The sequence below is a fragment of the Brevibacillus sp. HB1.2 genome, assembly GCF_013332495.1.
Lineage (GTDB): Bacteria > Bacillota > Bacilli > Brevibacillales > Brevibacillaceae > Brevibacillus > Brevibacillus porteri.
The window spans coordinates 1-115,343 of the sequence record NZ_JABMIU010000012.1 but is presented as its reverse complement, the minus strand read 5'-3'; the positions used below and the strand labels follow the sequence as shown (position 1 = coordinate 115,343).

General features: G+C 47.9%; 101 protein-coding genes and 1 tRNA gene (1 of these 102 running past the window's edge). 76 read left to right on the top strand and 26 right to left on the bottom strand.

The window, feature by feature from the left end:
• The 3 genes in view from HPY28_RS23045 to HPY28_RS23035 are tightly spaced (at most 27 nt apart) and all read left to right on the top strand, a layout consistent with a single transcriptional unit that may run on beyond the window.
• Positions 1 to 306, top strand: partial view of a PAS domain-containing sensor histidine kinase gene (locus HPY28_RS23045; protein ID WP_069846121.1) — the 3' portion only. It extends 1,107 nt beyond the left edge of the window; 306 of the gene's 1,413 nt are visible here — the last part of the coding sequence; the start codon falls outside the window, past its left edge; it ends in the stop codon at positions 304 to 306.
• 12 nt (positions 307 to 318) lie between these two features.
• A complete protein-coding gene (locus HPY28_RS23040) occupies positions 319 to 633 on the top strand; it encodes a DUF3870 domain-containing protein (protein ID WP_174231483.1) in 315 nt (104 codons plus the stop codon).
• A 27-nt stretch (positions 634 to 660) separates the two neighbouring features.
• Positions 661 to 1,875 (top strand): sensor domain-containing diguanylate cyclase, encoded by a 1,215-nt coding sequence (locus tag HPY28_RS23035; protein ID WP_174231482.1) that lies wholly within the window; start codon positions 661 to 663, stop codon positions 1,873 to 1,875.
• On the opposite strand, the gene nhaC is transcribed toward HPY28_RS23035, so the two are convergent.
• The gene (nhaC, locus tag HPY28_RS23030; RefSeq protein WP_174231481.1) at positions 1,872 to 3,224 is read right to left on the bottom strand and encodes a Na+/H+ antiporter NhaC; all 1,353 of its coding nucleotides are present in this window, start codon (positions 3,222 to 3,224) and stop codon (positions 1,872 to 1,874) included. The genes HPY28_RS23035 and nhaC overlap by 4 nt on opposite strands.
• Before the next feature lie 357 nt (positions 3,225 to 3,581).
• Here nhaC and HPY28_RS23025 point away from each other — a divergent pair, with 357 nt between their 5' ends.
• From HPY28_RS23025 to HPY28_RS23010, 4 genes are all read left to right on the top strand, one after another.
• Positions 3,582 to 5,369, top strand: coding sequence for a hypothetical protein (locus tag HPY28_RS23025; protein ID WP_174231480.1), 1,788 nt, complete (start codon positions 3,582 to 3,584; stop codon positions 5,367 to 5,369).
• Between the two features lie 204 nt (positions 5,370 to 5,573).
• Complete coding sequence (locus HPY28_RS23020; RefSeq protein WP_017250718.1) at positions 5,574 to 6,497, top strand: NAD(P)/FAD-dependent oxidoreductase; 924 nt, start codon at positions 5,574 to 5,576, stop codon at positions 6,495 to 6,497.
• Positions 6,498 to 6,518: 21 nt separating this feature from the next.
• Positions 6,519 to 6,767 carry a glutaredoxin family protein gene (locus HPY28_RS23015; protein WP_017250719.1) on the top strand — a complete coding sequence of 83 codons (249 nt, stop codon included), beginning with the start codon at positions 6,519 to 6,521 and terminating at the stop codon, positions 6,765 to 6,767.
• Between the two features lie 36 nt (positions 6,768 to 6,803).
• Positions 6,804 to 7,358 (top strand): peroxiredoxin, encoded by a 555-nt coding sequence (locus HPY28_RS23010; RefSeq protein WP_017250720.1) that lies wholly within the window; start codon positions 6,804 to 6,806, stop codon positions 7,356 to 7,358.
• 107 nt (positions 7,359 to 7,465) lie between these two features.
• Here the strand turns inward: HPY28_RS23010 and HPY28_RS23005 are convergent, their stop codons facing one another.
• Entirely contained in the window at positions 7,466 to 8,380 is a 915-nt protein-coding gene (locus tag HPY28_RS23005; RefSeq protein ID WP_174231479.1) for an NAD(P)/FAD-dependent oxidoreductase, read from the bottom strand.
• Positions 8,381 to 8,779: 399 nt separating this feature from the next.
• Between HPY28_RS23005 and HPY28_RS23000 the strand changes: the two genes are divergently transcribed.
• From HPY28_RS23000 to HPY28_RS22950, 11 genes are all read left to right on the top strand, one after another.
• Positions 8,780 to 11,002 carry a hypothetical protein gene (locus tag HPY28_RS23000; protein ID WP_174231478.1) on the top strand — a complete coding sequence of 741 codons (2,223 nt, stop codon included), beginning with the start codon at positions 8,780 to 8,782 and terminating at the stop codon, positions 11,000 to 11,002.
• A 21-nt stretch (positions 11,003 to 11,023) separates the two neighbouring features.
• Entirely contained in the window at positions 11,024 to 12,208 is a 1,185-nt protein-coding gene (locus tag HPY28_RS22995; RefSeq protein WP_173623117.1) for a HEAT repeat domain-containing protein, read from the top strand.
• 17 nt (positions 12,209 to 12,225) lie between these two features.
• Positions 12,226 to 13,668: a glycosyltransferase family 2 protein gene (locus HPY28_RS22990; protein WP_174225425.1), complete on the top strand. Its 1,443-nt coding sequence runs from the start codon at positions 12,226 to 12,228 to the stop codon at positions 13,666 to 13,668.
• Positions 13,665 to 14,453, top strand: coding sequence for a response regulator transcription factor (locus tag HPY28_RS22985; RefSeq protein WP_174231477.1), 789 nt, complete (start codon positions 13,665 to 13,667; stop codon positions 14,451 to 14,453). Before HPY28_RS22990 ends, HPY28_RS22985 begins: the two co-directional genes overlap by 4 nt.
• Before the next feature lie 31 nt (positions 14,454 to 14,484).
• Positions 14,485 to 15,846 carry a nucleotide sugar dehydrogenase gene (locus HPY28_RS22980; protein ID WP_017250726.1) on the top strand — a complete coding sequence of 454 codons (1,362 nt, stop codon included), beginning with the start codon at positions 14,485 to 14,487 and terminating at the stop codon, positions 15,844 to 15,846.
• A 44-nt stretch (positions 15,847 to 15,890) separates the two neighbouring features.
• Positions 15,891 to 17,723, top strand: coding sequence for a glutamine--fructose-6-phosphate transaminase (isomerizing) (glmS, locus tag HPY28_RS22975; protein WP_174231476.1), 1,833 nt, complete (start codon positions 15,891 to 15,893; stop codon positions 17,721 to 17,723).
• A gap of 56 nt (positions 17,724 to 17,779) precedes the next feature.
• Complete coding sequence (locus HPY28_RS22970) at positions 17,780 to 17,986, top strand: hypothetical protein (protein ID WP_017250728.1); 207 nt, start codon at positions 17,780 to 17,782, stop codon at positions 17,984 to 17,986.
• A complete protein-coding gene (gene glmU / locus HPY28_RS22965; RefSeq protein WP_173623112.1) occupies positions 17,983 to 19,005 on the top strand; it encodes a bifunctional UDP-N-acetylglucosamine diphosphorylase/glucosamine-1-phosphate N-acetyltransferase GlmU in 1,023 nt (340 codons plus the stop codon). The genes HPY28_RS22970 and glmU overlap by 4 nt, the downstream gene beginning before the upstream one ends.
• 47 nt (positions 19,006 to 19,052) lie before the next feature.
• Positions 19,053 to 19,919 (top strand): hypothetical protein, encoded by an 867-nt coding sequence (locus HPY28_RS22960; RefSeq protein ID WP_371813532.1) that lies wholly within the window; start codon positions 19,053 to 19,055, stop codon positions 19,917 to 19,919.
• A gap of 3 nt (positions 19,920 to 19,922) precedes the next feature.
• Positions 19,923 to 21,602: a hypothetical protein gene (locus tag HPY28_RS22955; protein WP_174231475.1), complete on the top strand. Its 1,680-nt coding sequence runs from the start codon at positions 19,923 to 19,925 to the stop codon at positions 21,600 to 21,602.
• Positions 21,603 to 21,677: 75 nt separating this feature from the next.
• The gene (locus HPY28_RS22950; RefSeq protein WP_173623109.1) at positions 21,678 to 22,184 is read left to right on the top strand and encodes a hypothetical protein; all 507 of its coding nucleotides are present in this window, start codon (positions 21,678 to 21,680) and stop codon (positions 22,182 to 22,184) included.
• 57 nt (positions 22,185 to 22,241) lie between these two features.
• On the opposite strand, the gene HPY28_RS22945 is transcribed toward HPY28_RS22950, so the two are convergent.
• The 5 genes from HPY28_RS22945 to HPY28_RS22925 form a co-directional block, all read right to left on the bottom strand.
• The gene (locus HPY28_RS22945; RefSeq protein WP_174231474.1) at positions 22,242 to 23,063 is read right to left on the bottom strand and encodes a hypothetical protein; all 822 of its coding nucleotides are present in this window, start codon (positions 23,061 to 23,063) and stop codon (positions 22,242 to 22,244) included.
• Between the two features lie 337 nt (positions 23,064 to 23,400).
• Complete coding sequence (locus HPY28_RS22940; RefSeq protein WP_174231473.1) at positions 23,401 to 24,708, bottom strand: YheC/YheD family endospore coat-associated protein; 1,308 nt, start codon at positions 24,706 to 24,708, stop codon at positions 23,401 to 23,403.
• Between the two features lie 41 nt (positions 24,709 to 24,749).
• On the bottom strand, positions 24,750 to 26,126 hold the full coding sequence (locus HPY28_RS22935) for a YheC/YheD family endospore coat-associated protein (RefSeq protein ID WP_174231472.1): 1,377 nt from the start codon (positions 26,124 to 26,126) through the stop codon (positions 24,750 to 24,752).
• Between the two features lie 3 nt (positions 26,127 to 26,129).
• Positions 26,130 to 27,218, bottom strand: a complete 1,089-nt coding sequence (locus HPY28_RS22930; protein WP_017250737.1) for a YheC/YheD family endospore coat-associated protein — start codon at positions 27,216 to 27,218, stop codon at positions 26,130 to 26,132.
• Positions 27,219 to 27,223: 5 nt separating this feature from the next.
• Positions 27,224 to 28,669: a YheC/YheD family endospore coat-associated protein gene (locus tag HPY28_RS22925; protein ID WP_174225430.1), complete on the bottom strand. Its 1,446-nt coding sequence runs from the start codon at positions 28,667 to 28,669 to the stop codon at positions 27,224 to 27,226.
• Between the two features lie 91 nt (positions 28,670 to 28,760).
• Between HPY28_RS22925 and HPY28_RS22920 the strand changes: the two genes are divergently transcribed.
• Together HPY28_RS22920 and HPY28_RS22915 are read left to right on the top strand one after the other, a co-directional pair.
• Positions 28,761 to 29,918 (top strand): DUF445 domain-containing protein, encoded by a 1,158-nt coding sequence (locus HPY28_RS22920; RefSeq protein ID WP_174225431.1) that lies wholly within the window; start codon positions 28,761 to 28,763, stop codon positions 29,916 to 29,918.
• 214 nt (positions 29,919 to 30,132) lie between these two features.
• The gene (locus HPY28_RS22915; protein ID WP_017250740.1) at positions 30,133 to 31,443 is read left to right on the top strand and encodes a DRTGG domain-containing protein; all 1,311 of its coding nucleotides are present in this window, start codon (positions 30,133 to 30,135) and stop codon (positions 31,441 to 31,443) included.
• A gap of 49 nt (positions 31,444 to 31,492) precedes the next feature.
• On the opposite strand, the gene HPY28_RS22910 is transcribed toward HPY28_RS22915, so the two are convergent.
• Positions 31,493 to 32,782, bottom strand: a complete 1,290-nt coding sequence (locus tag HPY28_RS22910) for an MFS transporter (RefSeq protein ID WP_174231471.1) — start codon at positions 32,780 to 32,782, stop codon at positions 31,493 to 31,495.
• 125 nt (positions 32,783 to 32,907) lie between these two features.
• On the opposite strand from HPY28_RS22910, the gene HPY28_RS22905 reads away from it, so the two are divergent.
• The gene (locus tag HPY28_RS22905) at positions 32,908 to 33,765 is read left to right on the top strand and encodes a helix-turn-helix domain-containing protein (RefSeq protein WP_017250742.1); all 858 of its coding nucleotides are present in this window, start codon (positions 32,908 to 32,910) and stop codon (positions 33,763 to 33,765) included.
• A 165-nt stretch (positions 33,766 to 33,930) separates the two neighbouring features.
• Positions 33,931 to 34,560 carry a DUF2087 domain-containing protein gene (locus tag HPY28_RS22900; RefSeq protein ID WP_017250743.1) on the top strand — a complete coding sequence of 210 codons (630 nt, stop codon included), beginning with the start codon at positions 33,931 to 33,933 and terminating at the stop codon, positions 34,558 to 34,560.
• 220 nt (positions 34,561 to 34,780) lie between these two features.
• Here HPY28_RS22900 and HPY28_RS22895 read toward each other — a convergent pair whose 3' ends face one another.
• A complete protein-coding gene (locus HPY28_RS22895) occupies positions 34,781 to 35,092 on the bottom strand; it encodes a YtpI family protein (RefSeq protein WP_017250744.1) in 312 nt (103 codons plus the stop codon).
• Between the two features lie 169 nt (positions 35,093 to 35,261).
• Between HPY28_RS22895 and HPY28_RS22890 the strand changes: the two genes are divergently transcribed.
• The 11 genes from HPY28_RS22890 to HPY28_RS22840 all read left to right on the top strand — a co-directional run bounded on the left by HPY28_RS22890 (position 35,262) and on the right by HPY28_RS22840 (position 50,150).
• Positions 35,262 to 38,690 carry a DNA polymerase III subunit alpha gene (locus tag HPY28_RS22890; protein WP_173623105.1) on the top strand — a complete coding sequence of 1,143 codons (3,429 nt, stop codon included), beginning with the start codon at positions 35,262 to 35,264 and terminating at the stop codon, positions 38,688 to 38,690.
• A gap of 169 nt (positions 38,691 to 38,859) precedes the next feature.
• Positions 38,860 to 40,104, top strand: coding sequence for an NADP-dependent malic enzyme (gene ystJ / locus HPY28_RS22885; protein WP_017250746.1), 1,245 nt, complete (start codon positions 38,860 to 38,862; stop codon positions 40,102 to 40,104).
• 105 nt (positions 40,105 to 40,209) lie between these two features.
• Complete coding sequence (locus HPY28_RS30970; RefSeq protein ID WP_012685105.1) at positions 40,210 to 40,881, top strand: FadR/GntR family transcriptional regulator; 672 nt, start codon at positions 40,210 to 40,212, stop codon at positions 40,879 to 40,881.
• Positions 40,882 to 40,962: 81 nt separating this feature from the next.
• On the top strand, positions 40,963 to 41,145 hold the full coding sequence (locus HPY28_RS22875; RefSeq protein WP_007725347.1) for a hypothetical protein: 183 nt from the start codon (positions 40,963 to 40,965) through the stop codon (positions 41,143 to 41,145).
• 20 nt (positions 41,146 to 41,165) lie between these two features.
• Complete coding sequence (accD, locus tag HPY28_RS22870) at positions 41,166 to 42,110, top strand: acetyl-CoA carboxylase, carboxyltransferase subunit beta (protein ID WP_017250747.1); 945 nt, start codon at positions 41,166 to 41,168, stop codon at positions 42,108 to 42,110.
• The gene (gene accA, locus HPY28_RS22865; protein ID WP_069846066.1) at positions 42,077 to 43,033 is read left to right on the top strand and encodes an acetyl-CoA carboxylase carboxyl transferase subunit alpha; all 957 of its coding nucleotides are present in this window, start codon (positions 42,077 to 42,079) and stop codon (positions 43,031 to 43,033) included. Before accD ends, accA begins: the two co-directional genes overlap by 34 nt.
• A gap of 221 nt (positions 43,034 to 43,254) precedes the next feature.
• Entirely contained in the window at positions 43,255 to 44,214 is a 960-nt protein-coding gene (pfkA, locus tag HPY28_RS22860; protein ID WP_017250749.1) for a 6-phosphofructokinase, read from the top strand.
• A 39-nt stretch (positions 44,215 to 44,253) separates the two neighbouring features.
• Positions 44,254 to 46,008 carry a pyruvate kinase gene (pyk, locus tag HPY28_RS22855; RefSeq protein WP_017250750.1) on the top strand — a complete coding sequence of 585 codons (1,755 nt, stop codon included), beginning with the start codon at positions 44,254 to 44,256 and terminating at the stop codon, positions 46,006 to 46,008.
• Positions 46,009 to 46,450: 442 nt separating this feature from the next.
• The gene (gene nrdJ, locus HPY28_RS22850; RefSeq protein WP_173623104.1) at positions 46,451 to 48,712 is read left to right on the top strand and encodes a ribonucleoside-triphosphate reductase, adenosylcobalamin-dependent; all 2,262 of its coding nucleotides are present in this window, start codon (positions 46,451 to 46,453) and stop codon (positions 48,710 to 48,712) included.
• A gap of 608 nt (positions 48,713 to 49,320) precedes the next feature.
• The gene (locus HPY28_RS22845; protein WP_069846058.1) at positions 49,321 to 49,752 is read left to right on the top strand and encodes an acyl-CoA thioesterase; all 432 of its coding nucleotides are present in this window, start codon (positions 49,321 to 49,323) and stop codon (positions 49,750 to 49,752) included.
• A gap of 2 nt (positions 49,753 to 49,754) precedes the next feature.
• The gene (locus tag HPY28_RS22840) at positions 49,755 to 50,150 is read left to right on the top strand and encodes an FxsA family protein (protein ID WP_069846055.1); all 396 of its coding nucleotides are present in this window, start codon (positions 49,755 to 49,757) and stop codon (positions 50,148 to 50,150) included.
• A 76-nt stretch (positions 50,151 to 50,226) separates the two neighbouring features.
• Here HPY28_RS22840 and ytvI read toward each other — a convergent pair whose 3' ends face one another.
• The gene (gene ytvI / locus HPY28_RS22835) at positions 50,227 to 51,357 is read right to left on the bottom strand and encodes a sporulation integral membrane protein YtvI (RefSeq protein ID WP_017250755.1); all 1,131 of its coding nucleotides are present in this window, start codon (positions 51,355 to 51,357) and stop codon (positions 50,227 to 50,229) included.
• A gap of 427 nt (positions 51,358 to 51,784) precedes the next feature.
• On the opposite strand from ytvI, the gene citZ reads away from it, so the two are divergent.
• The 12 genes from citZ to HPY28_RS22775 all read left to right on the top strand — a co-directional run bounded on the left by citZ (position 51,785) and on the right by HPY28_RS22775 (position 66,015).
• Positions 51,785 to 52,897: a citrate synthase gene (gene citZ, locus HPY28_RS22830; RefSeq protein WP_017250756.1), complete on the top strand. Its 1,113-nt coding sequence runs from the start codon at positions 51,785 to 51,787 to the stop codon at positions 52,895 to 52,897.
• Between the two features lie 153 nt (positions 52,898 to 53,050).
• Positions 53,051 to 54,334: an NADP-dependent isocitrate dehydrogenase gene (gene icd, locus HPY28_RS22825; RefSeq protein ID WP_017250757.1), complete on the top strand. Its 1,284-nt coding sequence runs from the start codon at positions 53,051 to 53,053 to the stop codon at positions 54,332 to 54,334.
• 52 nt (positions 54,335 to 54,386) lie between these two features.
• Positions 54,387 to 55,325 carry a malate dehydrogenase gene (gene mdh, locus HPY28_RS22820; RefSeq protein ID WP_017250758.1) on the top strand — a complete coding sequence of 313 codons (939 nt, stop codon included), beginning with the start codon at positions 54,387 to 54,389 and terminating at the stop codon, positions 55,323 to 55,325.
• A 594-nt stretch (positions 55,326 to 55,919) separates the two neighbouring features.
• Positions 55,920 to 56,615 (top strand): response regulator transcription factor, encoded by a 696-nt coding sequence (locus HPY28_RS22815; RefSeq protein ID WP_017250759.1) that lies wholly within the window; start codon positions 55,920 to 55,922, stop codon positions 56,613 to 56,615.
• Between the two features lie 13 nt (positions 56,616 to 56,628).
• Positions 56,629 to 58,392, top strand: coding sequence for a two-component system histidine kinase PnpS (gene pnpS, locus HPY28_RS22810; RefSeq protein WP_017250760.1), 1,764 nt, complete (start codon positions 56,629 to 56,631; stop codon positions 58,390 to 58,392).
• A gap of 107 nt (positions 58,393 to 58,499) precedes the next feature.
• Positions 58,500 to 59,156 (top strand): phosphate signaling complex protein PhoU, encoded by a 657-nt coding sequence (gene phoU, locus HPY28_RS22805; protein ID WP_007725330.1) that lies wholly within the window; start codon positions 58,500 to 58,502, stop codon positions 59,154 to 59,156.
• A gap of 139 nt (positions 59,157 to 59,295) precedes the next feature.
• Positions 59,296 to 60,384: a PRK06851 family protein gene (locus HPY28_RS22800; protein WP_017250762.1), complete on the top strand. Its 1,089-nt coding sequence runs from the start codon at positions 59,296 to 59,298 to the stop codon at positions 60,382 to 60,384.
• A gap of 92 nt (positions 60,385 to 60,476) precedes the next feature.
• On the top strand, positions 60,477 to 61,421 hold the full coding sequence (locus tag HPY28_RS22795) for a VanW family protein (RefSeq protein WP_017250763.1): 945 nt from the start codon (positions 60,477 to 60,479) through the stop codon (positions 61,419 to 61,421).
• A gap of 670 nt (positions 61,422 to 62,091) precedes the next feature.
• Complete coding sequence (locus HPY28_RS22790) at positions 62,092 to 62,520, top strand: MarR family winged helix-turn-helix transcriptional regulator (protein ID WP_017250764.1); 429 nt, start codon at positions 62,092 to 62,094, stop codon at positions 62,518 to 62,520.
• A gap of 9 nt (positions 62,521 to 62,529) precedes the next feature.
• Entirely contained in the window at positions 62,530 to 63,189 is a 660-nt protein-coding gene (locus HPY28_RS22785; RefSeq protein WP_173623101.1) for an HlyD family secretion protein, read from the top strand.
• 6 nt (positions 63,190 to 63,195) lie between these two features.
• Positions 63,196 to 64,425, top strand: a complete 1,230-nt coding sequence (locus HPY28_RS22780; protein WP_174225436.1) for an efflux RND transporter periplasmic adaptor subunit — start codon at positions 63,196 to 63,198, stop codon at positions 64,423 to 64,425.
• 15 nt (positions 64,426 to 64,440) lie between these two features.
• A complete protein-coding gene (locus tag HPY28_RS22775; RefSeq protein WP_174225437.1) occupies positions 64,441 to 66,015 on the top strand; it encodes a DHA2 family efflux MFS transporter permease subunit in 1,575 nt (524 codons plus the stop codon).
• Positions 66,016 to 66,076: 61 nt separating this feature from the next.
• Here the strand turns inward: HPY28_RS22775 and HPY28_RS22770 are convergent, their stop codons facing one another.
• Together HPY28_RS22770 and HPY28_RS22765 are read right to left on the bottom strand one after the other, a co-directional pair.
• Positions 66,077 to 66,217 (bottom strand): hypothetical protein, encoded by a 141-nt coding sequence (locus HPY28_RS22770; RefSeq protein WP_158265714.1) that lies wholly within the window; start codon positions 66,215 to 66,217, stop codon positions 66,077 to 66,079.
• Positions 66,180 to 67,124 (bottom strand): DMT family transporter, encoded by a 945-nt coding sequence (locus tag HPY28_RS22765; protein WP_017250768.1) that lies wholly within the window; start codon positions 67,122 to 67,124, stop codon positions 66,180 to 66,182. Before HPY28_RS22765 ends, HPY28_RS22770 begins: the two co-directional genes overlap by 38 nt.
• 130 nt (positions 67,125 to 67,254) lie before the next feature.
• Between HPY28_RS22765 and HPY28_RS22760 the strand changes: the two genes are divergently transcribed.
• On the top strand, positions 67,255 to 67,998 hold the full coding sequence (locus HPY28_RS22760; protein ID WP_017250769.1) for an N-acetylmuramoyl-L-alanine amidase family protein: 744 nt from the start codon (positions 67,255 to 67,257) through the stop codon (positions 67,996 to 67,998).
• Here the strand turns inward: HPY28_RS22760 and HPY28_RS22755 are convergent.
• Positions 67,969 to 68,751: a divergent polysaccharide deacetylase family protein gene (locus HPY28_RS22755; RefSeq protein WP_100169722.1), complete on the bottom strand. Its 783-nt coding sequence runs from the start codon at positions 68,749 to 68,751 to the stop codon at positions 67,969 to 67,971. The two genes, HPY28_RS22760 and HPY28_RS22755, sit on opposite strands and share 30 nt — an antisense overlap.
• Positions 68,752 to 68,892: 141 nt before the next feature.
• On the opposite strand from HPY28_RS22755, the gene polA reads away from it, so the two are divergent.
• From polA to HPY28_RS22730, 5 genes are all read left to right on the top strand, one after another.
• Positions 68,893 to 71,541 carry a DNA polymerase I gene (gene polA / locus HPY28_RS22750; protein ID WP_174231470.1) on the top strand — a complete coding sequence of 883 codons (2,649 nt, stop codon included), beginning with the start codon at positions 68,893 to 68,895 and terminating at the stop codon, positions 71,539 to 71,541.
• A gap of 49 nt (positions 71,542 to 71,590) precedes the next feature.
• Complete coding sequence (gene mutM, locus HPY28_RS22745; protein WP_017250772.1) at positions 71,591 to 72,421, top strand: DNA-formamidopyrimidine glycosylase; 831 nt, start codon at positions 71,591 to 71,593, stop codon at positions 72,419 to 72,421.
• A gap of 52 nt (positions 72,422 to 72,473) precedes the next feature.
• The gene (gene coaE / locus HPY28_RS22740; RefSeq protein ID WP_173623097.1) at positions 72,474 to 73,082 is read left to right on the top strand and encodes a dephospho-CoA kinase; all 609 of its coding nucleotides are present in this window, start codon (positions 72,474 to 72,476) and stop codon (positions 73,080 to 73,082) included.
• Positions 73,079 to 73,642: a lytic transglycosylase domain-containing protein gene (locus tag HPY28_RS22735; protein ID WP_017250774.1), complete on the top strand. Its 564-nt coding sequence runs from the start codon at positions 73,079 to 73,081 to the stop codon at positions 73,640 to 73,642. The genes coaE and HPY28_RS22735 overlap by 4 nt, the downstream gene beginning before the upstream one ends.
• A gap of 175 nt (positions 73,643 to 73,817) precedes the next feature.
• A complete protein-coding gene (locus HPY28_RS22730) occupies positions 73,818 to 74,864 on the top strand; it encodes a glyceraldehyde-3-phosphate dehydrogenase (protein ID WP_173623096.1) in 1,047 nt (348 codons plus the stop codon).
• A 61-nt stretch (positions 74,865 to 74,925) separates the two neighbouring features.
• Here HPY28_RS22730 and HPY28_RS22725 read toward each other — a convergent pair whose 3' ends face one another.
• Positions 74,926 to 76,059 carry an HD-GYP domain-containing protein gene (locus HPY28_RS22725; protein ID WP_017250776.1) on the bottom strand — a complete coding sequence of 378 codons (1,134 nt, stop codon included), beginning with the start codon at positions 76,057 to 76,059 and terminating at the stop codon, positions 74,926 to 74,928.
• 137 nt (positions 76,060 to 76,196) lie between these two features.
• Here HPY28_RS22725 and nrdR point away from each other — a divergent pair, with 137 nt between their 5' ends.
• The 3 genes from nrdR (at position 76,197) to dnaI (ending at position 79,217) form a co-directional block, all read left to right on the top strand.
• Entirely contained in the window at positions 76,197 to 76,676 is a 480-nt protein-coding gene (gene nrdR / locus HPY28_RS22720; protein ID WP_017250777.1) for a transcriptional regulator NrdR, read from the top strand.
• Positions 76,677 to 76,829: 153 nt separating this feature from the next.
• Complete coding sequence (locus tag HPY28_RS22715; protein WP_173623095.1) at positions 76,830 to 78,269, top strand: replication initiation and membrane attachment family protein; 1,440 nt, start codon at positions 76,830 to 76,832, stop codon at positions 78,267 to 78,269.
• A 15-nt stretch (positions 78,270 to 78,284) separates the two neighbouring features.
• The gene (gene dnaI, locus HPY28_RS22710) at positions 78,285 to 79,217 is read left to right on the top strand and encodes a primosomal protein DnaI (protein WP_017250779.1); all 933 of its coding nucleotides are present in this window, start codon (positions 78,285 to 78,287) and stop codon (positions 79,215 to 79,217) included.
• Here the strand turns inward: dnaI and HPY28_RS22705 are convergent.
• On the bottom strand, positions 79,194 to 79,835 hold the full coding sequence (locus HPY28_RS22705; protein ID WP_173623094.1) for a YdcF family protein: 642 nt from the start codon (positions 79,833 to 79,835) through the stop codon (positions 79,194 to 79,196). The genes dnaI and HPY28_RS22705 overlap by 24 nt on opposite strands.
• Positions 79,836 to 80,018: 183 nt before the next feature.
• Between HPY28_RS22705 and HPY28_RS22700 the strand changes: the two genes are divergently transcribed.
• Positions 80,019 to 82,613, top strand: coding sequence for an Ig-like domain-containing protein (locus HPY28_RS22700; protein WP_017250781.1), 2,595 nt, complete (start codon positions 80,019 to 80,021; stop codon positions 82,611 to 82,613).
• Between the two features lie 144 nt (positions 82,614 to 82,757).
• Here the strand turns inward: HPY28_RS22700 and HPY28_RS22695 are convergent.
• The 4 genes from HPY28_RS22695 to HPY28_RS22680 all read right to left on the bottom strand — a co-directional run bounded on the left by HPY28_RS22695 (position 82,758) and on the right by HPY28_RS22680 (position 86,893).
• A tRNA-Ala gene (locus tag HPY28_RS22695) sits at positions 82,758 to 82,833 on the bottom strand.
• A gap of 167 nt (positions 82,834 to 83,000) precedes the next feature.
• The gene (locus HPY28_RS22690) at positions 83,001 to 84,110 is read right to left on the bottom strand and encodes an acyltransferase family protein (protein ID WP_173623092.1); all 1,110 of its coding nucleotides are present in this window, start codon (positions 84,108 to 84,110) and stop codon (positions 83,001 to 83,003) included.
• A gap of 352 nt (positions 84,111 to 84,462) precedes the next feature.
• Positions 84,463 to 85,206, bottom strand: coding sequence for a LytR/AlgR family response regulator transcription factor (locus HPY28_RS22685; RefSeq protein WP_174225441.1), 744 nt, complete (start codon positions 85,204 to 85,206; stop codon positions 84,463 to 84,465).
• Entirely contained in the window at positions 85,178 to 86,893 is a 1,716-nt protein-coding gene (locus HPY28_RS22680; protein ID WP_017250784.1) for a LytS/YhcK type 5TM receptor domain-containing protein, read from the bottom strand. The genes HPY28_RS22685 and HPY28_RS22680 overlap by 29 nt, the downstream gene beginning before the upstream one ends.
• 294 nt (positions 86,894 to 87,187) lie before the next feature.
• Between HPY28_RS22680 and HPY28_RS22675 the strand changes: the two genes are divergently transcribed.
• The gene (locus tag HPY28_RS22675) at positions 87,188 to 88,501 is read left to right on the top strand and encodes an MFS transporter (RefSeq protein ID WP_173623090.1); all 1,314 of its coding nucleotides are present in this window, start codon (positions 87,188 to 87,190) and stop codon (positions 88,499 to 88,501) included.
• A 133-nt stretch (positions 88,502 to 88,634) separates the two neighbouring features.
• Here HPY28_RS22675 and HPY28_RS22670 read toward each other — a convergent pair whose 3' ends face one another.
• Together HPY28_RS22670 and HPY28_RS22665 are read right to left on the bottom strand one after the other, a co-directional pair.
• The gene (locus tag HPY28_RS22670) at positions 88,635 to 89,165 is read right to left on the bottom strand and encodes an ECF transporter S component (RefSeq protein ID WP_069845969.1); all 531 of its coding nucleotides are present in this window, start codon (positions 89,163 to 89,165) and stop codon (positions 88,635 to 88,637) included.
• 142 nt (positions 89,166 to 89,307) lie between these two features.
• Entirely contained in the window at positions 89,308 to 89,829 is a 522-nt protein-coding gene (locus HPY28_RS22665) for a DUF4265 domain-containing protein (protein WP_174231469.1), read from the bottom strand.
• Positions 89,830 to 90,004: 175 nt separating this feature from the next.
• Here HPY28_RS22665 and HPY28_RS22660 point away from each other — a divergent pair, with 175 nt between their 5' ends.
• The 3 genes from HPY28_RS22660 (at position 90,005) to HPY28_RS22650 (ending at position 92,492) form a co-directional block, all read left to right on the top strand.
• The gene (locus tag HPY28_RS22660) at positions 90,005 to 90,817 is read left to right on the top strand and encodes a helix-turn-helix transcriptional regulator (protein ID WP_174231468.1); all 813 of its coding nucleotides are present in this window, start codon (positions 90,005 to 90,007) and stop codon (positions 90,815 to 90,817) included.
• A gap of 140 nt (positions 90,818 to 90,957) precedes the next feature.
• Positions 90,958 to 92,265 (top strand): NtaA/DmoA family FMN-dependent monooxygenase, encoded by a 1,308-nt coding sequence (locus tag HPY28_RS22655; protein ID WP_174231467.1) that lies wholly within the window; start codon positions 90,958 to 90,960, stop codon positions 92,263 to 92,265.
• A gap of 50 nt (positions 92,266 to 92,315) precedes the next feature.
• Complete coding sequence (locus tag HPY28_RS22650) at positions 92,316 to 92,492, top strand: hypothetical protein (RefSeq protein WP_017250797.1); 177 nt, start codon at positions 92,316 to 92,318, stop codon at positions 92,490 to 92,492.
• On the opposite strand, the gene HPY28_RS22645 is transcribed toward HPY28_RS22650, so the two are convergent.
• On the bottom strand, positions 92,489 to 93,064 hold the full coding sequence (locus HPY28_RS22645; RefSeq protein WP_174225450.1) for an NAD(P)H-dependent oxidoreductase: 576 nt from the start codon (positions 93,062 to 93,064) through the stop codon (positions 92,489 to 92,491). The two genes, HPY28_RS22650 and HPY28_RS22645, sit on opposite strands and share 4 nt — an antisense overlap.
• Positions 93,065 to 93,205: 141 nt before the next feature.
• Here HPY28_RS22645 and HPY28_RS22640 point away from each other — a divergent pair, with 141 nt between their 5' ends.
• The 6 genes from HPY28_RS22640 (at position 93,206) to HPY28_RS22615 (ending at position 97,966) form a co-directional block, all read left to right on the top strand.
• Entirely contained in the window at positions 93,206 to 94,225 is a 1,020-nt protein-coding gene (locus HPY28_RS22640; RefSeq protein ID WP_174231466.1) for an AraC family transcriptional regulator, read from the top strand.
• Positions 94,226 to 94,355: 130 nt separating this feature from the next.
• Positions 94,356 to 95,012, top strand: a complete 657-nt coding sequence (locus HPY28_RS22635) for a TetR/AcrR family transcriptional regulator (RefSeq protein WP_174231465.1) — start codon at positions 94,356 to 94,358, stop codon at positions 95,010 to 95,012.
• A gap of 11 nt (positions 95,013 to 95,023) precedes the next feature.
• A complete protein-coding gene (locus tag HPY28_RS22630) occupies positions 95,024 to 95,392 on the top strand; it encodes a DUF4180 domain-containing protein (RefSeq protein WP_017250801.1) in 369 nt (122 codons plus the stop codon).
• 2 nt (positions 95,393 to 95,394) lie between these two features.
• Positions 95,395 to 96,057 (top strand): formylglycine-generating enzyme family protein, encoded by a 663-nt coding sequence (locus HPY28_RS22625; protein ID WP_174231464.1) that lies wholly within the window; start codon positions 95,395 to 95,397, stop codon positions 96,055 to 96,057.
• 77 nt (positions 96,058 to 96,134) lie between these two features.
• The gene (locus HPY28_RS22620) at positions 96,135 to 96,686 is read left to right on the top strand and encodes a MarR family winged helix-turn-helix transcriptional regulator (protein WP_174231463.1); all 552 of its coding nucleotides are present in this window, start codon (positions 96,135 to 96,137) and stop codon (positions 96,684 to 96,686) included.
• A gap of 74 nt (positions 96,687 to 96,760) precedes the next feature.
• Positions 96,761 to 97,966 (top strand): MFS transporter, encoded by a 1,206-nt coding sequence (locus HPY28_RS22615; RefSeq protein ID WP_174231462.1) that lies wholly within the window; start codon positions 96,761 to 96,763, stop codon positions 97,964 to 97,966.
• A gap of 36 nt (positions 97,967 to 98,002) precedes the next feature.
• On the opposite strand, the gene HPY28_RS22610 is transcribed toward HPY28_RS22615, so the two are convergent.
• Both HPY28_RS22610 and HPY28_RS22605 read right to left on the bottom strand, forming a co-directional pair.
• Positions 98,003 to 99,475, bottom strand: coding sequence for an MFS transporter (locus tag HPY28_RS22610; RefSeq protein WP_174231461.1), 1,473 nt, complete (start codon positions 99,473 to 99,475; stop codon positions 98,003 to 98,005).
• 94 nt (positions 99,476 to 99,569) lie between these two features.
• The gene (locus HPY28_RS22605) at positions 99,570 to 100,547 is read right to left on the bottom strand and encodes an oxidoreductase (RefSeq protein WP_174231460.1); all 978 of its coding nucleotides are present in this window, start codon (positions 100,545 to 100,547) and stop codon (positions 99,570 to 99,572) included.
• 148 nt (positions 100,548 to 100,695) lie between these two features.
• Here HPY28_RS22605 and HPY28_RS22600 point away from each other — a divergent pair, with 148 nt between their 5' ends.
• A complete protein-coding gene (locus HPY28_RS22600; RefSeq protein ID WP_017250806.1) occupies positions 100,696 to 101,130 on the top strand; it encodes an Lrp/AsnC family transcriptional regulator in 435 nt (144 codons plus the stop codon).
• A 64-nt stretch (positions 101,131 to 101,194) separates the two neighbouring features.
• A complete protein-coding gene (locus tag HPY28_RS22595) occupies positions 101,195 to 101,641 on the top strand; it encodes an SRPBCC family protein (protein ID WP_017250807.1) in 447 nt (148 codons plus the stop codon).
• Positions 101,642 to 101,694: 53 nt separating this feature from the next.
• Here HPY28_RS22595 and HPY28_RS22590 read toward each other — a convergent pair whose 3' ends face one another.
• On the bottom strand, positions 101,695 to 102,570 hold the full coding sequence (locus HPY28_RS22590) for a hypothetical protein (protein ID WP_017250808.1): 876 nt from the start codon (positions 102,568 to 102,570) through the stop codon (positions 101,695 to 101,697).
• 908 nt (positions 102,571 to 103,478) lie between these two features.
• Between HPY28_RS22590 and HPY28_RS22585 the strand changes: the two genes are divergently transcribed.
• From HPY28_RS22585 to HPY28_RS22570, 4 genes are all read left to right on the top strand, one after another.
• Positions 103,479 to 104,051 (top strand): PadR family transcriptional regulator, encoded by a 573-nt coding sequence (locus HPY28_RS22585; protein WP_017250809.1) that lies wholly within the window; start codon positions 103,479 to 103,481, stop codon positions 104,049 to 104,051.
• Positions 104,035 to 105,015 (top strand): BtrH N-terminal domain-containing protein, encoded by a 981-nt coding sequence (locus HPY28_RS22580; RefSeq protein WP_174231459.1) that lies wholly within the window; start codon positions 104,035 to 104,037, stop codon positions 105,013 to 105,015. Before HPY28_RS22585 ends, HPY28_RS22580 begins: the two co-directional genes overlap by 17 nt.
• Before the next feature lie 452 nt (positions 105,016 to 105,467).
• The gene (locus tag HPY28_RS22575) at positions 105,468 to 107,141 is read left to right on the top strand and encodes a DUF6138 family protein (RefSeq protein ID WP_017250811.1); all 1,674 of its coding nucleotides are present in this window, start codon (positions 105,468 to 105,470) and stop codon (positions 107,139 to 107,141) included.
• A gap of 78 nt (positions 107,142 to 107,219) precedes the next feature.
• Positions 107,220 to 107,708 (top strand): imm68 putative immunity domain-containing protein, encoded by a 489-nt coding sequence (locus HPY28_RS22570; RefSeq protein WP_017250812.1) that lies wholly within the window; start codon positions 107,220 to 107,222, stop codon positions 107,706 to 107,708.
• A gap of 161 nt (positions 107,709 to 107,869) precedes the next feature.
• Here HPY28_RS22570 and HPY28_RS22565 read toward each other — a convergent pair whose 3' ends face one another.
• Positions 107,870 to 108,436 carry a DUF4062 domain-containing protein gene (locus HPY28_RS22565; protein WP_017250813.1) on the bottom strand — a complete coding sequence of 189 codons (567 nt, stop codon included), beginning with the start codon at positions 108,434 to 108,436 and terminating at the stop codon, positions 107,870 to 107,872.
• Positions 108,437 to 108,779: 343 nt separating this feature from the next.
• Between HPY28_RS22565 and HPY28_RS22560 the strand changes: the two genes are divergently transcribed.
• The 5 genes from HPY28_RS22560 to HPY28_RS22540 all read left to right on the top strand — a co-directional run bounded on the left by HPY28_RS22560 (position 108,780) and on the right by HPY28_RS22540 (position 115,261).
• Positions 108,780 to 109,895, top strand: a complete 1,116-nt coding sequence (locus tag HPY28_RS22560) for a serine hydrolase domain-containing protein (RefSeq protein WP_174231458.1) — start codon at positions 108,780 to 108,782, stop codon at positions 109,893 to 109,895.
• Positions 109,896 to 110,025: 130 nt separating this feature from the next.
• Positions 110,026 to 110,787 (top strand): DUF4253 domain-containing protein, encoded by a 762-nt coding sequence (locus HPY28_RS22555; protein WP_174231457.1) that lies wholly within the window; start codon positions 110,026 to 110,028, stop codon positions 110,785 to 110,787.
• A gap of 87 nt (positions 110,788 to 110,874) precedes the next feature.
• Entirely contained in the window at positions 110,875 to 111,312 is a 438-nt protein-coding gene (locus tag HPY28_RS22550; protein ID WP_017250816.1) for an SRPBCC family protein, read from the top strand.
• A 289-nt stretch (positions 111,313 to 111,601) separates the two neighbouring features.
• Positions 111,602 to 114,262, top strand: a complete 2,661-nt coding sequence (locus HPY28_RS22545; protein WP_174231456.1) for a winged helix-turn-helix domain-containing protein — start codon at positions 111,602 to 111,604, stop codon at positions 114,260 to 114,262.
• 84 nt (positions 114,263 to 114,346) lie between these two features.
• A complete protein-coding gene (locus HPY28_RS22540) occupies positions 114,347 to 115,261 on the top strand; it encodes an NAD(P)-dependent alcohol dehydrogenase (protein ID WP_174231455.1) in 915 nt (304 codons plus the stop codon).
• Positions 115,262 to 115,343 lie beyond the last annotated feature (82 nt).

Genomic DNA, 115,343 nt, shown 5'->3' with positions numbered 1-115,343 from the left:
AAGCAAGCCTTCATTAACTTTTTGAAAAATGGGATCGAAGCGACCGCAGGGAATGGAGAAATTGTGATTCGACTGCGATGTGAAGATGACCGAGTCGTCATTCGGTTTGAAGACAATGGAGTGGGTATCCCGGCCCATCAGCTGGCGAGATTGGGAGAGGCTTTTTTCACGACGAAGGAAACGGGGACGGGCCTGGGATTGATGGTGAGCCGCAAAATCATCGAGAACCATCGGGGGACTCTGCGGTTGATAAGCACTCCAGGTAACGGAACGGCAGTCGAGGTATGCTTGCCGATCAGCAGCTAGGAGGACGACTGGATGAACAAAAATACGGTACTGACAGCAGGCTTCGCCCAAATCCCCAAGGGAACTACCTTGTACGAGGTTTCTACCATGGTAGGCTGTGTACTCATCATTGATGTAGACGCCGAAGTGATTTGCGATGCCAGCTTTACCTTTGTCATGGACAAGACGAGCGAGTTTTTAGCGAGCTTGCTTGTAGGCAAGACGGTTGCAGATGGAATGCAGGAGATCACAAAGGCGATCCAAGAACGTTTTTTAGCACCTGGTCAGGGAGCTGTCTTGCAAGCCATCCGTGCAGCTATTGAGCGATATCATGAAAAAAAAGCGTAAAGCTACCCAATAGCCGGAGGGTTGAATATGCATGAGAAGCACGACGTTAGAGAAGCGTATGCAAGACAGTTGTTGGAGCGTTATAGCCAATGGCTCAGCAACATAGAAGAAGTCGAGCTTGGCGAGGTTGAAGCTTTATCGCGTGAGGTAGACAGTATGCTGTCGGAACAGGACAGTGTCTTGCATGCGGAGCTGCTGAAGCAGATTGTGGAGCTGCGAAATAAGGTAACCGAAATGATGTGGATCTCCGAGCACATGAAGATATTACACGACCTCAGCCACATTTTTGCGAAAACGTTTGAGGAAAGCAAAATTTTGTGGAAAGCATTCGAGCTGGTCTCGCGTGTGATGCGAGCAGATGCTTTCTTTATTGCCTTTTATGATGAAGGCGACAGTGAGATCAAAATCCCGATCAGCATCGATGATGGGGTCAATTACGGTCCGCTCACGATTCCCTACGGGCAAGCGATGGTGTCCAAAGTGATTGATACACGGGAAACAATCCACATCAAAACGATGAAAGACGAGCCAAGCGAGCCAGAAATGATCCGTTGGGGAAGTCCGGAAGTTGATACGAATACATGCATTTTCGTTCCACTCATGCTAGGGAATCAGATCAAGGGTGTTGTTTCTGCCCAGTCTTATCGCGAATTCGCCTATAAAAAAGAGCACGAGGAACTACTGAAAATCATTGGTTTTCAGGTAGCAAGTGCTATCGAAACGGCGCGTTTGTATGAGCGAATGTACCAAATGTCGTTTCAGGATGAGCTGACAGGGATTGCGAACTATCGTGCTTTCCATCGTGATTTGGAAAAGTTGCTGAGTGAAGAGGATGCGTCTGTCTCTTTGATTATGCTGGATTCAGACAGCTTAAAAGCGGTGAACGACCATTATGGTCATCATGCAGGGGACGCACTGATTAAGCAAATTGCCGAAGCGATGAAAGAAGTGGCGGGACCAGATGATACTGCCTATCGTTATGCGGGAGACGAGTTCATGCTGCTCTGCCCAGGATCGTCCCTAGAGATAGCGGAGGAAAAAGCGCATGCCATTCGGGAGTATTTGCGCCTGCGCCCCTTAACACAGGACGATTGCTGCATCTTGATTGCGGTCAGTGTCGGCATTGCGCGCTATCCTCAAGACGCAAACACGGCAGATGGCTTGAAGCGGGCAGCAGATGAGGCACTGTACCGCTCCAAGCGCAAAGGAAAAAACTGTACGACCGTGTATGCAGCCGGCTAAGCTTTCTGCCGACGCATGGCAAATAGAAACGTCAAAATTGGCGAGATCCACAGGTAGATGACGTAAGGCAAGTATTCCAGTGTGGATACATGCAAGGTAGCGGTAAAGAATGCACCACTTACCCCCCATGGAATGAGTGGGTTGACGAGTGTCCCGCAGTCTTCTAGAGTACGAGACAGTCGTCTGCCCGCCATTCCGCGAGCTGCGAATGCTTCACGGAACATCTGTCCAGGGAGTAGGATGGACAAATATTGTTCTCCTGTCAGTAGATTCACGAGAATAGAAGAAGATCCGGCAAGTCCGACCATCTCAGCGTCTCGTTTGATTCGATTGATGAATCCGGAAAAGAGTGAATGAAACACACCGCTGTATTGCAGGATGCCCCCTAAAGACAAGGCAATCAAAATCAAGGCGAGGGACCAGGTCATTGACAACAGTCCACCGCGGTCCACAATTGATGCAACGGCTTCATTGGCGATATTGCTGACGAAGCCTTTTTGCATGACAGTCATCCATTCGACGGGAGAGGTAACGCCTTCCGAAAGAGCAGCTGTGACAATCCCGCTCAAAATCCCGAATACCAATGTAGGCAAAATCGGTTTTCGCAGCGCTGAACATAACAGGACGACGAATGCTGGCAGCAACGATAAAAGGCCAAGTGAGAAGTTTTGTTCCAAAGCAAGCTGGATTTCTTGAATGGCGTCTAGGTTAACACTGGCACTTTGTCCTTGAAATCCGAAGAAAATCGCGGTAATGACAAGGGCAGGAACAGCAGTGCGTGACATGAACTTGACGTGCTCCGATAAGGAAACGCCTGCAATGGCTGCTGCAAAGTTGGTTGTGTCAGAGAGCGGCGACATTTTATCCCCGAAGCATGCTCCACAAATAATGGCTCCGGCTGTAATCAATGGATCAAGTCCGAGTGCAGTCGAGACCCCCATCATCGCGACTCCTACCGTACTAATCGTGGTAAAAGAGCTTCCTGTAACGGAAGAAACGATTACTGTCAGAAACAGGGCGGAGAGTGTGAAGTACTCCGGTGAGATGATCGAAATGCCGAGGTGCAGAATCATCGGAACGGTTCCACTCATCATCCATACCCCGATCAAAATTCCGATTAAGGAAAGAATCAGCATGGGGGCGATCGCGGTTTGAATTCCTTTGATCAAGCCCTCCTCCATTTGCTTCCACGGAACGCCGAACAGGAAGAGAAGAGTGGCAGCTCCAATGGTTGCGAGGAAGAGCGGCATATGCGGCTCAACTTTGCCCCAGAAAAGGGCGGGAAACAAGATTCCGAATACGGTGACAAGCACCCAAATACTTTGCGAAAAAGATAATGGCTTGTTCATAATGGCAACTCCTTGTAAATCAGGCTGAAGCAGTGAGAAGGTACATTTTTACTTTCGTACTTTTGTGCTTTCTTGCTTTTTTGCTTTTGTGCGTTCAAGTGTTAGTGGTACTTTATCCTGAATTACTTGTTTCGTCAACGAAATCGGGTGAATTCGGAATCATAAAATAATTCAGGGTAGTGGGGTTTTAGGATCGACCAGGTAACTTTGAATAGCAGGAAGTTATACGGCGAACTCAGAATATACTATTCTTTGCACCATCCATACTCTGTAAAAATATCCCATTTCATACCAAATGTAATTCTTCTGACTCATGTAGAGGATATGAATAGAAAGTTGTGCAAGGAGTGATCAGCGGTGTTTAGGAACAAAGCGCTTACTACCAAGCCGCAAAGCAATCTAGCTAACGGTAAACTTCCCTCAAACAAGGATATCGACTTAAATGAACGTACTCAATTAATCGGTGGCGCTGCACTAACACCGAAAAAGGCACTACAATTGCAAAAGACTTTAGGAAATCGAACTGTCATACAGCTTATGAAAAGTCTGTCTGGCGGAAAAGAAGATAAAGATGAAGACCCGGCTGAATTACCTGCGATGAAATCCGAATCATCTATGGAGGATGACGACATTTATTTTTCAGGGGATGAAATCGAAGAAAGAGATGAAGAAACAACTTTAACAGAGAGAGAAATGATGGAAATCATTCTGAAAGTAGGCAATAAGAATAAGCAAATACTGGACAAAAGTCCGCGTCCAGTTCCAAATGAAGAGGGAGTTTATCATATAGATGATCCATATAAACGTAAAGTATTTGCCAACTGGAGAACCCAAAATTATATAGAGTCAAATAAATTTCAAATAGGACATCAATATTTAAGCATACAAAATGGGAGGGGCAACTTCATAGCCGCTGGGGGAAACCAGCTCCATTCGCAAAAGACAAAGCGGGACGAAAATATGAAGGAGCCGCCAGCTGATTATGATAATTTGATTGAGGGCATGAAGCAAGAAGGAGCTAAAGATCCAGTTGCAATCATGGTCTACAAATTAGCGACAGGAGGAAAAATAACAGGACATGAAAGAGAAGCAGCTGGAGAAACAATAGAGAAAGAGATAAAGGAAGATACGAAACAAGAAGAAGATCGAGTATTTAAAAATGATAGATTATCAGATGCCGAGCTCTCTGTTATTTTGCTTTATTGCTTGAATCATGAGGTTCCCTATATGAAATGGCGTCGAACATACATGACTGAGTCCCTGCAAAAATTTGTGAGTATTACCGGTATCTCAGAGCTTGCTCGAAGTTTTGATGCCGAAAAAGTGGATGAGCATACCAAAAAAACTTCGAAGAGTCCTTACTCAGCGGAAACGTTAATAAAAATGAGCTTGAAGACACTGATACAGAATACAAGCAAACTTTCGGAGAAAGAGCCTCCAGAAAAAGGACCGACGCAGATTACTACACTGAAAGAGTTGTTTTACAATGGGGAAAATAGTATCTTTCTTGGCGCCAAGACAGGTAGAGGAGCTCAGGTTTTGAAGCATCCGCTCGATTCCAATTACGATAAAGAATTGAAACGACAGATGTCGATATTCCCTAAAAATAAGAAGATGTTTAAAGAACTGCTAAACTCAGTAACTAGAGGAAGAAAAACGATCTCCATAGAGGAGATAGAGCAAATTCGTAAGTCGTCTGAAGCTTTGATCGAAGCCGAGTGGACACGTTACTTAGTGGAAGTTGATACTTTGATTAAGGATATCAATGCTGCCCTCGATGATCACAAAGAAATATCAGACGATAACATCTACGATATGGAAAAGATTATTACCGTTTATGAGGGGTACCTGAGTAAAGTTGATAAAAAAATCAAGAGATTAAATATTGAGGTAGATAGATTTCAAAAGGCAGAGACGAAGGATGAAAAAGTAAATAATAAAATAGCTGATGCAACAACTAAAATAGGCCAGTTAAATGCTGTTCATCTAAAACTAAAAAATGTGATTGGGGAAAAGAAAAAAAGAAAATACGTTATGTACCGTAAAAAAACCAGAAGTGGTAGCGCAACTGTAAACAGTGATAGCACACCCAAGAACAGTGATAGCACAACAGAAGAGATCAAAAAAAAGCAAAAGACAAATTAATAATTAGATTGCCTAAACGGCACTGATCAGTCAAGTCCGCTCCTCCTAAGAGGGGCGGACTTTTTTGATGTGCTTCTTTATAATAAGAACTTATTTAAAATAATTATAAAAAGATATTGACTTTCAAATTATATCAAGTACAATGATAATTGTTCCTAGTTGATAATAATTATAATTTGATAATAAAGAAAGGGGGAGCCGTTCATGTATGATGTCATCATCATCGGCGGAGGACCAGCAGGTGCTTCCGCTGCCATTTATACAGCTCGTGGAAATCTAAAGACGCTCGTCATCGATAAGGCACCCGGAACAGGGGCACTTGCCCTGACACATAAAATCGCCAACTACCCAGGGGTGGAAGGCGAGATGACTGGAAAAGAACTGTTGGATAAAATGCGCAGACAAGCGGAGGGCTTCGGTGCAGAATTCATCCAGACTACGATTTCTGCGGTAGATGTAGAGGATGAGGAAAAAAGCATCTTCACGGCGCATGGTACTTTTGAAGCGAAGGCCGTGATCGTAGCGACTGGTTCCAAAGGACGTAATCGTATGCTTCCAGGAGAAGAGCAATTGCTCGGGCGAGGCGTAAGCACTTGCGCGACATGCGACGGAGCTTTTTATGAAGGCAAGCATGTTGCGGTCATCGGTGATACGGAGGAAGCATTGGAAGAAGCGCATGCACTGACCAAATTTACGGAAAAAATCACTTTCTTGGTGCCGCGTGCTGATCTTCAAGGGGTAGAAGAATTACCTGAGCTACCGAACACGGAAATACATTTCCGTACACGCCCGTTGGAAATTGTGGGAGAGAAGTCGGTCGAAGGGTTGCGCATTCGCACAGCAGAAGGAACAGAAGAAATGCTGTCCGTAGATGGAGTATTCGTCTTCCTGTCTGGCAGCAAGCCGGGTACCGATTTCTTGGATGGACAAGTTCCCCTCGATGAGGAAGGATTTATGATGCTAGATGAGTTCATGCAGTCTTCTGTTCCAGGCGTATTTGGAGCGGGTGAAGTGCGCAAAACACCTGTGAAGCAAGCAGTAGTCGCTGCGGCAGACGGTGCTATTGCAGCTATGGCTGTAGACAAATACATCAACAAGCGTTCCAAAGTTGTCCCTCAATATAAATAGAAGAAAAGGAGAGAAACAATCATGGCACAAGCAATCGTATACTCCAGCACGAATTGCAACTTCTGCAAGCAATTGAAGACGTATTTGACAGAACAAAACATTTCTTTCGAAGAGCGAAACATCGATGAAAAAGAAGAGTACGGCCAGGAACTGAGCCGTTTAGGAATGATGTCTGTTCCCTTGACACTCATTGGCGAGAAGCAAATTTTGGGCTTCAACCCGACACGTATCAAAAAAGCACTGACAGCATTGGAAGAGGCTGCGAAGTAATTTTCAACAGAAACCATATAAAAGGAGAGATTTATCATGACAACACAGCAAACGATTCAACTTCAAGTAGGAAAACCAGCACCTGACTTTCACATGCTTACGACCAAAAACCTCGAGACACTGGAAGAACGTGTGTCGCTGGCTGATTACAAAGGAAAATGGCTGATTTTGTTCTTCTGGCCGTTTGACTTCACATTCGTTTGCCCGACAGAGGTAACTTCGTTTAGTGACAACATGGAAGAGTTCGAAGATTTGGATTGCGAAGTGCTGGGCGTATCCACGGATAGCGTACATACGCACCGGGCATGGATCAAAACACCACGAGATGAAAACGGCATCGGTGAAGTAAACTTCCCGCTTGCGAGTGATTTCAAAAAAGAGACAGCACGAGCTTATGGTGTCTTGGACGAAGAGACTGGTGCCGCTCACCGTGGCTTGTTCATCATCGATCCAGACGGCATTCTGCGCTACCAAGTGGTAACTGACATGAACGTAGGCCGCAGCGTTGCAGAGACGACTCGTATTTTGCAAGCCCTGCAAGCTGGCGGTCTGTGCCCGGCGAACTGGAAGCCAGGACAGAAGACGTTGTAATCAAAAAGGAGCCATTGCTTCTATAATAAAGAAGAGGGACAATCCCACCCGTCAATGCAGACGGAGGGATTGTCCTTTTTTTATGAAAGGAACATGTCGAGATGGAGTTAATGTTGACGATTCCATTCCTCTAAAAGCAGTTCGTTGTTGATACTCATTCCAGCCGCAGAGCCTAGAGCAGCGGCAGTAATCACCTGGTACTGTGTAGTTGCTGCATCGCCTGCACTGTAGACACCTGGTACGCTCGTTTTCCCAAAGCTGTCGACGATGACCGTTCCTGCTTCCGTTACCTGGCAACCTAATGCTTTCGGCAAGTCAGATCCAGCTACGAGCTTGGGAGCAAACAAGATCCCCGTGCACGAAATGCTATTGCCATCTGTAAGCTCAACACGCTGCACCATCCCATCGACAGAGTCAATGCATTCAATCGGGGAGTCAAAGACAGGAACGCGATGCTGCAACAGCTCCAACCTTTGTTCTTCTGTGAATTCATCTGGTCCATTCGTGCAAATGGTGTATTGATTAGTCCAACCAGACAGCATTTTTGCCAAATGCAATGCCTTTTCTCCGTTGGCGATCAAGACGAGTGGCTGGTCGCGTAATTCCCATCCATCGCAATATGGGCAGACAAAAGCACTTTTTCCATACACTTCTGCTAATCCGTTAACAGGTAAAGGGAGATCCTTCATTCCCACTGCGAACAGCAGCTTTTTGCTTTGATAAGTCGTTCCCTGTGCAGTCGTAAGGAGAAAGCTACCATCGTGTCCTGTGATCGTTACAGCTGTATCCTCCACGAAATGGACAGAGGGGTAGGCGCTGATTTGCTCCCTTGCAATGTGGCGAAAATCGCTCGGAGTGATGCCGTCTCTCGTAAGAAAGCCATGCGACTCCCGTGTAACGCGATTGCGTGGACGGCCTTCATCGATAACGACCACACTTTTTCTTGCCCTGCCAAGTACGAGAGCGGCACTCATACCTGCTGGTCCGCCGCCAATAATCCCTACATCGATAAGTTTATTCATGCTTAAGTACCACCTTTATAGATCCTTTATATCTATAATAAACAAATCTTTTTAAGAGTCAAGCTGAGAAACACTTTATATTCTTTTTGTAAATAATCCCTTATGTCGACAAAATCTACCGACTTCCAAATAGTAGCAACCTACCATTTTCACAAGCGAAAAGGAAAAAAAAGGAACGAGTAAATGTACCCAGTCGCCAAAAAATGTGGGCCAGAAGACAGGGCGGGTTGCAGGACTTCCCTACAAAAAACGTAGGACGATGGAGCCGAATCTGTCCCAACATTACAATTTCATGACAAATCTGAAAAAGACACAATAGTGAATTTTGTCTATGGGAACGATTTGCTCTCTATGTTTACAATGACTGTGACGTGGCAACATATCGGAGGTTGACGAGGAATGGAGCCAACAAAAAAGAGAAGATGGCGCTGGATGAGCCTGACTATGCTGTTCGTGGTGGGGGTAAGTGCTTTCTGGTGGTTTTGGGCAGCAGATCGTGTCGAAAGTATGGAGACGAATACAGGTGCTCAATTAAAATTTCGCGCGAATGGCGAGCTGTTCGAGGTCTATCAGAATCAGAAATGGCAGCCCTTTTTCGCGAAAGGCGTCAATCTGGGGGCATCGTTACCGGGTCATTATCCGGGTGAGCTTCCCATCACAAGAGAGGATTACATGCGCTGGTTCGCGATGATCGACGAGATGGGAGCGAACGTCATTCGTGTGTATACGATCCATTCTCCTGTCTTTTATGAAGCATTGGTCGATTACAATCGGCAAAAAGAAGGGGACCCTCTCTATTTGATGCAGGGCATTTGGAGTCCAGAAGAGCTGTTGATTGAAAAGAAGGATGCCTATCTACCAGAGATTCGCGAGGAGTTTCGACAGGAAATCAAGGATGCAGTCGGCGCTGTCTACGGAGACATCACTCTGCCGGAAAAACCGGGAAAGGCAAGTGGTACATACCATGCGAATGCAGGCAAATACTTGATCGGCTGGCACACAGGGACCGAGTGGGACCCCGCGATGGTGCAAAACACCAATCGCCTGCATCAAAAAGTTACTCCCTATCAAGGGAAGTACTTCCACGCGAAACCGAATGCAACCGCTTTTGAGACATGGCTTGCTGAAATGGTGGATACCGTCGCAATGGAAGAGAGCAAATACGGTTGGCAGCATCCGATGACCTTCACCAATTGGGTGACCACAGACCCCTTATCGCATCCGGGAGAGCCGATCCATCATGAAGATATGGTCAGTGTCGATCCTACCCATATAGAGCCAACGCAGTGGGAGGCAGGCTACTTCGCTTCCTATCACGTGTACCCGTATTATCCGGATTTCTTCCGCTACGACACTACCCTGCAACAGCTGAAGAACGATGCAGGGCAAATCGATACGTACAAAGCGTATTTGCGACAACTGAAGCAATATCACAAAAACATGCCGATCATGGTGACGGAATTCGGGGTCCCGGCATCGGTAGGAGTCGCCCATCTGGGCAATTTGGGGCGCAATCAAGGTGGTCATTCAGAAAAGCAGCAGGGAGAGGTCGATGTCGAGCTTTTGCAAGAAATTCATCAGGAAGGGTATGCGGGAGCAATCGTATTCGTCTGGCAGGACGAGTGGTTCAAAAAAACGTGGAACACGATGCGGTTTGAGCTGCCCGAAGATCGGCGCTCTCTGTGGATCAACGTGTTGACCAACGAATCTCTGTTTGGAGTTCTCGGCATGTACCCGAACAAAGAAGGCGTGCTGACCATCGATGGGGATCGCACAGACTGGGATCAGCTCGTGCCGGAAGAGAAGCAACGCCTCGATGTGCAAGTCCCAGGCGTCGACGAAATCTGGATGACACATGATGAAGGGTACGTCTATTTCCTTGCCCAATTGAAGGAAGAGTTTGACCCTGCAAAACAACAGCTCTATGTGGGCGTTGATACGATTCCTGGCGGGAACAAGCGAGCTGCTCAGCTTCCCGGCCTGACGCTGGATGAGGGGCTAGAGACGTTGATCGCGTTGGGAAAAGCAGACGAGAGCCAGATTCAAATCGCTGCCAATTACGACTTTCACGCACGCTTATACGGAAAACGCTACGGCATGCTTGCGGTCAAGGAAGAGGAGAAAAAAGACAATTCCGGGATTTTCAAGCCGTGGAAGCTGGCCGTTAGCCTGGAGATGGAGCCGCCAGACAGCAAGAAGTACTATCCGATGGAGGAAGTCGATGTCGGCAAGCTGATCCGGGGAACGACAAATCCCCAAGACCCTCAGTACGACTCACGAACCGCGTGGCAAGCGAAGGGCAAAGTGGTAGAGCTGAGAGTACCGTGGATGCTGCTTGGATTTACAGACCCGAGCTCCTTGTCCGTTATGAGCTATGAAGAAGATGGCAAAAGCTTCACGACGAAGAAGACAAAAGGCATTCGCATCCTGCCGCTCCTGGTGGATACAGCGACCAAACAAATCGTCGGGCAAAACGATTATGCAGTGACGAAGCTCCCGATGTATACATGGCAAGGCTGGGAGCAGGTCGGCTATCACGAACGCAAAAAACAGAGCTATTCCATACTAAAAAAAGCATTCCATGAGATTGAGGCTCCGGTGATGCTGGAGACTCAGCCTTGATTGGATAGGAGAGTGGCAAACGTGCAAACACCATTGGCGACGGCAATTGTTTTTCTGTACGCGCTATGTGGATTGACAGTACTAGGCTTGATTGTCTTGTTCGCACTGAAGCTACGCAACATTTCGGTGGAGAAACAGACCATGCGTTGTCTGGAAAAATATCGCGACTATTTCGTTTACCTGCAAGCACACGGAGAAGAAGAGGAGCGCTTGCAAGTGCCTTATGGCGTAGTAACGCAAAAAGAAAAGCAAATCATTCAGAAAAAGCTGTTTGAGCTGATGGAGCGGGTCACAGGCATACATCGGGACAAGCTGATCTGGCTCTGCGAGGATATGGGACTCGTAGAGCTGGACATGCAAAGACTAAATGGCAGGTGGAAATGGACGAGAGTGGATGCCGCTTACAATTTGGGGATCATGCGCTCCAAGCTCGCCGTGCCTGCCCTCTTAACCTTCCTGCAAAAAAACACGAATGACACCAGTGTTTTTATCATTGCGCGCTCCGTCGCCAAATGTGCACGCAACACAGAAGATTTGCGGGAAATGGTGACCCATGTCGTCGGAGCGAAGAAAAATGTCCACCAGCTTATCGTGGACATCATCAGTGATTCGCAGGTGGATACGGCACCGCTTTTTGCACAGTTTTTACAAGAATCCGATGCTGAACTGGTCCAAATCGGACTGATTGGATACACCGTTCATGTCCAGCCCAGCATTGAGCCTGCCCTATACCAGCTCATTCAATCACCTGACAAGGAAGTCCGAATTAAGGCAGTCAAGCTCATGTGTCGGGATATCCGCTATATGAATGAGCAGACAGTCACTGACTTTATGAATCACAAAGATTGGGAAATTCGCGCAATGGCAGCGAAGGCAATTGGCTCACTGAAATTGCTTTCGTACATTCCCTTGCTGAAAAAGGCGGTGGGCGATGCGAACTGGTGGGTTCGTCATCACAGTGCACGCAGTCTGGCACAGCTAGAGGTCGAAGGCTTTGCGGCCCTTTGTGAAATTTTGCAGGAAGAGAGAAACGGTCATAAGAGCGAGATGGCTCATCAAGTGATCCAGGAGGAGCTGGAAAAAGAGAAGCTGGTTTTACAGGGTGCGACAGCGACAGAGAAGCTCGTGCAATACAACGAAAAGCTGCATTTGTACCGCAAGTCGTATCGCAAAACGATCTCCACGGTTCATGCATTGGAAAGATAGAGCGAAAGGAGGCTGTCATGAGAGATTTTCTACTTTACTACGGAGTATTTGCGGTCTATTACGTCATCGCGATCAACTCTTTGTACTTCATCATCATGCTGTTCTCGTTCAAGAGCATCATGGGAATCTTAAAAAGCTCCATCTATTCGAGATTCCAGACACTTTCAGGCTCTGAGCACGTTCCGCCGATTTCGATTCTCGTGCCGGCTTACAATGAGGAACTGACGATTATTGAAAATGTAAGGTCGCTCTTATCCTTGAACTATCCACGCTACGAGGTACTCGTAGTCAACGATGGATCAAAGGATGCTACCTTGCAAGTAATGATTAACGAGTTTTCAATGGTTTACTCCGAGCACATGCCGGTACAGCCGCTTCTTCATACGTCGAAGATCAGGGGAATCTACCACAATCCGGCTTTTCCGAATCTGTATTTGATCGACAAAGAGAACGGAGGAAAAGCTGACTCGCTCAATGCGGGGATCAATCTCTCCCACTATCCGTTGATCGCTTCCATTGATGCAGATTCCTTGCTGGAAAAAGACGCGCTGATTCGCATTGCGAAGGTGTATATGGAAAACCCGGATGAAACAGTTGCCATCGGCGGAGATATCCGCATTGCCAACGGCTGCAAGATCGAAGACGGTGTCGTGAAGGACATTCGTTTGCCAGACAAGTTTTTGCCGATGATGCAATCCGTCGAATACCTCAAGGCGTTTCTCGGTGGACGGATCGGCTGGAGCGCGATCAACGGATTGATTATCGTCTCAGGCGCGTTCGGTGTTTTTCGCAAGGATTACATCATCAAGGTAGGCGGCTATCGCGAGGGGTATCCGGGTGAAGACATGAACATCATCATCAAGCTACACAAGTACATGCTGGAAAATAAGCTGCCGTACCGCGTGGCATTTTGCCCCGATGCGGTCTGCTGGACACAAGCGCCGGATACACTCAAAATTTTGGGCAGTCAACGGCGCAGATGGGGACGCGGCAATCTGAAAAACATGATTGAGTACGGCAGATACATGGCGTTTCGCCCCAAGTACAAGCTATTCGGGATGCTCACGCTACCGTTCAATATCTTGTTTGAAACCTTGAATCCGTATTTTCGCATCACGGGTCTATTGGCCCTCATCGGTTATACCATGCTGGATATGACCAACGGCTACGTCCTCTTAATCTACGGCTTGCTCAATGTGCTGTATGGCATGCTGCTTGGCATTGGCTCCTTATTGCTGGAGGAAATCGCGTTTCGACGGTATCCGCGTTTTCGAGACATCGTCAAAATGCTTTTCTATACGATTCTGATGTTCTTCGGCTATCGGCAAATCGGCGTCATCTGGAGATTCCTCGGTCATATTGAATATTTGCGCAACAACAACTCGTGGGGAACGATGACGCGGACGAGCTGGCAGACGAAGGGCAGCGAAAACATTTCAAGTTTGGAGGCTAGATCATGAGTAATCTCGTACCTGTTTTTTACGAGCATCTGAGCAAGATGGAAGAGAAACAATTGGCGTGTGGGGTTATTCTGGCGGCTTGCAAAACCCTCACCAAAGAGTCAATGGAGCTGATCAAGCAAGACCTGGGCACTCGTTCAGGAGACGGCTCCGAGATTGCTTTGCACTACGCGTATGACAAAAACAAGCAGCTCTTCGGAATACTGCTTGAGGGACAGAAGCTCTCGAACACCCATTTCTATGCTTTGCGTGTAAAAGACTATTTGCAAGAGCACAAACTGCTTGCGGGCAGCCTCTTGATTGCGAGTTTTCCCGAAAGCTCGCGCTCGTCCGGTCAAATGCTGATGCGGATGATCCAAGAGATGAAAGAGCCAGGCGCTCATGGGGAGATCAAGATTTATGAGCAGAATCCCGCGCAAAAAGAGGAGCCGGCAAGTATTTTACTGGTTAACCATGATGAGACTGTCAACGAGTTTTTGAGCATCTACTTTCAGCGCAAAGGGTATCTCGTTACGGTAGCCAATGACGGGATGGACGGCATGGAAAAATATCAGGAGGTCGCCCCTGATCTTGTGATTACCGACCTGAATCTCCCTATCCTCAATGGATACCAGCTCATGGAAAAAATCAAGCATATCAGCGCTTCCATGAGCAAGATTATGGTGCTCACAGACAAACGTCTGGAAGAAGATGTGCAGAAATCATTTGCGATGGGAGCATCTGACTACATTACGAAGCCATTCTCCCCGGTAGAACTGGAAGCCAGGGTGAAAAGGCTGATATAAATTCTAGAAAGAGAAAGGGAGAGAAACGAGGATGGCGAGATACGAGGAACTGCAACAAAAGATTCAACGAAAGACAGCGAGAGTGGGTGTCATTGGGCTTGGGTATGTAGGGTTGCCGCTGGCGGTAGAGACGATCAAGAGTGGTTATACCGTAATCGGAATCGATCTGCATGGCGGGAAAATCGAGAGCCTAAAAAGAGGAGAGTCTTACGTACAGGATATTTCCAATGAAACCTTGCAGGAATGCCTCGCGACCAATCGCTTTTTTCCGACGACTGATTATAGCGTAATCGAAGAGCTGGATGCGATCAGCATTTGCGTTCCTACTCCACTTAGTCCCAATCAGGACCCAGACACCTCTTACATTACAAGCGTTGTCGAGCAAATCAAGAGATTCATGAAAAGAGGAATGCTCATTACGCTGGAGAGCACAACCTATCCGGGAACGACGGAAGAGCTGATCCAGCGCGAATTTGAAAAGCTGGGCTATCGTGCCGGCATCGACTTTTTCCTCTGCTACTCGCCGGAGAGGGTCGATCCGGGCAATCGCAAATACAGTACGTACAATACGCCAAAGGTGATCGGCGGGACGACAGAACGTTGCATGGAGTTAGGCACACTCTTGTATGGCAGCCTGGTTAAAACAGTCGTGCCAGTCTCCTCGCCAAAGGTGGCGGAGATGTCCAAGCTTTTGGAAAACACCTTCCGCAGCGTCAATATTGCCTTCATGAATGAGATGGCAATGATGTGCGACAGAATGGGCATCAATGTTTGGGAAGTAATCAAGGCCGCATCGACCAAGCCTTTTGGGTTCATGCCGTTTTACCCGGGACCCGGAATCGGTGGGCATTGCATACCGCTCGATCCGATGTATTTGTCGTGGAAGGCCAAGGGCTTTCGTTTTCACAGCCAATTTATTGAGATCGCCCAATCGATTAACGACAACATGCCGGACTATGTGCGCAATAAGACTGCACAGGTGCTCAACATTTACGCCAAAGCAATCAACAGCTCGCGCATCTTGATTCTCGGCATGGCCTACAAGCCGGAAGTAGATGACCTGCGTGAATCACCTGGGCTGGAGATTTACGAGCTGTTCAAGAATAGCGGAGCAACTGTCGACTATTACGACCCGTATGCGCAGAGCTTTGTGAATAAAAAAGGCGAGATCGTCCATTCCATTGCCAATGACTATGAGGCATTCAAGACTTACGATTGCATGGTGCTCATTACGAATCACCAATGCTTTGCCTATCAGGAGCTGGCGGACTTGGGAGTGGCCATTATCGATACACGCAATGCGTTTGAGGGCATCACGAATCCGAATGTATATCGCATCGGAACCTCCGTCGCTATCAGGCAGGAGAAGGAAGTCGTCAGCTTGCTCGCATAATACAAAGTCCGAACATTTTACGCAACAAGGGAGGAACCGAAGACATGTGCGGAATTATGGGATATATCGGAAACAGGGAAGCGCAGCCGATTCTAATTAATGGGCTGCGAAAGCTGGAATACAGAGGCTACGATTCAGCTGGCATTGCGATTTGTGATGGAGCAACCATCGGCATTCGCAAGGCAAAAGGCAGAATTGACGTACTGGAGAGCCAAACCCAAAAGTCCGGCTTGCAGGGCTCCATCGGTATTGGTCATACGCGCTGGGCGACTCACGGAAGACCGTCTGACGAAAACTCTCATCCTCATTTTGATCAATCCGGCAAGTTCTCGATCGTGCATAACGGCATTATCGAAAACTATCTGGATCTCAAGCAGGAATTGATCGAAAAGGGCGTGACGTTTACTTCGGAGACGGACACGGAGGTCATCGTGCACCTTTTGGCGCAGGAATACGACAACAACCTGGTTGCGGCAGTACAGAAGGTCGCTGGCAAAATTCGCGGAGCATTTGCCCTCGGTGTGATGACGGAGCATGAGCCTGACAAGCTGATTGCAGTTCGTATGGCGAGCCCGTTGATTATCGGGGTAGGGGAGAATGAGAATTTCATTGGTTCTGATATCCCGGCGATCCTGGAGCATACGCGCGATGTGTACGTTCTCGAAGATGGAGACCTGGCGATTCTGACCAAAGATTCTGTTCACGTCATGCGTCTGGATACGACGGAGCCAATCGAGCGAGAGCTGGTGCGGATTGAGTGGGACAAGGAGCAAGCGGAAAAAGACGGCTTTGCTCACTATATGCAAAAGGAAATTTACGAGCAGCCGCGGGCCCTGCGTAATACCATGACAGGTCGAATCGATGCTACCCAGCAAAAGGTTATTTTTCCCAATCTTCAGTTATCAGAAGCGAATGCCAAGCGTGTGGAGAAAATCTACATTGTCGCATGCGGTACCGCTTATCATGCAGGCTTGATCGGCAAGCATGTGATCGAGCGACTGGCACAGATTCCGGTAGAAGTAGATGTAGCGTCGGAGTTTCGTTACCGTCGCCCACTCTTTCAACCCAATACGCTTACGATTGCCGTCAGCCAATCAGGGGAGACAGCAGATACGTTGGCAGCCATGCGTGAAGCCAAACGAAACGGCTCAGCCGTACTCGCTATTACGAATGTAGTCGGCAGCTCGATTGCCCGTGATGCTGATGACGTGATTACGACGAATGCAGGTCCGGAAATCGCGGTGGCTTCTACAAAGGCATACACCTCGCAGCTGATTGCGTTTTACTTGCTCGGCATCTATTTGGCGCAAGCGAAAGGGACACTGGACGCTGACACACGTGCTTCACTGCTTCACCAACTGACCGCACTCCCGGATCAAGTCGAGCATATACTCGCGCATGCGGATGAGATACGTCATTTCGCTGAATCAATCAAGGACGAGCAGCATCTGTTTTTCATCGGACGAGGACTCGATCATGCCGTATCTATGGAAGGCTCGCTCAAGCTGAAGGAAATCTCATATATTCACTCGGAGGCGTATGCGGCAGGGGAGCTAAAGCACGGCACGCTGGCGCTAATCGAAGAGGGAACGAGAGTGATTGCCTTGGCTACACAGGATGAGCTGCATGAGAAAATGATCAGTAATATTACAGAAGTAAAAGCCCGTGGAGCAAAAGTTCTCGGTATTACCTTAGATGGACATGTAGAGCTGCATCGCTCGGTTGATGATGTTTGCCTGATTCCGCAGACAGATGCCTTGCTTACACCTGTTCTAGGCGTTATCCCCCTCCAGCTCATTTCCTATTACACTTCTGTTGCGCTCGGCAATGACGTAGATCGTCCACGAAATTTGGCCAAAAGTGTAACAGTTGAGTAAACACAAACGTCAGTCGTTATGAAGTAAGACAGGAATGAAGAAAGGGGGAACGATGAATGAACACCTCGAAGCGGACGTTGAATCAGGAGAAATTACTGGAGATTATGCTTCAGGCCTATCAGCTGGGCGTGCAGAGGAAAGACATTGATTTGACCATGATGATTGACACACTGACCTATGAATTGAAACCATACTTCGATAAGCAAATCCAACAAGGTCAGCTTGCAAAAGGGGAGCTGACCAAGACGGAGGCGATAGGATGAACATACATGCAGTAGTATTGGCAGCAGGAAAAGGAACCAGAATGAAATCTTCACTCTACAAGGTCATGCATCCAATATGCGGGAAGCCGATGATTAAGCATGTCGTAGAGACATTAGAAGCATTGTCACTTCGCCACTTGGTCGTCGTTGTCGGTCACGGAGCTGAAATGGTCAAAGAGGAACTGAAAAACCGCGTTCAGTATGCGTATCAACCGGAACAGCTTGGGACCGCTCATGCTGTTTGGATGAGCCACGAAATTCTCGGGGCGCAGGATGGCGTGACGATTGTCATGAATGGTGATACACCACTCGTACAAGAACAGACGCTGCGAAGTTTGCTCGAGTATCACCAGCTCAAACAGGCAGCAGCCACGGTCTTGACCTCCATTGTGGACGAGCCTACTGGCTATGGCAGGATCATTCGCGACGAGAACGGCGATGTCCGAAAAATTATCGAGGAAAAAGACGCGACCTTGGGACAAAAAAAGGTGAACGAGATTAGCACCGGAATCTTTTGCTTCGACAATCAAAAGCTGTTTTCGATGCTGCCGATGGTCTCAAACGAAAATGCGCAAGGGGAGTTTTACTTGCCGGACGTTCTGGGGCTTTTGCAAGAGCAGGGTCATTTGGTAGCGGCGTTTGCAACGGATGATCCCGAAGAAGGCAATGGCGTCAATGATCGTGTGCAGCTCGCAGATTTGGAACAGCTGATGCGCAAGCGAATCAACGATTTCCATATGCGAAACGGAGTTACAATGATAGACCCGAGCTCGACGTACATCGATTCTGACGTAATGATCGGGCGTGATACGGTGCTCTATCCAGGAACCTGCCTTTTTGGCGACACGCAGATCGGTGAAGGCTGCCAGATCGGGCCGCACGCTTTGGTCAAAAACAAGAGCATCGAGGATTACACGAGAATTCAGCCGTTTTCAGCAGTTGACGGCAGTACGTTTGGTGAGCGGGCTTTTGCGGGAGTGGGTGCGACGACACAACAGTACGGTATCGACCAGCACTGATGCAGGTACTTCGTCGATATAGCTGGCTTTGGATAGCACTGCTCCTTGTGACAGTGGTTTCGATCATCATGCTGTCGTTGGCAAACACCCGCTCCGCCCTGACAAAAGCAACCTGGATATGGGATGCCAAGCAAATGGAGACCCAAACCGATGAAATGATCGAGTTTGCCAAGAAAAACGACATCAACCTGATCTATCTTCACGTTGAACCAGCAGCAGTTGCGCCTCAGACGTATCGTACCTTTAATGAGAGAGCCAACCAAGCAGGCATCAAAGTAGAGGCGCTTGGCGGTGACCCCAATTGGGCGTTAACAGCGAATCGCCAAAGCATCGATGATCTCATCTCCTGGGTGAAGGCGTTCAATCGCAGTGCCAAGTCAGATGAACGATTCTCGGGGATTCACGTCGATATCGAGCCGTATTTGTTGCCTGCATGGAAGGAAGACCAGGAAGAAATCGTGAAGCAATGGCTGAAAAACGTCAGCTATCTGGCAGCAGAGACGAAGAAGGATACGGACCTCGCTGTCGGTGCCGACTTGCCTTTTTGGATCGACTCCGTAAACGTTCCTGGCAGTGATGAGAAAGTGAGCAACTGGATGGTGCAGCGACTCGACAGTATTACACTAATGGCCTACCGCAATCAAGCCCTTGGGCAAAATGGGATCGTCGAAATCGTAGAAAAGATTGTCGATGATGCCAATGTACGAAAAAAAGGGTCGGTTATCGTGGGCGTCAACATCATGGAAACGATGGAAGGCGCTCATGTGAGCTTTTATGAAGAAGGCACAGAAGAGATGAACAACCAGTTGGCCATTTTACAGGAGGAGCTGTCAAACAATCCGGCGTTTGCAGGAAGTGCGATCCATGATTACGAGAGCTGGAAGCACGCAAGTCAACGAGAGGGGCAACTTTGACGAATGAAAGCTGCGCGCATCTATTTGAGTGTTCTCTGCCTGACAGTCGGCTTTCTGTTCGGCTTTTCCCCCGCGGAGAAGAAGAGTAAAGCAACGTGGATCTGGCAATCCGAAATGATCGGGAGAGAGAAACAAGAGATTCTCGATTTCTGCAAAAGTAACGATATTAATCTCGTTTACTTGCGAATCGAAATGAACAAGCCCTATGAATACTACCGCGATTTTATCCGCGAAGCGACAGAGATGGGTATCGAGGTTCATGCGGTAGCCGGCCACCCGGCGTGGGCGCTCAAAAGCAATGAAAAGCGGATGATGAACATCGTCCACTGGGTAAAAAGCTACAACCGTGAAGCGCAAAAGAATGAGCGGATTCGCGGGATTCAGTTAGACATCGAGCCATATCTTCTGCCATTTTGGGAGACTGATCAGAAGCGGATTATCCGTGAATGGCAAGCTAATGTGCAGGCGTTCACAGCCGAGGTGTCAAAAGATGAGGATTTGGTTGCCAGTGCAGCCATTCCATTTTGGCTGGACGATATTCCCGTGCCGGGACCAGAAGAGATATCTCTGTCCAAATGGATGATGAGCCAGTTTGATACGGTATGTATCATGGCGTATCGTGACACACTTTCCGGTCAAAACGGCATCCTGAATTTGATTGATCAGGAAATGAAGGAAGCGGATGAATTAGAGACGCGTGTCTTGGTTGCTGTAAATATAAAGCCGCTAGATGAAGACCACTCTTCTTTTTCAGAGGAAGGCCCGACTCTCATGAAACAGCAATTAGAGCAATTGCCTGCACATTTGGCACAGCATCCGTCCTTCTCCGGTGTCGCGATTCACGATTACCGCTACTGGAAGGAGGCGAGCCCCCTGCCCCCGGTAACGAAGCAACGCTACAAAGGCACCTACATATGGCGTGCAGAATTAATTGGCACGGAAAAGGAGGAAATTCTTTCCTTCGTGAAACAAAACGGGGTGAATCTCCTCTATATTCGTCTAGATTTGGAGCAGCCGATTTCCTATTATCGCGATTTCGTGAGAGAGGCGCGTGAAGCGGGTATCGAGGTTCATGCCATGGGCGGTCATCCGATTTGGGCGATGTCTGAAAATCGGAGCAAGATCATGAAACTCGTGAATTGGGTGAAAGCCTACAATGAGTCTGTTTCGACAGAAGAGCAGTTTCACGGCATTCACTTAGATATCGAGCCATATGTCCTTCCTGTCTGGCGCGAGGATAAAGAGGCAGTCTTACGCCAGTGGATGGGCAACATCGAGGCTTTCGTTGAGGAGACCAAGAACGGAACTTCCTTAGAAGCAAGCGTCGACCTCGCTGCCTGGCTGGACAAGACACCGACTCCGGGTCAGCCCGAATTGCCGTTTTCGCATTGGATGATCAAACAGCTTGATCATACGACCTTGATGGCATTTCGCGATCGAGCTCCTGGCATCATTGGCTTGGTTGAAAATCAGATGAAGTATGCAGAGAGCCTCCAGAAAAAGCTGGTCGTTGCCGTGGAGACAAAAGAGAGCCACGAAGGGAACGGTATCACCTTTTACGAGGAAGGCATGGGCGAAATGGATCGGCAGTTGGATCTGGTGACAAAAGCACTGGATCGGTACTCCTCTTATTGGGGGCTCGCCATTCATGCTTATGACTACTGGAAAAACGGGAAAGAGTAGGCTGCCTGCATCGTGCACCATGCACCATTGTTGTACAATAGAAGAAAACGAGCGTCGGAAAGAGGAGAACAAGCCATGCGAGATGTGCAAAACCGACATCGAAATCTTCCGCAGCGTACGCCAGAGATGTTGTACAACGTGGTGCGCAAGTTTTACCGTGGAGCAGTCAGTCATTTTGACCTGATTCAGGAGAAAAAGCAGGAAGCACGTGCAGCCTTGGAAGCTGGTGACCACGACAAAATCCGTGCAGCCGTACACACGTTATTTTTGGAGTTCCATTTTTATGTGACCTGCTGGCTCCAGATTGAGCTTGCCCTGTATCGGCTGGCCCGTCAGGATGAACGCCTTGCGCAAGTGATGGAAAGATATCGATCATCGTTGGAAAGGCATGTAGCGGTACGGCAACTGCTGGATCAGACGGAGGCGTGTGTGGAGGCGCAGTTTCAACCAACCGGGGATGGATGGTCCTGCGTGCAGAATGATGCCTACATGTTTGGTAGCATCATTTTTACAGTGGATGAAGAGAGTCTGCAAGATTTGCATGCCGTGTATCAGGCGATTTGGGAAAATGCAGACCGCTAAACTATCACTTATAACAAAAAGCGTGACCGTCGCGATGGATGGTCACGCTTTTCTCATTTAGAAAGTGCCAGGGAAAATGGAGCCTGTGTGAGGAGCCATCTGGCCTGGGTTGTTCAATTGGCGAACCTCTTGTGTGTTCGTGCCTGCAAAGCCAGGAGAGAAGACCGATTGTGCTCCTGCGCCCGCCTGATTGCTGTATGCTTGGTTAGCATATGCCTGTGGTTGAAGCTGAGGTTGCTGCTGCTGACCTTGTTGTGCTTGCATGCCGTAGCCAGTGTTATTCAACTGGCGAACTTCCTGGACATTGGTATTGGCAAAACCAGGCGCAAAAATACTGCCAGTCATCGATGGTGGATACGCTGCTTGATTCGTATAGCCAGCTTGTCCTCCGTAACCGCTATAGCCAGCTTGATTGCGGGCTTGAACCTCTTGTACATTCGTGCCGGCAAAGCCCGGAGAGAAAATGGAGCCTTGTCCAACCGATTGCTGATAAGAAGGCTGTGCTTGTATGTAGCCAGCTTGCTGGCCTTGTGCATAGCCGGTGAATTGGTTTTGCATGGATTGAAGCGCTTGATTTTGCCCATAGCCATATTGCTGCTGATGTTGTTGTTGAGGATAACCGGCCTGATTGAGCTGTCTTACCTCCTGGACATTGGTATTCGCAAAGCCAGGGGAAAAGATCGATTGTGCACCACCGTAGGACATGCCTGTTGTAGGGGTCCCGATGGATTGGGCATGCCCTCCGTGGTTCCAATGCTGTACTTCCTGTACGTTTGTTCCGGCGTATCCTTGTTGGAACATCGTGCCTGCAGGGCTCATTGCTCCCAAAAATTGCGGTTGTTGTTGGGAGTGCATCATATTGTTAAGTATATGGGTCATGGTTAAGACCACCTCCATGGAGTATTTTTTCCAAGGTCGATCAGGTCATGCATCCGATAACGAAAAAAACATGCCGGAGTCTAAACGGCATGTTCCTTTAGATCAAAACGTGAGACTTGCCTCATTGTTCAGTGCTACCCGCACGTACAGCCAGTATGCCGATTCACTTATTGCGGTAGCGTATATCTACAATCAGGAAGGATTGACCCATTATGAGCCAACATCCTGAGGGTCAATCGCGTCAGCCAGTCGTTCGCTGGGTGATGCGCCGTTCCCCTTCCTGACGGGCAAATCGCACCAAGGTCGTCTGTGAATCAGCTAGTGCTGCTCGACTCCCTTATCCTGCGGCAATCCCTCGCTTGTTTTGCAAGCAGGAGACATGCTGTGCGTAATGGATCAAATTCGCTAACGATAATCGTCGAATCGATGGTTCATCGAATTTCTCCGGCTTTGCGTTCGCTTCAAAGAGCCATAGCTGTCCTTCTTCTGTCAAGCCAAGGTCCATCGACATCTCAGCCAAATCCGTCCATTCTGCATTTAAAGACCGTGCGATGGCGAGCGCCGTATCGTGAATGTGTCTTTCCATTTGCTCGTGATTATTAGTAAACAAGGCTTGCATAACGGTTGATAACGAGTGGATCGAGCCGCCGCGTGGCACATGAGTGGTGATGCTTTGCGAGCCAGACCTTCTGACGCCAACTCCGGTTACGCACCATTCGCCCTCGCCATCTTTCTGTACGAGGACGCGCACATCAAAAGGTTTGCCGTTGTAATGGGCACGACGGATCCCTTGCTGCATAATGTACTTCTGCTGTTTGACATGAAGTCTAATGTGTCTCCATACATCATTCAAATTGGAAAAGCGGCGAGTAATGGCCTTGTGCTCCTTTAACCGTTGCAGGAACCACTTATCATTTTTGAAATCAATGCGCATAATTCCCTGACCAGCTTTACCGCGCACAGGTTTCAAGTAGACAAAGCGATGTTCCGTGCAAAAGCTTCGAAAGCGAGCCAAGGTGTCCAGTTGTTTCGTCTCCGGTAGAAAAGCTTGCACTTCTAAGTGGGATTCAAGCATTTTAAACAGCTGTTGCTTGTCGAAAAAGCCGCGATTAAACAATGTGACATTTGGCATCTCATGAATGCGGTTCAATGCTCTTCGGACTTCAGGTCGTCGTTCTGCTTTTCTCGTCGGAATTCGGTTGTAAACCACATGGGGGAAAGGTAGAATCACCTCTTGCCACGAGTTTAGTCGATTGTTGTACAAATAGCCCCGCACCTTTTTCTTCTCCCAATTAATTCCTTGTGGAGTGAACACATATACGAGTGCACCCCATTGCTTTCCCGATTGAGTAATATCCTTGAAGTTCTCCCGATTTCCTAAAAATGTTGCCCCTTCACCAACGGTCAATATGCCAAATAATGGGCCAAGCTTCAGGGAGTCGCCCGCCATTTTCCAATTAATGCGTGTACGAATACGGCTTGCTTGCACGCGGGGTAAACCAGCGTATATCCGTTTCGTATGAGAAAAGGGACCGAGACTGGCGACCAGTGGCTTTGGCGAGCGTTTAAGGACTAGCCGAGGTAACTGTACGAACCATCTACCGCTAGGGAGGATCGTCAGCCACCCGGAGCGCTGCTGAAGCATGGTGTTCCTCCTTCCTGAAACACGGTACAGATCGCGTGCGACTAGAAATTGGCCAAGTAACAGCTATAATCGACGAGCAGCTTGCGTGATTCGTGATCAGCCTCCCTGAGACGGGCGTGCTTGAATATAGAACGGCCCGGCTTGGAATTTGCTTCGAACATCCAGACATGGCCTTGCGTATCAATCCCCATGTCCAGCCCCAATTCTCCTAAATCAATCCCTTTTGCCAGTTCAATCGCGGTAGCGAGTCGAATCGACGCGTCGGAAACGCGCTGGGTCATGAGGGCTTTTTGTCTGCCAAACAGATGCTGCAACAGGTCATCGCCGGGAATGACAGTACCACCTGTGCGTACATGGGTAGTTACGCTGCCAGAACCGGCAACCTTGGCTGCCGTGCAGGAGACGACCCACTCGTTTTGCTGGTTTTTATGCAAGTGAACACGGAAATCAAACGGTCGTCCATGGAATGTCATGAGCGAAATGCCCTGTTGTGCCAGATACGCACTGACCCGACGACTGCGGAAGACATGCTGATAAAGGCTGGACAGCTTGGAAAAATGTTTTTTTACATTGCCGCTACCTGTATGATAGGAGGCAGTAAAGCCACCGCCTGCCTGGTGAACAACTTTGACAATACCGTACCCGAGACTACCATTTTTGGGCTTCAAATAAACGATAGGGTATTTACGCAGCAAGTTTCGAACAGTTGTAAGAGAAGGAGAGGTGTAAGTCTCCGGGATATGCTCATTCACTTCTGGATTCGGGTACAGCAGCTGGTGCACACCCCATTTGTTAAAAAAGCCCTGATTGAACATCGGTAAATTGGGGTAACTGGCGAGTCGATATTTGAATTCCTGAACGGCTTCATGTTTTTCTGCCGAACGAGAGGGAATACGATCATAGACGACATCGGGCATGGCAGTAACATGCTTTTTCCAAAAGTAGACGCCTGACTTGCTTCTGCGCAAAAACCACGCTTTGACTGTATTGGATTCCCAGTCCACATCGGATGGGGAAAATATATAGTAGAAAACGCCTTTCCCTTCTTGAGCCTGTAACAGATTGTGAAAAAACGAGGTGCGAGGGCCAATTGGTTGCTTGGGATCTCGTCTTATGCCAGTCGTAACGATCCCGATTGAAGGACCGATCCGGAGTGCGGAGCCCTCTAGTTTGAGCTGGATTAAGCCAGGGTGAGGAATGCCGAGCTCCGTTTGCAAGAGCGTCGTCACTTTCATAACGTTCGTATCCGGATTGCGTTTATCTTGTAAGACCGTTGCGACTACTTCCTTTTTACCCAGTAAGACTTTAATTTTTTGACGTTGCCGTAGCTGGAGCTGTTGGAAGAGAGTAGCTGGCAGGATAATCCCACTGATACGGGGGTTGGAAAGGAAGCGAAGCCGCATTCTGAACGTTTCCATGCTTTAACCTCCTACACGCTCTTTCATAAGATAGTGGGCGTAGCGAACAGGCTGAGTAATCGAATGCAGTTGTGCAGTCGGGTCGTCAATCATGCGAAAAACGGTTCGCCCTGGTCTGCTGTTTACCTCGATGATCCAAACATTACCTGCGGTGTCAATGCCAATATCGATTCCCAGCTCAACGAGTCTGCCGTGTGACTCTTCCAAAAAACGGGGAAGTTCTTCTGCCACTCGGTTGATTGTTTGCTCGATGCGTGCCGCTTTTGCGGATGTGAAGTGAAGGGGCAGGAAAGAGGCCAGAGATGTTGCTTTCCCTCCTCCGTGCAAATTGGAGGTAATACTGCGTTTGTCTCCCAGGCGCACAGCTTTGCCAGTTGTCCCCCATTTACCCAGCCCGTTTTTTTGAACCAGTACACGGACATCGAAAGGGGTACCATCCGGGGTATGCAACTCCAAATAGGGCTGTACCAGGAACTTGCGGCCGGCAGTAAAGATAGACACAAAACTTTTTAATTCGGCAGTGTCACGAATTCGCTTGGTGAAAGGCTTATTGTCTTGGTTTCGTCCAGAAGCTTCATAGCCACTGCGCATTTCTTTGATTCTCACGACGCCAATACCGTGAGTTCCCGCCATCGGCTTGATGATGGCTGCCCCGTATTTTTGCAAGGTTGCATGGAGCATAGGATATGAGAATATTTCAGTAGGTGGTAGCAGCGGGGCGAGGAGAGAGGACTTCACGAGCATCTGGTGCACCTGCCATTTTCCAGACAGTCCATGCCCCAAAAACGTAATGTTGCGATCGTTTTGCAACTTTTCCACAAATGGTTTATAGTGGCGATAAGATGGGCCCACAAAGCAACGATCATAGATAAAGGCGGGGATTGGGAAGTCTTTTGCGTGCCAGGACCCATTGCGATATTCGAAGCCTTTTACCATACGGGTGGAAAAGTTAACCTGACGTGGTGAAAAAACGAAGACGCGAATGCCGTGCTTGCGTCCATAGAGCGTAAGCTTTTTGTAGTACCCTTTGTCTACAAAGTGGGAGCCTTGGCACCGGGCCATGATACCAAGACTTCTCTCGGATGCTGTCATGTAGGTCACCTTCGCCTGTTTTTGTTGCGCTTCGGTCTTCTTTTTATCGTCTTTTGTGGTTGAATGGTCCGGGGAAAACCACTTAGAAAGGCGGAATAATCCAGCATGCGAAGGACAGAAGGGCGAGCACGCCGAGGCAGGTCTTCGGCACCCTCAGGCAGCGGAACTGTTTTGGCTGACTTGGATGGCTTGCTGTTGACCTCCAATAGCCACACCCGTCCATGGACATCGACTCCCAGATCAATTCCGAATTCTGCGTACTGCCCAGACAGTGATTCTTCTAAAAGGATCGCGAGCTTAAGTGCTACTGCGCGTAACGTTTGAGGGGATGGTCGAGTCGTGCCCGCCCATGGTCCACAAACTCGCAGGGCCTGAAGGGGAGTCATCATCTGCCCGCCTCTGGATATATTGGAAACAATGTGGTTTAATCCCAGGCGAGCTACCATGGAAGTGACGGACCATTCGCCTTTTCGGTCTTTTTGTACCAATACACGAAAATCTGTCGGTCGTCCTTGGATGCCGATTAACGGTAACCCTTGTTGCAGCAAATAGGATGTGCCTTTTGTCCTTTTTTGCAAATACTGATGTAAGCCCTGAATGCTAGCAAATGATTTGCGCAATCCTCCGGGGAACGCTAGCTGGTATCCCTCGGGCGAACTGCGAACTCGAATGATCCCGCGTCCCATGCTGCCGTTAGCTGGTTTAGCATAAATGGTGCGATACGTAGATAGCATTTGCCGCAGGTCTTCCTGTTTCAAATAAGGAACCATACTGGGAAGATGTTCGGAGGCTGTCGGTTGATTCTCGAGAGCGGCGTGTACATGCCACTTATTCAAAAAACGCTCGTTAAAAAAGGGAATGGAAGCGTCCTTGCAGCGTTGAACCCAGTTGGCCATCTGTTCACTTCGTTCGCGTTGGCGGGATACGAGTCGGTTGTAAATGCATTGTGGAAGCGGAAGTAAGGTTTGTCTCCAGACGCCTCCTTTTCTAACGATTCCGCGCACGATTCCCGCATCCCAGTTGACATCCTGAAGCCGAAATGCGCAAAGGATACCTCCGCGTTTACGGGTGATATCGGACATCTCCTGGAAGAAAGAGTTTAGGTGTCCAAACGGTCCTTGCGAGAACGCTGCATTGTAGCTCGAAACAAGAACACCTACATACGGTCCGAAAACGATTGTTTTCTGACTCGCATCATAACGGACTAAGAGTGGAACGCCCCTGGGTAGATGAAGTGATTGAGCTAATGATGGTCGAATGAAGGTTTTACCCGAGGTTTTGCCTCCCCGTTCCCAAACGCCTACGCGTGCGGAAACGGTTTTGCTCCCAAATTGGACCGCAATGGTGGACGGTGTTGAAAGATTCCATTTGCGCAAGTGCGCCTGGGGCAGGTAAAGGTCTACTTCCGATATTATCTCGTTTTCGACAACGATTGTTGGAATGTAGGACATGAGTATCCCCTTCCCATCAGGCAAAGTTAGTCTATGGTATGAGCATCCAAAACGTTTGGTGCCATGTAGAGAAGAGAGGTTGTTAGGATTTATGAACGCTTGGATACTATTAGTGAATATTGCAGTAGGCTCTGTCATCGGCGGAGTGACGAATGATTTAGCCATCCGAATGCTGTTTAAACCAGTAAAACCGTGGTATATAGGCAGGTGGAAAGTGCCTTTTACCCCGGGATTGATCCCGAGAAGACGGGACGATATCGCGATACAAATGGGCAGACTCGTCGAAGAACATTTGCTGACGACAGAGGGGGTCAAGCGTGCACTGAATCAGAGTGGTTTGGAGAGCACGCTGACAGGATGGATGAACACCATCGCTCGAGACTGGATGACAGATGAGCGCAGCCTACGTCAAGTAATGCAGACGGCGATGCCTCAGTTATTTAAGGAAGACGGAACGTGGAGTGAGAGTGTCCGCGCGCCTATCGAGGCGAAATGGGGTACTTTTGTCGATCAGGTTCTGGCACAATATGAAGAGAAAAAACTGCGAGAGTTGGTTACGGACAACGGACGCGAGCGTCTGGATGCTGCACTTGGCAGTGTGAGCGAACTGCTTTTGAAACGTTTCCGCGAATATTTACATTCCCCGGAAGGCCAGCAAACCTTGCAAAACATGGTTCGCGGATTGCTCGGTGGAGGCGGAGGCATGTTTGGTGGCTTGGTTGGGATGTTTCTTGGGGATGACAAGATTTTGGGCAAGATTCTCCCGTATCTCGATGAGCTTTTGCAAAGCAGAGAGCTTTCGGAGCGCGTGCACTACTTTTTGCATAAGGAAGCGGACAAGCTCTTGGACAAAAATGTGGGCGAAGTGGTTGCCTGGATTGGGCGAGATCAAGTGGACGATTGGGCGGGGAAGCTTTTTGCCAAGCTGGAGGAGCAAAGCCTGCGCATCGTGGACGAGCCTCTGTCTCGTTTGACAGCGCCTTTTTCTGAGACGGTAACAACGGAACTCGTTCCTCGTTTGTCAAAGTGGATGGTGGACACACTGCAACAAAACATCGAGAGAATATTTTCGCGCCTGGCTATCCGAGAGATTGTTACACGGCAAGTAGAGGGTTTCCCGATTGAAAGAATTGAAGAGATGGTAGTCGGGATCTCAGGCAAGGAATTTCGCATGATTACCGTGCTCGGATTTATCCTTGGCGGGATTATTGGGCTGGTCCAAGGTTTATTGTCCATTTTGGTCAGTTAAACAAAACTGAAAAGAAACTGTAACTGTGTTGTAATAATCCTGTAATATTCCTTGGGTATGATAAAAGCACGATGAAAACCCCCTTAATGATATACTTTCTGGTCGGTAGCTTTCGAAAAAGCTACCCTTTTTTTTTGCCCCGCCTTCGGGTATATTGGTCGAAGGAGCGCACGTACATGGAACGGGTGGGAGAAAAGGAAGGGGGAATAGCAATATGGCAACGAAGCATGAACAAATCTTGCAACATATTGATCGCCTTCCGATCGGTTCGAAGATTTCCGTGCGGCAGATCGCGAAAGACCTTGATGTGAGTGAAGGGACTGCATACCGCGCGATCAAGGAAGCGGAAACGCAAGGATACGTCAGCACGATTGAACGTGTCGGTACGGTGAGAATCGAGAAGAAGCAAAAGGAAAATATTGAACGTTTGACCTTTGCGGAGGTTGTGAACATCGTCGATGGTCATGTGCAAGCTGGACGTGAAGGCTTACACAAGACCTTGAATAAATTTGTAATAGGGGCCATGCAGCTCGAAGCCATGATGCGCTATATTGATGCCGGGAGTCTCTTGATTGTCGGTAACCGCTATCAGGCGCACAAAATCGCTTTGCAACAAGGGGCTGCCGTATTAATTACCGGGGGATTCGATACAAGCGAGGAAATCAAGCAGCTGGCTGACCGCTTAGCGCTGCCAATCATTTCCTCCAGCTACGACTCCTTTACGGTAGCATCGATGATTAACCGAGCCATTTACGATCGCCTCATCAAAAAGGAAATCGTAATGGTAGAGGATATTTTGAAGCCGCTTGCAGAAACGCCTGTCTTATTGACATCAGATTCTGTTGCCAAGTGGCACCAGTATACGGAGCTGTATCAGGACACGAGATTCCCCGTCGTAGACGAGCAGATGCGCCTGATCGGGATTGTTACCTCCAAAGACATCATCGGTCATGAGGAAACTGCGACGATCGACAAGGTCATGACGAAGAACCCGATTACGACCTCGCCGCGGGTATCCGTAGCGTCATCCGCGCATACCATGGTGTGGGAAGGAATCGAGCTATTGCCTGTCGTAGATAACCATCGCAAGCTCGTAGGGGTCTTGAGCCGCAACGACGTGTTAAAAGCGCTGCAATTTACAGCCAAGCAACCACAGATGAGTGAAACGTTCCCGAATCTGATCATGTCGCATTTCCGTGAGGAGCGTCAAGCAGATGAAATGGTTTATCTGGGAGATGTAAGCCCACAAATGACCAACCATCTCGGTACGATTGCCAGTGGAATCATGACGACGGTCATGGTCGAGGCTGCTTGTAACCTGCTGCGGCATCATCGTCGAGGCGACATGGTACCGGAAAATATCACCGTCTATTTCCTAAAGCCAGTCCAGATGGAAAGTCATATCGAAGTGAAACCGCGACTTTTAGATATCAGCCGACGCTTCGGAAAAGTCGAAGTATCCGTATTCCACGGCGAACAGCTCGTAGGGCAGGCCATGATTACAGCGCAAATTATTGAGCGTTAAAAGAAAGGAACAGTCTTTCGGGACTGTTCTTTTTTTAGTCGGTAAGCAATTATAAACCGTCACTCATTTTTTGCGTTGAGTTGGGGCAAGAGGCGCGCCTCCTTTTTTCCATGCGCAGAAAAGGGATGTGAATGAAGATTTTAGCCAGCATGCCTACGCCCAAAACAAATACTGCATAAACCAATTCAATTGAGTCAAACAGCGCTCCGTATAGTTGAAAACCGATCAGCCTGCCCACAGCAAACAGCATGACCATGACGGAAATAAACCGTCCCAGCATATGTGATTCGATGATTTGCTGATAGAAGGTACGGAAAAATACACCGTAGATATTGAACATGGAAAACAGAAAATAGCTTACCAATGAATAAAATAGGACTACGGCAAACGGAGAGGTTTGCAAGTGCTGTAAAAAAGAATGACTGCCCAAGAGCAGTAGGGGAAAGACCGCTGCAACGATCCCGATCAGACCGATACCAATACTATGGGAGACGGAAAAGCGTTTCTTTAAAAGGATCACCCCAATAATCGAGGAGACGGAGCCCATAGTTTGTGCACTTTCGACCAGTCCGAAATCGATGTCCGATCCACCAAATACCTGTTTGATCATGTACGGGAAGCCAATCATGACAAAAGGAAAGAGAAAGATATGGGTAAAAAGACCGTTTAGTACAAGTGAACTAATTCGAAGATCCGTGGTGAAAATCTGTAAACCTTCCTGTAGTTCCTTTATAATCGAAGAAGAACTGGGTGCTCTTGGAATCGAAGGAAGCTTCATGAAATACGTGGATGCTGCTGAGCTCAAGGAAAGTACCGCGTTTAGTAAAAAGACGGCTTCAATTCCGCTCATCGTATACAGTAGTGTGCCAATGAGTGGAGCAAGGACACGAACGCTCTCCACGACAGTACTATCTAGAGCGATAGCGTCAGTCAATTCTGTTTTCTTCACCACATGCTGCAAGAGTGTAGTATACGCGGGAACTGCCAGTAGATTGCATACAGAAAAAAATAGAACGGCCACATAAATCATCGTCTCTTTGATGGGCTGAAACAGCGAGAAAAAGAACAGCGACAGCAGAAAAATACCGTAAATGAGATCGATGCTGCAAAGCAGCTTTCGCTTGTCCAGTCGGTCAGCCCATACACCTGCAAATGGACCGAACAGGATTTGCGGGATTACCCCCAGCGCCAGTATGGAAGCAAATTTTCCTGCTGATCCTGTGAGTGCCAGGATGTACAGGGCAAAGGCAACGTTCAGGCAGATCGTTCCAAACTCGCTGGTAGAATGGCGAAACAAAAACAATGAGAAATTCGGGTTGGCAAACAAATTGAATTTCATAGCTGATCCCTCCAAGTGCTCTTAGGCAAAACACATAGGTTGATTGTAGAGGGATCAGGAAAAAAAGCCCGGCAAATTTTGCTGTTAGGATGAGCAATTATTGACATCGGAAGGTGGGGATGAGAATGATGAGCCAGATTACCAAGCCGTTATCCTTGAAGATTGTGAACAGCGCTATTACCATCTATCAGATAGAGGCAGGCGGTTCTGATGAGCTACATCAGCATGATAGTTGTTTTCAAATCAGCATGTTGCTTCAGGGCAATCCGCTGGTGCAATGTGAACAGCAATTTCGTAAGTTGGCAGGACGTCAGCGTCTGGTTGCATCCCCTGGGTGCCAGCACCGTCATTTTTCTGAAGCTGAGGCTATGCGGTTGATGCTCTTCTTTCTCAGCCCAAGCCTTCTGGAGAGCGTCTATGCTGACAAAATGGAAGCTGTTAGCGGACCGATTGAATTTGTCCCATGGTCGGAGGATGAAACGGATGGTTTTCAAAGAATCGCGGAAACAGTCTGTACACAAATGATTACACAGCAGATGGAAAAGCTTGCGCTTGAACAGCTAGAATGGGAGCTGGCCAGCCTGCTGTTAACCGTTCAGGAAGGATCACACACGCAAAAATGGCGGGGCAAGCATCTAGCCGCTTATCCCGCCATCCCTGTATCGATCCATCCTGTCCTGAAAAGGGTGACTGATTTGATCCAGGATGATGTAACCGTAGATTGTTCACTGGATACACTGGCGGGGGTTGCGGGTATCAGCAAATTTCATCTGATTCGTCTATTCCGTGAGCAGATTGGTCGCACCCCGGCGCAATATGTGACAGATCAGCGTGTAACACGGGCGGCCTGGTTGCTCCGACACAGTAAGCTCGCCGTTACGGCCATCGCCTTTGAAGCGGGCTTTGGCAGTGTAAGCACATTTGAGAGGGCATTTAGAAAAAAATATAGCGTAAGTCCGCTCCATTACCGCAATAGCATGTAGGTGCGTACGAATATCGAAAAGTTGGGTTTGCGATGAGGCTATGGGGCCAACCTGCACTCCCTTTTCCATTGTCACCCATGAATTGACAGGGTAAGGAATGTAACTTATCATCTAATTAGAATATCATCTAATCAGATTGAGTAAACGAAGAAAGGAGTGTCCCACTTGCAACTAGATCAACTCGTCACCTTTTACAAGGCACTCGGAGACCCCACGCGCGTGCGTATTCTCGCGATTTTGGCAAATGGTCCACTGCATGGACAGGCGTTGGCAGGCAAGCTCGGCGTGACACCTCCGACCATCACACATCATATGGCAAAGCTTCGAGATGCAGGGGTCGTTTACGAGCGTCGTGATAAAAACACTATCTATTTCTATTTGCATGATGCAAATGTAAAACGACAGTCGCAGGCAATCGTGAATGTCATGGAAAAAGCAAAGGATACGTCAGTAGAGGAGTTATTTGCAGAAGACACCTTACATGTTCAGAGGAGGCACCAGATGGCAGCCGAAAAAATGCAGGTTATTCGCAGCTTCATTACTCCAGATGGCAAGCTGAAACAAATCCCGTCCCAGCGTAAGAAAAAGCTGATCGTCTTTGAATACATGGTGCGCGGTTTAGAAAAAGGGCGCAAGTACAAAGAACCGGAGATCAACGAGTATATCCGTCAGTTCCATGAGGATTACGCTACGATTCGCCGGGAATTCATTATGAATCATTATATGTATCGGGATGAGGGCATCTACGAGCTGAACCCAGAGGAAATGTGGGCAAAAGTCGAAGACCTGCAATAATGGAAATGGCTTCCTCCTGACTTGAACAGAAAAAAGGACAACCTTCGGCACTGCCGCTCAGGTTGTCGAAGCAATAGAATGTCACACAAATCTATTATAGCGAGAGCTCTATCAGGTTTGTATAATAAACAGCTGGGAATAGAGGAAAAGTATTTCCAGTCATCGTTTTCCTAAAAATGAAAAAGGCATGCGGAACGTAAAGCTGTTCCCATGCCTTTTTTTATACCCCTTTTTTCAATTCTGCCTGCCAAGCTGTACGATAACGGAAATAATTGCGAGTTCCCAAGAATAAATTCATAGCCCCTACAATCAGCATGATCAACGCTACAACAATGCGGATCGTATCGAGAGAATCAAAAGTAAACTGATTGATGCCGAACAAAGAAACGAGTATCCCCAATGACACATTCATTTTCCCCAGCAACATACGCGATTCAAGCGGATGGATGCCTCGTCTGCGCGCATGGATACTATAGTAGACACTGGCTACCAGGGAAGCGAGAATACCGGTCATGTAAAAGGCAGGCCACATATATGGATTCATCCTTTCTAGCCATTCTGGTATTACCCATCCTACCAAAATCAGGGGAGAACGGTCAAATACAAGTAAGAACGTTTGTTCTTAGCGTCCGTATGCGCTATACTTCCGGTATAATGTAAGTGAGAAAGTTTCCAATGTGAAAATTGAGAGGGGTAATATCATGACCTCCTTTGTCCATTTGCATGTTCATACGGAGTACAGTCTGCTGGATGGAGCAGCACGTATTGATGCACTAGTGAAGCGAGCCAGCGAATTGGGCATGCATGCACTGGCTATGACAGACCATGCCAATCTGTACGGGGCGATCCCGTTTTATAAAGCTTGTCTGGAGGCAGGCATCCAACCGATTATCGGAATGGAAATATACGTAATAGAAGGAAATCTTCAAGATCGCGTGCGAAATGCACCGCCGCCTAGTCATCTGATCGTTCTCGCTGAAAACGAAACGGGCTATCGGAATCTCCTGAAGCTGGCGACAGTCGCGAATACAGACGGCAACTATATTCTTCCGCGTCTCAACAAAGAGGTGTTAGCAAAGCATACAGACGGCCTCATTGCACTGAGCGGCTGCCAGCAAGGGGAAGTAGCCAAGCTGTTACTGGCTGGAGAAGCGGACGCTGCGCAAGAAGCAGCCCGCAAGTATCAGCGAATGTTTGGTGAACAGCATTTTTATTTGGAACTGGCTGATCATGGACTGGAAGTGGAGCGAAGGCTGAATACTCGTCTCGTGAAACTGAGTCAGGAAACGGGGATTCCGCTGATTGCGACGAACAATGTTCACTACATCTACAGGGAGGATCACCAGCAGCATGATATCTTGTTGGCGATCAAAGAAGGCAAGACGATTGGCGAAGAAAACCGTTTTCGCTACGAGACGGATCAATACTATCTGAAAAGTGCCGAGGAAATGGCGGCGCTCTTTGCCTTTGCGCCCCAGGCGTTAGCGAATACGCTAGCCGTTGCAGATAGGTGTAAGCTGGACCTTACCTTTGGCGTGCATATTTTGCCGGAATTTCCCTTGGCAGAGGGACAAGATTCAACACAGTATTTGCGTGAGCTGTGTGAAAAGGGCTGCCTGGAGCGATACGGCGAGATTACGCCAGAGGTGCAAGCGCGTCTGGATCACGAGATGACGATTATTACAGGGACGGGCTTCACCGATTACTTCCTGATTGTATGGGATTTCATGCGGTACGCTCACGAAAACGGGATACCGACTGGACCAGGACGCGGATCTGCGGCAGGTAGCCTCGTCGCGTATGTTTTGAAAATCACGAATGTCGATCCCCTTCGCTTTCACTTGCTCTTTGAACGCTTTCTCAACCCGGAGCGGGTGACGATGCCCGATATTGATATTGATTTTTCCGTAGAGCGCCGTGACGAAGTCATTCACTATGTAGCGAGCAAGTACGGGCATGATCGTGTCGCCCAGATCATTACCTTTGGAACGATGGCGGCTCGTGCAGCAGTGCGTGACGTTGGGCGGGCGTTAGGCTTGTCTTTGGGCATCGTGGATCGCGTGGCCAAAATGATTCCGCAATCGCCAGGCATGACGATTGAGCGGGCGATGCAAATTAACCCAGATATCGGCAAGCTGTGCGCGGAAAACAAACAGGCAGCACAACTCATCGAAACGGCAAAGGGCGTAGAAGGCTTGCCGCGTCACGCTTCCACACATGCGGCGGGTGTCGTCATTTCGCGTGAACCGCTGACGAATTACGTTCCATTACAGACGGGTAATGAAGGCTTGGCACTCACGCAGTATCCGATGGAGATTCTCGAAGAAGTCGGTCTCTTGAAGATGGACTTCCTCGGCTTGCGCAATTTGACCATCATTCAGGAAACGTTGCGTCATTTGCAGGAGCAGGGAATATCGCTTGATCTGGATCAGCTGCCGACAGACGATGAGAAAACGTTTCGTATGCTCTCCCGGGGGGAGACAACCGGCATTTTCCAACTGGAATCTTCGGGGATGCGCAATGTGCTGCGAGATTTGAAGCCGAGCAGCCTCGACGACATCATTGCGGTTCTGGCTTTGTATCGCCCGGGGCCGATGGAGATCATCCCGCAGTACATCGCCGCCAAACACGGACAGAGCAAAGTACAGTACGCTCATCCTGTTCTCGAGCCGATTTTGCGAGAGACGCACGGTTTTATGATTTATCAGGAGCAAATCATGCAGATTTCCTCGACACTCGCAGGCTTCAGTCTTGGTGAGGCAGATATTTTGCGCCGAGCAGTCGGGAAAAAGAAACGGGAGCTATTGGCGGAGCAGCGGGAGAAGTTCGTGGCTGGTTGTGTCCGGCAAGGGTACGGACAAGAGCTGGGCAATCAAGTCTACGATTTGATCGTACGCTTTGCTGATTATGGTTTCAACAAAGCCCACTCGGTGGCTTATGCGGTCATCGCCTACCAGATGGCTTATTTGAAAGCAACTTATCCGCTTGCGTTCATGGCTGCGCTACTATCCTTGTCCATTGGCAGCCAAACGAGAATTGCCGAGTATACGGAAGAAGCGCGGCGACTACAGCTTACTGTGCACGGGCCTGACGTGAATAAAAGCCTGGCTTACTTTACAGTGGAGCAGGATGCGATTCGCTTCGGTCTGGCCGCAGTGAAAAACGTCGGCTACGGTGCCATTGAATCGATCGTGAAAGAGCGCAAAGGCAGACCGTATCGTGATGTCTTTGATTTTTGTGCGCGCGTGGATGCGCGGTTAGTCAATCGCAGAGTAGTAGAATCACTCACTTTATGCGGTGCGCTGGACTCGTTGCCAGGTCATCGCAGTCAGCTCTTGCTATTGCTGGATGAAGCAGTAGGGAAGGCAAACAGCAAGAGAATCGAGCGTGACGCCAACCAGCTCAATCTATTTGCGGTTGAAGAAGATGCGGAACCTTTGCGCGAGCCAGCAGAATATCCAGAGGTAACACCGTTCTCACATACCCAGCAATTAAAAGAGGAGCGGGATTTGATCGGGGTATATATCTCCGGTCATCCACTTGACCAGTTTGCCCATGTCGCGAGTCGCCCGGAAGTAGCCGTTATCTCTTCATTGGGGGATGTGCCGCGCGACAAGACGGTGAAAGTATTCGGAATGATAACGGAAGCGAGACGCATCCAAACGAAAAAAGGGGATCCGATGGCGTTTATTACGCTAGAGGACAAAACGGCGCCAGTAGAGCTGGTCGTCTTTCCGCAGGTGTATACGAAGTATGCGCCTCTGCTCGAGCGCGAACAAATCGTCGTGGCAGAAGCCCGAGTCGAACACCAGGACGAGATGGTCAAGCTCATGGCTTCTCGTTTCTGGGATGCACAAACGCTGCCGCAGCCGAAGTCCGAGACTGTATTATTTGTCAAAATATCGGCAGAGCAAGAGCATGATTCGACGCTGCAAAGACTTTCACGTTTGTTTGTCGAAAAAAAAGGAACGATTCCTGTTATTCTCTTCTACGAAGGAAAAAGACAGACAATTCGCCTGCCAGAAGCAAATTGGGTAGACGTAGATGAGTCATTTTTGGAGCAAGCGCGAGAAATTGTGGGGCCTGACAGCGTAATTCGGAAAGAAATGCCTATAAATTGGGGAGGATGAGGAATGTCCTCCCTTTTTCGCCGTTTTCGGCAGGTTTACAGGAGAACAGTTTTTTATTATATTGAGATCATAACTCAATGAGTGGTCAGACCACTTGAAATAACCCAGGCATTTTTTACTGCCTACAAGCCATCATAGAAACTATTATCGTGAAATGGAGTGGGATCTCATGTCCAACCTGAGAGAGGAAGCACTGGAGCTTCACAGAAAACATCAAGGAAAATTGGAGGCAGTGACCAAGGTACCCGTTCGCAATGCTTACGATCTGAGTCTTGCCTATTCTCCTGGGGTTGCTGAACCTTGCAAAGATATTTTTGATGACAAGTCCAAAGTGTACGATTACACGATGAAAGGCAATCTGGTTGCAGTAGTCAGCGACGGTACTGCTGTATTGGGTCTTGGAAACATCGGACCAGAAGCAGCAATGCCGGTTATGGAAGGTAAAGCAGTTTTGTTCAAATCTTTCGCAGGCGTAGATGCATTCCCGATCTGCTTGAATACAACAGATGTAGATAAAATCGTTGAGACAGTAAAACTGCTTGAGCCTACTTTTGGTGGCGTTAACTTGGAAGATATCGCAGCTCCTGCATGCTTCGAAATCGAAGAGCGTCTGAAGCGCGAAACAAACATCCCGATTTTCCACGATGACCAACACGGTACAGCAATCGTTACAGCGGCAGGTCTGATCAATGCTTTGCGCGTGGTTGACAAAAAGCTGGAAGATATTCGCGTCGTAGCGAACGGTGCAGGTGCAGCTGGTATCGCGATCATGAAGCTCTTGATTTCCATGGGCGTAAAAGAAGTGATCATGGTTGATACAAAAGGAATCGTGTACGAAGGCCGTCCATTCGGTATGAACCCAGTGAAGGAACAAATGGCGAAAATCACGAACCGCAGCATGCTGCAAGGTGACCTGGCTGATGCAATGAAGGGCGCTGACGTATTTGTCGGTGTATCCGTAGCTGGCGCTGTTACACAGGACATGGTTCGCTCGATGAACCGCGATCCGATCATTTTCGCGATGGCAAACCCAGTACCAGAAATCATGCCGCAAGAAGCAAAAGAAGCAGGTGCGGCAGTAATCGGTACAGGCCGTTCCGACTTCCCGAACCAAGTAAACAATGTACTGGCATTCCCGGGAATCTTCCGTGGCGCTTTGGATGTACGTGCAACGGAGATCAACGAAGAAATGAAGCTGGCTGCTGTATATGCAATCGCAGACCTGATCACGCCAGAAGAGCTTACTGCGGATAAAGTGATCCCTTCCGCATTCGATCCACGTGTAGCACCAAACGTAGCTGCGGCAGTAGCAAAAGCAGCGATGGAAACGGGTGTTGCTCGCATCACAGTTGATCCGGAAGAAGTCAAACAAAAAACGACGAAATTGACAGCTATCTCTTACCAAGAAGCGTAAAATACTCTTTATCGAGGCACCGACGACACCCTCCGCGAAAAAACGTAGTCTTTTTACAAACGTGGAGGGTGCTCCTCGTTAAAGGTACGAGTAAGGAGGATAATCGTGCTCGACTCTTCCCAAGATCGAAAGGTTTACGAAGGAATTCTCCTGCAACTACATGAAATCATCCAGGAGCAAAACTTGCGGCCCGGGGACAAGCTGCCGTCTGAGCGAGAGCTGTCCGAGCAACTGGGAGCAGGTCGTTCTTCTGTACGCGAGGCTCTTCGGGCTCTGGAGTTGCTCGGACTCATTGAGACCCGACGCGGGGAAGGCACCTTCCTCAAGCATTACCGACACAATCGGCTGATCGATATTCTTGGCTTTTTTATCCTACGGGATACCAAAACCAAGAAGGACTTGATCGAAATGCGCCGAATGCTAGAGCTGGATGCTGTCCGCTTAGCCTGTAGACGGGCGACTGACAAGCATTTTGATGAAATGGAACGCATCCTGGCCATTGCAGAGGAAAGAGTAGCAAGAGGCGAGGTACCTGCGGAGGAAGACTATCAGTTTCATCGCGTCATATGTCGCTCCAGCCGCAACTCGATTCTGCATCGCATCTGGACGCCTTTGGTTGAGTACAGCAACAGTATTCGTATTGAATCACTGTCGCGCGAAGGTAGAGCGAGTGCAGCACTCGTAGAGCATCGACAGATTATGGAAGCCATTCGCGAAGGCGATGTGAACGTCGCATTAGAGAGAATGAAAAAGCATTTGGAGAACAGCAAGCTTTAGTTTTCCCCCAATTTGCGAGGGGCGTTGGCGCTGTGATATGATGATGCAGACCTGTATTGGACGATTGAGGGGGAAGCCAGCATGTGGACGGTCATCTACATCGCTCCTAGCGCTAGAATTGCAGAACGGATACAGCAACGTTTGACAGATGAAGGGTTTTTGGTAAAGGTTCGCGAAGGTAAGGTCTCGAAGCAATACGAGATTCTTGTGCCGGAGAGCGAACTAAATGAAGTCCGAGATGTACTCGGCACGATCCTTCACTGATGAGAAAGGTGGGTGTACCTGTGCTTAAAGATCTTTTTGGGAAAAAGCGCAAATTCGCTACAGTTCCTTCAGAGACACTAGCACGTGTCCCAGCTTCCACCGACACTAGCAAGGAAGCGGGTACGAAAGAAAAGGAAGTCCCTGAGGGATTGATGAATAAATGCCCACATTGTGGGACGATTCACTACTCGAAGGATTTGGAGAAGAACTTGCGCGTCTGCAAAGGCTGTCAGTTCCACTACTCCATGTCCGCTCCAGAGCGTCTGCAAGCGCTTCTGGATGATGGGGTTCTAACAGAAGAATTTGATGCCAATTTGATTACAGCCAATCCACTCGGTTTTCCTGGTTATTTGGAAAAAATGGAGCAAGATATGGCCAACACCAATTTGAACGAGGCGATCATTACAGGAGAAGGTCTCCTAAGTGGAAACCGCATCGTGATTGGGGTCATGGATTCTCGTTTCCGTATGGCGAGTATGGGATCGGTCGTCGGAGAAAAAATCACGCGCGCAATTGAGCAAGCGATCGAACGGCGTTTGCCTTTCATTCTGTTCAGTGCATCTGGTGGAGCACGCATGCAAGAAGGTGTATTGAGCCTGATGCAAATGGCGAAAACCAGCGCAGCGTTGTCTCGATTGGATCGCGAACGCTTGCTGTTTGTCTCGGTCATGACGAATCCTACATATGGTGGCGTATCAGCCAGCTTTTCTTCGTTGGGAGATTACAATATCGCAGAACCAGGAGCTATGATCGGTTTTGCTGGGCGTCGAGTCATTGAGCAAACGATCCGTCAGGAGTTGCCAAAAGACTTCCAAACAGCGGAATTCTTGTTAAAGAACGGGCAACTCGATATGGTGGTACACCGTAAGGATATGCGAAATACGCTGTCCAAACTGGTAGAGATGCACACGTCTCGGGAAGGAGTAGAAACATGGCAGGCGAGCTCTCCTTTGAAAAGCCATTAGTAGAATTACAAGATAAGATTAAGGAATTGCGCCGTTTTACTGAGGAAAAGGGAATTGATTTCTCTGACGAAATACAGCGTCTCGAACAAAAATCAAAAGAGCTTGCTGCGCAAATTTATGGCAATTTGACTCCATGGCAACGCGTACAGCTGGCTCGTCATCCGGAACGGCCAACGACTTTGGACTATATACAACTACTTTTTACTGATTTTATCGAGGTTCATGGAGACCGCTTGTTCGGAGACGACCATTCTATTGTGGGTGGAATTGCCAAGCTGGATGGGCGCCCGGTTACAGTCATCGGTCACCAAAAAGGGAAAGACACAAAAGACAACATCAAGCGCAACTTCGGGATGGCTCACCCAGAGGGCTATCGAAAAGCCTTGCGTATTATGCAGCAGGCGGACAAGTTCGGACGGCCGATCATCTGCTTTATCAATACATCAGGGGCATATCCTGGAAAAGCGGCAGAAGAACGCGGTCAGAGCGAAGCGATTGCCCGCAATCTGCGTGAAATGGCGACATTTGGCGTGCCGATTATTTGTATCGTAATCGGGGAAGGTGGAAGCGGTGGAGCCTTGGCGATCAGCGTAGGTAACCGTATCTATATGTTGGAGAATTCCTATTACTCCGTGATTGCACCGGAGAGTGCCGCTGCGATTCTCTGGAGAGATTCCAGCTTGGGCATGCGTGCGGCGGAGACGATGAAAATTACGGCACCTGATTTGTTGGAATTAGGAGTCATTGACGGAATTATTGATGAACCATTCGGAGGAGCCCATCGTGATTTGATCGCGCAGGCAGGGATGGTCAAGGCGGTCATCACGGAACAACTAGAACAGCTGGGCCGTTTAACTCCAGATGAATTGATACAGGACCGCTACGAGAAGTTTAAACAGATCGGAGAATTCGCCTCCCTGTAAGAAACAGGGGGCGTTTTTTTCTTTTTTCTCCGAGGAAAATCTGCTACAATCGAAGTCGAATGAAAGAGTTATCAGAGCTTTCAAAAAGTATGGCACATATCTTTTGATTGTATAACAGATATGAGGAATTGAGTGATACAGCATGTTTCATACAAAGTATGGTACATACTGTTTCCGTTAAATGACATGCTAAAGACGATACGATTGGAGAGGTGGATTCCATGCGAAAACTTGCAGTTCTCACTAGCGGTGGAGATTCTCCTGGAATGAATGCCGCAGTCCGGGCGGCAGTGCGTCGTGCTCATTTTCACGAGGTACAAATGTTTGGGGTTTACCACGGATACGAAGGGCTGATGAGGGGAGATATCAAGGAGATGTCTCTGGGCTCTGTTGGGGATATTATCCAACGGGGAGGAACCATTCTCTACTCCGCTCGCAGTGAAGCGTTCAAGACGGAAGCCGGACAGCAAAAAGCAGTGGAGCAATTACGTGTTCATGGAATTGAGGGTCTGATTGTGATTGGGGGAGACGGGTCGTTTCGCGGTGCACAGAAGCTGACCGAAAAAGGCTTCCCGACCATTGGTGTACCGGGTACGATTGATAATGATATTCCGTGCACCGATTTCACGATTGGGTTTGATACGGCATTGAATACCGTTGTGGAAGCGATCGATAAAATCCGCGATACAGCTACCTCGCATGAACGCACGTACATTATTGAAGTGATGGGGCGAGATGCTGGCGACCTGGCATTGTGGGCAGGGCTTGCAGCTGGTGCCGAGTCCATTATTATCCCGGAAGCGTCGCAGGAGATGGACGATATTATTGAGCGTCTGCATGCTGGACAACGCCGTGGCAAAAAGCATTCCATCATCATTGTGGCGGAAGGGGTAGGAAGTGCCGCTTCTTATGCCGAAGCGATTACGAAAGAGACAGGCTGGGAGACTCGCGTAACGGTACTGGGTCATATCCAGCGCGGTGGTTCCCCTACTGCGATGGACCGAATGCTGGCGAGCCGAATGGGTGCAGCAGCTGTCGATTTGTTGCTGGAAGGCAAGCAGGACCGAATGGTTGGGATTCAGAACAACCAGATCGTTGATGTCGATTTTCAAGAAGCATTGGCGACAAAGCATCAATTGGATTTATCTATTTATCAATTGGCGCGCACGCTATCTATATAAAACTGACAGTTTTCGGAGTGTAGAGGAGGCTTACATCCTATGTTAAGGAAAGCAAAAATCGTATGTACCATCGGACCGGCAAGTGAATCGGTTGAAACACTGAAAAAACTGATCGAAGCAGGAATGAACGTAGCCCGTTTGAATTTCTCGCACGGTTCCCATGAGGAGCATGCGGCGCGAATTGTAAACATTCGTCAGGCATCAAAAGAAACCGGAAAACCTGTTGCAATCCTGTTGGATACAAAAGGTCCTGAAATTCGCACGGGTACGCTTGCAGTAGATGCAGTCGAGCTCGTAGAAGGAAATACGTTGATCCTCACTATCGAGGAAGTAGCGGGTACTGCAGAGCGCGTCTCCATTACGTATCCGGAATTGCCTCGAGATGTAAAAATCGGCGATACAATCTTGATCGACGACGGCTTGATCGGGTTGACTGTACAAGAAGTACGGGACACTGAAATCATCTGCTTGATCAAAAACGGTGGAACACTGAAGAGCAAAAAAGGCGTCAATGTTCCGGGAGTCAAAATCAACTTGCCAGGTATCACAGAAAAGGATGCACAGGATATCGAATTCGGTATTGAACAAGGAGTCGATTTCATTGCGGCTTCCTTCGTCCGAAAAGCATCGGATATCTTGGAGATTCGCAAAATCCTGGAGCGCCATAACGTGCGTATCGATATTATCGCGAAAATCGAAAACCAGGAAGGCGTCGATAACGTAGACGAAATTCTGGTAGTAACAGATGGAATCATGGTTGCGCGCGGTGATTTGGGCGTAGAGATTCCGGCAGAAGAAGTACCACTTGTTCAGAAGAAGCTGATCAAGAAGTGTAACGAGCTTGCGAAGCCAGTCATTACGGCGACACAAATGCTCGATTCCATGCAGCGTAACCCACGCCCGACTCGTGCGGAAGCGAGTGACGTTGCGAATGCCATTTTCGATGGTACAGACGCAATCATGCTCTCTGGAGAGACTGCTGCCGGTAAATACCCAGTTGAGTCTGTCGAGACCATGGTGCGCATTGCTGTACGTGCAGAGCAAGAGCTGAATTATCGCGAGATCTTGTACGCACAAGCACAGCTAAAACAAGTGACGATTACAGATGCCATCAGCCAAGCTGTATCCAATGCAGCACTGGATCTGGACGCAGCGGCAATCATTACTGCGACCGAAAGCGGACACACAGCTCGCATGGTATCAAAGTTCCGTCCAAAAGCACCAATCGTGGCTGTAACGCCGCATGAAGCGATTATTCGCCGTCTGGCACTCGTAAATGGTGTGTATCCGGTGAAGGGCGAAATGGCGAATACAACGGATGAAATGCTGGAGATGTCTGTCCAGGAGGCGCTTGATGCAGGCTTCGTTCGTCATGGCGATCTCGTTGTGATCACAGCAGGTGTACCTGTGCGTGAAGTTGGGACAACGAACCTGATGAAAATCCATGTCATTGGCGATGTGGTAGCAAAAGGACAAGGAATCGGCCGAAAAGTTGTCACAAACAAGGTAATTATTGCTAGATCTGCTGAAGAGGCGCTGGCAAAGGTAGAAGAAGGAGCAATTCTGGTAACCATCGGTACGGACTCCGATATGATTGAAGCGTTTGGCAAGGCTGGAGCGGTGATTTGCGAAGAGGGGGGACTTACCTCTCACGCAGCCATCGTAGGCTTGAATCTCGGCGTTCCAGTCATCGTAGGAGTGCAATTTGCTACGGATGTATTGAAGGACGGACAAATCGTAACGGTGGATTCTGAACGTGGGCATATTTACTCAGGACATGCCCGGATTCTGTAGGTAATACTATCCATCTTTAATGGAGAATGCCTCTGAAGGGTGACCAAGCGTCACCCTTTTTTGGCTTGGTGCAAAAAGGATTAGCCGACGAACTACCTGATAAGTTTTACCAGATAACGGTGATTATTAGGTGGTGCAAAGCGAGAGGGAATCTGTTAAAATCGGTCGGTGGCTTTGTGTCAGGACGGATTAAATCCATACGTTCGGCGTTTCCAAATCATGACAGAATGGGTGTTGTAGCGCTTGCTGCCAGGAAAAGGCTGAACATAAAACGGTTCTTCTGTACGTCCAATGTTCGGGATTTTGTGTCAAGTGTTTTTTTAGAGCGAACACAACATCTAGTATTGTCGAAAATTATTTCGCACAATATATAGGTAAAACTATTGAGTTTTACAGATAAAGATAGTTAAACTAGAGAGGAAAGATTCGAAGGAGGAACGATATGCTGGCGACCGAAACCGTATCCCGAACTCAATTTTTGCGGGATGAATTCTTAAATCAATATCCTGATTTTCCGATTCATATGAGTCCTCTGGGACAATTCGTTTACTACCGTACTTATTCTCGCTTTGTTCCGGAAAAAGGAAGACGCGAAACGTGGAAAGAAACTTGCCGCCGCTCGGTGGATTACAATATTAAGCTGGCTTATCAGCATTTGAACAAAATCGGATTGTACGCCGATTCTCGCGCAATGGAAAAAGAGGCAGAAGGATTGTTTGACAACATGTTCAACCTTCGCCAGTTTTTGTCTGGCCGTACCTTGTGGGTTGGTGGTGCAGACAACGGCGTAGCGGATTTGTATCCGTTGGCGAACTTCAACTGCTCCTTCCTGAACATCAAGTCTTGGGATGACTTGGGCGATTTGTTCTACCTTCTCTTGGTAGGAACTGGAGTAGGTTTCAAATGCACGAAGGAAATGGCTGCAGGACTGGGCCCGATTCGCACGAATGTTTCCCTGCTTTCTTCTGAATACAGACCGCTGCCAAAGCATCAACGCCTGGAGCGTTCTGAGCTGAATGTACTGGATAACGGCTTTGCCAAAATTTATGTGGGCGACAGTAAAGAAGGCTGGGTAGAATCCCTCCGTCTCTACCTGCAAATTTTGACAGATTCCACTTACGAACACATTCACACAGTGAAAATCTCTTATAACAGCGTGCGTCCGAAAGGCGAGCGCCTGAAGCGTTTTGGTGGTACTGCTAGTGGTCATGAGCCGCTTCGCGAAATGTTTGAAGGAATCGATAAAGTGTTGAAAAACCAAATCGACCAGCATTTGGCATCCATCGAGAGTGATGAAAAAGGATACGGCAAAATCCGTCCGATACATATTCTCGACATCGGAAACCTCATCGGAGCAAACGTCGTAGTAGGTGGCGTGCGCCGTACAGCGGAAATTTTCCTGTTCGATCACGATGACTACGAGTGCATGCTGGCGAAATACGGCATCAACGGCTTCTGGACTGAGGATCAGCTGAACCATCACCGTCGTGTAGGCGAGTTGTTGGGAGAACACAAGCCTGTATGGTTTGACAGCATCCAAAATGTAGGAGACGGACGCAGCGGTCTGGATCACCGCCGTATGTCCAACAACTCCATCGCCTTTACTAAACAACCGACCAAGTCATTCTTGAACCTCGTGTTCACCTTGATGCAATTGGAAGGCGAACCAGGCTTCATCAACTTGGAAGAAGCAAATCGTCGTCGTCCAAATGCAGAGGGCTTGAACCCTTGTGCAGAAATCCTGCTCGATTCTTATGGCGTCTGCAACCTGACGACAGTCAATCTGGTTGAATTCGTGAAGGATCACGAGGATGGCTCCAAGTATCTGGATCTCGATGGCTTGCTGGAAGCACAACGCAAATCTGCTCGTGCCGGTCTGCGCATGACGCTGGTTACGTTGGAACTGCCACATTGGGATACCGTTCAACAGCGTGACCGTTTGCTCGGAACTTCCCTTACTGGTGTGAAGGATGCGCTGGCATCCCTGGGCTATACAGAAGAGCAAGAGCTCGAACTGCTGCGTCAGCTGGGCGATGCTGCTCGTGACGAGGCGAACCGTTATGCGTATGAGCTGCGTGTGAACTCTCCACTCTTGGTAACGACAGTGAAGCCGGAAGGTACGCTGTCTCAGGTAGCTGGTGGTGTCTCCAGCGGTCTGCACTGGTCCCATTCGCCATACTACATCCGCCGCATTCGCATCAATGCTGAGGATCCATTAGCAAAAGCGGTACAAACTCTCGGCTGGACAGTCAACCCAGAGGTAGGAACACCAGGCGAAACGTATGAAGAGCGCATGGCAAATGCACGTACACTCGTAATCGATTTCCCTGTAGCATCAGGCGCAGAAGAAACGAAGAACGAAGTAAGTGCAAAACGCCAATTCGATACGTACTTCCGTTTCCAGAAAGAATATACCGAGCACAACTCTTCGAACACCATTACGGTTCGCAAGGAAGAGTGGGTAGAAGTAGAAGACATCGTTTACGATAACTGGGATAATTTCGTAGGTGTATCCTTCTTGCAATTGGATGGCGGAAACTACCAATTGGCTCCATATGAAGAGTGCACCAAAGAACAGTACGAGGCAATGAAGCAGTCCATGAAGCCATTTGATCCTGCGATTTTGCAGCAGTATGAAACCGGCGGCGAGGCTGATCTGTCCACGGCTGAATCTTGCGAAGGCGGAGCTTGCCCGATTCGCTAAGCGATCCGAATAATGAAAGGCAGAGGTGGACTGAAAAAATCAGTTTGCCTCTGTTTTTTTATGTGGCTGTAGTGGGGAGAAGAATATTTCCAGTCTAGGCTCCAGGCTCCGTCCTGCTGGGGGCTGGGACTGCTCGCTCCGAAGGGATTCGCGGGGAAACGCAAAAGTGGTAGCCGCTACGTCGCGTGGGCACGGTTGCGTTTCTTTTGCCCGCGAATCCCTTCTCCGCTTGGTAGGACTCCACAAGTCGCTACGTCTGGAAATATTCTTCTCTGGCGTAACTGATCAGATTCTTCATTCTTTCAATTCTTTAAAAAACGATTAACACGGAAAGCTCGTAGAGGAAACAGGAGAAAAAAGCGAAGATCTTTGGTACACCGACCGAGACGTAATGCAAAAAGCGAAACAAGCCCTTAAGCGTCCACCTCTGAAATACATCTTGAGTGGACCACTTTGGATGCGGTTTCGCTTTTTGCATGGAGACGGGCAGTGAATCCCTCAGCGGGTGGGACAAGAAGCTGAGCGTTTTCTCCTGTTTCCTCCCCACCACTACAGCCACACAGGGTTACTATGGTACAATCATCCTATAGAGAAAGGAGCGATCTAAAATGACTCCCATTATTCATTCCCATCGATTGCGCGTCCGCTATGGCGAAACCGATCAGATGGGTGTGGTCTACCATACGAACTATTTGAACTGGTTTGAAGTAGGAAGAACAGAACTGATTCGCTATGCGGGGATCACCTATCGTGAGCTTGAGGAAAAAGGCGTACTTTTGCCTGTCACAGATGCGAACATCTCTTACAAACAGCCCGCCCGCTATGACGATGAGGTAGAAATACGGACACGTGTAAAAGAGATCAGTCCTGTCCGTCTCACTTTTTCTTACGAGATTGTTAGATGGCCTGACCAACAGCTGTTGGTGTCAGGAGAGACGATGCATGTATTTACCAACACAGCTTTGAGGCCGATTCGCTTGTCGCGAGCGGAGCCTGACATCTATGATTGGTTGGATTCCCAGCATAAAGGAGGGGAATAGGCATGTTCCGTTTTTTTGCCATTCTGTTTGTCGTCGCGTTTGGATTAGAGCTTTGGGGGCTTATTACCATTGGATCGTGGATCGGTGGTTGGAATACAGTCGTGCTGGTCATTCTCACGGGGATCTTGGGAGCTTGGCTAGCGAGGCAGCAGGGGATGCAAGTATTTCGGATGGTCCAACACCAGTTGGCGCGAGGGCAAATGCCTACGGATTCGCTCATCGATGGTGTTTTGATCTTGATCGGTGGCATTTTGCTCTTGTTGCCTGGATTCGTCACGGATGTGATTGGACTGGTCTTCCTCATTCCGTACACGCGGATGATTATTCGTCATCTGTTGAAGCGCTGGCTGTGGAACCTCATCTCGTCTGGTCGTGTTCAATTGTTTTTTCGCCGCTAATACAGCTATTCCCTATAAAAAAGAACCGCTACGAGCTGTGTGACATGCGCTCGCAAGCGGTTCTTTTTACATTGGGTCAGGTTTTCTTCCCACGGATGTAGCCCCATACATCTTCGAAGACGTTGGCTTTTACCAAAGCATTGATCATGACGAGTGAAACAGGTCCGATGATCAAGCCCAAGAATCCGAACAGCTGGAGGCCGACAAACAGTGCGACCAGCGTGAGGAGAGGATCGAGCCCGACGTTTTCCGCAACGACTTTTGGCTCGATAATTTGCCGGAAAATCAAGACGATCCCGTACAAAATGGACAAGCCGATCACCATCGAGTAATTGCCTTTGAAAAACATGTAGATGATCCAAGGAACGAAGACAGTCCCTGTCCCAAGATAAGGCAAGAGATCGACCAAGCCCGTGATCAAGCCAATCGTAATTGCGTATTCGACACGCATGAACAACAGACCAATAATCACGATGGCAGCAGTTAAGGAGATGAGAGTCAGCTGCGCCTTGACGAATCCGAACAAGGCATTGCGCAAATCGATAAAGATCTGATCGAGACGGCTGTTTACCCCTTTTGGCAAAAGACGGCGAGCCCGCGCTTCCCAGAGAGCAAAATCTTTGGAGATAAAGAAGGCACCCATGATGGAAATGACGGAAACTGTTGCCATATTCGGGAGTGAGACAAGCAGGTTTTTCAATCCATCCAGGAATTTGACGATCAAGTCCTGTCCGACATTCGTGATAGTCGAGATCGCACTGCCTACCGTACTGGTAAGCTTATCCTTATAACTTGGATCGAGCTGATCGTAAAACCACTGAATCTGATTGTAAATGCCCATCAAGAAATCTTGAGAAATCGTATTTTGCAAATAATGGGCTAGCTCCTGTGAAACGACTGGTAAACGTTTGGCCAGCTCTCCGATTTCCACGACCGTTTCCGTGATAATCAGTGTGAGCACTCCGCCCGCGAGCAGCATCAAAACCAAGAGCGCGATAATGACAGAAAGCCAGCGTGGAATCCTGAACTTTCTAGTCATGAACGTAACTGGTTTGTTGATGACGAGCGCAATGATTAAAGCGATTATAAATGGGTACAGTAAGGGTGTTGCATGTTGGAATACCCAAATCCCTACATAGACAAGCAGACAAACCCATAACAAGCGAATGATTTGAAAGAGGCGCTCTACCCAGTTTTCCTGATTCAAACGATTTCTCCTTTCCGCCGCGAAAGTGCGAACAAATTACTGATGTTTCTATTATGCAGCATGCCTGATAGGTGGAGCAAGAATCGCGAAAAAACAAAACTCCGTTTCACCCTTCGAAACATTTTTTCGCCAACCTTATTCACAAAATCGCAATAATCTTTTATAATTGGGTCGTCTTAGTGGATTCTTTTCTCTCGCCTCTCCCCTTACACGAGCGTCATTTTCATGTACGACCTTGTGAGGATTTGCGTGGATACATTCCCTGTCAAGAGTGGTGGATGAAAGAAACCGCTGCTTACAATTGCATAGATAGGATGTTCAAAAAGAGTCGTCTTTTTTGAACGTGATCAGGTCGTTTATCAGTCATGGCGGACAAGCGAAGACTAGATAAGCACTACTACTTGAGTGGAAAAGGAGAGGGAGTTCTATGACAACTACTCGTGGACTTGAAGGCGTTGTTGCCGCTCAATCATCCATCTGTTCGATCGTCGATGGGGTTCTTTGCTATGGCGGGATCAACATCGATGAGCTGGCAGAACATGCAACTTTTGAAGAGGTTGTATATTTGCTCTGGCATGGAGCGTTACCGAAGCGTGATCAGCTAGACGCTTTGAAAAAACAATTGGGTGAAAATGCAGCAGTGGCCCAAGAAGTGCTGGAAAGCATTCGCCACTATCCAAAAGGCGTACACCCAATGGCGGCGTTGCGCACAGCTGTCTCTTCGCTAGCGCTCTACGACACAGAAGCGCAAGATATGTCTCCTGAAGCCAACTATCGGAAATCTATCCGTCTGATGGCACAAACTCCTACCTTGATCGCTGCTTACGAGCGTATGCGTAAAGGTCTGGAGCCAGTAGCTCCACGTGCAGATTTCACGATTGCACAAAACTTCCTCTACATGCTCACAGGCCAAGAGCCAACAGAAACGGCTGTTAAAGCATTTGACGTTGCTCTGATCCTGCATGCTGACCATGAGTTTAATGCATCTACATTCTCTGCTCGCGTATCTGTTGCGACTCTGACTGACATTTATTCCGGTATCGTGTCCGCAATCGGTACGCTCAAAGGCCCTCTGCATGGCGGCGCTAATGAAGCGGTAGCGAAAATGCTGAACGAAATCGGCGGAATGGCTAACGTAGAATCCTATATCCGCACCAAGCTGGATAACAAGGAAAAAATCATGGGCTTCGGACACCGTGTATACAAAGACGGTGACCCACGTGCGAAATGGCTGAAAGACATGTCCAAAGCACTGACCGCGCAAATCGGTCGCCCTGAGCTGTATGAGATGTCTGTGAAGATCGATGAAATGATTTCCGGCGAAAAAGGCTTGAAGCCAAACGTTGACTTCTACTCCGCATCTGTTTACATCTCACTCGGTCTCGAAACAGACCTGTTCACACCGATCTTTGCCATCAGCCGTATGTCCGGTTGGACTGCACACATCATGGAACAGTATGAAAATAATCGCCTGATCCGTCCTCGCGCGGATTACACCGGTCCGGTCAACCAACACTACGTTCCAATTGACCGCCGCTAAGAACTCGCTATTTTCGAGCGTGGAGGGCAGGTGGTCAGCCAGGCTGATCGCTCCTGAGCGCAAGCTTGAGAACTACCACAAGTGAGTGGTAGTTCTCCTACGTCTGGAAATATTCATAATCACCTAATATATATAACACTGGAGGGATTTTTTGTGTTTAAAAACCTGACGCAACCAACTGTAGGCGAAAAAATTACTGTGGATAACGGTAAATTGGTAGTTCCAAACAATCCGATCATTCCTTTCATCGAGGGTGACGGTACTGGCCCTGATATCTGGAAAGCTTCCGTTCGCGCTCTGGATGCAGCTGTAGAAAAAGCTTACAAAGGCGAGAAGAAAATCGCTTGGTTCGAAGTATTCGCAGGTGAAAAATCCTTCAACCAATACAACGAGTGGCTGCCAGAAGATACGCTGACTGCTGTTCGTGAATACCTGATCGCAATCAAAGGTCCTTTGACTACACCAGTAGGTGGCGGTATCCGTTCCATCAACGTAGCACTGCGTCAAGAGCTGGATCTGTATGCTTGCGTACGTCCTGTTCAATACTTCGATGGTGTTCCATCCCCAGTGAAACATCCTGAATTGACTGACATGGTAATCTTCCGCGAGAACACTGAAGACATCTACGCTGGCGTAGAGTGGGCTGAAGGTACTCCAGAAGTGAAAAAAGTGATCGACTTCCTGCAAAACGAAATGGGCGTGAAGAAAATCCGCTTCCCAGAAACTTCTGGTATCGGTATCAAGCCTGTTTCCAAAGATGGTACAGAGCGTCTGGTTCGTGCAGCGATCGACTACGCGATCGAAAACAAGCGCAAATCTGTTACCCTCGTGCACAAAGGCAACATCATGAAGTTCACAGAAGGTGCTTTCAAAAGCTGGGGATATGCACTGGCTGAAGCAGAATACGGCGACAAAGTGTTCACTTGGGCTCAATACGATCGCATCAAAGCTGAAGGCGGCGACGCTGACAAAGCACAAAAAGAAGCAGAAGCAGCTGGCAAAATCATCGTGAAAGATGTTATCGCTGACGCGTTCCTGCAACAAATCCTGACTCGTCCAGCTGAGTACGATGTAGTAGCAACACTCAACCTGAACGGTGACTATGTATCTGACGCACTTGCTGCACAAGTAGGCGGTATCGGTATCGCTCCAGGTGCAAACATCAACTACCTGACTGGCCATGCGATCTTCGAAGCAACTCATGGTACAGCTCCAAAATACGCTGGTTTGGATAAAGTAAACCCATCCTCCGTGATCCTGTCCGGAGAAATGATGCTGCGTCACCTGGGCTGGAACGAAGCAGCTGACCTGATCATCAACTCCATGGAAAAAACCATCTCCGCGAAAACAGTAACATACGATTTCGCTCGTTTGATGGAAGGCGCACAAGAACTGAAATGCTCCGAGTTTGCTGACGCTCTGATTCAAAACATGTAAGATAGATTTGGGTACAAATTTTTACACTTACATTTTTGGAGGGGAATAGTTCATGGCATTCAACCGTAAAAAAATCGCTGTTATCGGTAGTGGCTTCACTGGTGCAACAACTGCATTCATTTTGGGGCAAAAAGAGCTGGGCGACATAGTATTGGTTGATATTCCGCAACTGGAAAACCCAACAAAAGGTAAAGCACTCGACATGATGGAATCCTCACCAGTATTAGGCTTTGATGCAAGCATCACAGGTACTGCGAACTATGAAGACATCAAAGATGCTGATCTCGTCATCATCACAGCAGGTATTGCCCGCAAGCCTGGCATGTCCCGCGATGACCTGGTTAACACCAATGCTGGCATTATGAAATCTGTTGCAGAGCAAGTAAAAACATATGCACCTAACTCTATCGTGCTCGTACTGTCCAACCCAGTTGACGCGATGACGTACACCTTCTTCAAAACGTCCGGCTTTCCGAAAGAACGCGTAATCGGTCAATCCGGCGTTCTGGATACGGCTCGTTTCCGTACCTTCGTGGCTATGGAGTTGAACGTATCTGTAGAAGACGTAACAGGCTTCGTTTTGGGTGGTCACGGTGATGACATGGTTCCATTGGTTCGCTACTCTTATGCTGGTGGTATCCCATTGGAAAAATTAATCCCGAAAGACCGTCTGGATGCCATCGTAGAGCGTACCCGCAAGGGCGGCGGCGAGATCGTAAACCTTTTGGGGAACGGTTCCGCTTACTACGCACCTGCGGCTTCCTTGGTACAAATGGCTGAAGCCATCATCAAGGACAAAAAACGCATTTTGCCATCCATCGCTCTTCTGCAAGGAGAGTACGGCTACAATGATCTTTACCTGGGGGTACCGACTCTGCTCGGCGCAAACGGGATCGAGAAAATCATCGAATTGGATTTGACTGCCGAAGAGAAAGCAGCTCTCGACAAATCTGCTGACTCTGTACGCAGTGTCATGGCTGTTTTGAAATAAGATCCATACATGTAAGACGCCTTTCTTTGGGAAGGCGTCTTTTTTGCTTGATAAAGTGGCTCTAGTGGGGGAAGAAGCGAATTCCCAGTCTACGCTTCGGCCTACGCCCTGCAAAGGGGGGATTGACTGTCCGCTCCAGAGGCGCTTGGCCTGGAAATTCGCTTCTTCTACGCAGCTTTTTCTTTATCTTAAAGTAGAATCTAAAGAAGTGCCTTCAAAAGCTCCGCTGTGTTGACTTGCAAAACGTACTAAAAGCACGAAATACATCCACAGCTGTAGGAAAGCACTGTCACATGTTTGGAAGGAGACCGCCCGAACGAAGAGAGGATACAGGCGACTGGAAAACATGTGGCATGGCTTCTCCCGACCATTACAGCCAGAAGACCTTTTTCATGTAGATACCTTTACCTAAAAGCGGAATACTATTGCCAAGCAATAAGTTCTATATGCCCTTTCAGCATGTCTTTACAAAAAAATTACTTGTTTTCCGCAATGAGCCTTGGCAGACTGAGTATTGTAGAGAGAAGCATTTTTCAGGGGACGTAGGTTAGAAAATCGAGCGCAAGCATTGCAACGCTAGGGGGAAACAGACAGATGATCAAAGTATTGGTAGTGGATGACGAAGCTTCCATTGTAAAGCTATTGCAATTTAATCTTGAAAAATCAGGTTTTCAGGTCGTGACTGCTTTTGACGGTAAACAGGCCTTAGACATGGTCAAAAGCGAGCAGCCTGATTTTATCATTCTTGATTTGATGCTTCCCAAGATGGATGGAATGGATGTATGCAAAACCTTGCGCCAGGAACGCAATAATACCCCGATCTTGATGCTTACAGCGAAAGATGATGAGCTCGACAAGATTTTGGGGCTTGAGCTTGGTGCTGATGATTATTTGACAAAGCCTTTTAGCCCGAGAGAAGTAATTGCTCGCGTGAAGGCCATCCTGCGGCGGTTTCAGACCACACCAGAAGCGACTACAGCGCCCCAAGATGTGTTGCTCCAATTTGGGGATATTCGCATCTATCCGGAGAAATACGAAGTGTTTTGTAAAGACGTGAAGGTTGAGCTGACACCAAAGGAATTCGAGCTGCTTAACTATTTAGCGAGCCACCAAGGGCGTGTACTGACGCGCGATCAATTGTTGAACGCCGTTTGGAACTACGATTTCATCGGGGATTCTCGAATTGTAGACGTGCATGTCAGTCATTTGCGCGAAAAGCTTGAGGATGACACGAAGAACCCGAAATACATCAAAACAGTTCGCGGATTAGGATACAAATTGGAAGGATAACGGAGGATTTACCTTGACTCGCTTTCGAATCAAACTCACTTTGACTATTTTGGGTTTAATCTCTCTCGTACTATTGGTGATGGGGATGTATTTTGCCAAAGTGCTGGAGAATTCCTACCTCCAATCACTGAATGAGCTATTGTCCCGCGAGTCGAAGCTCATCTCTCAGGCGGTCCGTTTCCCGAACGTCTTTACCGATAAAGCGACGTTAGCGGATCGGGTCACACAAGTAGCGCCAACGGATGAAGTACGGATTACCATTATCGACAAGGACGGTCAGGTGATGTACGACAACTCCTCTCACTCGGAAGAGATGGAAAACCATCATGATCGACCGGAGATGATGGCAGCGTTAAAAGGAGAAACAGGAATTTCCCGCCGTTTCAGTGAGACGCTCGGCTATGACATGATGTACGTTGCAGTACCTGTTGAACTGAACAACGAAATATTCGGTGTTGTTCGTTCAGCGATGTCGATGAAAGATATTACTGATACGATCCACAAGATGTGGTACAGCTTGCTCACCGGTTTATTGGTTACTTTGGTAGTCGGATCGATTGTCGTTTCCCGCATTTCCTTTTCCATTATTCGTCCGATCGAGGAGATCACCCGGGTAGCCCGCAACATTACACAGCGCCAATACGAGAGCCGTGTGAGAATCAAAGCAAAGGATGAGATTGGTCAGCTTGCAGGAGCGATCAACTTCATGGCATCGAGCCTGGAGCAGCAGATGTACGAAATCTCGGAGAATCAGCAGCGCCTAGCAGGTGTGCTGACCAATATGACGAGTGGCGTGATCTTCATTTCTGAGCAACGTAGGATCATGCTGGTCAATCCCGCCGTTGAAAAGCTGTTGGGGACTGCTGGACATGAGATCGTAGGGAAGCTGCATATCGAGGCAGGCAAGAGCTTTGGGCTCAGCCAATACATCGACAGGTGTCTCGACAGAAGCGAGAAGTTCCGCCAAGAGGTACACATCTATTACCCGCAGGAACGCATCCTTGACGTGAATTTTGCTCCCTATATTAACTTCAAGGGGGAGTCGAGGGGTGTAGTCGTGGTGCTGCATGACATCACCGACATTCGCCGCTTGGAGAAGATGCGCAGTGATTTTGTGGCTAACGTATCGCATGAGCTACGCACGCCGATTACCTCGATCAAGGGCTTCACGGAGACCTTGCTTGAAGGGGCGATGCAGGACGAGGAAACATGTCGCAACTTCCTGCAAATCATCTCAGATGAGAGCGAGCGACTCTACCGGATGATCCGCGATATTTTAGACCTGTCCAAAATCGAGCAGAAGCGAATCCCCTTGCATCTGAGTCAGGTTCACTTGCAGGATTTGATCAGTTCGGCAGTTGCCATCATGCATGACCAGGCACAGCGCAAGGAATTGACGATAACACTCCCTTCACCGAAGCCAGATATTTGGTTGATGACGGATAAGGATTGCTTGCAGCAGATCATCTTGAATCTGTTGACGAATGCGATCGCCTATACGCAAGAAGGTGGGAAGATCAACGTTAAGACACAGGCAGACAGCGAAAACATCACCATTCAAGTTATGGATACCGGGATCGGCATTCCGGAAAAGGATCTCACGCGTATCTTTGAGCGGTTTTATCGCGTAGACAAGGCGCGTAGCCGCGATTCAGGTGGAACAGGTTTGGGCCTCGCAATTGTGAAGCATCTCGTGGAAAATTTGCACGGACATATCAGTGTGGAGAGTAAGGAAGGAAGAGGGACAACCTTTTCAGTTACACTTCCCCTTACCTAAAAAGCTGCTGTAAAAACATTTACACAAACAAAATAGTAGCTTTACTTCTACAATACAATCGCCTTGTACCATTTGACATGTCAGACACTAGAAGGGGGAAGAGGGAAATGTCACGGCACGCTTTTGAAGAACAGCAGGATGTACTGCACCGCAAGCTCATGACGATGGGCACATTGGTGGAAGAAGCTATTCATAAATCCATTAAGAGTCTGGTTGAGCGGGATGCTGAACTGGCTGAACAGGTTATCGCAAGCGATCCTGTGATCAATGAGTTGGAGCAAGAAATACAGAGCGATTGCTTCCGTCTCATTGCATTGCAGCAGCCAGTCGGAGGTGACTTGCGACGCTTGGGAACCATGTTGAAGCTGGTGACGGATTTGGAGCGAATGGGTGATCATGCCGTTTCCATTGCGAAGACGACCCGGCGCTTGATGGCGGACCCGTACGTGAAACCCCTCATCGACATTCCGATGATGGCTGATCACGTCAAGGCTATGGTGCGCGATTGCTTAAATGCGTATATTGCACGCAATAAAGAAGCGGCAGAAGAGATTGCTGCACGCGACGACATTGTTGATAAACTGTACTCCACGATTTTCCATGATCTGATTGAATTGATGACGAAAAACAGTCAGGCCATTTCGCAAGGAACGCATTTGCTCTTGGTCGCGCAATATTTGGAACGGATTGCCGATCATGTTACGAACATCTGCGAATGGATTATTTATATGTCGACTGGTAAAATGACGGATTTGAATAAATAATACCCGCATGACAAAAAGCCGCCGTGAGCTATGGATAATAGCTTGCAGCGGCTTTTTGTAGACAGACGCCTATTTCCCCTGTTGTGCATACAATACATCGTTTCAACTGCAGCGAGAAGATGTACAGGAGGGAAAAGCAATGACGAACAAAGTGCGCCATATATATGCCGCAGGGAATACTGCGCGAGGATACAAGACATTTTATGACTCCGTATTGGAAGGCTTGGAGCGTGTTTATATTTTGACAGGGACAGTGGAAGGAATTACATCGCCACTGATCGAGTCGATTGGAAATCAAATGGCACGAAAAACAAACGAAGTGGAGTGGATTCATTCCCCTTTTGTGAACGGACAGTTTGATGGTGTCATTTTTCCTCACTATAAAGTAGCGATCATGGACGGGAGCTATCCGCGCTTGTGGAGACCGGCTTCCCCTGGCGTAACTGAAATTCAAGTCAATTTGCAGGCGATGGTAGACGTTGATCAGCTCGTGGATGACAAAGACCGGATCGCCGCCTGGTACGAAGAGATTTTTAACAAGAGTGAAGAGGCTTATCTAGCTTTTGGCGAAGCACTGCGCATCCATGATGAGTGGGAAGCCCCTTACATTGAAAACCTGGACAGAGAAGAAGCCAATCGCGTCACGGAAGAAGTCATCGCGCTATTCTTCAGGGATGAGCAGCTAGAGAAGAAAGCAAAGGTTCGGCGTATGTACTTGGGGGCTGCCACTCCACAGGGACCAGTCGATCATATCATGAAGCTGACAGACCAATTGCAGAAACGTTACTTCATCAAGGGCAGACCAGGCTCTGGCAAGTCAACCATGCTGAAAAAGCTGGTGAAGGAAGCCCAGACACGGGGTTTTGATGTGGAAGTGTATCATTGTGGTTTGGACCCACACAGCCTCGATATGGTGATTGTACCTGAGAAGAGCCTCGCTATTTTTGACAGTACGGCTCCGCATGAGTATTTTCCTAGCAAAGAGACGGATGAGGTTATTGATATGTACGAACGCGCGATTACCCCAGGAACCGATGAGAAATATGAAGAAGAATTATTGGATATTAAGGTAAGATATAGCCAAAAAATAAAAGAAGCCACAGCCAATCTTGTCGCAGCCAAAGAGCTGCGTGACCAGTTAAACACCACGTATCAGGAAGCTGTTGACCAGCAGCGTTTGAAGGCTGTCTCGCAAGCTCTCGTAAGCAGACTGACAAAGATGGGCTAATGGTATTTAGATCGTAGAATGAAACCCGTTCGACTGCTCATACTACAATAACGGAAGATGATCGTTGTTGGAGAATGGAGGTGAGCAGCCGGATGGGTTTTGCTATGACATTGGCTCTGTTACTGTTAATCAATCCCCTCGACCCGACGAATTTTTTGCAGATAGAGATGGAGGACAAGACGGTAGCTATTCTCAGTCGTGCTGATTATTCTCTTCCCTTTGATGGTGTTCCATTAGTTGATGAAAGCAAGCTTGCGCGAATGGTGGAAGAGGTGGCGAAAAAAGCCCACATCGAGCCCACCAATGCGACGATTAATAACGCCGGGGCCATTGTTCCAGAAACCAAGGGAAGAAGGTTAGATGACCTGGCATTTCGCGCACGCTTTTACGATTATTTTTACGGTACGGGAGCCGCAAGCTTGAATGTTAGCTACAAAGAGGTATTCCCGAAGGTAGACAAGGCTCTCATGAGTCAGGTTCGGAAAAAAAGGATCGGACAGTATGCGACCTATTTCAATGCAGGCAACCGGAATCGTGTACACAACATCAAACTCGCCTCGCAGGCGATTAACAATTACGTTGTCTTGCCAGGAGAAATTTTTTCTTTTAATAAGGTAGTGGGCCAGCGTACAAAAGAAAAAGGGTATTTGCAGGCACCTATTATTGTTAGAGGAGAGCTATCGGAAGGCATTGGGGGAGGAATCTGCCAAGTATCGTCTACTTTGTTCAATGCGGTAGACCAGGCAGGCTTGCACATTATGCAGCGTTATTCTCACAGTCGAAACGTAGCGTACGTACCTCCAGGCCGTGATGCAACCGTGAGCTGGTACGGCCCTGATTTTGTGTTTCAAAACAAATACGCCTATCCGGTCTTGATCCGGGCGATCGCGAGCAACGGAAGCATGTACGTGACGGTTCACTCTTTCCCAGAAATTGAGCATGAGCCACGAAATGTACCAAGCGTACGCCGCACGACCCCTGAGGAAGCACCGGATGCTCCATCTATTTTGCATGAAAATGGGCCGACAATTCCTTGAGGGTAAAGGGGGTGTCGGTTTTTCTTTTTTAGTACGAGGCTGCGGTGGGGAGAAGAATATTTCCAGTCTAGGCTCCAGGCTCCGTCCCTCGGGGATGTTTAGATTGCCCGCTCCGAAGGGATTTGCGGGGAAACACAAAAGTGGTAGCCGCTTCGTAGCACGGGCACGTTGCGTTTCTTTTGCCCGCAAATCCCTTCTCCGCTCAGTAGGACTCCACAAGTCGCTACGTCTGGAAATATTCTTCTCTGGCGTAACTGATCACATTCTTCCATATCTTTAGGCATTAAAAAATCGGATCAAACGGAAAGCTCGTAGAGGAAACAGGAGAAAAAAGCGAAGATCTTAGGGACACCGCCCGAGGCGCAATGAAAAAAAGAGAAACAAGCTCTTAGCGTCCACCTCTGAGACACCCCATGAATGGACCACTTTGGACGCGGGTTTCGCTTTTTTTCATGGAGCTGGACAGTCAATCCCACAGTAGGTGGACCTAGAATCTGAGCGTTTTCTCCTGTTTCCTCCCCACCACGACAACCCGCCCAACGTATCCTTTTAAAAGGTTACCTAATTAAAGTTTAACCTAAAGAAATAGTTGCCACGGATAGAAAAACATCGTATAGTTTTCATGTGATAAATTTCGTGTACGAAATATTACTTAAGAAAGGAGTGCGCTATGAATAAATCACTGCTTATTCGGGACTTGTTAAAACGGTTGAACAAGACATTTGGAACAATGGCCACAAAAGAACTGTCCCAATATGGTGTGACTGTCCCGCAGCTAATGGTCATTCGAGAAATACACCCTGATCCCAAAACGATTGGCCAGATAAGCAAAGCCGTAGACTTATCGTACAGCACCGTTTCTGGCATCATAGATCGTTTGGAACGAGAACAACTCGTAGAACGCGTACGTGATGAGAATGACCGGCGTGTTGTCTGGATTCGTAAAACACCGAAGATTTCGGAGCTGTTCGCAAAGGTTGATTTTTTCTCAGAGAACTTTTACAAGCGTATTTTCCATGGATTTTCCGATGAGGATTTAGACATCATTATTCAGTCGATGGAAACATTGATTGCGAAACTAGAAGAACGAGAAAGTTGAGGAGAAACCATGAAGCGAAAACTGGTTTTGTATGTCATTTTGCTCCTGTTCGTGGCAGGTGGTGGAGGAATCGGTTACTACTATTGGTATCAAGGTGCACATTATGTGACCACACAAGATGCTCGGATTGCGGGAGACATTTATCGCGTCATGCCAAAAATGACAGGCAAACTGACCGGACTCGCTGTCAAAGAAGGCGACACCGTTATAGCAGACCAAATCGTAGGGCAGCAAGATACAACTAACGTAGCAACGACGATGCTGGAAAACAGCGTGTTGCGTTCTCCCATTACAGGTACCGTGATTAAAACGCAAGCAAAAGAGGGAGAGATTGTTTCGGCAGGGCAATCGGTAGCTCTCGTGATGGACGAAAACAAATTGTACATCTCCGCCAATTTGGAAGAGACTGAGATCGAACGGTTGAAACTCGGCCAAAAAGTCGATTTTACGATTGACGCTTACCCAGGTAAGAAATTGGGCGGTCATTTATTGGAGATCGGAAAGGCGACGAATTCTACATTTTCCTTGATGCCAGCGACCAATACGAGCGGGAACTTCACCAAAGTAACCCAGCGTATCCCGATCAAAATCGCTATAGATGACACAGCAGGTCTGGACCTCGTGGCCGGATTGAATGCCGAGATCAAAGTGCACGTGAAGGAGATGTAATCAAGCATGAAAAAGACAGCACAATGGAAAACAATCGCTGCAGTCATGGCAGCCGTTTCTATTATTACGGCGGGCTGTAGCGAGACATCTTCTGCATCGCAAACGAGCGAGAGCGTCCCTGTCGTGAAGACGTGGAAGGTGACCTCTGCCTCTACGGGTGTCATTGCCAACGGTAAGGTGGCAGCATCTGAAGAGATCCAAGTCGTTTCTAAAGTATCTGGAAAAGCAGCGAGCGTGAAAGTAAAAGAAGGCGCAGTCGTCAAGCAGGGCGATGTACTGGTCACGCTAGAGGCAGCTGATTATCAGCAGCAGATCAATCAGGCACAAGCAGCCATTGCAGGCGCTCAGGCAAAGCTGAGAGATACGAAAGCAGGTGCGCGCAATGAACAGCTGACGCAGCTTGGGAGTATTGTCACCCAGGCAGAAGCCAGCCTGAAGGTGGTCGAGAGCAACTACAATCGGATGAAAGCACTTTTTGATGCAGGCGCATTGTCCCAGGCTGAGCTGGAGAAATCTTCGCTGGAATTGGAAAAGGCGCGTACAGGTCTTGAACAAGCGCAAGCTCAATACGATCTGGCAAAAGCAGGCCCAACTGCCGACACGGTAGCGGCTCTGCAAGCAGAAGTAAGCCGTTTAGGCTCCAATCTGGAGCTGGCGAAAAGCAATTATGACAATACCATTATTCGTGCGCCAATCACAGGTATCGTCGCCAAGCGCTCGGTTGACCCGGGAGAAATGGCAGCGGCAGGGACACCTCTCATGGTGCTAGTGAATATGGCAGATGTCAAAGTAGAAGCAAGCGTACCGGAAAACCAAATCAACCAAGTGAAGGTCGGCTCTACTGTTGATGTGAAGGTAGGCAGTCTGGGGGGAAAAGTGCTGAAAGGTACCGTTGAGTTTGTCTCTCCGATTTCGGATACCAACAGCAGTTCTTTCCCAGTCAAAGTGAAGGTAAATAATCAGGACGGCTTGCTGCGCGCAGGTATGGTAGCAGAAGTCATGCTCCAAGGTCAGGCAACGCCAGGAACAAAATTACCGACGTCAGCCGTGCTGGAGAAGGACAGCAAGCATTACATCTATACCGTAAGCGACAACGTTGTACACCAGGTAGAAGTTGCGGTAGAGAACGCAAGCGGCGACTGGACAACTGTCACGAATGGCGTCAAAGACAATGATCAAATTGTACTGAACCCGACAGACAAACTGTCCGAGGGCAGCAAGGTGATCGCAAACTAACGGGGGTGTTGACACATGGCGGAAGCGGTGGCACACCGAGAGGAGAAAAGAGGGAACAGCGGCATGTGGCTGTCTCTTGTCGCCATCCTCTCAGGAACCTTCGTTGCGATTCTGAACAATAGCTTGATTAACGTTGCCCTGCCTGCCATGGTCAATATTTTTGGTTCGACTACCGAGACCATGCAGTGGGTATTGACCGGATATATGCTGGCAAATGCCGTCATGATTCCGATGAGCGGCTCGTTGTCTGCCAAATTCGGGGCGAAAAAAATATTTGTACTCTCCTTATCCGCGTTTACATTTTCGTCCATCCTTTGTGCCTTGGCGTGGAGTGACTCTTCGCTGATTGCTTTTCGCGTCGTGCAAGGTGTCAGCGGGGGGATGATCATGCCAATCGGGATGTCGATGATTTACATGATCGTTCCGCGTGAAAAGATCGGAATGGCATTGGGGATATTCGGGATTGCTTCCATGACAGCCCCTGCGCTGGGCCCGACATTGGGTGGATATCTCATCGAATTTTTAAGCTGGCAATTTCTTTTTCTGGTCGGTGTACCCTTTGGTATTTTTGCGGTGATCATGAGTATCGTTCTGCTCAAGGAAACGCCGAAAAAGCCAGAGTTAAAGTTCGACTTTATGGGAGCATTTCTTGCCATCGTCGGTTTCGGGACCCTGCTGCTCGCCTTCAGTAAAGGGCAAGCAGAGGGCTGGACCTCCTTTTTCATCGTCAGTCTGTTTTTCGTTGCCGTGATGAGCTTGATCCTGTTTGTTTGGGTAGAGCTGGGGAAAGAAAGTCCGCTGCTCGATTTGCGGCTTTTGAAGATTCCTACCTTCACCATTAGTATTTTGACTTCGGGTTTCGTCATGATGGGGATGATGGGCGGTATCTTCCTGATGCCGATTTTCCTCCAGAACATTCAGGGATTGACGGCCATGGAGTCTGGAATTCTGCTGATGCCGCAATCGATTGCTATGGCGATCATGATGCCAATCAGCGGAAAGCTGATGGATAAATACGGAATCGGACCGATCGGGTTGATCGGCTTGACCATCATGAGCATCACGACGTACGAACTGCACACTCTATCTGCTGACAGCATGCATTCGTGGATCGATATGATCTTGACCATTCGCGGGATTGGAATCGGATTGTGCATGATGACGCTGTCTACTGTAGGGATGAACGCCGTTCCGCGTGCAAGTGTAGGGGATGCCTCTCCGCTGTCCAACGTATTGCGCCAAGTCATGAGTTCGTTTGCCATTGCGATTTTGACAGTCATCATGCAGGCGCGTCAAAATTTCCACATGGCCTCAATCTCTGACAACTTGAATACGGATATGGCGATGCAGTTTATCAGTGGCATTTCAGGAATGTATGCACAAGTAGGGGTAGATGCGGCGAGTGCGACAGGGGGAGCCAGCGCGATTTTATACGGAATGATGGCAAAAGAATCGTTGGTCCAAGGCATCGGGGATACTTTCCTCGTCTCCGTTATCCCTATTGTCCTCTCGATTCCACTTCTGTACTTCCTGCATAAAAAGCCGAAAAAAACGCAACAGGTGCCAGCAACCGAAAAGGCAACAGCCTAATAGCAAGGGGCAATTCCGCAAGTCTTATCGAAGACTTCTTTGGAATTGCCCCTTTTGCCTGTTAGGACATCATTTTAAATAACCAGTACAAAATCCGTCCGACGATGTAGCCAAGAAGAACTGTCCAGCCAATCTTCGCCCAAATACTCAGTCCCTTGACGAATTCACGCAAGCTTTTTCGGTTCTCCGGTTGCTTGTTCAATGGAGGACACTCCTTTAGCAGGTTGGTTAAAACGAATGAACACATAAATGCCGGCGATAATGATCAGGCCGCCGATCCATTGCGGAGGTGTTACCACTTCACCCAAGATGAAGTAAGCGAGAATCGCAGTCCCAATCGGTTCTCCCAAAATCCCCATGGATATCGTCGTCGTATTGAGCCATTTAATGATCCAGTTAAAAATAGAATGTCCAAGCAAGGTCGGGAACAGGGCGAGACAGAAGAACCAGCCCCAATCTGCCGCAGGGTAACCGACGAGCGAATATCCGAGTGCCAGATCGTAGGTGACCAGAATCACGCTGGTGGCTGTATAGACGACCAGTGTGTAGGCAAAGGAGGACATATGCTGGCGAACGTACTGCCCAACCAGCCAGTAGCCCGTCACAGTGACAGCTCCCATCAATGCGAGGAAATCACCCCACAGAGCCATGCCGCCTACTTGAAAGTCTCCCCAGCCAATCACAAAGCTTCCCGCAATCGCCAGCAAGCCGCCGGATAGAGCCAGAAATCGAACTTTTTCACCAAAAAAGAAATAACCGCCGATGAATGCAAATAATGGCTGCAAGGTAACAAGCACAGTAGAACTGGCTACAGACGTGTAGTTCAGCGATTCAAACCACAACAGAAAGTGGCTTGCCAAAAAGGCCCCGGATAAAATACAGAGTAGCCACACTTTTTTGGACATTTTTCCAATCTCTGCGATGGCGCCACGATTCCAGAATAAAAAAGGAAGCGTTAAGAGAACAGAAAAAATCAGGCGATACGTAGCGATAATCGGAGCAGGCGCATCCGATAGCTTTACAAAGATCGCAGAAGAGGAAATGGCGATCACCCCGATTAAGAGAGCCAAATACGGGGGGAATAACGGTTTTTCCAAAGATTGATTCATCAGTACACCTTCTTATGCGGGTAAGGTCATGTTTCATTATTGTAATTGTACAGTTGGATTAAAAAATTCACAATGTTATGTGTACCTCGCCGCTTGAAAGGTTTCTTTTCAATCCGGTTATCCTACTGGCATGAGAAACTTACAGGCTATTTTCCGTATCGCTGCTTTCATACTTATCCTCATCTGTATCCCGACGCGAAGCGAGGCATTGCCGCTCACCCCCTTTCACATTTTGATTGATGTAGGTCATGGGGGTGTAGACTCGGGAACTTCTTATGGGGATTTGTACGAAAAAGACATCAACCTGCAAATTGCCAAGCAACTATACCAACAGTTGACAGAAGCTGGCTATACGGTGGCCTTGAATCGGAACAATGATATCGCACTGAGCGATGAGAATCGGTGGTTGGACAACCGATCGAGGCATATTCGGGATTTGGCGCAGAGGAAGAATTTGGCGAAAGAGATCGGTCCCCAGATGTTGCTCAGCCTGCATGTAAACTGGGCGTCTAATACGCGACGACGCGGTGCCATTCTCTTGCACCAAGATACCGAACAAAGTTATATGCTGGCAGAGCTGCTGCAAAACTCGCTGAACAAGCTGACAGGGACGAACAACCAACCAGTCAGGGGGAAGACGTACTACATGCTGCGTCATAACTACTGTCCGTCTGTCATCGTGGAGATGGGTTTTATCAGCAATGCGCATGACCGCGAAATGTTAACGAATCCCAAAGCACAAGAAAAAATCGCTCAGGCTATTACAGAAGCCGTGAGCGAATACGTAAAGCTGTCGGGAAATCTGAAAACGGAGGCTCGTGTGAAGGAGAGCTGGTGGCGAAAATTAATGAGCAGTTTGCTGGATAAGCTTTGAAATGGTTACAAATTCGGCCTCCTTCTGAATTCGCGGGATGTACTGGCGCAGAACGGAGGCTGTTTTCTTGCCAGGAGGCCCAACATGACCTATCGCGATACATAGGGGATGGTTGTGGATTCGTTTGCAGACGAGCTCCATTTGCTTCGTAATATGTGGGACAGAGTATACGTCATCGAGAAAAATTTGATTCACTGCATGGGGCACGCCCATTTCAGCCGCTACTTTCGCCGCCACGCTTTTATCAGTGGTCTTACTATCCAGGTAAATGAGGCCACGCTCCTTGACGACCTTCATGATGATGCGCATAAGTCGCTCGTCAGCCGTTATTTTTGACCCCATATGGTTGTTCATGCCAATCGCATGTGGCACATCGTCAATCGCTTTTTCCACGCGACTGCGAATCTCATCGTCGGACAGATCAGCCGTAATGGCTCCAGGACCGAGCCAGGAGCGCTTTCCTTTCATCGGCTCCATCGGCATGTGAACGAGTACATCATGTCCTTTTTGATGGGCGAGCTCGGCATCCTGCTTGGTGCTTGGCAGAAACGGCATGACGGCAACCGTGAGAGGGACTGGCATTGATAATATTTCCTCCGTCCCTTGCATGTTGTTCCCGAAGTCATCAATGACAAATGCCATCAGCTTTTTGCCTGCGGGCTCGGCATCTGCATGTGGAGTCGCTGTTGCTGGTATTGACCCGAAGGAAAGAAATAGCGTGAGCAAGAGCGGAATCAATTTCCTCGCATTCATAGGATCACCTTCCTTGTCCATTTTTTTCATAGTCTGTTCAATCACCTTGTTCTTTACCCGCCATATCTACGGCTTGGCTTTGATGTTTGCCCTATGTTACGATTAAAGATAGTAGTTTTGTAACGAGAGGGGTCGAATTCCTTGAGTCATTTTGTGTTGATTGATGGAAACAGTGTTGCGAACCGGGCGTTTTATGCGCTCCCTTTATTGTCCACATCGGCAGGACTGCATACGAACGCAGTGCTGGGCTTTACGACTATGCTGTTAAAAGTGTTGGAGGAAATGAAGCCAACGCATATCATGGTTGCTTTTGACGCGGGAAAAGTCGTGTTTCGCCATAGCGAGTATGCTGAGTACAAAGGGGGACGCAGTAAAACTCCGCCGGAGCTGTCTGAACAGTTTCCATTGATTCGGGAGCTGTTGGATGCCTTCTCAATCAAACGCTTCGAGCTGGAAGGCTACGAGGCGGATGACATTATCGGTACGTTGACGAAGCAGGCAGATGGGCAAGCTTGGAAAACGACTGTCATTACCGGAGACAAAGATATGCTGCAGCTCGTGTCTGAGCATGTATCCGTCGCTTTGACGCGCAAGGGAGTCAGCGAAATCGAGCTGTACACTCCACAAGAAATTCACGAAAAGTACGGCCTTAAGCCGCTGCAAATAATTGATCTGAAGGGCTTGATGGGCGATTCATCCGACAACATTCCAGGTGTCCCTGGTGTCGGGGAGAAAACAGCGCTGAAGCTGCTGCACGAATACGGCTCTGTCGAGCAAGTACTGGAAAACATCGATAAAGTCTCGGGAAAAAAGCTGCAAGAGAACCTGCGTGAGAATGTAGACAAGGCGAACATGAGTAAAGCCTTGGCAACCATTTTGCGTGAAGCGCCTGTGGAGCTGGATGTGCAAGAGACTGGCTATGAAGGTTATGATGGTGTACCGCTAAGCGAGTTCTTTAAAAAGATGGAGTTCAAATCGCTGCTGTCCAAGATCAAAGTGGCACAGCCAGCAGAGGGAAGCGGACAAGCAGACGCTAAGCCGTTTTCGTTTGAGATGATTTCAGAGGAAAACAAAGCGGCATACGAGTCCAAGCTGACGTCACCAATGGCTCTTTACATTGAAATGGACGGGGAAAACTATCACCATGCGCCATTCCTCGGAATTGGACTGGCTGCGGAAGATACGGTGATGTTCGTTCCGTGGGACGTAGCTAAGGAATGGAAGGCACTCTGTGAGTGGCTGGCTGATCCTGCGAAGGAGAAGTGGGTATTTGACGGCAAGCGAGACACGGTTGGACTCGCCTGGCATGATTTGGCGATAAAAGGCATCAGCTTTGATGTGTATCTCGCCTCTTACCTGCTGAATGCGACTGAGAGCAACCCGACATTGGATAGCATAGCGGCACAATACGCACAAACACGGGTATTGTCAGATGAAGAGGTGTACGGCAAGGGTGCCAAACGTCTTGTTCCTGAAATGGACGTGCTGAGCGAGCATGTAGCGCATAAAGCGGCCGCAATCTGGCAGAGTGTGCCTGTATTGCGCGAGCAGCTGGCGGAGAACGAAATGGAAAAGCTGCTCGGTGAATTGGAAGCCCCGCTGAGTATGGTACTGGCTCTCATGGAAAAGCAAGGCATAAAGGTAAACAGTGAGCGCCTTGTGCAAATGGGGGAAGACTTGGACAAAAAGCTCGCAGGTCTGACAGATCAGATTTACGAGCTGGCGGGTGGGGCATTCAACATCAACTCGCCGAAGCAATTGGGTGAAATTTTGTTTGATCGCTTATCTCTGCCTGTATTGAAAAAGACCAAAACAGGTCCTTCTACCAGTGCAGATGTATTGGAGAAGTTGGCTCCTTATCATCCGATCATCGATGCGATCCTGACCTTCCGTCAGCTCGGCAAGCTCCGCTCTACGTATATTGAGGGCTTAACCAAGGAAATCCATACGAAGACGAGCAAGGTGCATACACTTTACAACCAAGCGACTACAGCTACAGGGCGCCTGTCCAGTACGGACCCGAATCTGCAAAATATCCCGATCCGCATGGAAGAAGGACGCAAGATTCGCGAGGCGTTTATCCCGTCGGAGGATGGCTGGTACATGCTGGCGGCCGACTATTCCCAGATTGAGCTGCGGATTTTGGCCCACATTTCGCAAGACGAAAACTTGATTGACGCCTTCCAAAAGGGAATGGATATTCATACCCGCACTGCCATGGACGTATTTGGTGTGAGTGAGGAAGAAGTGACCTCACTGATGCGTCGTCAGGCCAAAGCGGTCAACTTTGGGATCGTATACGGCATCAGCGACTACGGTCTGTCGCAAAACCTCAATATTACCCGCAAAGAAGCTGGGGACTTTATTGAGCGCTACTTCGCTGTCTTCTCGGGTGTGAAGCGCTGGATGGACGAGATTGTCCAACAGGCGAAGGTAGATGGCTATGTGACGACCTTGTTGAACCGCCGCCGCTACCTGCCTGATATTCGCAGCAGCAACTTTAACCTGCGTTCGTTTGCCGAGCGTACTGCGATGAATACGCCGATCCAGGGTACTGCTGCCGATGTGATCAAGCTGGCGATGATTCGTATGCAGGAGGCAATCGAGGAGAAAGGTCTCGCTAGCCGCATGCTTTTGCAGGTGCACGATGAACTTGTATTTGAAGTCCCAGAAAATGAGCTTGAGGTCATGCGCAAACTGGTGCCAGAAGTGATGGAGAGTGCACTGTCACTCAATGTGCCACTCAAGGTGGACGTCAGTGATGGACGTACTTGGTACGATGCGAAGTAGGCATGCCTAGACAATAAAACATGGATAGACAGCGAGAGGAGGAGGGCATATGCCAGAATTGCCGGAGGTAGAAACCGTCGTACGGACTCTGCGTGAATTGGTCATGGGAAAAACGATTGAGAGAGTAAGTGTTCATTTGGCGCGTATTGTGCGTCAGCCAGATGATGTGGAAGCTTTCAAATCTCTCTTGGTGGGACAAACCATCCAGGATATCCAACGGCGGGCAAAATTCATTCAGTTTTTCTTAAACGAGGATGTGCTTGTGTCCCATCTGCGAATGGAAGGGCGCTATGGCGTGTATCAAGCGGATGATCCCGTTGAGAAGCATACCCATGTCGTCTTCCATTTTACGGACGGAACGGAGCTGCGTTATCGGGATGTTCGCCAGTTCGGGACGATGGATCTATTCCCTAAGGGGAAGGAAACAACCGTCGGACCTTTGGCAAAACTGGGAGTAGAACCGCTAGATAAGAGTTTTACTCCTGAAGTTTTGGGGAAATTGGTAAAAGGACGGTCAACAAAAATTAAGCCACTTCTCCTAAACCAGGAATGTATTGTAGGGCTGGGGAATATTTATGTGGACGAGTCACTCTTTAAAGCAGGCATTCATCCGGAGAAACCAGCAGGAATGCTGACAGATAAAGAAGTTATCCGACTGCACGAAAGCATCGTCTCTACCTTGCAAGAAGCGGTAGAACAAGGTGGTAGCTCCATCAAGTCGTATGTGAACGGACAGGGCGAGATGGGAATGTTCCAACAGTCTCTATTAGTTTATGGACGAAAAGATGAGGCATGTACGAAGTGCGGGGCCGAAATCATTCGGTTTGTAGTCGGCGGCAGAGGGACGCATATTTGCCCGGACTGCCAAAAGAACCAGTAACCTCGAGAAGTTTTTCACAAAGCAGTGATAACAGTTCGACCAAGGGAGGAGGATGGGCATGATACTAGGGTTAACAGGCGGAATTGCCACTGGGAAAAGCACGGTGACAGGTATGCTTCGAGAGCGCGGAATTCCTGTCATTGACGCTGACCAAATCGCCAGAGAGGTCGTAGAACCAGGTAAAGTAGCCCATGAAGCGATCGTGCGCCATTTTGGAAGAGAGATCCTATTGGAAGATGGTCAAATTGATCGGAAAAAACTAGGTGAGATCGTGTTTTCGGACGAGTCCGAGCGTCAAAAGCTGAACGCCATCGTCCATCCCGAGGTACGCCGCGTTATGCGGGAAGAGGCCGAAGTAGCGGAAGCGAATGGAGCCGAGATCGTCTTTATGGACATTCCTCTGCTGTATGAGAGCAAGCTTACGCATATGGTAGAAAAAATCGTGGTCGTCTATGCGCCCTACGAGATGCAATTGGCGAGAATGCTGGAGCGCGACGAATTGGAAGAAGAACAAGCACGAAAAAGACTGCGGGCGCAGTTTCCCATTGATCAGAAGAAGCAAGGCGCAGACTTTTTGATCGATAATTCTGGTTCGCGTGAAGAAACCGAGCGTCAAGTGGAGGCCGTATTGGCCGCGATTCGATCGGAGCGTCAATCATGAGTTTTGGCAAACGTGCAGCATTGATCTTGCTCGTTTTGGCGAGTGTATTTCTGCTGCTAAACACGCCATTGGTGTGGAAATGGATGTACCCGATCAAATATGAGCAACAGATTGTGACGGCTGCACTGAAATATGAGGTGGACCCTCATTTGGTATTGGCCGTCATTCGTTCCGAGAGTGGGTTTGCGACAGATCGCGTTTCGAAAAAAGGTGCCGTCGGGCTCATGCAAATCATGCCGGAAACAGCGCAGTGGATCGTCAAGGAGGCGGGCTTCCGTCCAAAGGACAGTCAATACTTGTATGACCCTGTCATGAACATCGAGATTGGGACATGGTATCTCGATTTTTTGCTGTCCCGCTATGATGGGGATATTGTCAAAGTCATTGCAGCCTACAACGCTGGTCCGGGGAAAGTAAACGGATGGCTCGCGAGTGAGCAATGGAACGGAACTCGAGAGACGATTGAGGACATTCCTTATGGGGAGACTCGTCAATATGTCCAGCGAGTGCTCTATTATCATGATCGTTACAAAAATATATACGACTTTCAATTACGTTAAAAGTCATGAAAAGCCGCTTCTCTTATGGATAAGAGAGCGGCTTTTTCCTCTTTTTTTGGGTAGGGTAAATCGTCCAAATATTTATTTTTCAGTAAAACACATTGATAATTGTGTCATACTTATTATAATAAAAGTATCAGATAAGCGTAACTCAATTCGGAAGGGGTTTCTATATATGACAATTAAAATCGGTATTAATGGTTTCGGACGTATTGGCCGCATGGTATTCCGCCGCGCTATTCAGGACCCCAACATTGAAATCGTTGCAATCAACGCCAGCTATCCAGCGGAGACGCTTGCACATTTGTTGAAATATGACACGATCCACGGACGCCTGCAAAATAAAGTGGAAGTCCAAGACAACAAGATTATCGTAGATGGAAAAGCAACAGTTGTCCTGTCTGACCGTGATCCGCTGAAGCTGCCTTGGGGTGACCTCGGAGTAGAGATCGTCGTAGAAGCTACAGGCAAGTTCAACAATCGCGAAGGCGCTGGCAAGCACCTGCAAAGCGGTGCGAAAAAAGTTGTGATTACAGCACCAGCGAAAGAAGAAGACGTTACGATCGTGATGGGTGTAAACGAAGGTATCTACGACCATGTTAATCACCACATTATCTCCAATGCGTCTTGCACGACCAACTGTCTCGCACCTGTGGCAAAAGTGCTCAACGATGCATTCGGTATCGAACAAGGTCTCATGACTACCATTCACTCGTTTACAAACGATCAGGTGAATCTCGACAATCCGCATAAAGACCTGCGTCGTGCACGTGCAGCTAGCGAGTCCATCATTCCAACGACTACCGGTGCTGCTCGTGCAGTGGGTAAGGTTCTGCCAGAATTGAATGGCAAGCTGAATGGATTTTCACTTCGCGTACCTACTCCAAACGTTTCCGTAGTGGATTTGGTAATCAATACGAAGAAGCCTGTTACATTGGACGAAGTAAACCGTGTCCTACGTGAAGCGAGCGAAGGCAGCATGAAAGGCTACCTCGAGTTCTGCGACGAGCCGCTCGTATCCAGCGATTTCAATGGTAACGATCACTCCTCGATCATCGACGGTCTGTCTACGATGGTAATGGGAGACAATCAGGTGAAAGTGATTGCTTGGTACGATAACGAGTGGGGCTACTCCTGCCGTGTCGTAGACCTGGTTCGCCACGTTTCCGAGCAGAACAATCAAGCTGCAACAAAAGAAGCAGCTGCTGTGGGTGTAAAATAAGTAGCATAACCAAAACCCCTTTGCCGATTTTCGAGCAAAGGGGTTTTTCGTTGCTTCGTATTTACGATGAGGTAGAAGATTCATCTAATGAGTTCACGTTAAATAGATCATCATCTTCAAAGCTGACAATAAACAGTCGGATGTTCGCCTTGAGATCGAGGTCATAAGGGCTTGGGACGTCGTTTCCTCGGCCGTCTTTTAGCACACGTACAGTAGGACGATGCGAATAATCCGGATCAACCCGACTCACTACCCCGATTTCTCCGGTATTCAAAACGACGCTGCTTCCAATCGGGAAGATAGCGATGTGCTTGATAAAGGCATTGACTAGATGGTGTTCGAACAGCGTACCGCCAGCGCCTAGCAGGTACTCGACAGCATCCTGTGGCATGTACCGCTTGCGCCATGGGCGTGGGGAAGTCAATGAGTCATAAATATCACAGAGACCGACGATTTGCGCAAATTCGTGAATTTGCTTGCCGGATAATCCCTGTGGATAACCACTTCCATTTAGTCGTTCATGGTGTTGCAAGCAGACATGTGCTGACATAAGCGAGATATCATGCTGCTTTCGCAACAAATTAAAGCCAAGCATCGTGTGCTGTTTGGCGATTTCCTTCTCTTCGTCCGTCCAACGCTCTGTTTTTTGTAACAGCTCTTCAGGCAGGCTCACTTTGCCGATATCGTGCAGCATGGCGCCTACCCCTAGGTTTATGAGCTGTGTGCGATTGTAGCCCAGAGACATGCCCACAGCAGTCGCCAGCACGGCCACATTCACGGAGTGATGGTATAAGGATGGCGAATGAGAAGAGATTGTCGTCAAATGTCCAACCATTTGTTTGTTTTGCATCAGGTCGTCCAATATTGAACTAAAGGCACGCTGAAAATGAAGGCCCATTTCTTTTAAGGAAATTTTCCGGGCCAGCTTGTTTGAGTTTGTAATTTGTTTGATCGTCTTCTCGATGGCTTCCACAGCTACTTGCCTGGTTTGTGGGCGAATCACTTCTTCTACAACGATGTCATTGGTACGGGGATCATCGATATACACCGAATCGACACCAGTTCGCTCTAATCCGGATATCAGTCGTTCCGTTAAGAGCATACCGGTTCCAAGCAGCACCTTTCCATCTTCTGTGAAGACCGTACGTCCCAATTTCATTCCAGGCTGTAGGTGCCTTAAAGATACTAAACGCATGACTATCCCTCCAACAGTACCATAATTGTACTCCATTCGACTTATGCTTTAAATAGGTACAAGGATTGACTTGACTTCTGACAGGAATATGAGGGACACTGTAGACAAGTATTGTCAGTATTGGAGTTGATTCTGATATGCGTTGTCCATTTTGCGAATATAATGGGACTAGAGTCCTGGATTCACGTCCTTTCAATCATAATAAATCCATTCGTCGTCGCCGTGAGTGCGAAGCCTGCGAGCGCCGTTTTACTACCTTTGAAATGGTAGAAGAAACACCTTTGTTAATTGTGAAAAAGGACGGAACACGCGAGGAATTCAATCGTGACAAGATATTGCGCGGGTTGGTGCGCGCTTGCGAAAAACGCCCCGTACCGTTGGAAGTGCTTGAAAATGTAGTGAACGACATTGAAAAAGAATTGCGCAGTTGCGGGCAAGCGGAGATCCCAAGCAATGACGTTGGGGAGAAGGTCATGGAGCGTTTATACCATGTCGATGAGGTTGCTTATGTACGCTTCGCCTCTGTATACCGCCAATTCAAAGATATCAATGTATTTATGAAAGAGCTGGAGGAGCTATTGGCTCAAGCGCGAAATAGCTCGTTTCCAAAAGAATAGATATGCTTTTTCTACCAGATTCGCAACTTCTCTCACACGCTCTTGCGGCCGATCCGCCAGGGCTTCTTTGGCTTTCCAGCTGATTTTTCCGCGAATGAATGGGTAGTCGTGCTATAATAAAAGAATCGAATTTTGTCAGGAAGGAAAGATCTGATGCGTCGTTTAGTTTGGAACGAATTGTTGCCGAAGGATCGTTATCTGGTGCGGATGGCAAGACCGATTGGCTTTGCCGAAATGGGCTTTGTTACGCAGCTATACTTGCCGATCATCGGTGTCGAATCGTACGCTCTCTACCAACTGCTCGTCCATGGCGTGCAGGAGGTGAGCGGAGCCTCCTCGGAGGGGACCCATCGCAGTTTGATGCTGACGACTTCGCTTTCTCTGGATCGGCTATTGGATGCGCGTGAACGTCTGGAGGCAATCGGGCTAGTCGAGGTGCGCCGCAGGGAAAATCAGCAGCGTGACTATTATTACGAGTATTTGATCAAACCGCCGCTTAGTCCGGCAGAGTTTTTTGCAGACTATGTACTGTCGTTGATGTTGTTAAACAAAATCGAAAACGTTCGCTATTCGCAACTGCGCCAGCATTATGCAGATACGCTTGGCAGTCAGTTGGATCAAGAATACTCCATCGTGGAAAACGTCACGAAAGACTTCCATGATGTATTCCAGTCGTTGAAACCATCGGAGCTGGAAGTGAAAAAAGGATCGGAGCGGGATCAGTTTTTAACCGAGATGGACACTAGCTTTCCGCAAGCGCAGATGAAATCTGGCTACGAGGCACAGGTCAACCATTCGTTGAGTGTATCGTCCTTGCGCCTGTACTTGCCGGATAATGCCGACTCGGTCAAAGTTTTGGAAGGCAAGAGCATGGAGCTGTTGTTCTCACTGTGCCATTTCTATCAGCTGGACAGCTGGGGAATGGGGCAGGAGCTGCGTGATTGGACGCTGTACAAATCGGATCGGAGTTTGGACGGAGAAGTTTTGCGCAAGCGTTTGGTGCAACGCTACACGGAAGACAAGCTATACCGAACTGCGCCTGCAACTGACACGACAGAGGATGACTTTGGACCAGGGCGCTTGCCTGAGCCTGGTAGCGAAGCCTTTATCCGTGCTTGTCGCCAGTTATCTCCGGTGACCCTGTTGGAAAAGGTCGTTGGTGGCAGAATCAGCAAGGTGTTTTTGGAACGGGCTGAAACGCTTGTATTTGCGGATGGGATGCAGCCGGAAGTCGTCAATGCCCTGCTGCTCCATACGTTAGCCAGCATGCAAATGGAGCTGCCAAAAGCGTACATGGAGACGATTCGTGACAGCTGGAAAGCCAAGCGGATCGCGACAGCCGACGAGGCAGTCAAGCAGATCCTCGAACGTGCGGATCAACGGGCACAAACTGCCGAGAAGGCAAAAGCGGGCAAGAAGGAATCTGCTCCTGTCAGACGCAACGGTAGAGCTATCTTGCAGGACAAGCTGCCAGCATCTGTCGAGTGGCAGCTGTCGCAGGAGAAAACCACATCGGACGCTGAAAAGAAACAGTCCATTCAGGATTTTCCAGACTTGCAGAAAAGACTGGAAACCTTGCGAAAACGGAAATAAGGAGTGTGAGGGAACGTGGAATCTATCAGTGAGTTCATGCAAGAGCTCGCCAAACGAACACCGCGTCAGTTGCTGACACCGGATCAGCAGTTAGATAAAATGTTCCGTTCGTCCGCGTATTTAAAAGCATTTCAACAAGAGCATCCCGAATTGACCAGGGACGATTACCTTCGCTCGCTCTCCAACATCTATACGGCAGTCAAGGAGCAGTATTGGTGTGAGCGTTGTCCGGGTCTTGGCGAATGCCCGAATTTGGTCAAGGGGCATAGCACTCAATTGGAGCTGGCTCACCATCATATTATCAGCTCGATGACGCCCTGTTCCAAGCAATTGTCGCATGAGGAAGAGATTCGCCGCCGCCGACTGATGCGCAGCTACTATGTTTCCGAAGAGACCTTGAACGCGAGCTTTGAGGGCTTGGTCATTGACTCCGGGAATTTGGCTACCGTAGACGCTGCGATTCAGTTCTGTGAAAAAGTGGGAACAGGCGAGCGGGTAAAGGGGCTTTATCTGCACGGTCCGTTTGGGGTTGGAAAAAGCTACATCATGGGAGCAATCGGTCGCGAGCTCTCGGAGCGCAATGTCGCTTCCTTGCTGGTTTATGTGCCTGACTTTATCCGGGAGATGAAGGATTCCATCTCGGATCAATCGTATGCGGGGAAGCTGGAGCTGCTGAAAGAAGTGCCTGTACTGATCCTCGATGATATCGGCGCGGAAAACCTGACGCCATGGGTTCGGGACGAGATTTTGGGGGTTATCTTGAATCAGCGGGCAAACAACCATTTGCCTACGTTGTTTACTTCAAACTACGCGCTGAATGAACTGCAAGAGCATTTGTCTATCTCCAACGGAAATCGGATTGAACAAACAAAAGCGGCTCGCATCATGGAGCGAATCCGCCATTTTGTCGATGTGTATGAAATTTTACGCGAGAACCACCGTTCCTAGCACGTGTGTCCAGAGGCGAGAGAGCTCCCAATGCGTGAGGGCGAGTACTTCTCTCGCCTTATGATACGGTCCAAAAAGGACGTGTGACGTCGTCCCGACAGGCGAGGCGACAATTCCCAGTGAATCAGCCATGATCATTGCACGGGCCAAATGATAGTCGTGGCTGATGATCAGGACGTCTTGTATATGATGTTCCGCCAAGACCTGCTGGCCGTACAGCAGGTTTTCGTATGTACTGGTAGACTTGTTTTCTAGCAAAATGTCCTCTTCTGGAATTCCTTTGGCAACCAAGTAATTTCTGCTCACAGCAGCTTCCGTGATCGTTTTGCCTTCACCAAGGCCGCCTGTGACCAACAGCTTCGATACATAGCCTTCTTCATACAAAGTCGCGGCCTGCTCCAGGCGTTCGCGCAGACCAGGACTAGGCCCCTCACCCCATACTGCTGCACCGAGGACAATGCCGACGGTTGCGTGCCGGGCGTTGGCTCCCTCAATCGTCTGTTCGATGCGGTACCAGTTGTAGCTCGACCATAGTAGACCGAGCAGCATGACAATCCCCAACACTATCCGTATCCCGTGCCAGCACGGACGCTGTGCGTTTATCGTTCGATTTTTCATTCTTCGAAATCTCCCTCATAGTCGCTCTCCTAACTTTAGACGTTTGAAATGCGGTCTAGTTACAAAGTTTGACATATGCCTGACACGAAAAACTAGTAAATTGTTTCTTGCTCTTTACCGATATAGTAATGGTGGAATGGTTTCGAAGAACAGCAAATTTCATACTTGCGAGGGAGGCTAGCAATGTTCTGGAAAAAAACGATGCTCTTGTTTCTGGCCGTCCTGCTATTAGTGGGGACTGGAAACGCAGGGGTAGGATTGGCTGCCGATGAAATCAGCCGACTCGTTCTGTCCAAGAACGAGGTAACATTGGAAAATGGAGATTCTACCAAGCTGACGGCTACCGCTGTTTACGTGAGCGGAAAAACGGAAGACGTCACCGTCAAGACAGAATGGACCACGCAAAATGCGGATGTAGCCTCTGTATATGCGGGGCAGATTACAGCCAAATCGGTAGGGAAATCTACCGTAACGGCTACGTACATGGGTAAGCCTGTTGTAGTGGGTGTAACCGTAACGAAGAAGGTAAAGGCACTGACGACAGAAGATCAAACGTTGAACGTACGGATCGGCAACACGGAAAACGTAAAGCTGACAGCTGTATACAGCGATGGAACAACAGAAGACGTAACAACTCAATCAGACTGGTCCATCGATAATCCAGCGATTGCGACTGTAGTCAACGGTGCAATCAAAGGTTTGAATTCAGGAACTGGTACCGTGACAGCGAAGTTTGGCAGCCAGACGACAACGATCTCTGTTAATGTCGAGATCGCCCACAGATTGGAGCCTAACAAAAACCAGGTTTCACTCTTGCTGAACGGCGAAGAAACAATCAAGCTCAAGGCCATTTTCCCGGATGGAAGTGTAACGGAGGATGTCTCCGACAAGGCTGAATGGTCTTCAGACAATACGGCTGTAGCCGATGCGCTCAAAGGAACGATCAAGGCTTATGGCGCAGGTACAGCAACCATTACTGCGAAGTATGGAACCAAAACAGCGACGATCAAAGTCGATGTGGATACAACGCAAAAGCTAGAACTCAACAAGCAAAACATTTTCATGAATGTGGGCAAGGAAGAAGACATCGAGCTGAAAGCAACTTATGCCAATGGCGGCGGTTCCACAGTGGTGAACGATAAGGCCGAATGGTCCTCCGATCGAGAGGATGTTGCGTACTACAGCAACGGGAAAATCCATGCGGTGAAGTCCGGTGAAGCTGTGATTACTGCCAAGTACGGAAACAAATCCGTACAGGTACGTGTAGATGTAGAAGTACCTCGTTCCATATATATCACTCCAGCTTTCCTGACGATGAAAAGCGGATCAACGAAAGACGTAGTTGTAAACGCATCTTTCGCAAACGGAACAAGTGAAGATATCACTTCAAAAGTAGAGTGGTCTTCGGATAATCAAGATGTCGTATTTGCAAGCGGCAAGACCGTATCCGCCTACAAGGCTGGAACGGCGAATGTAACCGCTAAATACGGCGGAAAAACAGCGACACTCGTTGTCGATGTAGATGTACCGCAAAACTTGTCCGCAGATATCACGACAGTAGCGATACCAGTGGGCGGCGCGAAGCAAGTGAAGGTAACGGCTTCGTATCCAGATGGAAGCACTCCTGCTGAAGATGTCACACAAAAAGTCGTTTGGTCATCCAGTGCTCCTAACGTAGCAAGCGTGCGTCAAGGCTTAATCACTGGGGTGTCAACAGGTGCAGCGACCGTGACAGCTACATACGGATCACGTACAGTGAACATTTCCGTATCGGTTGGCGTCATGCAGACATTGACGGTAGACAAGAAAAAGATCGTGCTTGGCAATGGCAAGTCCGAAACCGTTAAGCTGACGGCAGCTTACGCAGATGGAACGACCAAGGATGTAACAGATACAGCGACATGGAGCACAGCTTCTGCTGCTGTAGCAGAGGTAATGAACGGGAAGATCACAGCGACTGGAGCAGGGAAAACGACTGTAACAGGTACCTTCGATGGCAAATCGGTTACGATTTCGGTAGAAGTAGACCAAGCGACGAATCTCTCCGTTGATCCTCGACTGCTGATCCTGAACGTCAACGAATCAAAAGAGATCAAGCTGAACGCAACAGACTCCGCTGGCAATTCGGACAATGTGACCAGCGATGCAGAATGGTCCTCGTCCTCGGTTAAAGTAGCGGATGTGGTAAACGGCCGCGTAACAGGTCTCTCAAACGGACGTGCGACGATCACTGCGAAATACGGCGGCAAATCGATCAGCATCCCGGTAGAAGTCGGAATCGTGAGCAAGCTGGAAGCAAACAAGCGCTTTGTATCTACGAAGTCGAACAGCAACGTACAAGTAACCTTGACCGCTACCTTCTCCGATGGCCGCACAATGGATGTTACCTCCATGGCTGACTGGAAGACGAGCAACTACAAGGTAGCAGACGTAACCAAAGGCCTCATTACAGGACGTGCCTACGGAAAAGCAACGATTACAGCTAGATATAACGACAAGAGCGTATCCATCCCAGTCGATGTTGATACATTGAAATACTTGAAGACAGATGTCGTCCAGCTCGTGATGAGCAAGGGCGAAGTGAAACAAGTGAACGTCATCGCTACGTATGCAGATGGCTCTGAGCAAAATGTCACCAAGCCAGCTCTCTGGACCACATCTCGTCTGTTGGTAGCCGATGTGAAGGACGGCGTCATCAAGGCGACGGGTTCTGGTAAAGCGACGATTTATGTACAATACGGTGGGAAGAAGACACCGATTGTGGTGACGGTGAGATAGTAGATTGATAGGGAAAAGAGGGAAGCCAACCGGTGGAGATCGGTTGGCTTTTTTCGTGGTTTTTTTCAGCTGGGACGGGGATTTATCAAGTTTGTGAAAATAAAAAAAGTCACCTTGTATAAGTGACTTGTGCGATCTATATTATGGTGGAGCCAAGGGGGATCGAACCCCTGACCTCTTGACTGCCAGTCAAGCACTCTCCCAGCTGAGCTATGGCCCCATTAATATTTAAATACTAACATATGCTGGATAGATAGTCAATAATAAAATATTTACTAATGAGTATATGGAGTCTACTGACCAGCAATTCTTTCATATAATTGGTAGTATAATCGCATGTGGAGCGCATTTTAATCGGTTCCTAATAGATAAGAAACCGATTAAATTTTACCCCTTTTTTTGGAATTTCATTGTCCTTTGCTTTGCCCATCTTATACATTTCACTTCAATAAAATGATACGATACGATAGAAAACAATATTGTCGTTGTAACACATAAGAGGAACAGCAAAGAGGTTGGAATTTTTGCATACAAAAGTTTAAATAGTACCATCATAATTGGAAAATGACATAAATAGATACTATATGAAATTTCCCCTACGTATACAAATACACTCTTATTTAAAATTGCTTTTACTTTTAGGTTACTCATAGCCATTATAATAAGTATGCTAACACCAATGACAACGCCCCAATCTTTTAATAGAAAATACGTATCACTACGAGAAATCGCCAAAATTCCAGTTGAGTATAAATATAGAATGACTCCTAATGTGATAAGAAGTCTTCTTTTCCATTTTTTCATATTTCTATATAAACGGACAAGTTCTTCCTGATGCTTAAAAAGTACCATTCCGACCATAAATATAGATGTGAAATGCAGTGTATCAGCATAACCATTATAAAATCCCTCAGCTTTTCCAATATGCAATATATTAAGGAAAATACTAATGAAAGAAAAGCTCATGGCAAACAGTATTGTTTTCTTCCAACTTTGTTTATAAAAAAGAAGGAATAACAAAGGAAACACGATAGATATACGCATTTCTTGAGCCAATGACCAGATAACCGGGTTGTAATTATCCGTAAAAAAGTTATTGAGAAGCACAAGGTGATTGATAATATCTAATGTTGTGATAGGTCCTTGCCACTTATCATAGAACCAATCTCGTAGTCCCGTAACTTCATATGGCGAAAACAAAATAAATAACGCAAAGGTGATGAATATCCAGAAATAATAAGGGATATATATTCTTACAAATCGCTTAATTAAATAGCCCCAATAATTTGTTTTTGAATGATAAATGGCCATAGATAAGACAAAACCACTGAGTACATAAAAAATGATTACAGCTTCTCCACCAGCCCATAAAAATCTAAGGGGTGAAAATTTAATAGAATCAGGCAAGGATGGTATCATTAAACAAAAATGTCCTATCACCACTGTAATAGCCGCCAATCCTCGTATTGAATCTAATTCTTTAATTCTATTACTCATAGATGACTCTCCTTGTAAACTTTGTTGTTGATAAATGCTACTATACTAGTAGGGTGGCATACTTATGTGTATCTTCTGAAGGGGATTTTCATATTTAGGGAAATCATACAATCATAATAGAAAGGAAAAAGAAACTTTATTTAAAGATTCTTTAAAAATTTCATTTCAAAATTATTACGATTTATAGCATAGATAAACATATTTACGTGTTAGTAACTGCTTTCCTTGACTTGTAGGATGGGGACGGATTGGGGACGAGCTTCACTCGGAACCTCAAAAACTCACTCGGACGAAAACGGATGCGAACAAGAAAAACCCTTGATATTCAAGGGTTTTTAAGATTGGCTTGTTTTCACAAATTCATCAAACTGCGAAACGCTTTTATTTTCCCTCTGCTTACGGGAATATCCGTCTGGCTGTCGTCGTTCATCTTGATCAAGTACGTGTTATTAAACCAAGGGATGATTTCTTTGATATGCTTCACGTTCAAAATATAGTTTCGATGACTTCTAAAGAAAGAGCGGGATCGGTTCAAAATCTCCTCCAGCTCATTTAAGGACAAGTCGCACTTGTCGATACTCTCTTTTGTCGCAACATATAAATCTTTCTCCCGCACAAACGCAAAGTAAATCTGTCCTACAGGGATCGGGATGATTTTGTTGGTCTTCCGGATGCAGACATGTTCTTCCATCGGGGGAACCGTCGCGATGCGGTCATTCATGGCCGATCGGTTCCTCAGTGTCCTCACTTTTTGGATCACATCGTCCAATTTCGATTCCATGATCGGTTTGGTCAAATACCCCACAGCCAGCGTGGAAAAGGCCTCCAGAGCGTGTTCATGATAGGCAGTCGAAAAAACGATCAATGGGGGATAGGACATCTGATTCAATGTTTTGGCAAATTCAAGCCCATTCATCCCAGGCATCTGAATATCAAGCATAAGCAAATCAGGCTTGGAATTGATAATATGAGGCAATGCTTCAAGCGGATTTGTATAGATTGCGTCCACCTGAATATCGATATATTTTTTCAGCAAATATTCCAATTCGGAACAAATGGCTGGCTCGTCATCGATGATGATCGTTTTCAGGAGCATCTGGATGCACTTCCTTTTCAAATACGGATAACGGAGCGACAAAGGATACTACTGTTCCCAAACCAGGCTGGCTGTGAATCGTGAGGCCATATTTTTTGCCATAGATCGATTGCAGCCGTGAATGGACATTGACAAGGCCGATCCCTTTCGATTGGCTGTTCCAGATATCGGCCAAACGCTCTTCACTGATTCCAACTCCATTGTCTTCAATACTGATTTTGACTTCATGGTCGTACGGTTCCACTCGAATCGTGAGCAGACAGTCGCTAATTTTGGGGAAAAGTCCATGGTGAATGGCATTTTCCACGATCGGCTGCAAAGTCAGGACAGGCAATTTGCGGGTCAGCAGGGATTCGTCGATCTCCATGTTCACCTTTAAACGGTTGCTAAATCTGACCTTCTCGATTTCCAAGTACGACTTGATTCCGTCGAGTTCTTCCTGCAAGCTGTGATGATTTCCCTTGCTTTTTAAATTGCGCCTGAAGATGTCACTTAAATGACCGATCAAGTTTCTCGCCTGATCAGGGTCTGTACGACAATAGGACATAATCGTCCCCAAGGTGTTGAACAGAAAATGCGGATTAATTTGTGCTTGTAGGGCGCTCACTTCAGCCTGCTTCCGCATTGTCGATTGATGCTCGATCTCTGCCAGTTCAATTTGGACCGACAGCAGCTTAGCGAGGCCGTCCACTAACTTCTCGTTGGTCTGGGACGTCTTGGAGGAAGAGGTTTTATAGTAGAATTGCAACGTCCCGATTTTCTGGTTTTGATGATACAACGACGCGGCACTGATCGATTTGAGGCGAGGCGGACGAGGAAGAGCAAAATCTTTGTCGCACCATACCCCTGTAGGGTGGGTCAAAACAGCCTCCGCTACTTGTGCGCACAGCGTCTCTTTCTGCAAATGATTCTCCAGTTCGTGGCCTTTTGCACTGAGCAGCTTTTCGCGGTCGGTAATAGCGACTGCATCCACCCTGGCCATTTCACGGATCAGTTCAGCGGTTTTTTTCGCAGAATGTTCATTTAGCCCCGTCCGCAGATGAGGCAACGTCTGGCTTGCAATCGACAAGGCCAGGTCTGCCCCCAATGCGCCGGACTGGTCTTGCATCATTTTGAGATTTTGGAAAACGCGCGTGAACAGCAGTAGTCCTGCAATGGTCATAATGGTGGTCGGGATCGCGATTTTTACTTCCAGTTCGAGTGCCGCAGAAAAAGGCTTGGCCATGAGAAGCACCAAAACTTTTTGAATGAGCTCGGCTGCAACGCCAATTAGTACGATATGCTGCCATTTCAGACGCAGCATATTCATTTTCGTACTGACGATCCCGGCCAAGTAGCCGTTCATTACGGTCGAGATGGCACAGGCGAATGCGGTAAATCCGCCTATCGAATAGCGATGAATACCTCCAATAAGGCCAGCAAAAAAACCGACGACAGGCCCCCCGATCAACCCGCCCGCAACGGCACCAACAATGCGCGTATTGGCGAGTGCGTCATCGACCCGTAGCCCGTTCTCCGTTCCGATTACCGACAGGAACCCGAACAGCGTAGAGAGGATCACGATCCGCATCCAGTTGTTTTTCCCGTACATGATGTTCCGAAAGTAATCCAGTTGGCCGATGATAAGGGCGATGACTGCGATTACAGAGATGTTTTCAAGCAGTCCCAGAAGCATAGTGATTGTCATAACAGCCGCCTCCCTATGGAAAAGGGTAGCCCGATCCGGTCGAAAAATCAATGTAACTCAACTGGGTTTTTCGGCAGCTCGGATGCCGTTTTTGCACATCTGGAAGTATTCAATAGATTCTAGCAAAACAAATAACTTAGAATAAAAACAGTTCTTCGAGAATCCATTTAGGTAAATATGTAAACCCTTTCAAAGTAAACGATACCTTCTCGAAAAAAGTATTGTTTCATTTGAAAGCGGTTAAACTATCCCAATTGCGAATGGATTCGGGTCAATCATAAGGAGGGGGCAGCAATGAAGCCATCGAGTGATCGTGAAAATACGCGGCGAATCACAAGCAACATCTTTAAAGGTTCACTGGGGAACCTGATTGAGTGGTATGACTGGTATGTCTATGCAGCTTTTGCGGTGTATTTCTCATCTCAGTTTTTTCCAAAAGGGGACGCTACCAGCCAGTTGCTAAATACAGCCGCTGTTTTTGCTATCGGATTTTTAATGAGACCGATCGGGAGCCTGCTCCTAGGCCGATACGCTGACCGTCATGGGCGCCGTGCCGCGTTGACGCTGTCTGTTACCATCATGGCAGGTGGTTCTCTGGTGATTGCAGTAACACCAAACTATGAAACCATCGGCGTGTTTGCACCTATTATTCTCGTTCTTGCCCGCCTGCTCCAAGGGCTTTCGCTTGGCGGGGAATACGGAACATCTGCAACGTACCTGTCCGAGATGGCTGCGAGTGGTCGCCGAGGGTTCTATTCTAGCTTCCAGTACGTCACGCTGATCAGTGGACAATTGCTGGCGTTGGGTGTGCAAATTATCCTGCAGCAAATACTCCCGGAAGAAGCCATGATGGCCTGGGGCTGGCGAATTCCTTTCATCATCGGAGCATTTGGCGCAGTAGCCGTGTTGTGGCTGCGCCGCAGTATGGACGAATCGGAGCAGTATACCAAAATGGAGTCGAAAAACAAGGAGAAGGCGGGTACGCTTCGAGAGCTGATGAAGCATCCGAAGGCGGTGCTGGCAGTTGTCGGCCTTACGCTCGGGGGAACCATCGCCTTTAACACCTACACGACCTATTTGCAAAAATTCATGGTGATTACGGTAGGAATGCCGAAAGAAGTAGTTAGCTGGATTAACTTTACCGCATTGCTCGTATTCGTCGTCTTGCAGCCGCTTGCCGGTATGCTGTCCGACCGGATTGGACGGCGACCGCTGTTGATTGGTTTCGGTGTTCTTGGAACATTGTGGACCGTACCGATGTTTTTGCTCCTGGAACAAACCACTAGCCCATATGTCGCTTTCTTGCTGATGCTGTCTGGTCTTATCATTGTTACTGGCTATACGTCCATCAACGCAATCGTGAAAGCCGAGATGTTTCCTACCGCCATTCGCGCTCTGGGTGTAGGCTTTCCGTATGGCGTGACTGTTGCGATCTTTGGGGGAACAGCGGAATTCATCGCACTATGGTTTAAAAGTATCGGGAACGAGTCTCTCTTCTATTACTATGTAGCAGCTTGTATTGCCATAAGCCTTCTCGTTTACTGGCGTATGGACGAGTCTTCGAAAAACTCTAAGATCGAAGCTGAGCTGAATACAGCAAAGGACTAGATGGAAGAATAGAAGGGCAACGAAAAACGGCAGAGATGCCGTTTTTTTGCATGTACCGTTTCAAAATTCCCGGATAAAGCGAACAAAAAAATCGCCCAAGAGAATTCATGTCTCCTGAGCGATTTTTCGATTTTTACCCTTGCCCCACAATCTTCTTCAAGCGTCCCACCAGCGGGATGACAATAACCGCTGCTACAACCACCTGCAAAACGTTCCCCGGAATGGAGCCAAACGGCTGAATCCAGTTCCCGTAAAGAATAACCTCAACAAAGTAGTAGCCCACGATCTTAATGACCAATGCTGCCGCAACTGCGAGTGCGTACACAAATACCCGATTGCCAGGCACCTTTTCGGCGATGAGGCCAGCTACATAGCCCATTGCACCTACGATCACGAAGGTAAACGGCGCCCATGCTGTCCAACCGGAGATAAGGTCAAAGAGGCCCATACCAAAAGCTCCTGCGATGGCTCCTGTTTTTCTGCCATACACAAAGGCAGCGATTAAAAGAGGCACGTTCCCGAGATGAATGAGGCCACCGTTACCCATGATCGGGAGTCTTAGGTTAATAAACATGGTGGCTGCGAGAGTAAAAGCGATAAATAGTGCATTGATAACGAGGGTTTTCGTCTTTGTTGCTTTTCTTGATGAAAAAGTAGAATCCATTTGATAGCCTCTTTCTTATTATTTTTACTATTATCATACTCAGAATCAGCTACATAATAAATACACTTTGCACGAATTCTTTGCTTAGGTAAATCATTCCAAGAAGGATGCTCCATAGCCGAAGAACTGACCTTTTCAAAGATTAATCCAGATCTCTAGCCCAACTAACTAACTCTTCATCTTCGAAATTATGTGGATTCTTGTAAATATTAGAGTAATAGTACTCTGCTTCTAGTACGTCTCGAATTTTATTGAACGTATGATTGGTTGCATCAAATCCATTACTGATTGGAGCAGTAAAGGCGAGTGAACCATTATGAAATCCATCTAGAGAGCCTGAAAGTTCTTTTTTGACGATAGATTCAACTGCTTCTATCTTTTCTTTGCTAGGCTGCTCTATATAAATTTGAATACAGAAATTTCCACCATGCTCGATTAAATCAAAATCTCCGTTGGGATGGAGTTTTATGGTATCTCCTTTCGCAAGGCCTAGAGCTAGCCCTGGAGATGCGCATAATTTGAATGTTTGATCGCTTAGGTATTCTGCAGGAAGCTCTTCTAAAACTGTTCCCTGTGAACTTGTGCCAGCAAAAACCTTAATCAATGTTAATTTATCTTCCATACGATGCTCCACACCTATCTCTTTATTTGTATGATCTATCATCAGGATGCCGTCTTCTATTACCATTTGTTTCTTTATTTTACCATATCAATTTCAATAAAAATAACTGCCCGCTCTTCGGATTTCGGGAAAAGAGATCCGCTGATCATGGCCTGTGATAAAATATGGCTGTAAAAAAGGACCCATACATCTTGGACAGGAAGCAGGTGCAAAGACAGTGACAGATTTGGATAAACTAGCCGAAGTATTTGCTAGTGGTTCCTCTGAGATAGTAGGTACCTACCGTTTATTCATCCAGCCGAACAGTGTATTGCGTGAATTCAGGACGGTATGGCACGGTTTTCTTTTTACCATTCGCGGAGCAGCCAGAATGTGTGTGAATGGAACTGTCTACGAATTATATCCAGGAACCGTATTTCATGCGGCGCCAGACATGCTGCTGGACACGCGAGTCATTGGCGATTCAGAGTTCGAGTACTATTTGCTTACGTATCGATTGGACAACATACGTGATGGAGCTAGCGTCCACGAATGCGACGCACATTTCATGCTGGAACCGGGAGCTAATCCAAGAGTGACCGAATTGCTGATGCTGCTTCATCAGAGTGCCCACACCGTTGACGGAATCGGGAAGCTTCGTAGCAAGGAATTATTCCTGGGGATCATGCATCAAGTTCTGGTGGGGTGCAGGCTTCGAGAGAGTGAGAGTTCTCCTAGTAAAATGGTGATACAGCAAGCCATTGCTTACATAAACGGACATTATATGAATCCACTGACGCTCGATGAATTGGCAGAGTTGCATGGAATGAGTCCCAAGAGCTTCTCGTACTTCTTTCACAAATATACGGGAGTTCGTCCAATCGATTATGTCATCCAGTACCGTATGGAGCGAGCGAGCGAATTACTTCTAGCAGGCAATTATTCCATCCGTGATGTAGCCTTCAGTGTGGGGTACGATAATCCGCTATATTTCAGTAGAGTTTTTAAAAAGAAATTCGGGGTTTCTCCTTCTGCTTACACAAGTCAATGAGAGCTCCTTTCGTCGCCAGTTTCAATAATGATGCATATCACATTAGGGATATGTGTATTTGCATTTGTGCCAGACCTTGCTACACTACTCGTCGATAATGATAATCGTTATTAACATTCGTGTAGGAAAGGTAGAGAAAAATGATGGAAGACAAACAATTGTGCATCGGATTGTCCTTAAACGCAACCTGGATGAAAGGGGAAGGCTGGCGGCGTCCAGACAGCGGTGTGGAAAAAATGGGCTCTATCGACTATTACATGGATCTGGCTAAAATGGCTGAGAAGGCAAAGCTCGATTTTCTTTTCAGGGCGGATTATTTGTGTGTCCACCCGCAGACGCTAGGTGATGCCGCTCATTTCGGAAGTCCTGATCCTACGATGATATTCGCAGCGATTGCCAGGGAAACCGAGCGGATCGGACTGGTTACGACGATTTCTACGACGTTTAATCCGCCGTATGTTGTTGCCAGACAGCTTCAATCTTTGCATTGGCTAAGCAATGGTCGCGCTGGCTGGAATATTGTCACATCTATTGAAGGCGCGGAAAATTTCGGTGATTCCCCTATGCCTTCTCCCCAAGAAAGATATGCGAGAGCAGCGGAATTTACGGAGGTCGTAAAAAAGCTGTGGGACAGTTTTCCGTCCGAAGCAATTGTGATGGACCGTGAGACAGGCATGTTTTCTGATAGGGAGAAGGTTACCGCCATTGATCATTCGGGTGAGTTTTTCAGTGTTAAGGGGCCGCTTACGTTGCCTGCCCATCCATCTGGCTCCATTCCCTTCTTTCAAGCAGGAGCGTCGGATACGGGACGGAGCTTTGCTGCTAAAGTAGCGGATGCGATCTTTGCGGCGATGCCAGACCTTGAATCAGGAGTGGAATTGCGAAGCGACTTGAGAAGAAGAGCCGAGGAACAGGGGCGTAGTCCGGACGCGATCAAAGTTTTGCCTGGATTATATTTTTTCTTGGCCGATACCCGTGAGGAAGCGCATGGGTTACATAAAGAAGCACACGCGCATTTGAGTTTGGAACGCAGACATGCATCGCTTCAATCCGTACTGGGCCTTGATTTGCGCAGCTTTACTCTGGATCATCCCGTAACTGTCGATATGCTCCCTGATCCGAATCAGCCAGTGCGCAGCCGTACACACGCTGATCTGTTGCGCCGGTATATCATCAATCATCAGCCTACAGTAGAAGAGGTGTTGGCAAGGCCAGAGGTTGTCGGGTCTGCTCACTGGGTTTCCATTGGGACGGTTGAGGACGTGTTGAACGATATCATGGAGCGGTTTGAGGCTGGAGCTATGGACGGGTTTATTGCCCTTCCAGGCGGTTCAGAAAAATCGATGGAACTATTTTTTGAAAAGCTGATGCCGCAATTGGTTGAAAGAGGCTTATTCAGAAGCGAATATGCGGGTGTCACCTTGCGCGAGCATTTAAGGATTGGATAAAACGATAAGCCGTTTGAAAAGGGGTTCAGGAGAAAAAGGGAGAAAAAATCGTGATTTCTGGGGCGATGAAAGCGATGGAAGATGCAGGAATCCTCGGCATTCATCCAGTAGGGGCAAGTTTTTGGAAAGTGTGCAAAAGCACCTCGATAAGTAAGGCAACAGGAAAAACTCAAGCTGAAAGAGGGCTTGAGTTTTTGTTTTGTCACTCTGGTTCACCTTACGCTTAGGCTAGCCTCTCCCCAAGTAGTGTCACTTTCCCCAGCCACTTCTTGCGCTGTTCATCCGCCGAGGCATTCACTCCGCTGATTTCCGTAACCTTCACAGGCTTGATCCCGCAAAACTTCAAAATGTTGCGTTTCATCACGAGATGTCCGGCTCGCCAGTAGATCAATCGATTGTACCAAGATGGGGTATCCATGGTCACAATTACATGTGCGGTTTTGCCCGTTAACAGCTTATCCCAGAGTGACGAACCCTCCCGATATTTATAGGCGAATCCGGGTAATAAGACACGATCGAAAAATCCCTTCAAGATAGCAGGCATCGTGCCCCACCAAGTCGGATAGACAATGACCAGATGATCCGCCCAACGGATGAGGTCCTGCGCTTCTTTTAAGTCATCCTCCAGCTCCGTTCTTTTCCGATATCCGTACTTCAAATTTGGGTCGAAAGAGATTTGGCTCAAATCAATGGTGCGAATTTGTGCTGCTTTGCCTTTAGCTCCTTTCATATAGGCGTGCGCCAACGCAGAGCAATAGCTCTCGGGATCTGGATGTCCGATGATAACGAGAATGTTCATTTTCATACCCCCTGTTGAGTTGATTCCATAACGGACAGATCGTGGTAAACTGAACTGTATTCAGCATATCGTGTGGAATGGAACAGATGAATGATCGAAAGCGCATAAATGTTGTGGATTCACGCAAAGGAGGTTCCGTACTTGGAAAATGCGCATGGGTTTGCGATTTCGATGGTGTATCCGATTATGAAAACAATTACTCACAAGAAGCTTGATTTTGAGCGTTTTTGTGATCATGTTTCTTTCGACGGTGCTTTGTTGCAGGATGTGGAGGCTCGCATTGACGAAGCGGAGCTTGAGCGCTTGATGAAAGAAGCTGCCATATACACGCAGGATGATCATTTCGGACTGCATCAAGGACAGTTAACCGATATTGCAGATCTGGGCATTCTTGGCTATGTCATGATGCATTCGGAAAAAATCGTCGATGCATTGAAGGCTTATCAGCGGTATCACGTGATCCTTTGCAGCGGGTACGAGCTGGATTGGGAAGAGCGGGGGAACGATGTTTTCCTGCGGTTTCATAGACAAAGTCCTGGGAGCGTTTCTCGACATTGCATGGAGGATATGGTCAGCTCCTTGTACCACTTGATCGTCCGTATGAGTCATCGGTCCATTCCGTTACAGGCGATACAATTCACACACGACGCTACGGCCGATATCGCACCTTATTTAAATTTGTTCGGAATGGAGCCTCAATTTGGTGGAGCAGAAAATGGGCTCTTGGTAGGCAAAGAAGTTTTGCAATACCCGATTCTGTATTCAGATGTCCGGCTGCGTAAAGCTTTTGAACCAATCGCGGAAGAAATTAGAGAGAAGCAGATCAGAGGACGGGAATTTTCGGACCGTGTGTTTCAATGGATGGTGGGATGTATGCCTGCGGCTTTTCCGACCTTACAGCAGACTGCCGCTGCTTTTCATATGAGTACGAGATCCCTGCAAGCGAAACTAAAGGCAGAGGACACTTCCTATCATGAATTGTCCACGAATGTTCGCAAAGAAATGGCGATGGGGTATTTACAGCAAGCGGAGCATTCCATTGGAGAGATTGCGTATTTGCTGCATTTTTCAGATCCAAGCGCCTTTCAAAATGCTTTCAAGAAATGGACGGGGTTGACACCGGGGCAATATCGGATCAGTCGCCAAGCACTTGCCATGTAACGTTAGGATGGAACACGCTGAGTAAGCGTGTTTTTTTGTGGTGTCGAACCTATTCGTTTGACAAACTGGAAAATAATTGTGTACACTTTTTTTATTCCGACCGTACAGTATAAATAAATGAGGTAAGATCATGCCCAAATTAGGAATGGAACCAAAGCGCCGAGCAGATGTCATCAATGCGACCCTAACGTGTATTAGCAATCACGGGATTGATGGCATGACACTAGATAAGGTGGCAGACTATGCGGACTGCTCAAAAGGTGTCGTCACGTATTATTTTAAGAATAAGGATAATTTGACGAGTGAAGCCTTTCAGGCATTCTTGGCCTATTATGGCTTGAAAATCGAATCTGACATTGAGAAGACCATGACCGCCCAGGAAATGATGGACGTTACGCTGAAGCATATCTTGCCGCCATACGTGAACGACAAGGAAAAAGGGATCAATGTTTCGCAGCTGGATGGCATCGCTGAGATGTATATCCCGCATGAAGATCAAGCAAGACTCTTTGTACAATTCTTCTCCAAAGCCGCATTGGACCCCAAGCTCCAAGAAGTGGTTGCGAAGAGTTATACGAGAGATTTGCAGGGCATCACCAAGATTTTTGGTTACGGGAATCAAACCGGGCTTATGTCCGTAGAGGATTCGCAAAGCGCTGCCTACGGACTCATGGCGATGGTTGTGGGTTTGAGCTTTTTTCGAGTGGCGAGCGTTCAGCCAGCAAACGGCGAAGACAACCGATATATTTGTGAGGATTATGTGAGGCAGATTACCAGTAGAAGATGAGGAGGATACACATGAATATTACAAAGGTAGAAGCAGCCGTGGGAAACATTGCGATCGTGAGCGGAAGCGAGGTATTGATTATTGATGTGCAGTCAGCTCTGGATCTGATTGCAACCGTACACTATGAGGCAGACAGTAATCGTATCATTATAAACAAATCATTGATTAACGAAAGCTTTTTCGATTTGAAAACACGTCTTGCTGGCGAGATCCTGCAAAAGTTCATCAATTATCGCGTGAAAGTAGCCATTGTAGGAGATTTTTCGGTGTACACAAGTAAAAGTCTAAAAGACTTCATCTATGAATCCAACAACGGAAACGACATCTTTTTCTTACCGACCGAAGAGCAGGCGATCGAGAAGTTAAGCCAGGTGAAATAGAGATGGATCAGGCGTACCCCATGGTGAACATCCCAGCAGGGTATATCGAATTACGGGACGATCGGATCAAGGCGACATGGACAACCGAGGTGAACGCTTTTTTACTCGCACCGGTTCCTGTTACGAATGCGTTATACTTCTCGGTTGTACAAAAAGCAGCTGGACCGAATGACCACCTAGAGGCTCCTGTTGTGAATGTCTCGTGGAACGATGCGATTTCGTTTTGCAATCTGCTATCTCAGCAAGCGGGTCTCACGGAATGCTACTCGATGAGTGAAGATGGTGAGCGTGTTGTATGGAACGTCGAAGCGGATGGCTATCGTCTGCCGACAGAGGCGGAATGGCAGTACGCGTGCAAAGCAGGGACGGGTGGTTATCGGTACGGCGAGCTGGATGAGATCGCATGGTACGAAGAGAACGCTGAAGGTACAGCACATGTGGTAGGACAAAAGCTACCGAATGCGTGGGGACTCTATGACATGCTGGGAAATGTTTGGGAGTGGTGCTGGGACCTTTACGATGTGAATGTTTACGGCTCCTATCGAATTTTTCGCGGTGGCAGCTGGGCAGAAGAGGCCAGAGGCTGTGGAGCGACGTGCCGCCGTCGCAGTCACCCCACGTTTCGGATTGATGATCTCGGCTTTCGTCTTGCCAGGTCCCTATAAGGTAGGGGGTTGCAAAATCCAAAAGAATCCGTTATATTGATTTTAGTTAGATAATCTAATTATATTCAAGGTGGATCATGAGCAGAAAAAACAAGAGAGAGCATACATCCGATCAATTGCCAAAACTAGGTATTCAGCCGTATTTGGATCTGATGGAAAAAACAGCTCTGCAAAATACGGATCGCAAATTGGCTCATTTGGGGTTATTAATGCTATGGCTGGGGGATAACGCCATAGACACTATTGATTTGAATTTGGAGTCATTCGGCATAACGGAGAGTAAATGGGACGTATTGCTTCTGCTTACGCTACATGAAGACAGAGAGCTTATCACCCCCTCTTCGCTTGCAGACAGGCTGGGCATTCGGCGTGCTTCTGTTACAGCTTTGCTGGACTGGCTGGAAAAAAGGCACTGGATAATCAGGGAGCAAAGCACGCTGGATGGTCGCAAGATTCATGTCAAAATAACACAGGAAGGCAGAGAATTCGTAGCCAGAGCATTACCAGTTTTCTGGTCTGCCTGCTCCTCCATTATGAGCGACTTAGAAGAGGAAGAACGGATGCTGCTGGAAAAAATCTTGATGAAGTTGAATCGCAGCATGGAAGAAAAACTGGGGGTGGGAAGATAAGATCATATTTTTTTGTGAATATAATTAGATAATCTAACTATAATGGGTGTAAATAATTGAAAAAGAGGTGTGCGATGTCACAGCGAAACTACTCACTCATGACGGCAATCCTATGCTGGTCTGGAATCGTCGTCATGTCGAGCTTATACGTTACGATTCCCCTTATGACCATCTTTGCCGATCTTTTCCGTATTACCTTGACACAGGCTGCAGCGGTAGGCAGCGCATTTTCGGTTGGGTTTGCCATAGGATGCCTGATTTATGGACCGTTGTCCGAAAAGTATGGCCGCAAGAACGTTATTGTGATCGGGATGATTGCCCTGGTTCTATTTTCTTTGTTGCTTGGTAGTGCAAATGATTTCGCATGGATCATTGTACTTAGGTGCTTGCAAGGTGCTGCCGCAGCTACGTTCTCGCCAGTTGCGCTCGCCTATGCTGTGGAAATGTTCCCTGCGGCAAAACGGGTAACGGCAATCGGATTTATCAGCACAGGATTTTTGGCGGCAGGGATCATTGGTCAAGTGATCAGTAGCTTCATGAGTCAGCAATACAGTTGGCACGCCGTATTTTATATGCTTGCTGCTATTTATTTCGTGACGCTGCTCGTGGTGATGAGGTGGCTGCCAAAAGAAGAGAGTTCTCTTGCTACCGTGAATATTTGGGAGCCGATTAAGCGAATCCCCTCCCTGTTCAAACAAAAAAATATCGTCTTGAGCTACATAATCGCTCTTGTATTGCTTATGTCATTCGTTAATATGTATACGGTTTTGGGGAGTTATTTGGCGGGACCCGATTTTGGGCTTAGCAACAAGGAGATTCTGCTTGTTCGAATGATAGGTGTAGTGGGCATGCTCATTTCTCCGCTGGCGGGCGGGCTGGCAAAACGGTTTGGCTTACGTACCGTGCTCCGCTACGGATTAGTTCTGGCAGTGGTCAGTATGGCTTCCCTCGGTATAATATCTAACTTGGCTCTTTTGATTGGTACGAGTGTGCTTTTCGTTGCAGGAATTGCGTTATCCGTTCCTTCCCTGATCACGCTTATTGGACAGCTAGGGGGCAAATCGCGGGGAATTGCGGTTTCGGTGTATACGTTTATCCTGTTTTCGGGAACAAGTCTTGGGCCGATCTTGTCCATCCGTTTTATGAATTTTGGCAGCTATGGACTTACTTTTGTACTGCTTGCAATCGTACTTGGTATTGGTCTGTTGGCTGCATGCCTGATTCATAGTGATTCCGCGGTTGAAAGCATTAGCACAAAACCTCCTTCGCCACTAGTTTAGTGGTTAAGGAGGTTTTGTTGTTATAAACGACGGCTGCTACCGATTATTTTGTTGATTCAGCAAGTGTTCTCGTTGCTTATGCATGGCAATGAAAGCGGCAAACACGAGCAGCAGGCTTCCTGTGAACAGAAACCCTTCCTCAATAGAGAAGGGCAGCCACCCTAATAGGCCTGAGCCGACGACCACACCGAGAGAGAAGAAGGCGTATAAGTAACCGTGTGCTTTCCCCCGCAATTCTTGCGGCGTCGATTGAATGAGCATCGTATTGACAGAGGGAAACAAGAGAGCAAAGCCTATCCCATATAGTCCTAACATGCAATATAGTGCTAATGTCGTGTTGGATTGACCAATAAGCAACTGACTCACGCCCATGAAACCAATTCCGAGTGACATCGTTTTGGAAGGGGCCACACGATCGAAAATCCGATTGGTCGGAAGCACGAAAATCAGAACAGCAATCAGTCCAAACGTGCTCAATAACGTACCGCTTAATTTCGAGTCATATCCAAGCGATTGGACGTGCAAGGGCAAAAGGTAAGCAATCACACCTTGTGAAAACATGAGCAAAAAGGCACCGCCGTAGGCCTTGATTATCCCCGTATTGAAGATCAAGGCAGAGGTTGGAACATCCTTCTTGAGCTTCTCTTTCTTGCAGGCCTGAGTGGATTGCAGAAAAATGACGGACAGGATGGCTAGGAAAAAGCCCATAACAGCTACACATGTAAAGACAAAAGGCACGGTGGTTTTGCTAGCCATAATGCCGCTGAATGCAGGTCCGATAATCGCTGCGAGTCCCACAAAGGTACCGGTGAAAGCAACCTTTCGTCCTTGCTGCTCATGTGCAGTGTTATTCGCAGAGAAAGTAAAAGCAGCAGGAACGATCAAACCGGCAACAAATCCGTGAATGATACGCACGATAATCAACAGAAACGGCTGATCGACGATGTGATACAGCAGCAAGGCACAGCTTGATAAAACCAATCCGATCAATAGTGGTTTGGATGGACCAACCTTATCTGTCAGCATGCCAGAGATAATATTGCCAAAGGTATTGGCTAACGAATACAGACCGATGACAAAGCCTATAACAAATGAGCTGGCACCTACGGAAGCAGCAAAGGTACTCATGACCGGCAGTTGCGAGAACAAATCAAAGAACGAGAAAAAAACGATGCCGTATACAAGCAGGGCATTATTAAACGGCTTCAGAGGATACACATCCTGTGCCGTTTTCAGTCTGCGATCCAGAAAGAAGTTCCCAAACGGTACAAAAGCGGCGAGTAACGCAGCAAGAGACCAGAGCAGGCTCCATCTCACGCGAATGGCCGCATAGAGTATCGCTAGAGCATACAGGCAAAATATCCCGCCGTGAATACTTCCTATGATGGTTACGGCTTTGTCTAAGCCCCACACGTATTTCAAGGGCATCGCGATGCCCATCAATACTAATAAGGAAAGGCCATCGAATAGGCCTGTAAGACGTAAAAAATAAATTGGATGTACCCGCACTTGAGACTCTCCTCATTTTTTATGAAGTGATGCCTCTATCCTACCATTTTTTTTGATGAAGAAAGTGAACAAATTGGGGTCATTCCTGTGTCGATTAGGCAAATAAAAGACGTTTTGCATAATCAGGGTCTTCCAAGAGAGGGCGACCAATCGCGACACTATCGACGAGATGGTCTTCGAGAATTCGATTGGCAAGACTGCGGCTATAGATTTTTCCCACGGCAATGACCGGAATGCTGACATGTTGTTTGATCGCAGCTGCATGAGGCAACTGATAAGCCGTATAGACGTCACTAGGCTGGATCGGGAGCAGCCCCCCTGTTGAGACATCGATCGCATCCAATTCGGACTCAATGGGCTTTAGCATTTGCACCCAGTCTTCTGGGGTTAGACCGCCTCGGACAAAATCTGTGGCAGAAACACGGATGATAACTGGATATTCCCGTCCCACTTCGGCTCGAATCGCCAGAAGTACGTCTTTCAAAAATCGTGCCCTGTTCTCGGAAGTGCCACCATAGGCATCCGTCCGCGTGTTGGACAAAGGCGATAAAAATTGGTGAAGCAAAAAGCCGTGCGCCGCGTGAAGTTCAATGCCATCAAAGCCTGCTTCGATACTTCTCTTTGCAGCCAAACGGTATTCTTCGACGATGCTCTTTATTTCGGCAAGAGACAGCGACTTAGGGGTCCCGTAGTAATCATCGTACGCAATAGCACTTGGAGCGACCAATTGCTTCGTTACATCAGGCGAAGCCTTCCTTCCACCATGCGACAACTGGAGGAAGATCGGGGTGTGCTCTGCGTGAACAGCTTCTGTTATTTTGCGCAAAGGCTCCACATGTTGGTCGGTAAAAATGCCGATGTCGTTGAGAAACAGTCTGCCGTTGGCTGAGACGGCGGTCGATTCCACAATCACCAGAGACACATGCTTGGCCCTACGGCTGTAAAATTCGATATGATGGTCCGTGGCAAAACCTTCAGGAGTTCCCCGATACTGCTGCATGGGCGACATGATGAGTCGGTTTTTTAAGCGCAAGTTGCCAATGTTTATGGGTTCGTTTACGGTAAATGTCATGTTCTCATTCTCCTCTTCTGTTTATGAGTGACATTTTATGGGAGAATGCTTACAATTTACATAAGTTTTTGAAGGGATTTCAAGTCATTTACCTTACATTTTTATTTGTTTTAGGTATCCCACTTTCGAAAAATGAGGTGCTGTGCGGATGGACCAAATCGATCATAAAATTTTGACAGTGCTTCACGATAATGCCCGGATTCCCATTTCCGAGTTGAGCCGTATGATTGCGATGTCGCAGCCAGCTGTAACGGAAAGAGTGCGAAAGTTGGAGGAGCAAGGCGTCATAACCGCTTATCGGACGGAGCTTTCTCCCCAGAAGCTCGGCAAGCACACGACTGCATTTGTACTGTTTAAAACGAGTGTGTGTAAGGATTTCATTGCATTCTGCGAACGAGCACCTGAGATTGTCGATCTCTACAGGATCAGCGGGGAGTACAATTATTTGATGAAGGTGCTGACTGAGAGTACCGAGTCACTGGCTGCCTTTTTGGATACATGCCACGTTTACGGATTTTCAACGCCTTTAATTGTTCTCTCGAAACCATTCGAGAATAAAAGTTTGGTTCTAAGTACGGAGTGAAAAAACGCAATTTTTGCATTCATGAAAAATGAGTGCTAACAAACATGATCGAAGAGGTGTTCCGATGAAGGATCAAAATACCGAATCACGCAAAATTGTTGGTCAAACGGCATCGACAGGCTTCCAAGTAGGTGTACGCAGGACGATGCCCATTACCCCAGAGCAGGCATGGGCGTTTTTAACCTCGTCCGAAGGGGTGAGATTATGGCTTGGTCATGTATCGAACCTTACCTTTAGGGAGGGGGAGACCTTTATTTCCAGCGAAGGAATATCGGGTCAGTTCCGTGTTGTAAAGCCGCTCCGGCAGTTTCGTTTAAAGTGGTCGATGAAGGATTGGGAAAAGTCGTCCACCCTGCAAATCCGGCTGCTATCTGACAAGCCTGACCGAACGACAATTAGTTTTCATCAAGAGAATTTGGATCATGAGAATACACGAGAGCAAATGAAGCTTCATTGGGAAGAAGTTCTGAATGAAATCAGGCAAAAGGTCTCTATTTTGGAGAGGGAATAAAGACTTTTGAATAGACGCTGACGACCATTGTTGAAGCGGTCAGGGCAGCAGCATCAGCCGTCCGGTGCGGCGTACTTCCTTACGTCTGGCTCGAATGTCGCTCCATTGGACGAGTCCAGCTCCAAATGTGTGGTTCCGCGATCGTCGGTCAGCACGAGTATGCGCGAGCCGACGACAGGGACGCGGTCGGCGCTGGTGCGCATGTGCGCTGAGACGACACGAGGAGCACCGTCGACAATGTAACCTACCTCGACCGTGAACATCGGGAGATCGAAGAGCCAGCGGTTCGCGAAGCTCACGTCGGTCAGCGTCCCGGTGAATGACGAGCCCTCCACGCGGAGGCGAGCGATGTCCGTCTGACGCCGCCGGGCGTGGGCGATCGACCCGGGCAACCGCAGGAGCGTGATGGCGGCCCAGAGGGCGAAGCCGGCTCCGACGACGGCGCCGAGCTCTGGCGGGATCGTCGGCGACGTTGCGATGGCCTCGAGGTCGAATGGTCGCGACGGATCGCTTGTCAGCGTCCAGAGCAGGAGGACTCCCGCGTCTGTGACGAGTCCTCCTGAGACTGCGAGCGATACGAACAAGCCGGCGACCCTGGTCTGTCCGAACTGCTCGACCGCTCGCGAGTACACTCCGCCAGTCGCACCGATCGCGAAGAACAACAGCACCACGGCGACGCCCACCGTGACCGGATGACCGAGGAACATGCTGATCGTCGGTGTTGGCGCCAGGCCGAGCAGGGCACCGAACGGCACGGAGCCTGTCAGCGCCCACAGTGCAGCGGCTGCGAGCAGCCACGGCAGCAACGGAGCCGCGCGTCCGACTCGACGTCCTGGCAGGAGCATAGTCATCCGTCCGTCCTTGTCCGTGGTGGAGAACAGCGGCAGCGTCTCGATGTGCTCCTGCTGACCCTCCGTAGCATCCCTCATCGGCATGGCCCTCCCGAGGAAGATTCTCGCACCTCGAACGGCGGAGGGGGAGTCCCCAAGGAACGGCCGGGTCGATCAACTATAGAATGGAGGAGTTGCTTCCCTTTCTGTATTTCTTCTTCATGAATACTGTATTTGGGTACATCATTTGAAGATCTAGATATCAAGTATCCCTTTTCCATTAATCTGTCAGATATTATTCGTTCGTATTGACGCCGATGATAGTTAGCCATACACACCTTCCCCTCCATAATTTTTGTCCACTGTAAATGCCCCCGTGTGTCAAAGCCGCCGATTGATGATACCTGCTTTCATATTCGTTTGGTGTAAGGAACAATCCGATCCCCGGTCATGAAAGTCGTAAATCACTTGAGGTATATTCAAAGCTGGGATCACTGATGCGCAGTTTGTGTATAACGAGGTTATCAATAAGTTTCTCTTATCATCTTCTGATACTTTGCGGGTGGTGTCAGCGACGCTGGTACAAGCTAACGGGTAGTTTAAGATCAAGCGCGGAGAGCCGTATCACAATTGATGGTACACACAATCAGAAAAGAAATAGTGTTTGATCGTAGTTATATCAGCAGATTAAGACGATAGTGATAGTAGTCCGGCGGATAAAGGCTATAAAATAAAGCCTTTATTCGCCGCTGTTTTGTTGAGCTAACGTTCTCCGTTAACTGACTTCCCGCAAAGTAGTGTTGATCACCTGGGTACAAAAAAAGATCGGCATGATCGGTCGATGCCACGAGCTCAAGTGCCGCCTCAAGACCCGTACATTCGGAAGTTCGTCAGTTCCTGATTTGAACATTCTCAAGCTGTAGTTTTCTAGCAGATTCGGTTATTGAATTTTTATTACACCTACGTTATATTCCATATATGAAATACTTAAGATAAGGAGTCTCTCTATGCATACATTATCGAATGTCGAATTCATGCTCCTGCAAATGATCGCGGAACATCGTCAAGCTTCCGGATACGATATTATGAAGTTAGTCGAGCAGCGAGGTTATAAAGAATGGGCGAATATCGGTACAACTTCGATTTATGCAGGATTGAAGAAACTTAGCGATAAAGGATGGATCTCGCCTGAGACATCCGACGAGAAATCCGGCAAGGGGCCAGCGCCTACCCGGTTTGCCCTCACCGAAGTGGGTATACGTAAGCTGAGAAATGAAATTCTTGATAGTCTGTCGTCTACACGGGAACGTGACAACCGCTTCGATCTCGGTTTGGCCGCTTTGCCCCATATCGGGAAGGAAGAGGCCGTCATGGCTTTACGGAAACGACTGGATTTTCTTGGACAAACCTCGATAAAAATAAGACAGAAGTACGAATCACAAGGCGGAGCTAGTTTGCCGCTGAACGTAAGGGCGTTGTTCTTGCATCCATTCAGCTTAATCGAGAGCGAGCAAGCGTTCGTTAGTCGTTTAATACATGAATTATTGGAGGAGGCAAGTAGACATGGACAAATTTATTGAAGGTTTCATTCCTTATCAAGGCGAACATTGCGAAACAACCGCCATGGGCAATTTAATGCAATATGCGGGAGTCCGCTTGTCTGAGCCGATGTTGTTCGGACTCGGGCAAGGGCTTGGATTCATATACTGGGATTCGAAGGGAATGGACTTCCCCTTCATCGGAGGAAGGGTAAAACCGGATAAACTGACCGCTCATCTCGCCGAACGACTCGGCTTGAACGTCAGATATCAAGAAACCTCGTCCGTCAATAAGGCGTGGCAGAACGTCCGAAGCAGCATCGAACACGGCATTCCGGTTGGGCTTAAATTAGATGCCTATTACTTGGATTATTTTAAGAACAAAGTGCACTTCGCCGGTCACTATGCGGTACTTTACGGTATAGATGACGAATACGCCTACATGGCGGACACCAGACAACAGGGTGGACTTGTGAAGACGCGTTTGACAAGCTTGGCCGCTGCCAGAAATGCAAAGGGACCCATGAGCTCCCGGAATCGTTCCTTTACGATCGAGCCAAGCGACGCATTGCTTCCGCTTGTTCCTGCTATACGCGAATCCTTGACCATGAATGCGCATGACTATCTGAACCCGACTATTCGGAATATTGGTAATAAAGGCATTATTAAAATGAGCAATGAAATCTTGAAGTGGCCTTCTCGCAGCAACAATTTCGAACATGATTTATGTCTTACCGCGACGCTAATGGAGCGGGCGGGAACCGGCGGCGCTTTATTTCGGAATCTGTATAGGGATTATTTGAGAGATTGTGCTGATCGGCTGGAGGACCCGAGGATCGAACAAGCCCACTGTATGTTTACAGAGATCGCTCCCATGTGGGTTAGCGTCTCTGCTTCAATCGACCATGCAGGAAGAACAGGTGATCACCAAGAGCTCGTGCATGCGTCTAAGCTGTTGCTCGAGATTGCGGATAAAGAACGCGCAGCCATGGAGCTATTGTTGTGATAGCCTTATACTTACATTGAACGCAATCATTCCTTTCGGCACGCATGCTTTTACCGAGTGTCAGCTTAAGCACCTCACACGGATTTTATTCTTGTGCAGGTCATTTATTGCTTGGACTTTCTCCCATAATTCTATTGAAATAATTTCTGGGTGTTTGCCGTTTCTTTCAGGCATTTCTTCAAATGTGCCCTTTTACCGAAGATACTATATGTGCCAGGTATACCACCAAAAAGGTAGGTCAGAATATTCCTCAAATTTAAGTAGGGCTGACTGGATTGAACAGGGAGAACGACCTCTATGGCGTTCTCCCTTTTGCTATTGATATAAAGGAACGGACTAAGGATTGAGCTTTAGCCGATCTGAGGGAGAGGTATATAGTTTCAACAAGATTTTCCATTTCCATAGTATGATTATGTTGAGAAAAGATGGAACAAGCGAAAAGGCGGGAGACAATGAACGAATTGCAGAAAGAAGCGCTGGGAGAGATGAAAACAGCCATTCATAAATGGTTTGACGAACAGGAGAATCGAAAGGACGCAGAGGAAGTGGTCTTACGCACCACGCTGCAAGTAGGCATCTTTAACTTTGTCATGCTGGATTATCGGCCGGGCAGGACTAGGGTTGACAGTTCGAAATCTGTGGGGAGTGCCGCAGGCAAAAAGTCGATGAAAGCTTCACCCTTTACGCGGGAGCAGATATTGCATGAGGTTCAGCCCCTGCTGGCGGAAATCGTAAGGGAGAGGCTGGACAAGTTGGAAACGTCGGAGTTGATCAACTACCGTTTTACCTTCCAAGGAACCTTCGCAACGATGGACGGGCTTGTGGAATTAACGGTGCTGGAAACTGTATATGAAGAGAAAAAGCGGCAGCTTCTGGAGCGAATTCAGTCCTATATGGAGGAAAAACTGGAGAAGGGCTCTTACCCGACAAACAGGCGGGAAACCTTCTTTTTGGCGCGCCATCTGCTGGATCCGTATTTATTCCCCGAACCGGAAGTCGCAAAGACGATAGCTATATTTGACCGGATTCAGGAGTTGAATAAAGAACGGGTTGAGACTCTCGCGGAGCATCGAAGAGATATCATTAGGGCTTTGACCGACTGGGCCGAGAATGTATTTTTGCCGCATTACTATGACGTCACCTGTTCCGAATACAGGACCAATGAGTATGTGATCAAGCCGGATGCTGTTTTTGAGAATAAGGATGAGCCGAATCAGCCTATCGACCTTCTGTTGTACGGAGCGGTGATGATTATTCGTTACGAGCCGGACTTCAACAAATTCATGGGCCAGACTTTTCTGGAGCTGGCGAAGCAGCTTGGTAGCGGTAAAGCCGCGCGTATGCTGAAGGAGGGCAGCGACAGCTTCTCGCAAGAAGACGTCCATATGCGTCATGAATCGGTCGAATGCAAGGCTAACGATGTTTTTTCCCTCTTCACAATCGTTATTCGCAAGGAAGAAGCCGGGGCGTACGAGCGGGCGATTTCGTTTATTCTCTCCCTGCTCCGAAAGGACTTCCCGAAAAGCTATAAAATCAAGTTAAAATCTAGCGTGAGAGAGAATTTACCCATCAAGGGGCTAGCCAAATCGGACACGCACCGATTTTTTGCGAATGCTCTGGCTTATTCCGAGCTACATCCTTTATTGGAGGAATACGCTCGAGAGGCGATGAAAGAGTATGAATGGTACGAGGATACGGAAAGCGAAAGAAGCGTAATGCCGGGCAGTTATGCTGTGTTCGGGCTGGGGCTTGCGTCCGATCGGTATTTTCCGCTTGTTGAAGCTTACATGGACTCTGTGGATGATGAGCATCAGCTGGTGCATGACAAGTTCACAGTCGTTTTTGCCGAAACCTATGGCATAACCGAACGCTCGACTCCGACCTTGATCGCCTGCCTGCTGCGCTCCCATGATTCGCTAAAGCTGAAGATTCAGCCGGAGCTGGAAAGCGAAGACAAGCTGTCGCTATTCGTACAGCAAATAGAGACTCTGTCGGATGACGAGGCAGAGCGGGTACTGTACCCGATCTGGGGCAAGGCGGAGAAGCTGGCTGCATTGGCTCGCAAGGCGCGGGGAACGCGCAAGGAGCTTATCATTCGTCTGCTAAAGGCGGCGGGTATAGCCTGATGGTGGCTCGGTGAAAGCGGCATTGATACGTAGGCTTAATGGATAATTACAATGCTTAAAAGAAAGGGGAAGAAGAACATGTACATAAGCAAATGGTGGGGAGATTTAATTGGCGGTTCCGATGATTCACTGGCATTAATAGACTATTTGGAACAATTGGACGCAACGGATGTGACGCTCAATCAGATTTTAAAGGACTTGGGTCTGGATGTTCTGCTTTCCGAGGGAGACTTGAAAAACGGCGGAAGTATTGGATTTGATATAAAAAATGCTAACGGCATGTTTCGAGCAGAACTTGATATTGCCTGCTCAGCTCTAATCGATCTTTCAGCCATTGTGTTGGAGTCTCAAAAATCAGGCTATGTCGATTTGCATGATTTGGATGAGGATAGGCAGCCGAGCAAACTTTATATAGATGCCTCTGAAGAAAAAAGGAACCTGCTTCGGGATGAATTGTATAAGTTTTCCCGTGATCCGCTGGCTTACGAATTAGCCGAGCTTGTTCCGGCCGATGATATGAGAGAGCTTGCGGAAAAGGCAAAAATGATCGCAGATGAGCTGGTATAAGTTGAATCGTTTGTGATAACGATCCTTTGAATATGGTGATGGGTCATTACAAATAAAGATGGTTGGCGTTTAAGTTTGCCAGGCAGAACTCTAAGCTGGCGAGGACCATTAGAATATTAATGGAAGACGGAAGAAAGGGGGTGGTTGTGCCAGCCCCTCTTTCATTTCTTTTTCTCCAACTCCGCCTTTAATCTTGCATTCTCTTCCAACAGCTTTTGAACGTCCGGGACATCCTTACCGGAAAACCAGCCGTACAAATCGTCTCTTGCTGCATACTCCGGCAATTGATCACGAAGTACCATTTTAATGTGCCGTACATCTTCAACATAATAAGTAGGAATTTGTTCCATGACAGATTGCTTAAACTCTTGAAACTTCTGATAGTACTCAATTGCTGCGAAGTCGTATGGCTTTTGTCTTAATGCTTCATCTGTGACAACAAAAGCAAATCTAGGTTTGCCCGCTTCTCCGGCATACTCATATTCCCACTGTGTATAGCTCTTGGATTCATCAGGAAGCGTTAAACCATAGAATCCTCCGAGAATCAGGATATATACATCGGACTCGTCGATCCATCTCTTCCTAATTTTCATTGGACTTTCCTTGAAAAATTGCTCGATTCCAGCAGGGATATGACCAGCTTGAAGTACGGCTTCAACAGCGGTATGTCTTTCCTCAATAAGATCGTAGTAAGTAGACGATATGTAAATTTGCAATTTTTTTCTCATAGGCCCACCCAAATTAAAGAATTAGTATAAATAGAATCTACCACTCACTCACTTTATTTTCCAGTGAAGTGAATCGTTAATTCCTGATCTGTGTTTTTTCATTCTTCAAAGACTTCTAAATTAGCCAATTTTTTTCTTTACCTTTGTTAGTTATCCAACCTATGCGAAAAGTATAAATAAAGAGTAAGGAGAAATTCGTAGAGTATTTTGGAAGAAAGCTCGGTATTGTTATTCGATACCGAGCTTATTCATTCCTATGCTCATAATTGGCAAGAGAATGCACATAGCTTATCAGTAGCGGGCGCATAAGTCCTTGCTGGTGAGTGAAGTGGGAGGGAGACAAATGAGCAATGAATTGATAAGGAGTGAAATAGAGAGCAACCTGAAGGCCAAAGTAGCTTCTGATCCACAACTGCACAATGTCTATTTGTTAATCCATTCTGAGAAGCTGGATATCCACTGGCCAATAGCGGCTGGCAATACTGATGGGGGGACAGCCAACCCGAATCAACCCTATCACACGGCTAGTGTGGGCAAGGCTTTTACGGCTGTTATCGTATCGATCCTAGCAGAAAAAGGTCTCGTTTCGTTTGACGACCCCATTGCCAACTATTTACCGACTGAGATTCGAAAAGATCTCCACATCTGGAAAGGAAAAGATTACACAAACGAAATTCAGATCAAGCATTTACTCAACAATACTTCTGGATTACCAGATTTCTTTGAAGAAAAGCCGAAGGGAGGGAAAGGATTCCTAGAAGAGATTCTGGAGGATTCTTCACGCTATTGGACGTCGCAAGAAACCATACAATGGTCGAAAAAGCACTTACAGCCGCACTTTGAGCCCGGGAAACGCGTTCATTATACAGACACAGGGTACAATCTGTTAGGGCTCGTGATTGAAAAGGTTACTGCCAAACCCTACCACGAAGTTCTCCATGACTACATATTTAACCCCCTTCAAATGAATCACTCTTATTTATCTCAGTATTCCAATCCCGTCAGCAAAAGTGAGCATCCGGTAGCCCATCTACATTTGGACAGGATAAAAATAAATGTAGAAAACTACCGCAGCTTCAGCAGTTTTTACGCGGGAGGACAAACCGTAAGTACAATGGAAGATCAGCTGCGTTTCATGAAAGCACTCGTGCAGAATCAGATGATTAAAAAAGAAACGCTCGAGATCATGCAGCAGTGGAACAACATGCGGATCGGCATGGATTATGGCTATGGACTCATGCGGATGCGTTTTCTTCCGTTCACGCAAAAGTATACGGGATGGGGTCACTTAGGGGCGAGTGGCAGCTACATGCTTTGTTTTCCCAATAGGGAGGTATATCTGATCGGGAGCTTCAATCAGACTACGTATCAAGCAAAAGGGATGAACTATCTCTTTTTTCATGTGCTGCGCAAATTAGCGAAGGCAAAACCCCGTCAAGCTTCCAATATTGACAAGTAAACATAAATGCTTGGGAATCCAAGCATTTTTCTTTTTGCTTTTTGTTCATTTCCACTGTATATGGAAATTGAAGTAAAATAGAGGAGTAATCCTATGATTTGAACAAAACAACAACAAAAGAGGTGTGACGATGGTAGAAGAGTTGTCGAATTACCTAAAGGAATGTGACATAGAAGTGGTTGCTGCGGAGGATTTCACGATTCCTGCTACAAAGGTAGATAAGCACAGAATCTTGGTCCTGCCTAGCTATAATATACTAGAGATGATAGAAGAAGCGGTAGACGAAGAAGGATCACTCTCTGATTATGTACATAACCAGCTAGAGGAAGTTCATCGCTTATCCGTAGAGGATGTCTTTCGGCGAATTGTAAAATCTCGACTTTTGTATACAGACATTTCATCCGAGCTACAAAATTTGGATGGAAAGAACTTTGAAGATATCTATCGGGCATACTCTCTGATATGGGAAGGCCAGGAGCTAATCGATGAACAACTAAGTGAAACAGAGACGGAGTCCTTTCAAATCAGTGAAGCATGGGTACAGGATCGATTAGAGGATGACGCCTTGATTGTCCTGGAATTGCCGCTAGCATCTGGTTATGAAGCGCCGTTGTGGATTCCAATGGGCGGCTTTAATGAATGCCCATTGCCCGTTTACCAGTCCGTTATCGTAAAGCACTGGCAGGAGGTATATGGGATCAGGATTCTCGCTGTGACAGAGGACGCTTGGATTTTTCAAGCCGGTTCAAGACCACAGACCTACCAGGAGGCCCTAAAGCTGGCACAAGAGCATTTCATCTTTTGTCAGTACGTCTTGGATGAGTTTCCTTCCTTAGGGCATTATGCCGATTATTTGATGAAACAGGATGTGTGGTTTTTTTGGTGGGATTAGCTCGCCTTATTCCTGAAATATCTCCCGTGTTCCTACAATAAACATAACAAGATACCAAAGAACACTGGGGGAAGGAATGAGCAAATCATGCCTCAAGGAATACATGATGTGGAGCTGAACCTGCCCATCGGGGCGGTATGGCAGTTTGTGAGTATAGTGGAGAATTGGGTTCCACTGGTACCTGGCTACATCAGCCACGAGGTAATCAATGAACGTCGTGTCGCTTGGACGTTTACAGGCGAAATCGGCATCATGAAGAAAACGATCAGCCTGCAAGTGGATATCACTGAATGGACTCCGCCAACTGAGGTGAGGTTCAACCTGACAGGGATCAGCGGGAATTTTACCGGAGAGGGTTATTTCAAAGCGAAGGCACTGGGTGAGGCGCGGACGAAAATGACGGGGTGTCTGGATATCACCGCCCATGGTGTGAAGGGCCCCATGATCAATTCCATTCTAAAATCCAATCTTCCGAAGACAACGAGGGAGCTCGTGGAGGCTATTGGAAAACGTATAACGAAATAGCATCCTTGCCACCAAAACGAAAACACGCCAGCTCGGCGTGTTTTTTTGTGTCATGCACGTTTTGGGAGATAATAAAGGCATTCAAGCGGAATAAGGAGTTCAAAGAGGAAGTGAAGGATTATCACAAGTCGAAAGGAACATTGCCATTTCCGATCAATCAGCCTTTACCTTATGATCTGATCAGGAAAATCGGCCAATACCGAGTATCGAGCAACTTGAAAAAAGCAGAGAGTAAATCACAAAGTCGGCGGAGTTGACGCTTAGAGACGGCGATCCTTATAATTTCTTTATGACAATTCCAATTGTAACCACCAAACTGTATATGCCCCCGCCACGGTTGAAGACCGTTACCCGTCATCGACTGATCGAGCAGTTAAACGAGGGGCTAAACCGTAAACTGACGGTCATTTCAGCACCAGCAGGCTCCGGGAAAACGACACTTGTCAGTAAATGGCTCGCCAGCGGTGATCGACCCTTCGCCTGGATTTCCATGGATGAAGGGGATAATGACCCTGCGTGTTTTCTTACATATCTCTTCACAGCTCTACAAAACATTGACCCGAATATTGGAGCGGGCATATTTCCTTTGCTCCATTCCCCTCAACCTCTACCACTCGAATCGATGATCACGACTCTGCTTCATGAAATAATCGCAGTACCCAACCCTTTTGTTCTAGTCTTCGATGATTACCACGTATTGAAAACGGGGCCACTCGATGCTGTCATCTCATTCCTGCTTGAACGCATGCCACCGCAAATACATCTGGTAATTGCGACCCGTGAGGAACCGCGTCTGCCTATCGCTCGGTTACGTGTGCGGAACCAATTGAATGAAGTACGCGCGTCCGATTTGCGCTTTACCTACTCGGAAGCAGCAGAATTTCTGGAGACAGTGATGGGTTTAGAGCTATCACCGGAAAACATCGCTCTGCTCGAAGCCCGCACAGAAGGCTGGATTGCGGGTCTACAGTTAGCGGCTCTTTCCATGAAAGAACAAATAGATATCGCAACCTACCTTCGATCTTTTTCCGGCAGTCACCATTTTATCCTTGACTATCTGGTGGAAGAAGTACTTACCCAGCAATCTGCAAGCATTCAAGCATTCTTGCTGCATACATCCATCCTCGCCCGATTGTCCGGTCCTCTTTGTGACGCCATTTTTGGCGAAAGTGGTATCGGTTCAGGTTCAGGCCAGGAAACGTTAGAATTCCTCGAACGAGCCAATTTGTTTATCGTTCCGCTGGACAGCGAGCGGCGTTGGTACCGCTATCACCATCTTTTTGCTGATTTACTACGGCAGAGGCTCCATCAGCGTTTTTCATCGACAACAGGAGAGGGCGAACGTATTCTCGCAGAATTACATACCCGAGCAAGCATTTGGTATGAAGACACTGGTCTGGAGATGGAAGCTTTTTACCATGCAGTGGCCGCCAATGATACATCACGAGCAGCGCGACTGGTTGAGGGAGAGAGGATGCCGCTGCTCTTTCGTGGAGGGGTAATCCCAGTACGGAACTGGCTGGAGTCGTTATCACACGAGGAGTTGGATGCAAGACCCGCGCTGTGGGTGATGTACGCCTCTGCCTTGCTGATGACTGGTCAAGTGACTGGCGTTGAACCAAAATTGGTAGCCGCTGAAAAAGCATTACAAGGTTTGAAACAAGAGGCCAGGTCCAGAGATACTCTTGGGCATATCGCTGCTATACGCGCCACATTGGCTGTGAGCAAGCATCAATCAGAGGACATCATGGCCGAGGCCAAGCGAGCTTTAGAGTACCTGCATCCTGACAACTTGCCAGTTCGCACAGCCACTACTTGGTCGCTGGGGTATGCTTATCACCTTCAAGGGAATCGTATCGCAGCCAGTAAGGCTTACCAGGAGGCATTATCAAACAGTGAGAAGATTGGCCATGTCATGATCACCATGATGGCCACGATTGGACTAGCGAAGCTACAAGAGGCAGATAATCAGCTCCATATGGCGGCTGAGACTTATCAGCATGTACGAAAATTGGCTGGTTCTCCTCCCTTACCAGCTGCTTGTGAATCGCATCTAGGCCTGGCCCGGATTTTTTATGAATGGAACGACCTGCGTACAGCGGAGCAACATGGTCAACAGTCCATTCAATTAGCACGTCAGCTGGAACAAACGGACAGAGTCGTGGCAACGCAGGTGTTTCTCGCTAGACTGAAGCTAGCACAAGGAGACGTTAGTGGAGCGGCTGCCATGATTGCAAATGCTGAGCATGTTGCTCGCAAGCATGGCTTTATCATGCAGATGCCTCCTATTGCCGAAGCACAAGTCCTTCTATTACTTCAGCAGGACAACCTGATAGCGGCAGCCCGATTGGCACAGAAGCACGACCTTCCCCTGCTCCAAGCCCGTGTACTTCTGGCACAGGGAAATACGTCCGCAGCACTTGCGGTGCTCGAACCATTACTCGAGCAGGCAAGGGCAAAACAGTTAGAGGATGAACGACTCAAGATCATGCTTTTACTAGCGGTTGTTCTGCATGCGCATGGTGATCAAGCAAAAGCTGCGCAAATGGTGAAAGACGCTTTGGTAATAGCGGAGCCGGGTGGCTTCATTCGTACATTTGTCGACGAAGGTATCCCGATGAAAAGGTTATTGTGTGATGCGGAAGTCTATGAAACGATGCCACGTTATAGAGAAAAGCTACTTGCGGAGTGGAAAGAGGAAGAGCCGAAAAGGGAAGGAGGCAATTCGAATCTGCCCCACCATGTTGATTCCCTGATCGAGCCACTTAGTGAGCGAGAGCTTGAAATTTTGCAGCTCATCGAAAAAGGATTATCGAATCGTGACATTGCCCAGCAGCTGTTCCTCGCACTCAGTACGGTGAAAGGGCACAACCGGAATATCTTTGACAAGCTGCAGGTACAGCGGCGTACGGAAGCAGTTGCACGGGCTCGCCAGTTGGGCTTGCTGTAAATTTCAAAACAATACTTAAGTATCTGTATAGCAATACCGTGCTCCCGCTATACTCATGGCAAAGTACAGGTTAGGAGGATGTCAATGAGAGCCGTGGTATGCACGAAATACGGATCACCAGATGTTTTGGAGCTAAGAGAAGTAGAGAAGCCTAGACCTAAGGATAATGAAATCTTGATAAAAGTTCATGCAACAACAGTTACATCTGGAGACTGTAGAATACGAGCCTTCAAAAGTCCGTTCTTGCTCTGGATTCCCATGCGCCTTGTGCTCGGTCTCACCAAACCGCGAAATCCTATTCTCGGTGTCGAGCTATCTGGGGAAGTCGAAGCGATCGGAAAACATGTAACGCGATTTCAAAAAGGCGACCACGTCTATGCATTAAGCGGGATGCGATGCGGGGCGCATGCGGAGTACATCAGTCTGAAGGAAAACGCAATCGTGGGGTTAAAACCGACAAACGTAACACATGAAGAAGCCGCCGCGATTCCTTTCGGGGGAACGACCGCCTTGCATTTTTTTCGAAAAGGAAAGCTGCAAAAGGGACAAAAAGTGCTGATCTACGGGGCTTCTGGATCGGTAGGGACATCCGCGGTACAGCTTGCCAAGTATTTTGGGGCTGAGGTGACAGCAGTGTGTAGTTCTGCCAATTTAGATTTGGTGAAATCGTTGGGAGCCGATAACGTCATGGATTACACGAAAGAAGATTTTACGAAAAAAGAAGAGCGGTATGACATTGTATTTGATGCGGTTGGGAAAGTAACGAAGTCCCATTGCATAAAAGCACTGGCGCCGGACGGGTTATTCCTAACAGTGGATGGGCAAGGGATTGCAAAGGTGCGAACGGAGGATTTGGATTTTCTTAAAGAGCTGATGGAGGCAGGGCAGATAAAAGCGGTTATTGATAGACGTTATTCGCTGGAACAAGTATCGGAGGCACATAAGTATGTGGAGACAGGGCGGAAGAAGGGGAATGTCGTGATCAAGGTTAGAACATGATGAAATTGTGCCAAAATGAAAGACAAAGGGGGCAACTCTTGTTCAAAGAAAATAATGTTTTAGACTGACTTTCGGACATTAC

Excerpts from the sequence above, each read along its gene's own strand:
- HPY28_RS23005 (WP_174231479.1), bottom strand. The coding sequence starts at position 8,380 with ATGAATAAACTTATCGATGTAGGGATTATTGGCGGCGGACCAGCAGGT.
- HPY28_RS22815 (WP_017250759.1), top strand. The coding sequence starts at position 55,920 with ATGATCAAAGTATTGGTAGTGGATGACGAAGCTTCCATTGTAAAGCTA.
- HPY28_RS22985 (WP_174231477.1), top strand. The coding sequence starts at position 13,665 with ATGAGTAATCTCGTACCTGTTTTTTACGAGCATCTGAGCAAGATGGAA.
- HPY28_RS22840 (WP_069846055.1), top strand. The coding sequence starts at position 49,755 with ATGTTCCGTTTTTTTGCCATTCTGTTTGTCGTCGCGTTTGGATTAGAG.
- HPY28_RS22735 (WP_017250774.1), top strand. The coding sequence starts at position 73,079 with ATGAGTTTTGGCAAACGTGCAGCATTGATCTTGCTCGTTTTGGCGAGT.
- HPY28_RS22580 (WP_174231459.1), top strand. The coding sequence starts at position 104,035 with ATGGACAAATTTATTGAAGGTTTCATTCCTTATCAAGGCGAACATTGC.
- HPY28_RS22615 (WP_174231462.1), top strand. The coding sequence starts at position 96,761 with ATGTCACAGCGAAACTACTCACTCATGACGGCAATCCTATGCTGGTCT.
- phoU (WP_007725330.1), top strand. The coding sequence starts at position 58,500 with ATGTCACGGCACGCTTTTGAAGAACAGCAGGATGTACTGCACCGCAAG.
- HPY28_RS22955 (WP_174231475.1), top strand. The coding sequence starts at position 19,923 with ATGAAAGCTGCGCGCATCTATTTGAGTGTTCTCTGCCTGACAGTCGGC.
- HPY28_RS22545 (WP_174231456.1), top strand. The coding sequence starts at position 111,602 with ATGACAATTCCAATTGTAACCACCAAACTGTATATGCCCCCGCCACGG.
- HPY28_RS22575 (WP_017250811.1), top strand. The coding sequence starts at position 105,468 with ATGAACGAATTGCAGAAAGAAGCGCTGGGAGAGATGAAAACAGCCATT.
- HPY28_RS22675 (WP_173623090.1), top strand. The coding sequence starts at position 87,188 with ATGAAGCCATCGAGTGATCGTGAAAATACGCGGCGAATCACAAGCAAC.
- HPY28_RS22940 (WP_174231473.1), bottom strand. The coding sequence starts at position 24,708 with ATGCTTCAGCAGCGCTCCGGGTGGCTGACGATCCTCCCTAGCGGTAGA.
- HPY28_RS22790 (WP_017250764.1), top strand. The coding sequence starts at position 62,092 with ATGAATAAATCACTGCTTATTCGGGACTTGTTAAAACGGTTGAACAAG.
- HPY28_RS22800 (WP_017250762.1), top strand. The coding sequence starts at position 59,296 with ATGACGAACAAAGTGCGCCATATATATGCCGCAGGGAATACTGCGCGA.
- HPY28_RS23040 (WP_174231483.1), top strand. The coding sequence starts at position 319 with ATGAACAAAAATACGGTACTGACAGCAGGCTTCGCCCAAATCCCCAAG.
- glmS (WP_174231476.1), top strand. The coding sequence starts at position 15,891 with ATGTGCGGAATTATGGGATATATCGGAAACAGGGAAGCGCAGCCGATT.
- HPY28_RS22655 (WP_174231467.1), top strand. The coding sequence starts at position 90,958 with ATGATGGAAGACAAACAATTGTGCATCGGATTGTCCTTAAACGCAACC.
- HPY28_RS22775 (WP_174225437.1), top strand. The coding sequence starts at position 64,441 with ATGGCGGAAGCGGTGGCACACCGAGAGGAGAAAAGAGGGAACAGCGGC.
- HPY28_RS22600 (WP_017250806.1), top strand. The coding sequence starts at position 100,696 with ATGGACCAAATCGATCATAAAATTTTGACAGTGCTTCACGATAATGCC.
- HPY28_RS22620 (WP_174231463.1), top strand. The coding sequence starts at position 96,135 with ATGAGCAGAAAAAACAAGAGAGAGCATACATCCGATCAATTGCCAAAA.
- HPY28_RS22715 (WP_173623095.1), top strand. The coding sequence starts at position 76,830 with ATGCGTCGTTTAGTTTGGAACGAATTGTTGCCGAAGGATCGTTATCTG.
- nrdR (WP_017250777.1), top strand. The coding sequence starts at position 76,197 with ATGCGTTGTCCATTTTGCGAATATAATGGGACTAGAGTCCTGGATTCA.
- HPY28_RS22555 (WP_174231457.1), top strand. The coding sequence starts at position 110,026 with ATGGTAGAAGAGTTGTCGAATTACCTAAAGGAATGTGACATAGAAGTG.
- HPY28_RS23010 (WP_017250720.1), top strand. The coding sequence starts at position 6,804 with ATGACAACACAGCAAACGATTCAACTTCAAGTAGGAAAACCAGCACCT.
- HPY28_RS22540 (WP_174231455.1), top strand. The coding sequence starts at position 114,347 with ATGAGAGCCGTGGTATGCACGAAATACGGATCACCAGATGTTTTGGAG.
- HPY28_RS22935 (WP_174231472.1), bottom strand. The coding sequence starts at position 26,126 with ATGGAAACGTTCAGAATGCGGCTTCGCTTCCTTTCCAACCCCCGTATC.
- HPY28_RS22725 (WP_017250776.1), bottom strand. The coding sequence starts at position 76,059 with ATGCGTTTAGTATCTTTAAGGCACCTACAGCCTGGAATGAAATTGGGA.
- HPY28_RS22570 (WP_017250812.1), top strand. The coding sequence starts at position 107,220 with ATGTACATAAGCAAATGGTGGGGAGATTTAATTGGCGGTTCCGATGAT.
- HPY28_RS22920 (WP_174225431.1), top strand. The coding sequence starts at position 28,761 with ATGAACGCTTGGATACTATTAGTGAATATTGCAGTAGGCTCTGTCATC.
- HPY28_RS22930 (WP_017250737.1), bottom strand. The coding sequence starts at position 27,218 with ATGACAGCATCCGAGAGAAGTCTTGGTATCATGGCCCGGTGCCAAGGC.
- HPY28_RS22950 (WP_173623109.1), top strand. The coding sequence starts at position 21,678 with ATGCGAGATGTGCAAAACCGACATCGAAATCTTCCGCAGCGTACGCCA.
- HPY28_RS22565 (WP_017250813.1), bottom strand. The coding sequence starts at position 108,436 with ATGAGAAAAAAATTGCAAATTTACATATCGTCTACTTACTACGATCTT.
- HPY28_RS22780 (WP_174225436.1), top strand. The coding sequence starts at position 63,196 with ATGAAAAAGACAGCACAATGGAAAACAATCGCTGCAGTCATGGCAGCC.
- HPY28_RS23020 (WP_017250718.1), top strand. The coding sequence starts at position 5,574 with ATGTATGATGTCATCATCATCGGCGGAGGACCAGCAGGTGCTTCCGCT.
- HPY28_RS23000 (WP_174231478.1), top strand. The coding sequence starts at position 8,780 with ATGGAGCCAACAAAAAAGAGAAGATGGCGCTGGATGAGCCTGACTATG.
- HPY28_RS22970 (WP_017250728.1), top strand. The coding sequence starts at position 17,780 with ATGAACACCTCGAAGCGGACGTTGAATCAGGAGAAATTACTGGAGATT.
- pyk (WP_017250750.1), top strand. The coding sequence starts at position 44,254 with ATGTTAAGGAAAGCAAAAATCGTATGTACCATCGGACCGGCAAGTGAA.
- HPY28_RS22890 (WP_173623105.1), top strand. The coding sequence starts at position 35,262 with ATGACCTCCTTTGTCCATTTGCATGTTCATACGGAGTACAGTCTGCTG.
- HPY28_RS22875 (WP_007725347.1), top strand. The coding sequence starts at position 40,963 with ATGTGGACGGTCATCTACATCGCTCCTAGCGCTAGAATTGCAGAACGG.
- HPY28_RS22730 (WP_173623096.1), top strand. The coding sequence starts at position 73,818 with ATGACAATTAAAATCGGTATTAATGGTTTCGGACGTATTGGCCGCATG.
- citZ (WP_017250756.1), top strand. The coding sequence starts at position 51,785 with ATGACAACTACTCGTGGACTTGAAGGCGTTGTTGCCGCTCAATCATCC.
- nrdJ (WP_173623104.1), top strand. The coding sequence starts at position 46,451 with ATGCTGGCGACCGAAACCGTATCCCGAACTCAATTTTTGCGGGATGAA.
- mutM (WP_017250772.1), top strand. The coding sequence starts at position 71,591 with ATGCCAGAATTGCCGGAGGTAGAAACCGTCGTACGGACTCTGCGTGAA.
- HPY28_RS23015 (WP_017250719.1), top strand. The coding sequence starts at position 6,519 with ATGGCACAAGCAATCGTATACTCCAGCACGAATTGCAACTTCTGCAAG.
- HPY28_RS22665 (WP_174231469.1), bottom strand. The coding sequence starts at position 89,829 with ATGATAGATCATACAAATAAAGAGATAGGTGTGGAGCATCGTATGGAA.
- HPY28_RS22605 (WP_174231460.1), bottom strand. The coding sequence starts at position 100,547 with ATGACATTTACCGTAAACGAACCCATAAACATTGGCAACTTGCGCTTA.
- HPY28_RS22645 (WP_174225450.1), bottom strand. The coding sequence starts at position 93,064 with ATGAACATTCTCGTTATCATCGGACATCCAGATCCCGAGAGCTATTGC.
- HPY28_RS22915 (WP_017250740.1), top strand. The coding sequence starts at position 30,133 with ATGGCAACGAAGCATGAACAAATCTTGCAACATATTGATCGCCTTCCG.
- nhaC (WP_174231481.1), bottom strand. The coding sequence starts at position 3,224 with ATGAACAAGCCATTATCTTTTTCGCAAAGTATTTGGGTGCTTGTCACC.
- HPY28_RS22705 (WP_173623094.1), bottom strand. The coding sequence starts at position 79,835 with ATGAAAAATCGAACGATAAACGCACAGCGTCCGTGCTGGCACGGGATA.
- mdh (WP_017250758.1), top strand. The coding sequence starts at position 54,387 with ATGGCATTCAACCGTAAAAAAATCGCTGTTATCGGTAGTGGCTTCACT.
- HPY28_RS22990 (WP_174225425.1), top strand. The coding sequence starts at position 12,226 with ATGAGAGATTTTCTACTTTACTACGGAGTATTTGCGGTCTATTACGTC.
- HPY28_RS22560 (WP_174231458.1), top strand. The coding sequence starts at position 108,780 with ATGAGCAATGAATTGATAAGGAGTGAAATAGAGAGCAACCTGAAGGCC.
- HPY28_RS22980 (WP_017250726.1), top strand. The coding sequence starts at position 14,485 with ATGGCGAGATACGAGGAACTGCAACAAAAGATTCAACGAAAGACAGCG.
- HPY28_RS22755 (WP_100169722.1), bottom strand. The coding sequence starts at position 68,751 with ATGAATGCGAGGAAATTGATTCCGCTCTTGCTCACGCTATTTCTTTCC.
- HPY28_RS22630 (WP_017250801.1), top strand. The coding sequence starts at position 95,024 with ATGAATATTACAAAGGTAGAAGCAGCCGTGGGAAACATTGCGATCGTG.
- HPY28_RS22765 (WP_017250768.1), bottom strand. The coding sequence starts at position 67,124 with ATGAATCAATCTTTGGAAAAACCGTTATTCCCCCCGTATTTGGCTCTC.
- coaE (WP_173623097.1), top strand. The coding sequence starts at position 72,474 with ATGGGCATGATACTAGGGTTAACAGGCGGAATTGCCACTGGGAAAAGC.
- glmU (WP_173623112.1), top strand. The coding sequence starts at position 17,983 with ATGAACATACATGCAGTAGTATTGGCAGCAGGAAAAGGAACCAGAATG.
- HPY28_RS22670 (WP_069845969.1), bottom strand. The coding sequence starts at position 89,165 with ATGGATTCTACTTTTTCATCAAGAAAAGCAACAAAGACGAAAACCCTC.
- HPY28_RS22910 (WP_174231471.1), bottom strand. The coding sequence starts at position 32,782 with ATGAAATTCAATTTGTTTGCCAACCCGAATTTCTCATTGTTTTTGTTT.
- HPY28_RS22785 (WP_173623101.1), top strand. The coding sequence starts at position 62,530 with ATGAAGCGAAAACTGGTTTTGTATGTCATTTTGCTCCTGTTCGTGGCA.
- HPY28_RS22945 (WP_174231474.1), bottom strand. The coding sequence starts at position 23,063 with ATGACCCATATACTTAACAATATGATGCACTCCCAACAACAACCGCAA.
- HPY28_RS22635 (WP_174231465.1), top strand. The coding sequence starts at position 94,356 with ATGCCCAAATTAGGAATGGAACCAAAGCGCCGAGCAGATGTCATCAAT.
- HPY28_RS22685 (WP_174225441.1), bottom strand. The coding sequence starts at position 85,206 with ATGCTCCTGAAAACGATCATCATCGATGACGAGCCAGCCATTTGTTCC.
- HPY28_RS22550 (WP_017250816.1), top strand. The coding sequence starts at position 110,875 with ATGCCTCAAGGAATACATGATGTGGAGCTGAACCTGCCCATCGGGGCG.
- HPY28_RS22845 (WP_069846058.1), top strand. The coding sequence starts at position 49,321 with ATGACTCCCATTATTCATTCCCATCGATTGCGCGTCCGCTATGGCGAA.
- HPY28_RS23035 (WP_174231482.1), top strand. The coding sequence starts at position 661 with ATGCATGAGAAGCACGACGTTAGAGAAGCGTATGCAAGACAGTTGTTG.
- accA (WP_069846066.1), top strand. The coding sequence starts at position 42,077 with ATGGCAGGCGAGCTCTCCTTTGAAAAGCCATTAGTAGAATTACAAGAT.
- HPY28_RS22625 (WP_174231464.1), top strand. The coding sequence starts at position 95,395 with ATGGATCAGGCGTACCCCATGGTGAACATCCCAGCAGGGTATATCGAA.
- HPY28_RS22680 (WP_017250784.1), bottom strand. The coding sequence starts at position 86,893 with ATGACAATCACTATGCTTCTGGGACTGCTTGAAAACATCTCTGTAATC.
- HPY28_RS22590 (WP_017250808.1), bottom strand. The coding sequence starts at position 102,570 with ATGAGGGATGCTACGGAGGGTCAGCAGGAGCACATCGAGACGCTGCCG.
- HPY28_RS22690 (WP_173623092.1), bottom strand. The coding sequence starts at position 84,110 with ATGAGTAATAGAATTAAAGAATTAGATTCAATACGAGGATTGGCGGCT.
- HPY28_RS22585 (WP_017250809.1), top strand. The coding sequence starts at position 103,479 with ATGCATACATTATCGAATGTCGAATTCATGCTCCTGCAAATGATCGCG.
- HPY28_RS22700 (WP_017250781.1), top strand. The coding sequence starts at position 80,019 with ATGTTCTGGAAAAAAACGATGCTCTTGTTTCTGGCCGTCCTGCTATTA.
- pfkA (WP_017250749.1), top strand. The coding sequence starts at position 43,255 with ATGCGAAAACTTGCAGTTCTCACTAGCGGTGGAGATTCTCCTGGAATG.
- HPY28_RS22760 (WP_017250769.1), top strand. The coding sequence starts at position 67,255 with ATGAGAAACTTACAGGCTATTTTCCGTATCGCTGCTTTCATACTTATC.
- ystJ (WP_017250746.1), top strand. The coding sequence starts at position 38,860 with ATGTCCAACCTGAGAGAGGAAGCACTGGAGCTTCACAGAAAACATCAA.
- HPY28_RS22795 (WP_017250763.1), top strand. The coding sequence starts at position 60,477 with ATGGGTTTTGCTATGACATTGGCTCTGTTACTGTTAATCAATCCCCTC.
- HPY28_RS22595 (WP_017250807.1), top strand. The coding sequence starts at position 101,195 with ATGAAGGATCAAAATACCGAATCACGCAAAATTGTTGGTCAAACGGCA.
- HPY28_RS22925 (WP_174225430.1), bottom strand. The coding sequence starts at position 28,669 with ATGTCCTACATTCCAACAATCGTTGTCGAAAACGAGATAATATCGGAA.
- HPY28_RS22895 (WP_017250744.1), bottom strand. The coding sequence starts at position 35,092 with ATGTGGCCTGCCTTTTACATGACCGGTATTCTCGCTTCCCTGGTAGCC.
- HPY28_RS22905 (WP_017250742.1), top strand. The coding sequence starts at position 32,908 with ATGATGAGCCAGATTACCAAGCCGTTATCCTTGAAGATTGTGAACAGC.